Origin of the sequence: Fibrobacter sp. UWR3 (genome assembly GCF_900143055.1) — a bacterium.
GTDB lineage: Bacteria > Fibrobacterota > Fibrobacteria > Fibrobacterales > Fibrobacteraceae > Fibrobacter.
Window position 1 is genome coordinate 1 of sequence record NZ_FRCW01000014.1, and the last position, 80,955, is coordinate 80,955.

Sequence of the window (80,955 nt, forward strand, 5' to 3'; positions counted from 1 at the left end):
TCATACCCGTTCCCATTCCGAACACGGAAGTCAAGCCTCCCTTCGCCGATGGTACCTGGCCCCCGGGCCCGGGAGAGTAGGGCGCCGCTGGATTCTCGCCCCCTTGACGGTAAACCGTCGAGGGGGCTTTTTTTTATGTACCGTTCCGCCTTGCGGCTCCACTCTCGCCATCACGGCCGGTTGATACCGGCCGCTTATGGCTCACGGGCCCCTGCCTAACGGCGGGGGGCCTCTTCGTTTTTAGGAGAGGCCGTTCGGCCCTGACGCAGGAACTGCGCTATGGTACGGCCTCACTCTCGCCGCCACGACTCGTCAGTACGAGTCGCTTGCGGCTCACAGCCCCATGAGGTAAACCTCGTGGGGGGCTTTTTTTATACCCCCGACAAACGTCCCTGCCGACTAGAAACATCCTTTTTTATATTTTCAAGTAAATGGAGATGAAATGAAGTTAAAAGCTCTTGCTATTCTTGTCCTTAGCTGTATTTTTTTCTACGGCTGCGCTGCCACGCTCCCTATGAAGGAACCTGGAGATAATAACGCATTGGTTGCAATTCGTAGCCAAGCAAGTGGTTCTTACTTTATTGGGCTTGGGTTAGGCATCTTTGGAGATGAACCCTTGCAGTTTATTTTGAAGAGCAAGAATTCTGACAAGGAATATGTATGCAAGCGTTTCAACGATAAGATTTGCGTCGCCGCTAATATCCCTGCAGGCGAATACGAGGTGACTACTGCAAATTCTCCGCTCAAGCAGCCTATCGTTGGGACTCCTGTCAAGGTTGAACTTGGCGACTATAGGTTTGACATTTCTGTAGAGCCAGATGTGAACTACGCGGGCAAGTTCGTAGTCAAAACAGAGCAGGATGGCACTGTTCTTAAGGTTGCTTCCTGGGAAAATCAGGTTTTGTCTAGCGAAGACAATGCGTTATTGGATGAAATTATGGCAAATAGTGCCGAATCCGGCTGGAAGCGCCCTCGCGCAATCCAGTAACCATCCCTTTACACATATTGCGTTTTTCTCAACATTTTTCACCCGGACTGCATTCCGGTGAGCGACATTCCCGCGGTTTGAATATAGATTAGATATGGTTGTTTGAAGTCTGCGCGAAAGGAGTGTTTATGAAACGCGCGTGTTTGGGTGTATTCTTTTTGCTGTTGTGCGGGCAAATTGCCTGGGCCGACCTTATTCTGCATTTTCAGTCGCCGTGGCGCGGCGATGCGACCCGCAGCGAATATGTGCCGCATGTTCTGGGTGGTGCGGGTGGCGACTACAACCCGCATTTTGACGCAAATTCCTCGACGATGATGAAGAGCGATGGCGACGGCTGGTTCACCTACACGTGGGTGGGCAAGACGCTCGCCGATTTCCAGGACTGGATGAGCTTCAACATCAAGGCCTGCCCGAATACTGCCGATAACAACTTCAATAACAACAACTGCGTCGCCTGGAATGCTGGCGATTTCAAGATGGGCGAGTTCTTTGGCTCGGAGACGGAGCTCTGGCTGTACACGGAGGCCGACGGTACCTACGAGAAGTCGTTCATGGCTCCGGGCTCGAAAATCGTGTGGTTCAAGAGCCCGTGGGGCAACAAGGCCCTGCCCCAGATGATTTTCGGGGCGGATTCCGTGCTGATGCGGTTCATTCCCGGCGATGCCTCGAAGTGCGGGTGGTTCTACGGCTCGGTTACGCCCGCGATGATGGCGGCGAACCCGATACAGAGCGCTTACTTTGTCCGCTACAAGGCCCCGTGGTATACATTCCCGGCAGACAGTGCCGCCGTCGTGGAACTTGCTGCGGCACTTGCGGCCGCCGACACGGTGTTTGTCGACGGGACGGCGGACGCACCCGAGGTGACGCTTGAAATCGGGAGCAAGGGCGAATGCTTTGACCCGACGCGGGTACTTCACGTTTATCACCCGTGGCGCACCAACACGAGTTACCGCGACAGCGCCTTCTACATCTCGGTGGACAACAACATCATGAACCAGCCGACTCCGCTCACGGCTGAGGGCGAATACAAGTACTGGCGGCATATCAGTTTTGACGATTCGCTGGTGAGTTCGCCGAAGTGGAATTCGACGTGGGCGTGGGTGCAGTTCTATCGCGGGCAGAACGAGTGGCCGCAGCACAAGTATTTTGACGATGCGGAGCGCCCGCTGGCCACGGACCTGTTCCCTGCCGGCATTTACGAGACGTGGATGTTCGCGAGCACGTCGTTGCATGTAAAGGATTTTGTGTATTACCCGCCGGAGCCGAAGGTAGTGCGTTTGCTGAGCCCGTGGGACGACATGTCGCCTTCGATGTTCGTAGTTTCAATGGACGATACGGTAAAGATGGGCCCGCTGCCGATGGACCGCCAGAAGGATACGTGCGGCTGGTACGAGGGTACCTACTACAAGCATGTGGATGACTGGGGCGTCTATTTTAAGCAGACGTTCGGCATGGATTATTACAGCATGGGCGGCATCGCAGTCGAGGGCAAGGACCTGGGCGAGGCGGTGCATCTTGACTCGGTGCTGAAGGTGCGCGATACGGTGTGGGTGCACCCTTACCCGGTTTCGAGCAGTGCCCCGCTGCTGGACGTGGCGTTCCCGAACCACCTGGGACGATGCCCCGAGATGAAGATTTCGGCGATGGTGGTGGACTGGGCCGGAGAATCGTATGCGGACGCGATTGACGTGGATTTCGGCAACATCTACAACGGCAACCCCTATACGTCGGTGTGGGGGCTTAACCAGAATGGCGAAATGGATACGCTCAAGACATGCGGCGGGCACGTGCTGGGGATGGTTCAGGATAAACTAGTAAACGGCTTGCCTGCGCGCGTGGATTCGTTAGTTTATCCGTGGAACCAGTGTTCCGCGGCGCACGAGATCGAGAAATGGTTCGTGCCGCAGGTGGTGGCGACCGATGCCGCGGGCAAGGAATACACGAATGCGACTTGCCGCGATATTGATTTGACGCTCGACGAGGAAGGGTTCTGGCTTGCGGACTTTACGAACGAGAACGACTGCAACGACACGCTGAACCCGGGATTCTACCCGATTGACGATTTCGAGTACCTGGATTCCGCGAAGACGGTGAAGAACCCGAAATTCGACTGGAACGTGAGCGGCTGCAGGCACAACTACAGCTTCGCGATGAAGATTTCGGCGCAGTTCCAGTACATTCCGGGGCAGTACTTTGAGTTCCGCGGTGACGATGACGTGTGGGTGTTTATCGACAATCGCCTTGCGGTGGATATCGGCGGGTGCCACAACCCGGTAGAAGGCGCGGTGAACCTCGATACGATGGGGCTCGAGGAAGGCAAGATCTATCCGTTCCATATTTTCTTCTCGGAAAGGAACGCGACGGGTTCGAACTTCAAGATGCGTACCTCCATCAACCTGCAGACGGAAAAGCGCTACTTCCCGGTGGAGCAGCATACGGATGACGGGACCATCGAGTACGTGATTCTGCAGATTCTTACGGAAGAGAACCTCACCTGCGACATTTCGAGCGTGGGCAAGGTGGATACGACGCTTGCGGAATCCTCCTTCATTCTTTACGGGCAGACGGCGCTCCAGCAGGGAGAGGCGTTGAAGCCGGGCGTGAACTACGGGGGCATTACCATCAACGAGAACATGGCGGGCTTTGTTATCGATACGGCGGCGATTGTGCGTGCGCGTGCGCTCCCGCCGGGAATGTACATGCTCGATTTTTACCTGGTGGCGGACCCCTCGCAGCGTTCGCAGGTGTATTTTGAGGTACCGGAATACCCGCTCCCGGATATCGCGTTTGCGGATGCGGCGGGCGAACCGTTCGACCCTGCGGGCTACAACCTGCTGATGGAACGCATGGGCCAGCCCGGGGATAACGGCTCGAAGGATACGCTGATGGCGTTCGTCTCTTACCCGGTGACCATCATGGTGACATATATCGGGCAGGTATGCGCGGATTGCATTGTGACTGTTGACCTCACGACTGCGGATTCGCTCTCGTTCCTGGATGCGAACGGACAGCCGATTACTAGCGTCACGACGGATTCTACAGGATATGCGACGTTCTACGTGATGGGATATGCGGCTGTGAACGATGCCTCGTTTACGGTTTCGGGTGGCGAGGTTGCGAATAAGTTGGTCTGGGGTGGCATAAACCTGATGGAACCGCCTGTGCCGTTTGCGAGCAAGGGCTACATGTACGACCGCGATGGCGACGGCATGCCCGATAGCCTGCATATTCCGTTCAGCGACAAGCTCGATAGCGATGTGCCCGATACGCTCGCGTGGTCGTTTGGCGATTCTACGTGGAGGACGACAACGACGGTTGATGCGGTGCGCGGCCTGATACAGAACGAGTCGGATATCGTGATTGTGGGCGACCCGCTGCTGGAGCGCGTATTTACCGGCGGGAACAAGGAAATCTACCAGGGAGGCCTGCATTACCACTACACCTACTGGGACGAGGACAAGGGCGACTCGATTTCGCTTGCGATGAACGGCGTGATAGAGGATAAGGTGGGCCCGGTACTCATGAGCGCCATCGTGACTCCGGGTACGGACAAGCTCACGACGCTTACGCTGTTGCTGAGCGAAGGGACGCTCGACACTAACCTCGCTGCGGCCGACATGTTCAGTTTCAAGATATGGCGCATGGGTGCGGAAGCGTCACTGCAGGCGGTGACCCCGAAGGTGACCCACATGCAGAACGGCGTGCGGTACGACCTGTACTATTACGGCGACGAGACGATGGTCTTGCCCGCGGTGGGCGATTCGGTGCGGCTTATGCCGGGCGTGTTGCGCGACCTGAACGGCAACGTGCCGCATTTTGAAAACCCGTGGGTGCGAATCATCGGCGGGCAGCGCCTGCTGGTGGAGGATGCGGGCCTGGTGACCCTCACGGAAGAACGCGCGCTTGAAACGTTTGCCTGGCAGGAAGGCGTGAAGCCCATAGTTGTTGACCCGGAGATGTCGCTGAAGGATGCCATCGAACAGCACGGGCTCCCGGGCCAGCTGCTGAACTACGACATGCAGGAACTGGCGCTCACTGCGGGCGATTCCGTGTCGATTGATTCCATACGCATCGTGTGGGAGGTGAGTTACTTCTCGAGCCTCGGGCAGTTCGTGAACCGGGCGAAGGGTTCCGTGGCTTGTTCCGATGCGGATATCTTTGGCGGGGACTGTCGGAAAAATCCGGGCAAGGTGTTCCTCGCGTGGAATGCACGTAGCGACAAGGGAAGGCTCGTGGGTACGGGCGCGTACATCTCGAAACTCAAGTGGAAGGTAATGGCTGGTCCCGAAAAGGTGGGCAGTCGCGACGATACGTTTACGCTGGGCGTGAGACGCGGGAAATAACTATGTGAGTAACAAGCCCCTGTTATTGCGATTTCATCGCATAAACCGGTGCCTCAACAATAGAAACAAGCAAGCTTGTTTCTGCTGTACTCGGCTTAGGTTTATTTAAACAGGGGCGGTTGCGAGAGTGAGCGCATGCCGGAGTAATTTAACACCGGGGTGTAGCGCGAACGGTCTACAGTGAGCAAAAAGCGCCTCGTCTTAACGAGGCGTGTTTGCGAGAGTGAGCGCATGCCGGAGTAATTTAACACCGGGGTGTAGCGCGAACGGTCTAAATCGGGTATTTGTCCTTCGCGGCTTCGAGTTCGGCGCTGGTCCGTTCCCATTCCGCGTAGAGGCTGTCGACAAGGTTCTTGTTGTTGTCCATGTCTTTGGCGATGGCGGTGATGGCGTTTCCGTCGCCGCTTTCCGAGGCGGTCACGAGTTTTGCCTCGAGTTCGCCGCCGAGGGCTTCGGCCTTCGCGATATCTTCCTCGATTTTTGCAAGTTTCTTTTCGAGCGGCTTGATGACCTTGCTGCGTTCGGCGATGTAGTCGGCGCGGGCCTTGCGGTCTTCCTTTGCGCGGGGCGTTGCATTTGCGTTGCCTGCGGGGGCGGCGTTATCTGCGCGGCTTGTTCCCGAGTCGCTATTCACGTCGATGTTCGATACCTTGATGTTCGCGGAGTTTGCTCCGCCGGGCTTCTTTTCGGATGCCCAGCCCACCTTCTCGAGGAAGTCAGCGTACGTGCCCTCGAATATGCGGCAGGTTCCGCCGTCGAATACCACGAGCCTTGTGGCGAACGCGTGCAGGAGTTCCTCGTCGTGGGTAACCACCAGCGCGGTGCCTTCGTAGTCTTCGAGCGCGTCGATGAGGCTCTCGATGCTTTCCATGTCGAGGTGGTTCGTGGGTTCGTCGAGCAGCAGCATGTTGCAGGGGCTCGCGAGAATCTTCCCGAGGAGCACGCGGCTCCTTTCGCCACCGGAGAGTACCTTCACCTTCTTGAGCGCATTGTCGCCACTGAACATCATGAGGCCCGCAAGCCCGCGGGCGCGGCTCTTCTGCGATACTTCTTCAATCGCCGATGCAATTTCTTCTTCGACGGTGTTGTCGAGGTTCAGGCGGTTGATATTCGTCTGTCCGAAATAGTTTATCTGTAAGTTCGGATTGTAGGTGATTTCGCCTGCGGTCGGCTGCAGTTCCTTTGCTATCAGGTTCAGCAGCGTCGTTTTACCGCGGCCGTTCGGGCCGATGACTGCGATGCGGTCGCCCTTGAAGACTTCCATCGTCAAGTCGGTAATGAGCTCGGGGCCCATTCCCTGCACGGTGCCGTCTTCGCCCTTGTTCGGGTACGCGAACGAGAGCCCCTTGATTTGGAGCATTCTCTTGCCGGGGAAACCTGCCTCGGTAAAGCTGAATTCCAGATTGCGTTCGTGCGTGAGGCGCTCGCCCGTGGCAAGCTTTGCGGCGGCCTTTATCTTGGACTGCACCATCGCGGCCTTCGCGGCCTTGTAGCGGAAGCGCTCGATAACCTTCTCGAGCTGTTCCTTTTTCTTCGCTTCGTTCTCCTGCGTGCGCTGCGCGACTTCCTCTTCTTCGGCCACCGTTTCGCGGAGCTTTTCTACCGTGCCCTTCACCTTGCGGATCTTGTGGCGGAAAATCCCGGCGGTGTGCGTGCAGACCTCGTCCATAAAATGGTGGTCGTGCGTTATCAGGAGCACTTCGCCCTTCCAGCTGCGCAAGAAACGGCTGAGCCAACGCATCGACACGATGTCGAGGTAGTTTGTCGGTTCGTCGAGCAGGAGCATGTCGGGCTCGCTTGCGAGGACTTTCGCGAGGTTCAGGCGAATCTGGAAACCGCCCGAGAGGAGCGAGGGGCTCTTGTGCATGGATTCCTCGTCGAACCCGAGACCGAACAGGATTGCCTCCACCTTGTGTTCTTCCAGCCAGCCGTCTTCGTTGGGTTTCAGGACGCTGCAGGCCTCTTCGTGCACGGTTGCGTGCGTGAAGTTCAGGTGCTGCTGCAGGTAGCCCAGCGTGTATTTCTTGGGAATGTCAATGGAACCGCCGTCGAGGCATTCCTGCCCGAGAATCATCTTGAACAGTGTGGACTTGCCGCAACCGTTACGGCCTACGAGCCCAACGCGCTCATGGTCGCCCACGAGCAGGCTCGCGCCATCGAGCAAAACTTGCACGCCGAATGATTTGGAAACGTTCTGAATCTGGATCACGGGGGGTAAATTTAGAATTTTTTATTTTTCCTGTACCATGGCAGAGAATGAACGCGATATCGAAAAAGTTGAAGGCCAGAAAGTTGCCGACAAGCACCCGGTCGGTAACTTTATGTGGAGCGTGGCTGTGGGTAGCCCGGTTATTTCCTTCATTGTGCACCGCAAGAAGGTGGGAGCCGAGTTCGTTGTCACCCTGATTTGCATAAACATGCTGCTCAATCTTGGCGACAAACTCTTGATAGGGAGCCTTGACTGGAACCAGTATCCGCTTTTGAAAATCCCGGTATTCCTTGGATACTGGGCGGCGCGATTCTGTGTACTGGGGAAGGCAGGCGCGTGGAGAATGAAGGTTGATGCGCCCAAGTACGATGCGGAAGAATTCCGCCAGAAGGAAAAGATTGCCATTATCGTGGGCCTAATTTACTCGGCGCTCGTCATTACCGTCGATGTGATGGAAGCGCTGCAGTAACTTGTAACGATGATGAAAAAGTATTTAAAGTTGTATGTCGCTGTTCTAGTTGTTTCTCTGGTATCCATATTCGAGATTCAGCTTAGCAAGACTGCTGTTTACGAAGAGGAATCTCTCGATTCCGGTATCAAGGTGCTGGCGCAAATGCAGGACTTGCGGGAATCGTATGCGAATGCTTCCGTGGATAGCTCGCTGGGTACTCCTTTTCGTCGGTATGCAATGCACACGATGCCTGTTTACGGGAAGGAGTTTCACTCGACGCTCATAGAATATCCTTATGGAAGTTCCAAGCGCACGGATTCACTTGCGGCAAAGCCTGCACATGGCATTATCTTGTATGTACACGGTTACAACGATTACTTTTTCCAGAGGGAACTTGCCGAGAAGGCGGATTCGGCGGGCTACGCCTTCTTTGCGATAGACCTGCACTATTGCGGGCGTTCGTTTATGCCCGGCGATGCTCGTGGCGACATGCGGAATATGCGCGAGTTCTTTGCGGAACTTGACTATGCCGTGGAACTTGCCCGCGTCATAACGAAGGAACGTGCGGATTCGCTCCCGATGGTCTTGATGGGGCATTCACAGGGCGGCTTGCTGGCGGCATTCTATGCGGACCATCGTCCGGAAGAGAAGTTCGCGGCGCTTGTCCTGAACAGTCCGTTTTTCGATTTCAACTTCAATTGGCTCGTGCGCAATCTCGCGATTCCTGTTGTTTCGGAAATAGCGATACTCCTGCCGGATTTTTCGATTGGTTCGAGCGGGAACCCGAATTACGCCTATTCACTTGACAAGAAATATTACGGCGAGTGGCTGTACAATACGGAATGGAAAAGCGAAAGCCGTCCGGAACAGTTTCTGGGTTGGGTACGTGCGATTCACAAGGCGCAACAGGAACTGCACAGGGGATTCCATATAAATTCACCGACGCTCGTGATGCACGGCGACTGCACCGAGAAGAGCGAGGAATGGTCCGAGAACTACATGCACTGCGACGGCGTGCTCGACGTGGAACATATCGAAAAGTGGGCGCCGAAAGTCGGGCCGAACGTGAAGACGGAAACGGTAGCGGGCGGCCTGCACGATTTGTTCCTCTCGCGCAAGGCGGTTCGCGACGAGGCGTACGCGAAGGCGTTCCGGTTTATCGATGAGAGCCTGTAATTAATCTATCTCAAGTTTTTGCCCTGTAGAAACTGCGTGCGAAAACTTTCTATTATTTGGCTGGAAAGTTTTAGCAAGGGCTCAAGATGATTATCGACCTGAAAGGCATGGAAACGACGGTGCTGCCGAACTTCAAGGGCGGCGAGAAGGAATACAAGGCAAAGATGTACTTTGACGGGACGACCCGCATTATGCACGGGACGCTCGAACAGGGGGCATCCATCGGCTATCACAAGCACGAGACCAACAGCGAAATCATGTTCTTCGTCGCGGGCAGGGGCAAGGTGCTGTTCGACGACGGCGTGGAATATGTCGAGGCTGGCCAGTGCCACTTTTGTCCGAAGGGCCACAGCCACAGTCTGATTAACGAGAACGAGGAACCGCTCGTGTTCTACGCGTGCGTTCCGGAACTTGGATAATTAAGGTTTGAGATTGCGACGACCCCACATCGGCAAGCTCAGTGGCCTTGGACCACGCAACGATTAAAAAAACGGAGTATACAAGATGTCTAAACTGATGCGTTCTATTTCGGGTATCCGCGGGATTGTCGGCGATACCCTCACCCCGCAGGTCTTGAAGAGCCACGTGCGCGCCTTCCTCGAGATTACGAAGGCGAAGCGTGTGGTCATCGGGCGTGACAGCCGCCCCACCGGCGATGCCATCGTGCAGTTTGTCGCGGGCATATGCCGTCTTTCCGGCGTGGACGTGGTGGATGTCGGCCTTTCGACGACGCCCTCGGTGGAACTCTTGACGGTGCACTTCAAGGCGGATGCGGGCATCATCATTACCGCGAGCCACAACCCGCTCGAATGGAACGCGCTCAAGTTCCTCAACAGCAAGGGGCTCTTCCTCGGGCCCGATGATGTGAAGAAGCTTTTCGAACTCGCCGATGCGGACAACTTCAGCTACCCCGACTACCGCACGATGGGCAAGTATGAGGTGGCGCCCGATGCCGACGGCATCCACATCGACGGGACGCTCAAGATTCCGTTCGTGGACGTGGAGGCGATTCGCGCGAAGAAGTTCAAGGTGGCCGTAGATGCCGTGAACGGTGCGGGCAGCTACATTGTGCCGCGCCTGCTGGAACAGCTCGGCTGCGAGGTGGTGCGCGTGCATTGTGAACCCGACGGCACGTTCCCGCGCGGTGCGGAACCGATTCCCGAGAACCTGGGTGACCTGCGCGATGCCGTAAAGAAGAACGGTTGCGCGCTCGGATTTGCGGTGGACCCGGATGCCGACCGCTGCGCCCTCGTGGACGGTTTAGGACAAAGTATCGGCGAGGAATACACGCTTGCGATTGCGACTGAAGAAGTGCTGAGCCAGAAGAAGGGAAGCGTTTGCGTGAACCTTTCTACGAGCCGCATGAACGAAGATGTTGCCACGAAGTACGGCTGCGAATTCAGCCGCGCGAAGGTGGGCGAGATCAACGTGAGCCTGCAGATGATCGAAAACGGCTGCATCATCGGCGGCGAGGGCAACGGCGGCGTGATTCTGCCGGCGCTCCACTACGGGCGTGATTCCCTTGTGGCGGCGGCGCTGGTGCTCAGCTGGATGGCGCATCATGACGGCGGCCCCGAGAAGTTTGTGGCTGAAAACCCCGCCTACGTGATGCCGAAGAAGAAGTTCGAACTCGGCGACAAGAAGGTGGCGGATATCCTCCCGAAGGTGAAGGCGGAATTTGCCGGCTGGAAGAGCGACGAACGCGATGGCCTGTGGCTCGGGAGCGAAAAGTCCTGGGTGCACGTGCGCGCGAGCAATACGGAGCCGGTGATTCGCGTGATTGCGGAGGCGCCGACTGCCGCAGAGGCCGAAGCCCTCTGCGCGAAGGTGGAAAAACTTATCTAGCGACCGCTCGTTCGTTGTATCGGGAACTGAACCTCCGGTTCCTCACTCGCTCTCACTACAAAGGCTCGTTAATACGAGCCTTTTCCGTTCACGGGCGGCCGCTCGTTCGTTTTTAAACCAGAAATAAAAAAGCCCACGGGAAAAATCCTGCGGGCATTTGCCTTTTTTTGGGGGGAATTTTTTACACCGCCGACATCAGCAGTATGGCGAGTACCTGGCCGCTCAGGATGCGGAGCAGCATGGTGAGCGGGTAGACGGAGGCGTACCCGATGTTCACGGCTTCGCTGTCGGCCTGGCTGTTCGCGAAGGCGAGGGCGGGCGGGTCGGTGGTGGCACCTGCGAGCACGCCGCAGAGCGAGAGGTAGTTCACCTTGAATGCGAGGTGCCCGACGGTCGCGACGATGGCGAGCGGGATGAACGTGATGAGTGCGGCCAGCCCCATGTAGTAGACGCCGTCGCCGTTCAGGAGCACGTCGAAGAACTTGATGCCCGCATTGAGCCCCACGCAGCTGAGGAAGAGCGTGAGCCCGAATTCGCGGAGCATGAGGTTCGCGCTGTTCGCCATGAAGAAGTTGAGCGGGCCGATTTTGCGCTTGCGGCTCAGGAGGATTGCGACGATGAGCGGGCCGCCTGCAAGCCCGAGCTTGAGCGGCGTGGGCATTCCGGGGATGGCGATGGGGATGCTTCCGGCGATGACGCCGAGAAGGATCCCGAGGAACGCGGGCAGGATTTCGGGATGGTCGAGCGCGGTGAGCGAGTTCCCGAGTTCCTTGGCGGCGGCCTCGATACCTTCTTGCGTTCCGACGAGCCTTAACTTGTCTGCAAACTTGATGCGGAGATCGAGGCGGCCGGTGAACTTGAAGCCGCTGCGGACAACGCGGCTCACGTTGACGCCGTAGCGTTCGGCGAGGGCAAGCGCGCCGATGGTCTTGCCCAGTACCTTCTTGTTCGTGACAAGCACCGTCTTAACCAAGATGGCGCTCGAGCCATCTGCAGCGGTTTCCTTAGTAATGGGCTTCTCGAGGCGCCTGCCGATAATCTTTTCCATGCTGGCGACTGCATCGGGCATGCCCACGATATGCACCTTGTCGCCTTCCTGCAATATGGTCTTCCCGTTCGGCGTGAAGATATCGCTGCCGCGCATCAGTCGCGTGACAACGACGCCGCTCGAAATCAGGTCCGGGATATCTTTCAGCATGGTTCCGAAGAGATTCTGGTTATCGACAGTGAGGCTGCACGATTCGATTTCCTTGGTGCTCGCCGCGATATCTGCGGCGTAATCCTTGGCGGCCTTGTCCGGGTTCTGCCTGAAGACGATGCGCACGAGGAGCATCACGAGGATGATGCCGATGACGCCGAAGGGGTAGGCAACGGCGTACCCGATGCCCGTAAGGGAGGTGTCCACGCCGGCCGCGGCAAATGCGGAGTTCGCGGCTCCGAGGGAGGGCGTGTTCGTGACGGCGCCGCAGAGCATGCCGATGAGTACCGGCACATTGCTGTGCATGTCGGTAAAGAAGTACAGGCAGAGCGTTACCACCACGCCGAGGAGCACGATGCTGGTCGAGAGTACGTTGAGCACGAGGCCGTGCCTGCGGATGGAATCCATGAATCCCGGGCCCACCTGCATGCCGATGGTGTACACGAAAAGTATCAGGCCGAATTCCTGGATAAAGTGCAGCACGTTGCCGTCGACGCGCAGGCCGATGTGCCCGAGGCCGATGCCCACGAAAAGTGCGCCTGCACCCCCGAGGCTTATTCCCTTGACCTTGACCTTGCCGAGCATGAGCCCGAGAGCCGCGGTAAGCGCGATGGCGATGACCTGTTGCGCGACGGAGGGTTTTGTGAATAAGTCGATGAGCCAGTTCATGGATTACTCTTTTACGCAGCGGACCGAGGCGAAGATGTTCTTGTTGAAGTGCTCGTAGGTGATGCTTGTGTCCGTGGCGCGGACGAGGTAGGCCCTGGAATCGTCGTAGCTGTCGCTGGTCCAGAAGCTTGCGCTGGCGCCCTTGTCGGCGAACTTGCCGTCGAAATAGCGGAAGCCTGCGAATTTCATGCCGAAGGAGGCCTCTTCCTTGAGGGCGGCCGCGTTAGCGTTCCCGAAGGCCTCCTTGAAATCCTGCTGCGTGGGGAGCGCCCAGCCCTTGGGGCACAGGCCCGTGGTGGCGGCGTTCCATGTGTAGAGGCGGCCCATGGCTTCGCAGTTCGCATGGTCGTTCCCGTAGCAGATGCTGGAATCGGGGGTGTAGATGTCGATGTTTTCGGCCATCCAGACCTTTCCGCCGATTTTCGTTGTCCTGTATGTCTTTTCGGAGCAAGAGAGCGTGCCCGCGGATTCGTCGTAGGTGCAGGTGTTGGCCTGTTCGCAGGCGGTAAGGGCGAGGGCTGCCGTGGCGGCGAGCGTTGCGAGGGCTGTCTTTAAAATCCGGTTCATAATAACTCCTTTTGATGCGGAATAATCCTGTTTTCGCGTGCAAATTTAGAACCGTAGATTCATATTGTCTAATATATTATTTATATTGAATTCATCAATTTTTTTTATGGATTTGCAAAAGCCAAAGGAAAAACGCCATGGAATTGACCCACCTCAGGTACTTTTTGGAGGTCGCACGCACCGAACACATAACGCAGAGCGCACGCAACCTGTGCATTGTCCAGCCCGCGCTGACGATGGCGATACACAAGCTGGAAGAAGAAATCGGGGTGCCGCTTTTCAAGTCGAGCGGGCGCAACATCAAGCTGACGGAATACGGGGCGCATTTCCTTTCGCGGGTGCAGCCTCTGTACGAGGAAATCGAGAGACTCCCGCAGGAACTGCGCAGCATGGCGAGCGACGATTCGGTAAAGATTCGCCTGAACGTGTTGGCGGCATCTTCGCTGATAACTTCTGCGGTGATTGCCTACAAGCGTCTGCACCCCGAAATAAACTTCGACCTGACGCAGAACGAGTCGTCGAGCCTGTACGACGTGGGCGTGTTCACGTATGCCGATGCGGGCAAGGTCAAGCCGGACGACGACGAGGTTGCCCGCTTTGACGAGGAAATATTCCTTGCCGTGCCGAACATGGAACAGTACAGGAAAGTGGACCGCATATCGCTCCGCCAGATGGAAGGCGAGAAGTTCATCGGGCTTGCGGGTACCAAGCAGCTACGCAGCATCTGCAACGAGTTCTGCAGGGGGCTCGGGGTGCGCACCGACATTTCGTTCGAGAGCGACAATACATCGGCCATCAAGGATGCGGTTGCCGCGGGAATCGGCGTGTGCTTCTGGCCCGAATTCACGTGGGGCCGTGTCGAGAGGCGCAAGATTCGCCTGCTCAGGATTGTGGATGCCCCGTTTAGGCGCGACCTGCTGGTGACGCTGCGCAGGAACAAGGCGGACAACCGCAATACGGAAAATTTCTACAGGTTCCTTGTGGTGTACCTGCGCAAGCACTTCCGCAGACACCGGTAGGCGGGGATCTTCTCTACAACTCAATTCCCGTGTCGCGCTCGATGACCGTCTCGCAGGCGGCCTTGAACGTTTCGGGAGTCGCGATGATGGTCACGGTCTTCTTTGCGCGCGTGATGCCCGTGTAGAGAATCTGGTTGTTCAGGAGCGGGTGGCCTTCCTGCTTGGGGAGGAACATCGTCACGTGATCGTACTCGGAGCCTTGCGACTTGTGGATAGTAATCGCGAAGGCGGGCTCGATGGCTTCGGTCGGGAACCATGAAAGCGGATAGAATACAAAACCCGTTTCGTTCTCGCTCGCCTTCCTGAGCATGATGTACGGCGTGGAATCCTTGTACACCACGATGCCCGTGTCGCCGTTGTACAGCTTGTACATCGCCTGGTTCTGGGTTATCATCAGGAGCTCTCCCGGGAAATAGCGGTCGGAGAATTTCTTGGCGCCGTAATCCCGGATGAGCTTGCCCGCGGACTTGTTGATTTGCTCTACGCCGAAAATTCCGCGACGTTCCGCCGAGAGGATTCTCTTTTTAAGCGAGAGTTCCCAGATTTCCTCGCACTTGCTCTGGTTTGGATTTTCCGGGTCGATTTCGAGCGCCATCTGCGGAAGTTTATAGAAATCGCCCATCCAGGAATGCAGAATCTTTTCGAGCGTTTCGGTTTCTTGCTTCTTGGTTTGCGTACCTGCGGGGAGCGAGTAGTAGAATACCGCGTCCTTCGGGAGGTTCTCGCTTTGCACGGGAACTTCCGTGCCGGAGTTTTTCGCGGGAGCGTCCGGCGCTACGGTGCTATCAAGCGCCGGATGCGGGGCAAAGGCGGGTGCGGTCATGGCGGTGCCATTTTCGGCGCATGCCTTGATTTCTTTTGCGAGGTTCCCGATGACGGAATCGTCGGTAAAGCGGTTCGACCTTGTGAGCCTGACGGTAAAATCCTTCTTTGACTTGGGCTTGAGAATTTCGCCCAGCACGGCGCCCGCGTCTACGGAAGGCAACTGGTACGGGTCACCGAGAATGAATATCTTCGCCCCTTCGGGTATTGCCTGCAGGAGCGATGCGAACAGGTTGATGTCAATCATGCTCGCTTCGTCAATCACGAAGATGGATTTTTCGGAGAACTGTTCCTTCGCGTTGTACGAGAATCCGTTGTTGCTCCTGGAATACTTGAGCAGGCGATGGATGGTGGAACCTTCAAGATCCTTGAGCTTCTTGTAGACTCTTGATTCCTTCTTCTCGGCGGTGTTGCCCGAACCGGCCTCGTACTTGAATTCATCCCTTATGCCCTTGAGCCCGTTCTGCAGGCTTTCTTGCATGCGGTCGGCCGCCTTGCCGCTGGGTGCCGCGAGGTAGATGGAATAACTGCATGTTTCGTCGTTGGGCGTCTTCAGGTCGCCCTGGGTCAGGATGCTCCACAGGATGTAAAGCACGACAGTTGTCTTGCCGGTGCCGGGCCCGCCCGTGATGATGAGGTTTTCGCGCTGCCCGCGGATTACGGCTTGCGCCTGTTCCGCATTCAGTTCGAGCGGGAAAACTTGCCCGCCCTTCTTGTACGTGGCGATGCCTGCAATCTTTTTCTGGATGCTTTCGATATCCGCCTCGCTCGGCAATTTGTCGCTGCCGTCCTTGAAGAGCGTGCCGGCGTATTTCTCGATGAGGATTTTTGCCCGGAAAAGCCTGTCGAGGTACAGGTAGGGAAGTTCGCCCGCGACGCGTGTCAGGATGAGCGGGGTGGATATGGCGCCTTCGCTGACTTCGCTTGTCTCGAGAGTAGAAATGATGCTTGTAAATTTGCTGGCGCAGTTGTGGAGTATGTCTTTTACACCCGTGTTGATAATTTGTTCAAAATCGTCAATTCCGTCTGTGGAAGTGGCCGCGTTGCCGGCAGTTTCCTTCAGGAGGAGCAGTCCGTTCCACTTGCGCGTCCAGCGTTTTGAAAATTCGCCTGCATCTAGCGGCACACGTGTGTTGCCGTCGTCCCAGAGCGAAAAGCAGAGGCACAGGAATTTCTGTGTGGATTCACTGATGTCGGGCTGCATCCGGAACAGTGCGTGAAGGAGGTGCTTGTCGAGTTCGGCGATGCCGCGCATATCCTTGAGCGTGCCAAAGAACGTATCTATCATCTTCGTATCCATATTAGTTTTCTCCCTCGTCCTTCTTTTTCTTGCTCATCAGCTTCTTGACTTCTCCGTATGCCTTTTCAAGGGATGCGTAATCCTTCCAGGTGTGCGCATAGATTCCCTTGCTCGTGGCACCGTCCGTACCGCGGAGGAATGCGTAGTAAATGCCGCCGAAGTGCTGCTCGAAAATCTGCTGTTCGTCGAGGCCTTTGCCCGATCCGTCGGCGCGCTTGCCGTAGAACTGCTTGAGCCACTGGATAAGGCAGTAACTGTAGAGCACCCGCTGGACGGAATAGTCCTCGTCCACCTTTTTCTTGATTTCCGCGTCGCTGTAGTTTTCGAGCGAGTCCGATTTCCAGTCAAGGATGGAGTAACGTTTTTGCTTGTTGACTTCGCGCACGAAAAGCAGATCGATGAAACCCTTGCACACGCGGTGCAGAATCGTAAGCGCCTCGGTTTCTGCAGGGGGCGCGTCCGTGCCGCTATCCTCCGGGTTCCCGGCATAGGCGTTCATGCCGAACTGCACTTCGGGCTTGTGGTCGTTTAGGGGGAGTTCTACCAGCCTGAAGGTTGCGTCGCGGTGGATTTCTGCACCCTCGATTACGGGGAGGCTTGCGTGCAGCGTGTTCCACACGAGGCGCGCGGTGATTTCGGTCCATTCCTTCTTGTGGGCGGCAATCGGGAGCGACTGCGCCTTGAATTCTTCCTCGATGACGTTCTCGAGTTCTGATGTTTCGATATTCGAGTTGTGCCCGAGCGCATCTTCGAGGGACTTGAACCTTTCCCCGAATGCCTTGAAGCGCATACGTTCGAGAATGTTGTGGAGCGCGTCGCCCACCTTTGTCCCGCGCGGGTAGTTTTCCATACCCGGTACGGGAATTTCTTCTGCCGTAGATTCGCCTTCCTTTTCGGTACGGCTGTCGTCGGCTTCGGCAATGGGCGTCTCGGCTCGGCCGGAAAGCGAGGAGTATGAATACTGCATTATGCTTGCGCTTGCGACCTTCCCCTGCAGGGATGCGATTTCCACCTTCTGTTCCGTGATGGCCTTGTCGAGGTCGACCGTATTACTGTTTGCCTCGTTTGTCCTGGCGAGAATGTCCTTGACGAGGTTCGCCTTTTCGGCGATGCCTTCCTGTGCGGTGACCCACTGGTCTTTTTTCAGCAGGCTGTCGTAAAGGCCCTTGCTGTTTTCGGCGAAGTTCTCGAGGGCGTCCATCAGGAAGTGGACATGCTTGAAGTGTCCGCTTTTTTCACCACCGGATTTGTACCACACGTCGTAACGCGGGATAAGCAACAGCGAAGATGCGCGTGTGAAGTCCACGTAGAACAGGCGTTTCCATTCTTCCATCTCTTCGCGCTGGCGGCATTCCTTCGCCGTGTCGCCAAAGCCGAGGTGCAGCGAGTCGTCTTTGCCGTGGGTGATGTAGGGCGGCTTGGAATTAGGCAACTGCTTGAAGCCCGCGACCGAAATGACTACCGGGAATTCGAGCCCCTTGGACGCGTGGATGGTCATTACCTGCACGGCGTTGAAGTCGCTGCCCTTTTCGACCAGGTCGCCGTTCTCGTCGTCGGCAGATTCCTCGTAGCGGGCGAGCCCCTGCAGGTGGCGGATAAGGTCGTCGAGCGAGCACCTGTGATTGTACAGATAGTCGATGGCGTAGTTGCCGATTTGGCGCAGGCGGGCCATGCTCTGCAACCGGGAAACATCCATCAGGCGGTATTCTATTTGCGTGTCGTCGTAGATGCGTTCCAGCATTTCGGCGTAACGGCGTTTCAGCGCGAGGGTCCTCCAGGAGGCAATCTGCAGGCGTTCCGGGTTGTTCGGGTCGTCAAATTCCTTGCTTTCGGCGTAGTGCAGTTCCTCGAGGCCGCTGGACTGTTCCGAGCCGCGGGTGGCGCGTTCCCTTTCGGCGACGACATCCTTGAAGAAGTCGGTAATGAGCACTTCGCTGAGCAGCTGCCTGTTCCATGAAGAAAAATCGGGGGCGTTTATCGCACGGAAGAGCGAAATCCATTCGGCGCATTCCCTGCTGCGGAACAGGTTCGTCTCCTTGTATTGCGTGTAGGGGACGCCCACGCTCCGCATGATGCTTTCGATGTTTTCCATCTCGCTGCGGGATTTTGCGAGAATGGCGAAATCCTTGAACGTCACGTTCTTGAGTACCGAATCGTGACCGGGCTTGCCGTAATCCTTGTCGAACACCTGGAGGCGCGTCGTCTTGCCGTCTTCGCGGAAGGAACACCAGTCGATAATATGCGCGACTGCCGTTGCGGCGAAGCTGTCTGCCGAGATGTCCTTCTCGCTGAGCCAGATGGAGCGGACTTCGTTGCCGTCGATTTCGGGCGCCTTCTTCTTCTGGCCTGCGTTCTCGCCTTCGGGAGGGTATGAATCCGTAAACTTCACGAGTTCGGGCATCCCTTCTGCGGGTGCGAAATAATTGCCGGAAAATAGCGCGTTGCAGCCGTTGATAATCCCGTCCGTGGAGCGGAAGTTGTGCACGAGGTCAATTTTCTTGCCGATTTCGCCTGTCGCCTTCTTGTACACGTTCACGTCGGCGCCCTGGAAACTGTAGATGGATTGCTTGGGGTCGCCTACCACGAAGTTCTGGAACACATTGCTGAAGATATCCCACTGCAGCTGGTTCGTGTCCTGGAATTCGTCGATGATGGCGTAGGTGTACTGCGCGCTGAGGCGTTCCTTGAGCGCACTGCCGGGCTCCATGACGGCCTTGTGGACCGAAAGAATCATGTCGTTGAACGACTGCAACTTGTTTTCGGCCTTGTATGCCTGCCATGCGTCGAAAAGTTGCGGCGTGTGGGCGATAAGGAACTTGTGGAGCTTGACCTTTTCAACCTTCTTGTCGATGTCGGAAAGGAATCCCTTGAGTTCCTTTAGGTAGCAAAAAGACGCATACATATTCTTGGGCCAGTCTTCTTGCGGGCATTTTCCATCTTTGAACGAACCATCGTATAACGGAGTGCCCTTTTTCCATTTCTTTAGACTGCTGAGAAATTCAGGAATCGGCCCTGTGTTTTTCTTTGTGAAGAATTTGTCCGTATTTGCTTCAAAAATTTCAAGATGGCCTTCCAGATGAAGGGTAGACACGAGTTCTTCAAATTTCTTCGCCTGCGCAATCTTTTGCAGTTCTTCCAGCGACAGCGCTTTTTCGCCCAGCTTGGGCATTTCGACTTCGTCAATCGTGACGACTTCCTTGCCGCTTGCGTCGACTCCCTTGTACATATCGACAGCCTTGATGAAATAGCTTTTCAGGTTCTCGATAAGGCTGGAAGCGCTTTCTGCTTCTCTCAGCAGGGCGATGAATTCGTCATCCTTGCTCCACTTGTCGCGAATGTACTGGTCTACCATGTCCTCGACGGCGGAATCGTCGACCATCGCCATGTCGAACGGTCTGCCCGCATCGTAGGCGTACTCCTTGAGCGCCTTCTGGCAGAAGGAATGGATGGTGAATATCGCCGCGTTGTCCACGTCCTGATAGGCCTTGCGGAAATTCGCCATCTGTTCGGGCGAAAGTTCGGGCTCGCTCTTGTCGATTCTGCCCTTCTGCAGGACCTCGTCGATTTTCTTGCGGATACGGTCCTTCAGTTCGCCCGCCGCCTTTTCGGTGTAGGTCACGATCAGGATTTTCTTGAGCGGAGTGCCCTCGGTAAGCATGCGCGCGACTATCAGCTGGATAGTGTATGTCTTGCCGGTGCCTGCGGAAGCCTCGATGTAGATGCTCTTGGAAGGAGTGAACTTGTTTATCTTGAATTCATTGATTTCTTCGGACATACTCACCTCTTATACTTCTTGATGGCGATGAGCCTGTTCATTTTATCGGTCGCCTCGTCCCATTCGCTTGCGAAATTATCGGGAGAGAATCCGACATCGGTCAAGGGGTTGAAAAGACTCTTCTTGTCGAAAAATGCCCATGAATCGCTCAGAAGCTTTTCGGCGTAGCTGAAGATATTCTTTTCCTTGAGTTCGCCGATGAGGTCGGCAGGGACTGCCTTGCTGAACGGCATGGATTTTGTCGCCTCGTCACCGAATGCGGTGGCGTATATGGTCTCGATTTTCTTGCGGGCGTCTGCGGGAGTCATGACTACGCTCGTCTTTGCGGGGCCGCTCATTTCCTTGTCGCAGGAATAGATGGAGACGCCGATTGTCTGCGGTGTATTTTCAAGTTCGGGTTTGGCGGTGCCCTTGTACGTAATGACGGCGAGCGCCTTGATATAGGGGGACATGTACTTGTCGAAGGAAATTTTTTCGTTCTTGCTGCTAGTCGAGCTGACCTCGATTATTTCTGTCACGTCTTCGATTTTCTTTGCGTTGCTCCAGTCCAGCTTGCCGGAGAGAAGCCACTGGGAACCGTCGGTACGTGCGAATTGCAAATCCTGGATTTTTTGGCCATACGACCAGTTTGCCTGAATGTCCTGCACGAGGCCGGGCGCCTCGGGAGTGCCGCCCATCTGGGTGAGAATCAGCTTCTTCTTGGCGTCGATGGTTTGCCACTGGATTGCCCCGAATTCGCCGTTAGGCGTCTTTCCCTTCAGTTCGAGGTCTTTCTTGAAGTTTTCGAGTTCTTCCGATTCTCCCGAAAGTTCGGCGGCCAGCGCCTTCTTCAGCACGATGCTTGTATCCAGATGGTCGAAATATACGGGTTCGAAAAGTTCCTTCTCGACATCCTCGTCATCTTCGTCAATCAACATGAGCGAGATGCGGAACTGGAACGGGTCTTTGAGGAAGCTTGCGAGCGTGTAGAAGCCGACCCTTTCCGGAATACGCACTAGGTATTCCTTCAGCTTGTTTTTGTCCAGCTTTCCGAGCCTTTCCCTGCGGCGCTTCCTGATTTTTTCCTGGTGTTCCTCTTCGGAGAGGCGCATCCATTCGTACGCTTCCTTGTTGCGCAGGCTCTTGGGCGTGAACAGTTCGGTTACATCGCGCGTCTCGTCGAGCTTAATCTCCGTCTCCTTCCATTCCACGGCGATGAATTTCCGCAGGTCGTTTACCACCGACGACGGGTACAGTTCCGCATCCTTCTTGATATCCTTGTTCACGTAGCTCAGGTGGAAACCTTCCCCCGTGCTCATGAGCTGGCACAGGAACGCATAGCGGTTCTTGAGTACGGGCGAGTCGTCACCGGGCCAGGGCTTGCAGGATTTGCGCAGGTCGAGCGTATTGTGCTGTTTTGCCCCCGGGAACGACATCGCGTCGGCGCCGATAAAGAACAGGTGCTTTACGGGGAGAGTGCGGTTCGGGGCGAACTTCATGAAGGTAATCCCGTTCACGAAGATGTTCCCGCAACTGTATTCGGTTCCCTGTGCGGCGGTAAGGAGGGTCTGTTCCACGATTTTCATCGAGATTTCGTTCTGGCCGGCCGCATTCTGCCAGCCGAGAAGCGCAATCGCGTCGGCGACGCGCCTGTAGACGATGGTTTCACTCTTGAGTGCATCGGGAACGTGCGGCATGGCAATCCACTTGTCGAGATGTTCCGTGAGCTTTTCCAGGTCGCTGCACTTGTTCTTGCCGAATTCCACCCAATCCTCAAGTGTTTCGATGCAGTCGATAAACTTGCAGAGCGACGCCTTGTCGGAACAGGCCATATCGGAGAAGGGCCGTAGTGTATCGCCGTCGAACTTGACGTCGTATGTCGTCATCTGGGCCATCAGCAGGCGGTTCTTGACCTTGTCCCAGTCATCCTGCTTGTCGCGGGGGCGGAACGTATTCGTTTCGGATACCCAGTTCTGCCAGGCGTCCACCTCCTCGTTGGTAATCTTGCGGACCGCCTGCACAACGGGATTGCGGACCAGCGCAAAGAAGTCGGGCCTGGAAATTCCCTTCTGGTCGAGAACGGTAAACAGGCTCGCGAGTGCATTTTCGGTCAGGGAACTCCTTGCGGGCGAATCGACTATCGAGAACGGGATGCGCATCGTTTCGCTCTGGTCGAACACCATATTGATTGCCGTGCGGTAATCGTCGAGGCAGGGCGATACTACCAGGATATCCTCGACGCGTGCGCCCTTCCTGAGCAGCTTGCAGATTTGGGTATGCAGGTTCTCGATTTCGCGGATTCGGGTCGGTGCCGCGGTCACGTCGAGGGTGCCGTCGCCTACGCAGGATTCGAGACCGTCCATGTTGTTTTCGCGATGTGCGACGGCGTATTGTACCTTGTGCAGGAGGGTGTCTTGCGGCAATTCGATTTCGCGCCCCTCCCTGTCAAAAATGCCGTTGAAGTCGAAATCGTAGTTGGTCGCCTGGCACCAGAGTTTTATATTGTCGCGTCCGGAACGGCCCCAGTTTACGAGCAGGTCGTTTTCTGCCGGTTGCGTGCCGTTGCCAGCGTATTCGGAGATATCCTCGATGTCCGTCGTCGGGTCGCCGGATTCGGGATTCCCCGTTTCCATGATTTTCATCTTGTCCCTGATGTGCGCGGCATCGCCGGTACCCGATTTCCATTCACCGGTCTTGGAAACTTCCCAATTCCTGCAAATCTTCTCAGGGGCGGTAAACGCGTCTTCCCAGAATTCCATACACGGATTCTGGATGAACGCGTACACGTCGTGCTCGCTAGCATATTTCTGCAATATGACGCGGTAGAACTGCCCCATACCCGAAAGTCCGAAGATAAAGACGGGGAGAACCTTGCCGTTGTTACCGTGCGGAAGTTTTTCTTCGTTGAATTTACCGTTTTCAAGAGCCTCGAAGAGGTACGGGATGGTAAGGTAATTCCGATTTTCGTGCAATTTTTGGGACATTTCCTTGAAAGCTCGGGTCAACAGCGATACATTGTCGCCCTGCTTGTGGAAAATGGCCGAATACAGCTTTTGCTGCCATGCCTCGCGCCCCGCGAGCTTGCCGTTGAAATTCGCAAAGAACGGCTGCAGTTTACCCGCTTTCCAGTGGTCGAGAATGCCTTCTACATTGCCTTTAGCATTTTTTGCGAAACCGCTCGGGCGGCTCGTCTCGTATTCCAGGAAGAGTGACGCCATCTTCAGGGCAAAATCGAACAGGTGGTTTTCGTCAAGTCCTCCCTCCGGGTCGTTCGCGTTCGTGAGGTAGCGGGTCACTTCGTCGTCGATGCGCTTGTAGTTCGGGATACCGTCCGTTTCGCTCGTCAGGTAGGCGAGAATCACGTTCATCAGGATATCCGCCGAGAGTTTGCAGAGGCGGGTTGTTTTACCTTCCTTGTCCGTGACGACACCTTCCCCCACCAGGATATCGAACAGGAACCTGTCAATGGTGCTCTTGTTCAGGTTGGCGAGCACGCCCTTCTTCTTCATCCAGCGCAGGCGAAACCACTGTTCCAGTTTCGGGTCTGGGAATATAACGACCGGGGCGTTGAACGGGTCGGTCCAGGCGGCTGTGAGCGTGTCGATCATCTCGTCGGCGAGATGTTCCAGATTCAATGCAAATTTAAGATGTAGCATAGGCTTAATATACTCAAAAAAAATGTCAGTAAAGTGACAATCCGAAAAAAAAGATAATCCGCGCGGATTGCCTCTCTACTTATTTATCGCTCGCTCGGTCGGTTTTGTAAAATGGGTTGCCACGGACCCGCCACAATGCTATATTTTGCGCATGCTCAAGATTATCAGGGCTATCAGCCGTTTCCTTTCTACCTATACATCTCTGGTCGTCATCGGCGCCGCGGTGGTCGCCTTTTTCCTCCCGGTCGCGTTCGGCTGGGTTCACGGCAACACGAGTTCCATCATCCTGGGCGTCATCATGCTCAGCATGGGTCTTACCATCACCGTCGACGACGTGAAGAACCTCATGAAGCAGCCGCTCCACATTCTGCTCGGGGCCTGCGCGCAGTACACCATCATGCCGCTGGTGGCCTTCACCCTCACCAAGGTTTTCGGGCTCGACCCGTACCTGGCCGTGGGCATAATCCTTGTGGGTTGCTGCCCGGGTGGCGTCTCGAGCAACGTGATGAGCTTCCTTGCCAAAGGGGACGTGACGTATTCCGTGAGCATGACGATGGTCTCGACCTTGCTTGCCCCGCTCATGACCCCGCTGCTCGTGCTCTGGCTTGCCGATACGAGCATCGACGTGAACGCGAAGGGGATGTTCCTGAACATCCTGTACGTGACGGTTGCACCGATTCTGGTTGGCTTTGTTTGCAACTATTTCCTGGGCAAGAACCCTGTGTTCAAGGAAGTGCGTGCGAATATGCCCGCGGTTAGCGTGATTGGCCTTGCGCTGATTGTGGGCGGTGTCATCGTGACGGTGCGCCCGCACCTGCTTACGAACGGGCTTTCGCTGTTGTTCCTCGTGCTTGCGGTGGTGTTTTTCCACAACGGGCTCGGCTACGTGCTGGGCTATACCGTCGGGCGCATCTTCAAGTTCAACACCGCAAAGAAGCGCACCATCGCTATCGAAGTGGGCGTGCAGAATGCGGGCATGGCGACCGTGCTTGCGGCTGCCTTCTTCGCGAACCCCGAGAACGTGGCTGCCCACCCGGAGGCAGCGATTTGCGTGGTTCCGTGTGCCATCAGCTGCGCGTACCATTCCATAAGCGGCACGATTGTCGCGGAGTTCTTTGCGCGCCGTGACCGGTAAATTATTTATTATTGTGTTATAATAAGTAGGAGGAAACTTCGGGTTATGAAAAAACAATTGTTCCTGCAGATTCTTGTATTGGCGTTCCTGTTCGTCATGGCTTCCTGTGGTGACGACGATTCTGGCTTTATCGCCCGTGGCGACGGTTCCTCCCTGGAAGACGATTCGAGCGATTCCGAAGGTGACGAGGATTCTGCTGATTCCAAGAGTGGTTCCAGTTCCAGCAAGAAAGGTTCAAGTTCCAGCGGCAAAGGGTCTTCGTCCGGTTATTCGTCCTCCCGCTCGTCCAGTTCTTCGAGTGTACGCAGTTCCTCTTCCGTGAAATCCTCCAGTTCTTCGCTGGCAAGCTCATCTTCCATCGCTTACGAGGACATTCCCGGGAAGGCGATTGCGGGCGTGTACCAAGGCTTTGTCGGGCATGTGGTAATGCCTACCATCGAGGTACGTGCGCTGACAAGCAAACTGGAATATGTGGATTCTACGGTTTCGTACGTGGGAAAGATTGACTCTATTGGGTACCGGTTCAGTGTCCGGGGGCTCCCCGAAGATATCGAGTACGCCGAGATACACGTTAGGGTGAATGACGGCACGAACTCTACGATAAGGTACTACGTAGACGAGTATGCGGTAGTCAACCTGAAGGGGGTGGATTCCCTGTATGTGAATTCGGCGATGAACTTTATCTACAAGAGGGTAAAGTACCTGGTGCGCGAAAAAGGCTTGTCGTTTGACGAAGCCAAGGCGCAGGCGGAAAGCGACTTGCGAAAGGCCTTCTATGTCGAAGAGGCCTTCCATGACCTGGAAAGGATTGATGTGCTGCATGACGAGACGGAAGGTGGGTACTGGGCGGCGACAATTGCAACGACGGAATCCATCTCTTGGTTGGGTAATGCGTTGCGGACTGATTTCTGGTCGGATGCCTTTGTTACAGACGGTACGCTCAACCTGGGGGATGAACTTGCTTCCGGGCTGGCCAGCACGTTCTACAACTGTGTCGGTCTCGCTTGCTTGGGGGACGTCTATTCTAGGCATGCGAACCGTGACCGCATAAGGGTGAACCTGATAAAGTTCTTCGATACGGTCAGTGGGCGCGGTGCCTGTACTTCGGACCGTGCAGGGGATGTCTTCAGGGTCGCGTCCGATACCTCCTCGTCCGGTTTCTATACCTGCGATGGAAAGGAGTGGGACCGTTCTACCGTTATGGATAGGGATATGTACAAGTTGGATTTTCCGGTCTGCGGAACTACGGAAAAGACGGTCATTGGCGCCTCTAAGTTTGAATACTATTGCAATGGGAAGGGAACGTGGATTGAGGCTCGCCCTTGGTCGGTTGATGTCCCTGTAAAGTTCCGGCTCAATCCGGATATCGACTACGGGACTATGACCGACCCGCGTGATGGGCAGACATACGCGACTGTGAAAATAGGGAACAAGGTATGGATGGCACAGAACCTGAACTTCAAGGGCTACAAGAACAAGGAAGACGAGGACAGTACGCTTGTTGCGAACTTGAGCGGCGGCCACATCTGCAATAGCAAGAAGGAAGCGCATTGCGATGTGTGCGGAAGGCTGTACGACTGGGCTGCCGTCATGAACCTCAACGAATCCATGGATTCCGTCACGGCGAAGGCGATGATTGTAGACCCGCACCAGGGCATTTGTCCCGATGGTTGGCACATCCCCAGTACGGATGAATTTGAGCATATCATTACGGAATACTATAGCAGCAACACGGACAAGACTGCCGATATGCTGAGGTCTAGGCAGGGCTGGGGCAAGTCGGTCCCGGACAAGGACCCGGTAGGTTTTTCGGCGTTGCCCTGTGGCATATATTTTAATTCCTTGAACATGGGATGGGCTTTTGATGATTGGGGATCTGAGGCGTATTTTGCTGCCACGCCAAGATACCATTTACACACTGAAATTACCATGAGCGCGAGCTTTACGGGCATTGGAAGTTACGACAACAGTTCCCGGCATAGGCATAACTCTGTTCGATGCGTAAAGAACGACGACTAGATAGGAGGGAACATGAAGCATCTTCTTTCTATAGGCTTGATTGTGGTCTTGACGCAGGTGTTTTTTGCCTGCGGGGACGACGATTCCGACTTTATCGCCCGCGGCGACGATTCTTCCCTGGAAGATGACTCGAGTGATTCCGACGGCGATGAGGATTCTAGCGAATCCAAAAGCGGTTCCAGTTCCAGCAGGAAGGGCTCCAGTTCCAGTTCCGGCGGGTCATCTTCTAGCGCGGGGTCCTCTTCGTCGAGATACACCTACGACGTCTCTAAGATTGAGAAGGGAACGTTTACCGACAAGCGCGACGGGCGCGAGTACAGGACCATTACCGTTGATGGAAGTATCTGGATGGCGGAGAACCTGAACTACGCGCCGGCATCTAGCCTCGGTTGCCACCAAGACGATGATAAGGACTGCACCAAGTATGGAAGAATCTATACCTGGGGCGAGGTTATCGATTCTACAAAATCCTATTGTGGGTACAACATTGTTTGTGACCAGCCTCTCCAGGGAATCTGCCCGGATGGATGGAGGATTCCGACGAGGGGGGATTGGGTGGCCCTGCTTAGTAAGTTCTACGGATCGACTCCCTCATTCTACGAGTATAAGGGGTTGGCTCCGGCTCTGTTTTCTAAGGATAACGCGTCGAGCTATCAGGGGACCGATGATTACGGGTTTACCGTTGCCATTCCCGAAAAAGGGACGAATAAATCGGCTGCGTTAAATTTCTTTACGGCTACACAAACTAGTGGTAGTGAAAATATCAGACCATATTTCATGGTATTTGACTCAAAAAATATCAATGACAAGGCGACTACGAATTTTGCGTTTCCTGCTGCATTGCGGTGCATAAAGGGAGACTTGGTTCCCAATCTAAATAATCCTACGACGACATTCGGTGTCCGTGGCGAGGACCGGAAGGTGTGCAATGGTGCTGAACCAAACAGTTCGCTTTCTACCCGAGCCTGCAACAAGAATGGCGAAAATAAGTGCTCCATATACGAAGACGGCAGCTTGAAAATCAATGGCAAGTATATGTATCTCGAGGCTAACGGCAAGAAGGCGTGCCCTTTCGAATGGCATATCCCGAGTGTTAGCGAGTGGAAAGACTTTCTCGCTTATGTCGGTGGCGAGTGCTTTGCCGGGTTTACGCTCAAGGCGCAGAAAGGCTGGGGCGATGACTATGCCTTTGACGCATTTGGTCTCGGCATCAAGCCCACGGATGGCGATGAGGCCAGGTTCCTGATAGGGGGGAGCAAGAAGGGCGAAATAACGGGAAGCGTCGTATTCGCGAAGGGCTCGAATATCGCGACAATCAAGGACGATACCGCGAACGTGTCCGGGCTGCTTTGCATGAAGGGGCGCCTCAAGGACGATACCTTGAGTTACATGAACCCTGAACTCGAGTACGGGGAATTTACCGACAGCCGCGATAACAGGACGTACAAGACCATAAACATCGGGCATACCAAGTGGATGGCGGAGAACCTGAATTTCGAGACGGACAGCAGTGTCTGTTTTGGAGGGTATCACGGAAACACGACATTCTCGTGTGTGCGCTATGGAAAGTTCTATCGGTATGAAGATGCTTTGACAGCCTGCCCTGCAGGTTGGCGACTCCCCACAAAGGAAGATTTTGACACGTTGGTGTATATAGCGACGCCTTATAAGCGCGCCAGTACCTTGGTTTCCCAGGAAAATGAAACCTACAAGGGGAACAACAGTTCGGGATTCTCACTTATAATGATGGGGTATATATGGAACGGCAGGGATGACTTTGGTGATACGGCTACCTACCTGTGGTCAAGTACGGAGCTTAATGATTCCCTTGTATATACCTTGGTCGCCTATAAAGGAACCTATACGGATACTGCAAATGTTGCTAAAGCGAATGCCATAAGGGACACGAAGTTTAACGTCCGCTGCGTGAGCGAAGAAAAAGTGGTGTACGGGTATAAGGGAACATACGGTACGCTTGTCGATGAACGCGATGGCCATGAATACAGGACCATAGAAATCAACGGCACAACATGGATGGCAGAGAACCTCAAGTACGAATCGGAAAATAGTACCTGCAAGCGCGATTCCTGCGACATCTACGGGCTGCACTACTCGTTCCCGTTCACCTCCCTTGTCATAGACCCCCTCTGCCCGGATGGCTGGCATATCTCGACTACTGCGGATTGGGATAGCCTGCTCGCCTTTGTCCGTGCGAACGATTCGGCGACATACGCCCTTGATTTGAGATACACGTTCAGGTGGCCTTCGTACAACCAGGGTACCGACAAGTACGGTCTAGGCGTTATCCCGAACACCTGCTACCAGGATAATTCCGGCTACGATATTGTCAATGTCAGGGACGAGGCCGTGGCGTGCATTGGTGCAGAAGATGTCGAGAACAAGAAGGGCTACTACTACATCATGTCGTCGAACGGAGTCAATAGCGTGCGCAAGAACGTCTACAAGAGATCCATTGATAGCGACCGCTACCGCTTCGGAATCCGTTGCGTCAAGGACAAGTAACTCTTGCAAAAACTATATTTGTCCGTATGAAATTTGTTTTAGCGTGTCTTTTGTTGTGCGTGTCGCTTCCTTTTGCGCAACTCGTGCAAAAGAAGGCTTCCGCGCAGAATGATGCCGTCGATTCGGTCGTCATTCCGGGGGCGACGAAGAACAGACCGTTAGTTTATTCGGACAGTGCGACGCTGCGTAACGAACGTGCTGCATCCGATGCGAAAGCCGCGATGGACCTCAATTATTCGAACGATTCCCTCACGGGAACGCTGATTGGTATTGGCGCGGAATATGTCGGCCAGATTATGAAGAACACGCTCTCGCCCAATTCCGCCGAAGCGGACGCCGTTGAACTGGAACGCACCAGACGGTAACTAGTTCTGAGTTCGGAATTCGGAATTACGAATTAGAATAGTCGCGGCGAAGCCGCCTAACTAAGCAACTCTGAACTCTGAAATCCGAAATCCGAATTATCCCAAATACTTTTCGCCGCTTTCCACGCTCTGGTAGATGAGCGTGTTGATGGTCATGGGGCCCACGCCGCCCGGAACCGGGGTATACGCGCTCGCCACGTCGTCGAGACCCTTCTCGATATCGCCCACGCCACCCGGATGGTAGCCGGCGTCGACCACGACCGCACCCTGCTTGATCCATTCCTTCTTGATGAACTCGGGCTTGCCGACCGCACCTACCAGGATGTCGGCTTGCTTCACGAATTCGGGGAGGTTCTGCGTCTTGCTGTGGCAGATGGTCACTGTGCAGTCCGCGTTCAGGAGCATCATGGCCATGGGCTTGCCGAGAATCGCGCTACGGCCCACCACGACGGCGTGCTTGCCCGCGAGCGGGATGTTGTATGCCTTCAACAGGCGCATGATGCCTGCGGGAGTTGCGCAACCGTAGGCGGGTTCGCCCATCGCCATGCGGCCAAAGCCAAGACAGGTCACGCCATCCACGTCCTTGCGGGCGTCGATGGCCTCGAAGGCGGCGCGCTCGTCGATGTGGCGCGGAACCGGGTGCTGCAGCAAAATGCCGTGCACGTCTCGGTTGTCGTTCAGTTCCTGAATCTTGTTGAGGAGTTCCTCGGTGGTGGTGTTCTTCGGGAGCACCACGCGGATGCTTTCCATGCCCACACGGGCGCAGGCGTTGCCCTTCATCTTCACGTAGGTGGCGCTCGCCGGGTCGTCGCCCACCAGGATGGTGGCGAGGATGGGGGTCTTGCCCGTCTTTTCCTTGAGTTTCGCCACGCGGGCGCTGAGTTCTTCTTCAGTGGTCTTGGCGAGTGCCTTGCCGTCGAGGATGAGTGCTGCCATAATGTCTCCGGTGCGCGGTATGCGCGAAAATTACGGAGTAAAGATAGAAATAAAAAGAAAACCCTGCGCTGGATGGCAGGGGTTGCTTTACACGACCACGTCGAGAATGGCGGGGATGACCAGGCAGAATATTGCCCACGGGTACGATAGCGCGCCGGGGAGCCAGCCGGTAGATCCGGACTTGGGCGCCATGTGCGGAACGGCTTGCGTGGATACCTTGATGGAGTCATCAAGTGCGACCTTGATGTTTTCGACAGAGGAGTCGAATAGGCTCTTATTTTCGGCGGCTTTCGCCACTATATTCATAAAGTTGCTATTCATGTTATTCTCTCTTTCCATCCCTCGTGTATAAAAATAGAAACGTTTTACATGGAATGCAAGTATTCTTGTAACTCTGCGTTTACAAATTGTCCATGATGTGAAACGCCTCACAAATCGGGTAAAAAATGCCCGAAATGGTGCGAAAAAGCGGGTTTTGTCCAAATTTGCATCTGGAAATGCCCGTTTTTGCCCGAAAAAAGTTGGTCTACTGGAACGAAAATTCCTAATTTTTTGTGTGTTGAACATCACACCACGGAAAGGAACGCCATGAATCTGACCCGCTTTACCCTCCTTGCTGCCTCCTGCGCCGCCCTGCTTGCCTGTGGCGGGAACAAGAATGCCGCCCCCGCGACGGACCCGACTCCGGCCCCCGCTCCCGCGGCTGCACCCGCCCCTGCTCCCGAAGTGAAGGTTTCTCTCGACAGCACGGTCGACCGCTACAGTTACGCGCTGGGCATGGATCTCGGCAAGGCGATTGCGAACATAAACGTTCCTCTCAAGCTCGACGTGATTATCGCCGCCATCAAGGACGAGGTGGACACGACCCGCAAGGTTCTCATGGATGATACTACGGCGGAAAAGGCGCTCCAGGGCCTGCTCTTGCAGATGCAGCAGAAGAAGGAAGCCGATGCGAAGGCTGCCGCACAGAAGTCGCTCGAGGAGCAGGCGCAGTTCCTCGCGAAGAACGTGCTGGATTCCACGGTGAAGGTTACCACGAAGGGCGTGCAGTACAAGGTTATCAAGGAAGGCACGGGCATTACCCCCAAGGTGAGCGACAAGGTGCAGGTCCACTACATTGGCGCCCTCCTGGACGGTACGGAATTTGACAACAGCGTTAAACGTGGCGAACCGCTCGAGTTCCCGGTGAATGCCGTGATCGAGGGCTGGCAGGACCTGCTCCAGGTGATGAAGGAAGGCATGAAGGTGAAGGCCTGGATTCCGAGCGCGCTTGCTTATGGCGAGGCGGGCGTCCCGCCGATGATTCCCGCGAATGCGCTCCTCGTGTTCGAGGTGGAACTCCTGAAGGTGTACGCGGAAACCCCGGCTGTCGATGGTTCGGTGGGCTCGCCAACCGATGCCGCCGTTGCTCCGGCCGATACTGCCGCCGCTAAGGCTGCTGACCCCGCTGCTGCACCTGCCGAGGCAAAGGATTCCAAGAAGGCCGAACCCGCCAATGCTTCGACAAGCGCGCCGACCGATGCCAAGAAACCTGCCGCGAAGGGTGCAAAGAAGCCCGCCGCGAAGAAGTAACGCGAAATTGCGGGCCTGAAAAGGCAAAAATTTGTGGACGCGGCCCTTGACGGGGTCGCGTTTTTTTATGTTTATGTACATGAATAACACTGCGTCCGATTTCTATTCCCAGCACTTCGAAGTTGCCGGATTCATCCGGGAAGTGTTCGGCTATATGGACCGGTTCAAGGGCCAGCTGTTCGTGTTGAAGATAGACGACGGCCTGATGGACCATCCGCTGTTCCCCGTGCTCATGCGGGATATCGCCCTGCTGCACAAGGCGGGTATCCGCATCATTATCGTGCCGGGTACGCGAAACAGTATCGACGCACAGTTGAAGGCCTGGGAACTTGAAAGCAAGTTCGAGGGTGGCGTCCGGCTTACGAGCGAGGAGGCCCTGCCCCTCATTGAACAGGCTAGCCTCGGGGTTGCCCAGCGCATCATGAGCCACCTCACGGCGAGCGGCCTGAGCGGTATCCAGGGCAACTGGGTGCTGGCCCGGAGCCTTGGCGTGATTGGCGGCGTGGACTACATGCGCACCGGAAAGATCGAGCGGATTCAGCGCGATATTCTGGAGCAGCTGCTTGACGAGAATTTCGTGCCTATCATTCCGCCTATCGGCTGGAACAAGATCGGGCATGCCTACAATATCAGTTCTACGGAACTCGCGACCGAAATCTGCAAGTACATGCAGGTGGGCAAGCTCTTCTTTATCGGTAACGAGAACGGCATCAAGCTCAAGGGGCTCGTGACCGGCAAGAACACGAAGTACTTGGAGCCGACGGACTCGGGCGTGATTTCGGCACTGGACGTGGACCAGGCGAAGGAACTCCTGGAACTCAATTCCGACGTGCTCGATTTTGCGCAGATGGACTACCTGATGAACGCCATCCGGGCGTGCGAGGCGGGCGCGAACCGCGTGCATTTGCTGAGCGGTGAATTCCAGGGCAGCGTGCTGCAGGAAGTCTTCAGCGCGCGGGGTGACGGTACCATGGTGTACGCGAACCAGTACTCGAGTATCCGGCCCGCGAACATCGAGGACATCCCCGATATCCTGCGCATCATGCAGGACTACATCGCGAAGGGCTACCTGGTGCCGCGTACGCAGGAAAGCATTTCCGAGAAGCTCAAGGATTACGTGGTGTACAGCATCGACAACAGCATTCACGGTTGCGGCGCCTTGCACGAGTTCGAAGACGGGATGGCCGAAGTTGCGGGCATCGCGGTTGGCGCGAACTACCGCAAGTCGGGCATTGGCGATGCCATCGTGCGGCACCTGATTTCTGTCGGGCGCATGAAAGGCTACAGTAAGCTGTTCTTGCTGACCACGCAGGCGCTTGACTGGTTCTACCACTTCGGATTCGAGGATGGTACGGTCGAGGATTTGCCCAAGAGCAAGCGCGACCACTACAACCAGAAGCGCAACTCGCGTATCCTGATCCTCCCGCTGGATAAGTGACACGCAAGTGTCATCCTGAGCGGAGTGCGAAGCACGAAGTCGAAGGATCTATTTTTCATTCGTCATCCCCGCGATCCCTAATTCGTCATCCCCGCGAAGGCGGGGATCTCCAAGGAAAAGAATATGAACACACTCGAAGCAATTCGCACGCGTCGCAGTACCCGCAAGTTCAAGGCACAGCCTGTGGAACTCGAGAAGTTGAAGCAGATTGTCGAGGCGGGTCAGTTTGGCCCTACCGGCGGCAACGCTCAGACGAATCACTTCTTCGTGATTTCGGATGCTTCGGTGATTGCGAAACTCAAGGAACTTGTGCAGTCCGCGTTCGCGAAGATGGAACTCCGCGAAGACCTGTACAAGAGCCTCAAGAATTCCATCACGCTCGCCCGTAAAGGCAACTACTCGTTCTGCTATACGGCGCCCGTGCTGATTGTGGTCGCAAACAGGAAGGAATACGGCAACAACATGGCCGACGTGGCATGCGCGGTGGAGAACATGATGCTTGCGGCGAACGAACTCGACCTCGGCAGTTGCTACATCAACCAGCTCAAGTGGCTGAACGAAGACCCGACGCTCCTCGAATACCTGCGCGGACTTGGCTTGCGTGAAGATGAACGCGTGTACGCCTCCGTTGCCATCGGCTATGCCGATACGGAGAGTGGCCTCCCGAACCGGAACGTCTCCGAACGCACCGGCAACGAAGTCGTGTTCGTGTAATTTTTGCTGGGTTATTTCCCGAGCATCTCTTTAATTTTCTTCTTGACTTCTGTCAAGTCGCTGCTCGTGAGTACCGGGATAAGCGAGTTTATTTCTTCGATGGGTTTGTCCCACCAGCGCCATTCGAGCATCAGGTTTGTGAGTTCTTCGTCGAAACGCTTGCGTATAAATTGCGCCGGGTTTCCTGCGACAATCGTGTAGGGCTCCACATTGCTGCCAACGACGCTGCTTGCGCCGATAATCGCACCGTCGCCGATATGTACTCCGGGGAGTATCGTTACGTTCTGGCCAATCCACACGTCGTTCCCGATAATCGTGTCGCCTTTTAGCGGCATGTCCGCAGGTGCGGGTGCCTTCATGTCCCAGCCTGTGAGCGTGTAGAACGGGAAAGTCGAGACCGCGTTCATCTGGTGGTTTGCCCCGTTCATCACGAACTCCACTCCCGCAGCAATCTGGCAGAACTTGCCGATAATCAGCTTGTCGTTGTTCCACGGGTATAGGTGAGTCACGTGGCTTTCGAACTCGCTGTCGGCAATGTAGGTGAAGTCGCCCACGACTATGTTCGGGTTCTTGAGCGTTGGCTTCACGTAGATTTCCTTGTCGTAGCCCGCAATCGGGTGTACTGCCGTCGGGTCGGGAATGTTATTTGGTGTTGTCATGATTCCAAAATACATTATTTGTGTACAAGATTGACATCTTGTCAACGGAAAAAATGCCGGATGGTCGCCCGCGGACCATAAATCCATATATATTTCAGGTGTTGTTTGAAGTGAAGGCGTCTTTACGCCTTAAAGGGATGTTATGCTTAAAAGCAGACTCAGGACTGCGGCGCTGGCCGTTTCCTTCTCCGTGGCATCGCTTGCTGTGCTCGCGAATGCCGAAACGCTCCCGACTGCGGGCGAAATGTTCAACAAGATGGGCTTCGGGATAAACATCGGCAACACGATGGAAGTTCCGGGCAACCCCACGGGCTGGGGCAACAAGTTCCCGACAGAAGCCTACATCGATTCGGTGAAGGCGACGGGGTTCAGCACCATACGCATTCCCTGCGCCTGGGACAGCCACGCTAAGGACGGCGTGATAAACGAAAGCTGGATGGATTCGGTGCAGACGGTGGTGGACATGTGCATGCGCGCTGGCCTCGTGACGGTCCTGAACATCCACTGGGATGGCGGCTGGCTCGAAGAGAATCTGAAGGACGAAAAGAAGGACGAGGTGAACGCGAAGCAGAAATCCTACTGGACGCAGATTGCGACGCGTTTCAAGGACTATAACGAGAACCTGCTCTTTGCGAGCGCGAACGAGCCCGCGACTACCGACGACAATTACAGGCACGAGACGGAAATCCTGATGGTGTACCACCAGACGTTCGTGGATGCCGTGCGCGCAACGGGCAGCAACAATGCGAGCCGTACTCTTGTAATCCAGGGGCCTTCCACAAGTATCGACCGCACGACCGAGGTGATGCCGGTTTCGAAACTCCCGAAGGACGTGATTGAAAACCGCCTGATGGTCGAGGTGCATTTTTATGACCCGTACACCTACACGCTCATGAACGACATTGCCGACTGGGGCGCGCAAGTTTATCCGCAATACTACTGGGGCGACGACCTTGCGGCCGGTGCAGACATCGTGCACAACTGCGGTTACAACGCCTGGGCGGGCGCGATGGGCGACAAGTGCACCAGCGCGCAGATTCAGGAACAGTTCGGCAAGATGAAGACGAACTTTGTAGACAAGGGCGTGCCCGTGATTATCGGCGAGTTCGGCGCGAACGACCGCGTGGGCGTGCTGACGGGCGACAACTACGCGAAGCACCGCAAGGGCCGCCTTGCCTATTACGACGCCGTGATGAAACTCGCGAAACAGAACAAGGTGGTGCCCATCGCCTGGGATACGGGCCACGAGGGCGAAAACAACATGACGATTATCCGCAGGCAGTCCGCGCCGGATGGCTCCGTGTTCGACATGGACGTGCTGAAGATTATGCGCAGTGCCTACGGGCTCGGCGACTACGTGAACGGCGGCGAAACGACGGGAATTGTGAACGGCGCGCAGTTGGGTGAGGGCTTGGCGCGTGCGACCTCCGGGATTGTCCGCGTGGGCAACCGCCTGGAATCTGCGGGCGAAATCAGGCTGTTCAACCTGAACGGAACGCTTGTCCGCACCGCGATAAACGGCATGTCGCTCGAAAACATTCCGCACGGTATATATATTGCCAAGGGCGCTGGCGCCTTGGTGAGGGTTGATATCCGGTAATTTTTCTATCTTTTCCCGCATGAACTTGAAGATGATGGAAGACGGCTTCCGGATGATTCTCGCCGGCATGGGCGAGAATCCGAACCGCGAAGGCTTGCTCGATACGCCGAAGCGTGTCGCGAAGATGTATGCCGAGCTCATGACCGGCCTTTCGGGCGAGATGCGTGCCGAAGACATTCTCAAGACGCGTTTCCACGAGAAGTACGACGAGATGATTATCGTGCCGGACATCGAGTTCGCGAGCATGTGCGAACATCATTTTCTGCCTTTTACGGGCAAGGCCCACGTGGCCTACATTCCGGGCGACTGCGTGGTGGGACTTTCCAAGATTCCGCGCGTCGTTGAATTCTATGCCCGCTTCCCGCAAATCCAGGAACGCATGACCCGCCAGATTGCAGAACTCATCCAGAAGGAACTGAACCCGAAGGGAGTCGCGGTGGTGCTCGAGGCATCGCACATGTGCATGACGATGCGCGGGGTAAAGAAGCCGGGTGCCACGATGGTCACGACCCAGCTTCTGGGCAGGTTCAAGACCGACGAGAAGACCCGTGCCGAGTTCATGTCGCGCATCTACGCCCCCCGGTAAACAGCTCCTTTTGGATTTATTGTCCATAGAAACTCGCGAAAACCGCGAGTTTTTCCTTTTTTTGCAAGGTATCTTTATATGCGGTTACGGAGTAAATCAAGGAGTAATACAATGAAATCTCGATTCTTCAGGAATCTGGCGAAGGGCCTCGTGGTTGTAAGTGCCGCCCTTGCCGTTGTCAACTGCGACGAATCTACCGTTGCCGCCGCCCAGCAGCAATACGACCCGAACGATCCGCTTGCCGCGCTCAGTTCCTCGGGCATGGCCGACCCCGCCCAGGTGGGTGATGTCGACCCGACTCTTGCTTCCAGCAGCTCTACTGATATTATCGGTGGCGGCGAAGTTGATCCTTGGGCGGACCCCTGCGTGGCCTCTAGCTTGCCTGATGCATGCGGCCCGGGAACGAATCCGCTTCCGACCTCCAGTGCAGATGTGAATCCTGCTTCCAGCGCAGATGTGAATCCTGCTTCCAGCGCAGATGTGGCCCCGGTTTCCAGCGCGGTTGTCGAAAATCCCGCTTCCAGTTCCAGCGAAGCTGCCCCGGTCGTTTCTTCTTCCAGCGAAGATGCGAAGCCCGCCGTTTCGAAAATTTTCCTCGCGAACGACAAGGAAGAAGAAAAGAACTATATGGAAGTCGAGTACAAGACGAATACCGGCTGGGATGGGGAAGGAATCCTTGCGTACCCCAAGCGCTTGACCGACAATCCGGACCAGAAGCATGCCGTCGTGGTATGGGGCCCCGGTGGTGGTACAAAACCGAGTGCTTACGAAGGCATGATTCGCCGTCTTGCCTCCCACGGTTTCGTGGTGGTTGCTCTCAAGGAATCTCCGGGCAATGCGACCCAGGCCATCAAGGCTCTCGACTGGCTGGATGGGCTGAACAAGGACTCGAATAGCCCGCTGTTTGGCAAGCTCGACATGAATACGGTCGGTTGCTCGGGCCACTCCATGGGCGGTCTTGAATCCGAACAGGCCCTCATCAAGGACAGGCGCGTGCTTACCGCGTTCCTCAACAACAGCGGTGACTGGGGCGGAGCCGGTGCCATGAAGGTGGCAACCGACCGGACTATCGCAATCCTCTACGGTGAAGGCGGCATGGAACGCGGCAACGCCGAGAACGATTACAACAACGCGAATGTCAAGGCGCCTGCATGCCTTATCCAGATGACGGGAGGCAAGGGTACCGAATGCTACGAAGTTTCCCCTGGCCGCAGGGAATGCGGTTACGGTCACGGTTCCGGTTCCTGGGACGGCATGGCTGCGACGGTTGCCTGGATGCGCTGGCACCTCGGTGGCGAGGAATGGCGCAAGGCGGACTTCGTAGGCACCAGTGGCAAGTATATCGACGGCAACATCATTGGTAAGCAGGGCAACTGGAAAACCCAGTGCAAGAACTTCTAAGAATTTCCACACTCACTCCAAGCACCTCGCCCCACAGGCGGGGTGTTTTTTTATAATTATTGGTGAAAAGGAGTTCCTTCATGAACGCAGCAATTCTTACTAACGAGTTTCCGCCGGAAATTTACGGCGGCGCAGGTATCCACGTCAAGTTCCTTACGCAGGAACTTTCGAAACTTTGTCACATCGAGGCGCGCTGCTTCGGGAGCCAGGATGTAGACGAGGACAATGTCCGTGCAATCGGGTTTTCGCGCAAGCTGGGCCTGGACCCGGCCGATGACCGCTTCCAGAAGATTTTCAAGCCGCTCGATATCAACCTGCAGTGGGCCGCTACCCTCAAGGATATCGACGTAATCCATTGCCACACCTGGTACAGCCACTTCGGTGGCGTGCTCGCGAGTCGCCTTCTGCAGTGCCCGCTAATCCTCACCACGCACTCGCTGGAACCGCACCGCCCGTGGAAGGCCGAACAGCTGGGCGATGGCGGTTATGCCATGAGCTGCTGGATCGAGCGCACCGCATACGAGGCTGCCGACGGCGTGATTGCGGTGAGCCAAGGCATGAAGCGCGACGTGATGAAGCTTTACGGCGTGCCCGAGGACCGCGTGAAGGTTATCTACAACGGCATCGACCCGGAATTCTACGCGCCGACATTCAATGCGGGCATCCTCGAGAAGTGGGGCGTAGACCCGAACCGCCCCTACGTGCTGTTCGTGGGCCGCATTACGCGCCAGAAGGGCATTAGCCAGCTTATCCAGGCCATTCCGCAAATCGACAAGAAGGCGCAGGTGGTGCTCTGTGCGGGTGCTCCCGATACGGTGGAACTCGCCGAGGAATGCAAGTCGCTTATCGAAAAGGTCCAGGCCTCCCGCGACGGCGTGGTGTGGATTCAGGAAGCCGTCCCGCACGAGGAACTCCGCGTGCTCTACAGCCATGCGACCGTGTTTGCTACGCCCTCGCTCTACGAGCCGTTCGGGATTATCAACCTCGAGGCGATGAGCTGCGGGACCCCGGTGGTGGGTTCTGCGGTGGGCGGGATTCCCGAGATTATCGTGGACGGCGAAACCGGATTCCTGGTGCCGCTCAAGCACGTGTCCGAGACGGATTTCGAGCCTGCCGACCCCAAGGCCTTCCAGACCGACTTTGCAAACAAGTTAAACAAGGTTCTCGCAGACCCGGAACTTGCGAAGAAGATGGGCGAGGTGAGCCGCAAGCGTGCCGTAGATGTGTTCAGCTGGAAGTCTATCGCCAAGCAGACGTACGACTTTTACCAGGAATGCATCGAGCGCTACAAGAAAAGTAAGTAATATTTTATCCGGCTAAAAAAGGAGTTTCGCAATGCCGGAACAAGTCTTGACGCATGAATCGCTGGTGGAGTTTTTCGGGGAAGAAGAATTCAAGAAGTTGTGTAATCACGAGGCGGGCCATGCGCTTGTCGCGTTTTTATTCAAGCGCCCGCTGGATTACGTGAAGATGAACAATTCCAAGGAGCAGCCGGGCACCACTCACATCGCGGGTACGGAACTCGAGGGCGATGCGCATATCGCGATGGCGGGCCATATCGCGGAATTCCTGATGCGCAAGGATTTCAAGTGCGACCTCGATACCGTCATGAAGGAACTGCCCATGGAACTCTACAAGAGCGATCCGGATTACCAGAAGTTCCAGGCGGCGTGCTACTATTTTCAGCTGGCCGAGACGAGCGTGGTCGAGCAGGATTACAACATCCTGATGGCCTGCCAGAAGCCACTCTGCAAGATTGCGCAGGCCCTGAACGAGCGGACTTACCTGAGCCGCGCCGAAATTGAGGCCATTCTCAAGTAATTTTACCGTTTCTTTTGCGGTGCTGTACCGGGTTGCCGAAAATTAGTGTATATTCGTGAGTACGGGCTTTGCCCGTGTTTTTTTTGTGGATTAGGACAATTCGCGGAGTCGGACATGCGCCTGAAAAAATGGAACAGTAGAGTATTTGCATTCTCGCTCGCCCTCGCGGCGCTGCAATCCTTCGGCGCCGTTTACTACGTGGCACCCGATGGCAACGATGCCGGCGCGGGCACAAAGGACAAGCCCTTCGCAACGCTCAACAAGGCAAATACCGTGGTGCATGCGGGCGATACCGTGTGGATTCGAGGCGGCATCTACGACCTGCGCGATACGGTCTTTTTCGCGCGGTACAAGATGACTGCGGCAATTCTCCTGACGGCAAGCGGCGAGAGCGACGACAACCGCATCCATTACCTGGCCTATCCGGGCGAGCGTCCGATTTTTGACGGCGCGAACCTCCCCGTGGCGGCAGGCACGGACCATAGCGACGGCACGCCCGAGGGAGCGATGTATACCTCGCCGATTGTGATTTCGGCAAAGTACCTGCATCTGAAGGGTTTCGAGGTGCGCAACACGCCCATGAAACACAACTCGAATTCCGGCGTTTTCCTTTACGCGAGCAAGCACATCTTCTTGGAGCAGATTGATAGCCACCACAACGCAGGCCCCGGATTCTTCGCGAACGACGGCGCGCCAGATGGCGGCGGACACATCTTCTTGAACTGCGACGCCCACGACAACTACGACCCCACGGGTTGGCAGGGCGACGGCGAAAATGCCGACGGTTTCGGTGCGCACTACCAGAAACCCGGCGAGGGCGATACGACCAAGTTTATCGGGTGCCGTTCCTGGTGGAACAGCGACGACGGCTTCGACTTCATTAACCAGGAATTCCCCGTGGTGCTGGAAAACTGCTACGCGATGGGGAACGGCTACAGCGACTACGGACTTGGCAACCCGAAGAACGGCAACGGGCACGGCATCAAGATGGGCGAAAGCACCCTCGGCGGCGGGCGGCATACCATCAAGTTCTGCGCCGCCTGGAAAAATAAGGCGACGGGCTTTTACGCGAACTACACCGGCGTGGGCAGCAAGTGGCTCAACAATACGTCGTACATGAACAAGGACCGCGAATTTGCAATGGCATCGACGCTCTTCGATTCGCAGGGGAACCGTATTGCCGAGGTGGCGCCCCTCACCGGCGACAACGCGCACGTGCTCAAGAACAACATCGCCTTCCCGAACAAGAATTCGCAAGTCGGGGAGTGCTGGGAGTATATACCGAGCCAGAACATCGACCGTTATGTGGAATGCCCCGCCGGCGAGAACAACACCTGGAACCTGAAACTCGACCTGACCGAAGACGATTTTGAGAGTCTCGACGACCCGAGCATGACCGTCACCGGCAAGGACCTCTCGACCATCGCGGGAATCTTGGGCCCGCGCAACGCCGACGGCAGCCTGCCAGACGTGGGCTTCTTGAAACTCAAGAAGGGGAGCCGCGCCATCGACAAGGGCGAGGATTTGGGATTCCCGTTTGTGGGCGAAGCGCCCGACCTCGGTGCTTTCGAATACGGAATGAGCTCGAGTAGCACGACATCGCTTTTCAGGAAAGTTGTCCGCAATTCTCGTGACCTCAAGTCTCGCTCGGTGAAGGCTTTCGATTTGCAGGGGCGTTTCCTTGGAAAGGTGCCGGTTGAGTATGGCGTAGACTTTGTCCCCAACAAGAATGTATATTTAAAATACTAAACGCTTTAACATAGGGAGTTACAGATGAAATTTTATCCTTTATTTGCCGCTTGCTCCATTTTGGCCGTTACCCTGATTGCGTGCGGGGACGATTCGTCATCGGGCGCAAAAGAAGAACCATTGCCAAGTTCTTCTTCAGAAGAAATCACGTCTAGCGAGACTGTGCCAGAAAGCAGTTCGTCTGTAGTGCTCTCTACTATAATCAACGAGGATTCGACCATTATCGATCCGCGCGATTCTAGTACATATAAAGTCATTAAATTCGGAGATCAGATTTGGATGGCGGAGAACATGAAGTATTCGCCCGAAGACACCCTCTGTGAAAAAGGTATTGGGGATGAATGCCTTTATACCTGGTCCGAAGCGATGGGTAAAGGACACGACTACGATCGCAAGTGGCTGGCCATCAGAGATACGACAGGGTTCCAGGGGCTTTGTCCGCCCGGGTGGCATGTCCCTTCCGCAAAAGAAGCTTTGGCATTGGAAAAAAGTTTGCGCAGACTTCTGGAACATGGATACGAAAGCGAGTATTTCTGTTCTTCGGTGGTTCAGGAGGATATGTTAAATGAAGACGGAAGCCGTGATAACTATTGTGAAGCTTACGGTGCTGACGGCCTTTCCAATGGCTTCAACATGCATTTGATTGGGGATCGAAGCGGTTTCTGGCTCGTTGAAGAAGACAACGATCCCTTTACTTGCACTATCGCAAGTGCGGTGACTTTCTGGGGAGGGTCAATTTGGGTGGATGATTTCCCGAATTCAAGAAAGGATAACCTGTACAACCTTCGTTGCGTCATGAACGCAGATGAGGACGAAGAATAACGGTTATTCCGACCCTAGATAATTGCGGAATTCCCTGTAGTTCTGTTCGTATCCGGGGCGGCAGAATACCGCGAACTCGATGGTCTTGAAGGCGAAAAGATAGTCCTTGATAACCTCGGCAGAGGCGGCCGCCACGACCTTCGGGTTGTTCATGAACGCCCCGCAACCGAATGCCCCCAGCACGATGTTTTCTACTTTGTTTGTAACGGCGATGTCTAGAATGCGGCGGAGCCGTTTTATGTGTAGCTGCTTGAGCGCCTCGTCGGTAATGGTGACGTCGCCATAGCGCAGGTTCGGAGCTGCACAAGTGATTACGTCCACGCTGTACCAGTCTTTTTCGCTGAGCAGTTCGGGCGCCGAGACGTCCGTCTTGAACACGGTCACACCCGGCGTGTAGATGCAGTCGTCGGTGTGCAGCGCGGTTCTGTTGCGGCGGTGCGGCTCGTAGAAGAGTTCCCACATCTTTTGGTCGGTAAGGCAGCTGTACAGGGTGGAACACCTGCAGAGGCATTCTTCCTGTGCGCCCGCCCCCGTCGTGACGCCACCGCCCGGGTTCGATGCCGATGCGAAGTTGAGTACTGCGACCCTGGTGCCCGCATACGCCTGCGCCGCCTCGAACGTGCGCTTCTGCGAAACGACGACCTTGGCCCGCTCCGCATGGATATTCCGGCTCTCGATGGCGACGCCCTCGCGTTCGCCCGTAAACTTCTGCGCCCGCCTTGATTGCGCGATGGACTCGCGGAGCCGCGTGTTTGTGCGGCAACGTTCCGCCGTGTCGTTGAACACGGTGACATTCAATTCCCTATAATTGATTTTATTCTGCATACTTTTAATATCGCTTATTTGCGTGGAAATGTCAAGAGGAGGGGCAAGTTGCCCCCTAAAACCCCGAAGTCAGGTTCATTTCGAGTTCTTCAATGGTGGGGATAGTCCCTTCAATCTTTTCGGGGTAGAAGCGTTCTAGTTCGTATTCTGAAATACTGATTGGCTGTGTGCTTGACTCAAGTGCGTATTGGGCTTGCACGCGGTCCTTTTCCTTGCATATGAGCAGTCCTATGGTTGGATTGTCGCGCCCTTCCTTTTTCAAGATGTGGTTGCAGGCCACCATGTACCCGCCAAGCTGCCCGATATCTGCGAATTCGAACTTGCCGATTTTGACTTCCACCACCACGTAGCACGAAAGATTCAGATTGTAAAACAGCAGGTCCAAAAACTGTTCGCGGTTGCCTACCTGCAGGCTGTATTCCCTGCCGACATAAGCAAAACCCGTTCCCAGTTCAACAAGAAATTTCGTGATGTTGTCAAGCAATTTATCTTTCAACAGTTTTTCGTTGTGCCGCCCCGTGATGCCCGTGAAGGCGAAATCATAGGGATCCTTCGTCAGTTCCTGTGCCAATTCGCTTGTTTCGGCAGGGAGAGTCCTCTGAAAATTGGTCAAAGCCTTCCCATGCCTTTCGTACAGGTCGGTCGAAAGCATATTCAGGAGTGTTGAGCGGCTCCAGCCTTTTTCTACAGTTTGTTGGACGAAGAAAAGGGCTTTTTGCGGGACCTGCTTAAATTTGTCTATTAGAAGTTTGTGGTGTCCCCAGGGTACTTGATACAATTGCTCCCCAACTTGGGGAGTAAATTCAACGAAAGATTGGTACAAGAGGTAAAAGTTCTTCATATACAGTAAATTTGTAGGCGAGAAGCAGGTGGCGTCCGGATTCATTTTCTTTAAATCAATGCCAAGATTTTTCATAAAATGCCCGCCCCATCTGCTTTCGGCTTTCATAGAGACGATGTCCCGCCCCAGCTCCCAGTAGAATTTCAGCAGTTCCGTGTTAACCTTGATGGCGGCCTTGATTTGGCTCTTGCGGTAGCGGCTAGAAAGTTCCGCAATCCAATTTTTGTAATCCTTGTCCAAGATGGTGATATTCTTGCTCATAAAACATTCCTTTTTAAGCACTTTCTCCGGATATTAGAGAAAATGCCCGCACACTGTATGCGAAGTTATGCCAGAAAATGCAACAGGCTGTTGCACTTTTAGCGGTTTATTTTTTGATGGGGATGCTCTTGCGGTGTTGTTGGCGGGGGCATTCCCCGGCATTACCTGGCGCGGCTTTCGTCGCACACTTGAGCAGGTCGTGTTCCTGCCAGCTATCCAACAACATCGACAAGAAGGTTGATGCGCCTCGTCGCGGATGCACGTACGGGCCAGAGGCCTATGCCGACTGTCACGAGGATTGTCGAATTATCGAGATAAATATAAATAATCTTTCTGCAGAGTGCAATAGGGATGATGTTTCAGATGCCGTAATTACACGAACTCGACCACGAGCTGCTTGCCGAGGGCGTGTGCCAGCTTGTAGAGAGTTTCGACGGAAGGCGAGCCCTTCGGAGTCTCGAAACGCTGGTACGCTTGCGGGGTGATGTTTGCGCGACGCGCCACCTCGCTCTTCTTTTGTCCCCTGCGCGCTTCAAATAGTTTGTATGCAATCTCGATTCGCGGGGAAAGCTCGACCGGGTAGAGCCCCTTGTCGGAATCGGGCATTGTCTTGGGGAGAATCATCGTGTTGCCGAGATCCAGGTCGCATTCCATCGCGCCGTCGAGGGCATCCTTCGCCTGCCTGAGGGCCTCCTCCTGCGTGTCGCCGAACGCGTTCACGTTGGGCAGATCGGGGAACGAAACCACGAAACCCATATCCTTGTCTTTCTCAATTTTCGCTGCGTAATTCATGGATGCCTCTACTGGTCAAATTGTTTCAAGATGCGCTTGAGATAGACGCCTTCTATCTCGTGCTTGTTTCGTTGTATTGGGACGGGGCGCTTGCCTTGCTTCACGAATATGTGGTGGTCGCCGCTGATTCGCCCTAGTTCCCAACCTCTCTTCTTTGCGTAATCGCAGATTTCTTTAAACTTCATAGATTAAAATACAATATATTTATTTATTTGTAAATAGATTTATTTATAAATTCTGACTTATTTCTTCATTTTTGGCTCCTTTTGCATAAAAAAAGGACCGCTCCGCCTTTTAAGCGGGAGCGATCCATAATACCACCTTTTCTGGTGCTGGGAGTAATATACAAAATTTAGTGCGCCGGGACAATCTGTTGGATGTTTTGATTTATATTATTTACGATGCCTATCGTAAGGGACTAGCCGTATGTTCGAATTCTTCAGATACTTCAAGGGCGAAATGGAAAATCCCTTCGAGGGCGTGGAACAGAACAAGGCGATGCTCTGGTTCTACGAGCAAGGTTATTCCATCACGGGCGACGAAAGAGGCCTGATTGACGAGTACAGGTGCTACGTGAAGGAATTCCGGGAAGACGACGGCGTGCCCGAAGGCTACAAGGCGCTACTGTTCAACCGGTACATGAAAACAGCCTATTCCGTAGTTGACGCAATCCCGGAGTTCAAGGCCTTTTACGAGAAATATTACGGGTGAATTTATTGGGCGGGGGAGGTATCCCCCTCGCTCGCACTTCGTTGCTCACTACCCTCTCGATGCGGGGCTTCAGTCGCCAGCCCCGCAACGCCCTGGCTTTTGATTTCTATAAAAACTAAGACGTTATATAATCCGATCTATTTGGAATCTTAAAAAATCATCTAATGAATTTTTGTATGTAATAAAATCTGCATTGCATTGAATATTCCCGTTTTCATCGATATAGATATTATTAATTTGCCCATCGTTCCGTATTTTGGCGGCTAGATTGATTGGTAACCCTAATTTCACAAGTTGTATATCTATAGGATTATTGGATCCATATAGTATTTGCTCATATTCATCTTTTGTCATTTGACCGTAGTCTAACATCAATTGAAAAAACATTAAAAGTTTGAAACTAACGAAATCTTCTTCCTGTTTTTGTTTTATAATTGCCAGATTTATTAAATCCTGGTCTGACTTCAAAGACAGATTAACATAAACAGGGCTTGTTGAATGTGGGGCCCAGGGATAAGAAACTTCGCCAAAACTTTTGCCAATATACAAATAAGCGTTTCCTCGTTCTATTCGACTTCTAAAATAAGCGACTTCTCTTGATATTTTCTCATTAAGGGATTTTTTTCTATTTTCAAGAAACATCTCATAATATGAGATTGCTTCATTGTGTTTTAAACGAGCGACTTCCTCATCAATAATGAAATTTTCCATTCCAGAAATAAACAGAAAACAAAGCCTTTCCATAATAGGCAAAGATTTGATTCCTTCTGGCAAATCATTAAAAATATGCTGTGTAAAATTATTGAACAATAACTGAGCGACAACGTCTACATCTTTATAGATGTTACTCAAGCCAAGTTCAATTATTTTCTTTTTTAGTTTGCTAACCTCACTAGAAGAATCTGAAAAAAAGAGTTCGTCTTCTTTTTGAATTTTTTTTGCACTTTGACGCTCGTTCTCGTCAAGGGGCATCTCATATTTTTGTAGCAGTGGATTATCTAATTCATCAATAAAATTAGTTTTCTTTAGCATCTTTATTTTATTTTCCAATCTGCCATCTCTGCGGTTGTATTCCTCCGAATTGACAAAATGAATCAAAGGTTGTAATTTCTTTAAATTAATTGGTTCTGCAAAAATTTCATTAAGCCTGTTAACTCGACCAATTAAATTCGTTAATGCAGCCTGGTTTAAATTGTTCCCATCTAAAATAAAGAGAGTGTCTATTGGTAAATTCATCCCTTCAAGAATGACCTTATTGGCTATTATTGTTGACAATTCTGAAATTTGAGAAAATCTCGTCAGCAAATAATCTTTTACGCTGTCGGGTAATTTCCCATGAAGGTAAAGAAATCCCTTTTTTATACAATCTGTCAAATAAAAATGTTGATGAACATACCTATTTAAATTAAGTACGATTTCATCAATAGCATCCGATTCTACAATTTGTTCTCTTCTTTCAAGATAAGCCCGAGCAAATTTTTGGATTTTTCTAGGTGTATATAAATAAATAAAATTTTTTTCGCCCCTGTTTTCATCTATATAGTCAAAAATATTATTTGCAGAGGTTTCAAGAGTGATAAATTCATCAATAAATCTATTATATATACGCTTGCAATTTTCTGGTAGATATTCGTAAATTTTAGGTTCCTTGACATTGAGGCGAATTCTGTTTTCTATAATACTTTGGCCATTCTGCAAAATCAAATTAGAAGAATCTGAAATCAGAGGCGAAAAATACAGGATTTTGCAACCGGAAAATCTTTTCTTATTCAACTTAATCAAGCGAGACAATAAGATTGATCGCGAATCTCTTTCTAATAATTGATGTGCCTCATCTATATACATGAAATCATATGAGATGCTGTACTTGTTTAATAGACGAAATGCTCTTTCTTGAGTAAAAACACCTATAAAACCCTGAAGTCTTTCTTCGTACATTTCATCATGTGTAATAATTCGTATTGGAAGATTTAATACTTTAATGTTCCTATATGTTTGCGTAAGCAATGCTTTTGAAGGAACTATTATCGCATATTTTTTAGTTGAATCAAAAGTAGATTTGATATGCGCTAAAATCAAACTGCTTTTGCCAAATGATGTTGGTGCGATAAAGCTTTCTTCTGAACATTCTGAAGACAAAATTTTAAGTGTAAACTTCTTTTGCTCAAATGTTTCAACTATACCATGATTTTTGTATTCTCGTTCAATTTTTGATTCTATTAAAGAATTTGCCAATGATTCAAATGATAAAAAACCATTTTTAGTTAATGCGTATGATATTGGATAAAGACCAAAAGAAATACTAAAATCATATAACGGTAGATAATCATTATATATTATTGAATAATTCAGAACAATGTAATACGCCAGTTCGGCATAACCTATGCGTCTTTTATCCAAAGAATATTTTTTTATTAATAACGCAGCTACCGTAAGAATAAAGGTTTTTTCGCTTGAGGATAGCTCAGATGAAGATACGGTCAATTTTCTTATGCAATCTGAAAAAAGAGTAATTTCTCTTATTCTGTGTAATTCATTACTCATTATCGTATTGCCTTATGAATTGATGTAATTTAAAAACAGATTTATCGTTTTTTGCGTCATGCAAATGGCAATCACTTCTTTCCCATAAAGTCGAGATGTTATTTGAGTTATATCTTGAATAATATTGGAGGAATTAAATGTTTGCCATACACCATCAAGAAATATTGTTCCGCAAGGAATCGTATTAAACTCATTTATATCATGATAACGTCCTGAAATAAAATCATCTCTTAATTTTTTCAAATCGGCTCGCAATGAAGATTCTGCGCTAACATCCATATGAGATGCGTGGTTATAGGCGTTTTTCCATGGATTATTTGTTTGACCGGTTCCGGCAACCTTATTTTTTAAATCGTCCATAGCCTCTTTTATTTTTGATGCGTGAGTTATATTTTGGCTGTTTATAGAGCCCGACTTGCTTTCCATTAACCAAATCAAAGAATTTTTTGAAAAAAGTCCGTCAAATCCTTTTTTTATAGAATCTTCTTCCAAATTTCTATAAAGAAATTCCTGTTTAAAGCCCAAGGTTCGAATGTGCAGATGCATAAAGAATTCTGCAATTGCCCCCATTTTCCACTTGTCATCTTTTGTCGCAAATAGCTGTCTCAAGTCATTTTTTACGTTATCAACGCTCCCGCCTGAATCTCCTTCGCAAATAGAGACGATATTTTCGTCTATAAGTTGCTTGATATCGGCGTCTATTTGAGGTATATCAATTATAGTCAAATGAATCGCTGGATTTATAACTTGGTTGATAACTTGGTACATACGCAGTATTTTAGTTATTTGAGTGTGTTTTTTGGATAATTATGTCCCAACTTCATTCTCGCATGCATTTTTTTTTCTGCGAAGAACTCCTATCGATGCTCTTAATAATATTAATAAACCTTTCTGTATGGCCTTGTTCTCGTTCACATTGAATTAATGAGACGAGTTATGCTTTGTACTTGTCCTTCTTATTCTCCGCCACATTTTTGTATTTCGGTAATTTCTCAATTCTTTTTGCTTCGCGCAGAATCATATCGCTGTCGCTGAGGTCGATAATATTCTCTGACTTCGGCGTTTCCGCTTCATCTTCAAAGCCGCAGATTCCGAAGTACTTGTCAAAGAATCCCTTGAGCAAGGCGAAAATGCGGTTCTTTAATTCGCTGCGATTTTCTGCGGTTTCGGTTTTCTTTGCGAAAAGACTCTTTTTCGGCATTAGGGCGGGGAGGCCTGTTCCGATATCGCTCATAGTGCCGTCGTGGAATGCATCGGCAAGGAATTGGCGGGTCTTTTCGTCGTTCAGTTTGTTTTCTTGAATGAGCTTGTCTAGGTCGGCGTCGCGTTGTTCGCGAACAAAAACTCGCCAATCCTTATCCACGTTGGTTTTTGTATTGACGCGGGCGATAAATGCTTCGATAAGTTCTTTCTTGCTGCGGAGCTCAATGGATCCGTTGACGGCCTTGTTGATTTCACCAAGAATTGTCTTGTCTTTGCAGTTGCCCTTATGGTACTTTGCGACGAGTTCCAAGATGTAATCGATGGTGATATCCACCTGTTTGATAAGCTCAATTTCGAATTCGACATCGTCCTTGATGCTTTCTTTCTCGCCTTTTTCTTTGGTGTACTTTTCATAGAGCCGTAAGTATTCGCCCTGGTAATCTTGCAATGCTCTTGCTGAGAATTCATCATCTTTGAATTCGTCAAAGCAATTAAGAATATTCCTGAGGCGGAGCAATGTGCCATATAGCTGAATAAATTCCTTTTCCTTCTTTTCGCCGAGGATTTCTCCGCTTTTGAGGAGTTCTAGCGGGAATTTGCTTTCAAGTTCGGCGACGATTTCGAGGTAGCCCTTTACGTGCTTGCCCTTTTCGGTATAGCCTTCGTAATAGTCCTTGAATGTTTTCAAGAGGACTACGCCGCCGGCGTCTTTATCGCCGAATAGAGCGATTGCATCGTCTGTCTCTTTTTGCAGGGAACGGAAGCAAATGATGTTTCCGAATGTCTTGACGGAATTGAGAATACGATTTGTACGAGAATAGGCTTGCAAAAGACCGTGTTGACGAAGATTCTTATCAACCCACAGCGTGTTAAGCGTAGTTGCGTCAAAGCCAGTAAGGAACATGTTTACGACGATAAGCAAGTCGACTTGCCTCGTCTTCATCTTTTCCGACAAATCCTTGTAGTAGTTGTCGAATTTGTCGCCACCCTTTCTCGCATCATCTTTCTTTGCGACAACCTTAGCGTTCTTGTTCTTTCCACTAAAATTGGTCTTGAAAGTCTTGTCGTAATCGAAGATTGCGGATTCCAGAAAGTCGCGGGAACTCTGGTCCAGCTCCATTGTGTCAAAGTCTTCTTCTGCTAAAAGACCTGAGTCTTCTTCGTTTGGTGCATAGCTGAAGATGGTTGCTATGGTAAGCCCAGCGCCGGGTTCGCCTGCTTTGCGCTCTGCGATTTGCTTCTTGAACTCATTATAATAGAGTTTTGCAGCAGGAATCGAAGCCGTCGCAAAGATGGAATTAAAACCGTTTTGACGTTTGCCTTCCAATGCGTAAGTTTCATTACGTTTGGTCTTCTGGTCAAAATGATCCAGTACATACTTGACAACTTCACTAATACGCTTTTCATCAAGCAGAGTTTTTTCGGTTTCAATAGCAGAAACTTGCTTATCGGCACGACCTTTCTTAGCCTTGATTGTATTGATGTAGTCAATGCGGAAGGGCAAAACATTGCCATCGTTGATGGCGTTAACGATTGTATAGTGGTGGAGCTTGTCACCGAAGGCTTGTTGTGTCGTTCTTAAAAGCGGAGATTTCCCACTTCCGGAATTTTGCGGGAAAATAGGTGTGCCGGTAAAGCCGAAAATGTGGTAATTCTTGAATGTCTTTGTGATGCGTTGATGCAGTTCGCCAAAATGGCTTCTATGGCATTCGTCAAAAATCAGGACGACATGTTTGTTGTAAATTTCATGAGTCTTGTTTTGCTTGATAAAACATCCAAGTTTTTGGATCGTTGTGACGATAATCTTGTATTCTTGGAAACCGCCCTTCTCGTTCCGGTTCTCAAGTTGCCGAGTAAGCACTGCAGTGGACTTGTTTCCGTTTGCAGCACCCTTCTGGAACTTGTCGTATTCGCGCATCGTCTGATAGTCCAGATCTTGCCTGTCAACGACGAAAAGGACCTTATCAATGAATGGCAAGTCCTTGGCTAGAAGTGCGGTTTTGAAACTGGTAAGTGTCTTGCCAGAACCAGTTGTATGCCAAATGTAACCACCCGCATCAACTGAGCCCATCTTCTTATATGTATTTGCGACTTGAAGTCGTTCTAGAATGCGTTCGGCTGCGGTAATCTGATATGGGCGCATCACCATAAGCAATCTTTTCTCGGTAAAGATGCAATACTTGGTGAGAACGTTTAAAAGGGTGTGCTTCGCGAAGAATGTCGCCGTGAAGTCAACAAGATCGCGGATGTTTTTGTTGTTTCCGTCAGACCAGTAGCTGGTGAACTCAAAGCTATTACTCGTTTTCACTTTGCCTTTTCTGCCGGCAATTTCTTTCAGGTGCCCGTCGCGGGTTGTGTTGGAGTAATATTTGGTTTCCGTTCCGTTGGAAATGACAAATATTTGGATGTACTGGAAAAGCCCTGTCCCTGCCCAGAAACTATCGCGCTGGTATCGATTAATCTGATTGAACGCTTCCTTGATGGAAATTCCACGTCTTTTGAGTTCTATGTGAACTAGTGGGAACCCGTTCACGAGAATTGTTACATCGTAGCGGTTGTCGTGCTTTGCGCCTTGTTCTTCGCCAATGACATATTGGTTGATGACTTGAAGACTATTGTTGTGGACATTCTTTTTGTCAATAAGGGTGATGTTCTTAGAGCGCCCGTGGTCATCCTTGAATGTCTTTACATGGTCTTCTTGAATGGTGGCGGTCTTTTCTACGATTCCTTGGTTGCCGTTGGCAAGTTCTTGGCTATAGAAACGTTTCCATTCATCGTCGCTGAATTTGTAGTGGTTTAGTGTTTCAATTTTAGTGCGGAGGTTGGCAATTAAATCAGCATCGGATTTGATTTTTAAATACTCGTAGCCCTGCGCTTGCAACTGCTTGATGAATTCACGTTCAAGGTCGGCCTCGCTTTGATAGGCATTAGACTTTGAACGAATCGGCCGGTATTCGGCAACGACTGTGGATTCACTGGTTTGGGCTACGGTGTTATACATTAGTTCTTTTCGCTTGCGTCGTAAACGGTCTGTTTTTATAACAAAACTACCAATTTAGGGTAGTTCCATGCCCTAAATATATAATAAATGTGGCAAAAGGGGGTGTTTTGACTTAAACGGCTTTCTTGAAGGACAGGAGTTTGTCCCTATAGAACTCGTATTGTTTCTTTCTGGCCTCGATTTCGGCGGGGATTCCCTGAGAAATATCGTTGACAAGCGTGTCAAATCGGTCGAGAATTTCAATGATTTGTTTTTGTGTAGCGAGGGAAGGTACGGGAATTGAAAACTTACGAATTTTCTCCATAGGGATGTTTTGCATCGACGATTGCTGGAGAAGTTTGTTGATTTGTTGATTCCAAAAAAGGGAGGTTCTGAAGAAATACATCATGAATTTTGGTAATACAGCGTCTGTTTGCAAGCGAATTAGAGATACATTTGGAGCTAGATAGTATTTGTCATCCTCATCAATAAGAGCAACTTGGCCAACAGTTCCAACATAAGTGAAAAGCATATCTCCAATGTGCAGTTTGCTTCTAGAAAGTTTTGAAAAGTCGCTATTGTCAATATATTTCACATCGTCTAATACTAAATGTCCTGATTTAACATTTAATCCTCTTAGGGCGATTATTTTACCCTGTTCGGAATACTTAACATAGTTTGTGAATTCAAAACCAGCCAACTTGGTTACCAAAGCGATTTCACCTAAAGTTATCCATTTTACTTCGTTGCCTGCGCCAAATGTTAGGGGGGGGGCTAACTTTCCCAAAAGACAGTAATTGGTCTCGGTAAAATTCATACTGCTTCTTGCGAGCTGTTAGCTCCGCTGTTAGCTCCGTAAACTTATCTAGTATATGTACTATTTCTTCTTGGATTTCTAAAGGAGGAACAGGAATGATTAGTTTTTCAACAACGCATGAATCTAGTGTAGGAATTCCTGCTTTTCGAACGCGAGACTTTAGAAAACCTTCTTGGCAAAGAATTGCGTAGTACAGATAGCGACTATTGTTTTCTGAAGATTCAAGAGTAAAACATCCATCTGAAGACCAGAACGCTTTATCGCAAAAGCCAACTGTTCCTGCTGATGCGCCGACATTTATAATCATTACGGAATTTGCAGGACGATTCGCTTCAGAATAAAAACCTAATGGCTCTAATCCTCCGTGAAATACAGGAAATGGGGCGTTTAAAGACAATTGGTTTTTTGTTAATCTGCGCCCACGCAAAACCTTTGTAAAGGAAATCAAAGGCTTATACTCAACCCCGTTCGGGCAAAACTTCTTAATCATCTCATCAATTTTGCTCATTTTGCACCTGCCTTACTTTTCCCATGTTTGCTGATGATTTTGTTTTTTACATCAGTCACCAAAACCCCTTTATAAGTAAAGTAGGCTGGCCCTTGGCAGGTTTTCCATTCTTTTCCGGTTCGATTTGACATCAATTGCTTTGCAAGTTTACTTAATGAGATTTCTTTACCCTTATATTCAACATTAGAATTTGATAGAGTTTTCACCTGAACGGATTCATCGTATTTAAATTTTAGAATACTTCCGACTGGAATCCCTATTTTTTGAAAATCGAATCGCTTTTTATTTTCGGGCGTCCCTTTTTTGCTTTCAACGGCAATGCTGTTGCATTTTTTTGAACTAATCTTGCCTTTAATATCTTTTAAAACAATTCCATTATAAGTGAAATAAGCTGGCCCTTGGTAACCCTTCCATTTTTTCCCCGTTCGCTCTACCATCAATTTTTCAGCAAGCCTGCTTAGTGATAGACTCTCGCCTTTATATTCAACATTAGAGTCGGATAAAATTTTTGCCTGAATAGAGCTGTCGTACTTGAACTTTATGAATGTTCCGACCGGAATACCATATTTTTTAAAATTAAAACGCTTGGTCGAATTAATTGCACCATTATGTTCTTCATTTTCTGAGTCTATGTCTTCCAGTATTTCATCAGTTGTCCAACTTTCATTTTTCCATAATTTTTTTGTTGTATTAGTAATTTCTGCGATTTTTTTGAAGATATTCCATGCCTGTTCGGGAGACATCTCATAAAACTCTCTTTTCCGCAAATGACCATTTATCTTATCTGATACATGGAGTTTATCGGTGCATGTGTCAATGAGATCATGAAGCATCTTGTCCGAATTGTTTGTGTCTGTTTGGTACGTTCCATATATGCGAAAAGCTTTAGGAGTCCATGTTGAAGCGTTCGCTGTAGCTAGTCTTTTTTGAGGATCTTCAGCTTCGCCTATTTTTACATATTTGGGGAAAGATGGATTTGTGAAAATGTATATGTATTTTTTTGCCATTTTCTATTTCTCCAAATCGGCGATAATCTTGTTGATTGCCTTGCGTAATTCGTCTTCGTGCTTGACAATCTCCGCAATTTCCTTGTTTAGCTGAACGATGTCCACCTTTTCGCGAGTATCCTTTTGCTCCACATAGGTCGAAACAGAAAGGTTGTAATCCTGTTCGGCCACATCGTCGATAGCTACCAATTTCGCAATGTGCTTCTTGTTTTTGCGCTCCGCCCAGTTGTTTTCGATATTCTGGATGTTGTCGTCTGTCAACTTGTTGGAATTTGTGACCTTGATGCATTCGGCGCTTGCGTCAAGGAACAAAATCTTGTTATCGGCCTTGTTCTTCTTCAGAACCATAATGCATGTTGCAATACTTGTTCCAAAGAACAGATTGTCGGGCAACTGGATAACGCAATCAACGAAGTTATTATCTACAAGATACTGGCGAATTTTCTGCTCGGCTCCACCGCGATACATAATGCCTGGGAAGCACACCACAGCGGCAGTGCCATCGGTTGAAAGCCATTTGAGAATGTGCATTACAAAAGCGAGGTCTGCTTTTGATTTTGGGGCGAGAACACCTGCGGGTGCATAACGCGGGTCATTAATCAAAGTCGCATCGCTATCGCCAGCCCACTTGATGGAATATGGCGGATTGGAAACGATAGCCTCAAAGGGTTCGTCGTCCCAATGTTTCGGATCCGTAAGCGTGTCGCCAAGAGCAATGTCAAACTTATCGTAGCCTACATCATGCAGGAACATGTTGATACGACAAAGGTTGTAGGTCGTGATGTTGATTTCTTGGCCGAAGAAACCCTGACGCACTCCATTGGGACCGAGAATTTTGCGTGCCTTAAGCAACAAAGAGCCGGAACCACTTGCCGGGTCGTAAATCTTCTTGATGTTCTTTTTGCCATGAACGGCGATTCTCACAAGCAGTTCGGAAACCTCTTGCGGCGTAAAGTATTCGCCACCCGATTTGCCTGCGTTGCTGGCATACATGCCCATCAAAAATTCGTAAGCGTCACCGAAAGCATCGATAGTGTTGTCTTGGTAGTTGCCCAAATTCATTTGTGCAACACCATTCATCAACTTAACGAGTTTGTCGCATTTCTGAGCGACAGTCTTGCCCAACTTATTGCTGTTAACATCAAAGTCGTCAAAAAGGCCGGAGAAATCATCTTCCGAAGAGGTACCCTTGGCAGAATTTTCAACATACTTGAAAACGCTTTCCAAGGTCATATTCAAGTTTTCATCTTCGGCAGCCTTTTTCAGAACATTGCAGAAAAGCTGACTCGGAAGCATGAAGAACCCCTTCTCGCTGACCATATCGTCCTTGATCTGCTTCGCTTCCTTGTCGGAAATGTCGGCGTAGTCAAAGTCGTTTTCGCCGGCTTCCCATTGGTACTGGTTGATGTAATTCGTCAGATTTTCGGAAATGTAGCGGTAAAAGAGCATTCCCAGCACGTACTGCTTGAAGTCCCAACCATCTACCGAGCCACGAAGATCGTTTGCGATGTTCCAGATGGTGCGGTGCAGCTCCGCCCGTTCAATTTCTTTCTTGTTGTCGGCCATTTTGAACCTATAAGGAGGGGTTTAAAGGAAATATAAACAAAAAGGAAGAACAAAAATGTCAATAATTGGCTTTTTTGCCGGATTTAGGGCTATTTGGGATGTTTTAAAGCCTGTTTGATGGATGTTTTTGTTGGTTGCTTTAATTGTTTGGGAAATGCCTTTTTTGCATGGGACTGTGAAGCTTGTATGAAAAAAATAAATTTGTATGTTGTAGTTTTCCTAACAAAATAAATGTAAAATTAAAGAGCGTATATGCAAACATGATGAAAGAAGGCCCCCTTTTGTCTTGTTATTTGGAATTGTGGGCAAGGAAATTGTTGCTGATGTCTACTGATAAAGATGTCCTGTCCTCTTCGAATTTGTTCAATTTTACGAGTAAATTTGATGTTCTAAAGCTCATTTTGCAAAATGGATTTAGATACAATAAATGGGAAGAATCCTTGCCCAAAAATGGTGTTAAACAGGAAAATTATATTGTTTGTTTTTGTGATATTCCATGGACGCAAAATAAAGAACACCGTGATTGCTATGGAAATAATGGCATCGTTTTGACAAAAGAATGGGGCATAAGGAAAGAAATCTCGCCGGTTAGATATATTAATGGTACAAGCGTAGGAATGTCTGATAGATATATGCAGACAAAAACTACTCATAGAGAAATGCTTGAGACTAGTGGTTACGAATTGGCTGATAGCTTTGTTAAGGAAATAGTTCTTCAAAAGTATATATGCAATGGATCTTTAAAAGGAATGCAATCAGTTGTTCAAAAGAATGCTGCTGATCCAAAATTTGCACGGGAAATTCAGGATGAATTAGATACGTTTGCGGAGATGGAAAAAGCTATTGTTGATGCGAAATTTCAGGATTTTTACGAACAAATGAAGGGACGTGTGGCATTTCTTTTGGAGTCACTTTATGATGAATTGGAGCGACGGGATGCTTTTGAACGAAATTATACGGAAGATTTTACTCATCCGAATTCAGGATTTCATCCGGATAAAATTCTGTATAATGAAAGAGAATGGCGCTCTGTAAAACATCTAGGAGTTGATGCTCTGCTTAAGCCGGATGCTCCTGATCACTTGCCCCCATCTGAAAATCTCACATTCGAAGATGATGATGTTGTCGCAATATTGGTTGAAAGAAAAGAATATGTGGAGCCAATCAAGGATATGATAATAAAACGTCAGACGCTTTTGTCTCCCGATAGCGCCTCAAAAGTTATATTTGTTGAGGAGTATCGGGAATAGGCCTAAAGTAAATTTTGAAAGCCACCGCATTAGCGGTGGATATTTTTTTTTGGGGGGGGGAGAATATTCTTGAGTCGTATCCCTCCCTTTAAAAAAATTACTATTGTTTTGATAAAAACCGCAATAAATGTAAGAAAGGTTGACCTATGGCCTTGTTAGACGATATAAATCTGCAGAAAATCAAAAACATTCAAACATACTTGAATGATATCAATCGCCTGTTTTCTGATTATGAACAGGAACGGCACACTACAGAGGATTACAATGGCCGTCAAATCCTTGAATTATTGCAGAATGCGGATGATGCTCAATCAAAAGAAGTTCAGATAGAACTGAATACAAATAAGCAGTTGTTGATTATATCGAATGTGGGGGAACCTTTCTCAAAAGAAGGCTTTGAATCATTGATGCTCGCGCATAATAGTTCAAAGAGAAATAAAAAAATCTATATCGGAAACAAAGGCCTTGGCTTCAGGTCCATTTTGAATTGGGCTGATAAAATAGATGTTGTGTCAAATGGCTGTAGAGTCAGTTTTTCTCCAGAAATTGTAACTGAATCTGTTGAAAAAGATTTAGCAGAAAAATATAATGAAATTAAAGAACTTAAGATAAAAAAACAATTTGATCCTTCTGCGTTCACGTACCCTATTTTGGCGCTACCTACGATCCAGGAAAATCTGCAATCATCTATTTGGACTACTGAAATTATTATTCAGTATAAACGCAACTATTTAGAAGACATAAAAAAGCAAATTGCGGCTCTCTCTCCTGAAGTCTTGTTATTTGTTAGAAACATGGAATTGCTAAGGATAGTAGAAGATGAAAATGTCAAAGAATACAGATCGGATATTGAGAAAAAAGAAGATTTTTGTAATGTATATCTAACCTCAAAAATAAATGATTGTATAGATACAGATTGCTTGTATAGGGTATTTAAGAGATCTGGAAAACTGCCTTTAGAATATCAAGAAAATAATAAATACAATGATGCGCTTCATTATGAAGTTGCTGTTGCTATAGGAGATAATTTTGAAGTTGAAAAGAATTTTCTGTACAGTTTTTTCAAAACCGATATTGAAATTCCTCTACCCTGCATAATTCACGGTTCCTTTGATTTAAATTCTTCTAGAAAAATCATCAACAATACAAGTGTTAATGATTTTATTCTTAGGAAAGTTGCGCAAGAAATATTATATGTTGCGTTATTTATAAGAAAGGATTCTCCTGAGGCGACATGGAATAGCTTTGAATTATTGCGCTTGCGTCATTCGCTTCTATTGGATAAATTGGAAGAATTTAAGAGAAATCTCAATAAATACAAATCTGAAGTAAGCGTGCTTCCGTGTGTTGATGAAAAGTATCGCACATTATCGGATGTCGTTTACTATTCTGATGAGATGAGTTCGCTAGTTGCTAAAGATTATGGTAAATATTTTCCGCATATATTAAAAGTCAAAAAAATAGGAACACCATGGAAGAATCTTGAATTAAACGCTAACGCAAAATATCCTGAGAAATATTTTTGGCAAACATTTGATTCAATATGTAGGAATGATGAATTTACCATTGATGCCCGTACAAATTTGATTGAGCTATTAAGTTCCCTAATTGAAAACAGGCAGTTAACAAATAGGGCGGAGTTCAAAATATCAATATTGATTGATGATGAGGGGTGCATTATTGATAAAGATTCTCTGATTTACACGCCTGCTCCGTATAAAATTAATAAGCCCAGCTACATGGATTTTCAGTTTATCGGTAAGGATTTCTATAAGAAACTTCTACAGGTATTTAAAATTAGCGGAGAACATCAGGATCGACAATTGTGTGCAAAGATTGGTTCCTTCGTTAATCTCAAACCGTATGACTTGGCCGAATTGACTCCAACAATAATAAGGACGTGTAATGAGATTTTAAAAAATGCAGAACATCCACTTCTAATCGCAAAGGAAACTATAGTTGTTCTTTATCATAATCATTTACTTTCAAAAACAATGCAAAGTGGTGCAGAAACTAAATATGAAGGTATTCAGCTAGTAAATAGAAAAAAAGAAATCGCATCGCCCAAAAATCTATATTTTTCCAAAACATATGAAAATGGTGCACGAACAGAATATGTTTATGGAGATATTATTTCAGATTCAGAATATCTTGTGGATAAAGATTTTTGGGATGTGTCGGATGGTGAAGAATTAGAAGAGTTCTTTATACTTTTAGGTATTTCTAAAAGCGTTAAATATGAAAAATATCAATTGTCAAATGTGGATAGAGGCTATTATATTCCGCTATTAGAAGAGTGTATTGAATATAAGTTGTATAAAAAAAGTGGACATGAGCCTCATAATGAAGTTTTTAGACTTGTTGATTTAAAGAAAATAGAACAGCTATCACCGTCCAAAATATTATTGCTACTATTTATTGAATCTGAACTAAGGTCGGAGCTTAATGCTCCTCGTCTAAAATTTGATAAACCTGGGTATAAAGGGAAATATGATTTTCCCGCAGATTATTCTTTTATTGCTTATCAGTTAAAACCGTTGTTTGAAAAAGTTGTTGCTAATATTGATGACAAAGATATAGATCGTCTGATAGACGAAAAATCAAAACTCGACTATGATTTTTTGGAGAGAAATGGGATAAAAAAAGAAAGAGCTGATGAAATTTTACGGCATTTGTACGCAAAAAAGGATTTGGAGGAACTTGATACAGAAACAATCTATTCAATGCTGCTTAAGGTTCCGCAGCTATTTCCAGATGGCAGAAATGTCCAAAAAGTATATAGTAGAATACTAGATATATTAAAATCTAGAGAGCCTATTAATCTTCCTCAAGGACTCTTTTTGGCATGTTATACAGACGATGTATTTGAATATAAATTATGTAGGGAGATATACTACTATGATGATGCTGTTTTGCCCAAGTCAATTTTAAGAGAAATTCCTACCCTGGTAATGCGTCAACGCGCTGGTTGTGATAATGTTGTTCGAATATTTGGTGTTAGAAAACTCACTGCAGATGCGTTAGAAATAAAAGAAAGTGCTGTTGAGAAAAATAAACTATTATCAGAATCCTTTGATGATTATCTAAATAAGCATAAGAGTTGCATCTTAGCATATAGAATGCTTGGGGTGAATGATTACGAAAAGAAAAAAGAAGAGGCCAGGCGCCTTGTAAATCTAAAAATACACCTTATATCTACGGGAAATTTCACTTTTAATGAAAAAACTCGTGAATTTGAGGATTATGATTTTATTTCAAAAGGCGATAATGCGTATATAAAGGTTCCCAATTTAGATTTTAGGACATTGGTTAGCAAGCTTGAATTTTTGGATGCCTGTGCCGAAGTGCTGATGATGCAATTCCGTTTAGATGATATAAAGTTAAAGAAAACTTTTAGAGATGTTATTAATAGTGATGCTGAAAATACAGAAAAGGAAATACGTTCTGACTATGGTTCAGACTATTTAAGAGAATGTAAGGAACTTTTAGGCGTAAACGAAACCCCAGAAATCATTTTTTGGAACAGAATTTTAGACGCAAAGGGATTGCCTTTATTTGTAGATTCAGAAAAAAAAAGTGTAAAGAGCTATGTTGAAGACGTTCTTTCTATCATTTTGCCGCAAAATTATGATGATGTTGTTTTCTTTGATGTGCAGAATGATGCGTTTATTTGTTTATTAAAGGTTGTGAAAGATCAGACGGGAATACTTTTATCTCGCTGTCTGAATAAAGATGGACTTATCCAATATCATAAAAATCATGTTAGAAATTCGATATTGGATAATTTGAGTAAATTTACAAGTCTTCTTTGGAAGAAAACAAATGCTCTTCCTAAAGATGAAATACAACCACGAATCAATTTTAAGAATAATATTTGGGCTTTTAGAAATTGTGATCAAGAAATAGATTTTAACGATTATTCATTTGAGTTAGATATTGACTATAATTCTATTGTAGTTGAGTTCGCTAGAAAAAAATTTGAAATAGATCTAGAACAAGAAGATGTTGAACCATATCAGGAAAAATATCAGTATAACCTTCCTGATGGTAATGAGACTGCTTTGCCGAACGATTTGGCGGGTTTAGTGTATTTTGAGGGTTATGATGCTCAGTTTGATAGTTTTTTTGCTGAATTAACAGAAGAAGCCGAGAATAGTAGCGAACCGCTGAATGATTATAAATCGTTTAATACAAGTTCTCCCTCTAATATAGATGCAACTGAAGTTAAGATTTTGCCGGCTGAAACAAGAGAGACGTTTTCAACTGGCGAAGGGAAGAGTTCTCCTAGAATCCCACACAATTCTTCTCCTGCAGCGGAGCGTATAAAGCAGGATCACGGAAAGTTGGCCCAGAAAACTGTTGTTCAGTGGCTTAAAGAGAATAAACATGCTTATCGAGAAAGAAGTTCAACTTCGCAGTCCGCGGATAAGGATGATGGAGCGCATTATGACATAGACTACAAGTTGAATGGTTCTACAGAATGGCGCTTCTTAGAGGTAAAACACGTATCCAATGACACGTTTGATATTTCAGAGGGTGAGATTGAATTTGCTTGTTTGTCTGAAAATAAGAGAAAATACGACCTTGCATTGGTCAAGGATGGTAAAGTTTATCCGGTAATTGCTCCATTTGCAAACGAAACGAAGAAAAGTTTCGTAGAAAAGTTCAATGCGAAAATAATGGGATATGCTGTTAAGTTTAAGATGATGACTGATGATGTCAATTAACCTTTTTTGTTTGCGTCAACAAAAATGGTGCTTATTTTTTCTTCATCCCTTTAATCTTTTCCTTATGCATCGCCTTGAGCCTTGCTCGGTCTGCGTTGAGCGAGGCGATTTCTCGGGCGATAGCTTCGATTTCAGTCGGGTAAATTTTTGTGGGCAGGGCCTTGTAGTATTTCTTGAAATCCCTGTCGCGGATTGTGCCTTCGGGGATTCTGTCGCCGAGTTTCGCGTTGTTCCCAAATATCACGAGGTCGATGAACTTGTCCTTGAGTGCCGGGAACATTTCATGTAGGGCCATGATATGCCCGTAATTCTGGTGGTGCGGATTCTTCATCGAGTATTTCTTTTTGCCCCAGCCCGCGATTACCGTCCATTGCTTGTCGTAGGCGTTGCCGACAATCAGCCCGATGTATGTCTTCTTTTCTACGACGAGGATGCCTTTCTCGGTCACGGCGATAATGTCGATTTGTTGTACGCCGTGGCTCCCTTCCACATAGACATCCCTGAAGACGGTTCCCTTGCTGATGGCGCGGATTCTGTTTGCCGTGTGCTTCTCGCCGATGTGCCCGACAATCTGGTTCTGGAAGAACCACATGCAAAAGACGATTGCACCGAGAATGACTATAAACGTTATCATGTAATAGAATATATACTTTTTGCGTTAGGAATAGTTCACTCTGTAAAATTTTCTTAGGCCCCTTGCCAATTTTGGGCATAATAGGTACATTAATGCCCGACGTGTTTTTCCGTCTAATGGAAAAATGCGTCTTTGCGTTTATAACGCAACGCATTTGGCCTCGGCAATGGAAATAAACAAGTTTATTTCCGCTGCTCTCGGCTTAGTGCGTTTTTTTTATCCCGATTTTCGGAATAAAGGGGACGCCTCTAACATCAATCGGCCGCCAAAGCGGTCAAATGGAGGCTGCATCAACTTATGGCAAAATTAGAGGACCTTATAAAGAACTTGGTGGCCCTTCCGCATGAATATGAGTGGTTGGACTTTAAGGAAAGCTGGTTTTCAAAGGACGAGATTGGCGAGTACATTTCGGCGATTTCGAACGGGGCTGCATTGTGTGGCCGGGAATTTGGCTATATCGTGTGGGGAATCCATAATTCAACTCACGAAATTCTCGCCTCGATGTTCTTGCAGTTGCGGCTGAGTGAACGGTCGGGGCGCGGCGTTCCGAAGATTGTTGGGGCGTATGGCCGCGAATCCATAAAAATTGAAAAGAATTTCATCGTGGTGACGATTCCGTTCAATAGGATTAACGTGACCCCGTTTGAACTGAATGAAGGGCAGCCGACAATAAACCCGACTGTAAAGGCTACAACAAACGCTACAATAAACGCTACAATAAAACTGACCGATAGTCAAAAGAAAATTCTTGAAAAAATCTTGAGTAATCCGATAATTACTCAAATTGAAATTGCCGAACAGCTAAATCTTCACCGTGTCTCTGTCACCAGAAGTATAACGAAACTACAGAAATTGGGTGTTCTGAAGAGAGTCGGCAGTAATAAAACCGGATATTGGGAAATAATTGAAAACGTACTCTAAAATTGAGTAACAGTTCAAGCTCTTGACGCGGCATAGCCGTGGATTTAGTTTTAGAATAGGACTTAAAAAAAGAGCAACATCATAATGTTTTGGACGCATCCAAAAACTGTAAACTTAATCATAAAAACGAGGAAAAAATGAACTATACATTTACAGAACAAGAAGTTGAAATGATGTATTACTGGGGACAATATGCTGATGGTGAAAGCGGCTTCACTGAAGAAGAACAAAAATTGTACGATAAAATAGAGCGAATTTTTACGCCGTTGCAAAAAGAAAAAGATGAATCTCGCAAGATTGTAGAATTCTTTGAAGAGATATGCAGTACATATAAGGGGGTGTCATATTCTTTGCGTTTCCCCGGAGGAAATTGCATAAGATTCATTGACGTAGATAAAGACCTTTGCTTCGACACGAAAAAGTCAAAGTACACGGATGTGGTGTTGGAGGTTTCGAAGGTAATAAATAAATTGAAGTTGAAGAAACGGGAGGGCTAGAATTACAACATGTCTTCGAGCTCCCGCCAAGATAATTCGAGCAGCTCGGCTAAGTCCAGTAGTTCCGCTGAATCAAGTCGCATGCAGTGCCCCGATATTCCCTCAGGTGCCCTTGCTGAACAACCCCGTGGGCTACGCGAAGTAGTTGAAGCTCTTTGTAAAATTTCGTTGGGCCTCTGGCGCAAGCGCCAAATGCTAGGCTCGGTCATATCCATGCAAGCATGGCTGCGACACTCGCCTTACGCATTGGTGCCAGTTTTCTGAATATTAGGTACATTAATGCCTGACGTGTTTTTCCGTCTAATGGAAAAATGCGTCTTTGCGTTTATAACGCAACGCATTTGGCCTCGGCAATGGAAATAAACAAGTTTATTTCCGCTGCTCTCGGCTTAGTGCGTTTTTTTATTTCGGATTTTCAGAATAAAGGGGACGCCTCTGACATCAATCGGCCGCCAAAGCGGTCAAATGGAGGCAAAATGGCAAAGAAGTCCATCAATATCTTGGACAAGGATTACACCCGCTGGGTAAAGGAACTCTCTACCCGTTACCGCAAGAGCCAAAAAATGCACCCAAGATCGGGGAACAAAAGGAAGATTTTCCAATTACTCAACAAGTTGTTGAGCAAATTGCCCATGACATCTTTTCTATTCCATGGGGACATCACCGTTTTTTAATCGATCGATTTCAAAATTATCCAACAAGCACCCAACAAGCACCCAACAAGTTGAATAGGGAGCTCGGTGAAAGGTTTGGTGAATGAAACGTATTTGCCCCAGCAAAATTGGTTATCAGAAAATCCTATAACGGCCGCCCGATGCAAAAAGTTGTATCTTTTCGGTGTAGAAGGTAACGCTATGAAAAGACTTATTGCTTTTATTGCCTGCACCCTGCTCTTCGTGGCAGGCGGCGCATCTTACACGTTCGCTGCTCCAAAGGCGGCCCCGGCCGAAGACATCAAGATTGTCAAGGTGAACGACGCCAACTTTGAGAGCGAGGTTCTGCATTCCAAGAAGCCGGTCATCCTGGATATCACTTCTACGAGCTGCCCGCCGTGCCTCATCATGATCCCGACGCTCATCGGTATCGCGAAGAACTATCCCGACATCAAGATTGCGACGGTGGGCATCGACGAACCGGGCATCGACAAGATCAAGGCTACGCTCCCGATTCGCGCGTTCCCGACGTTCTTCATGGTGCGCGACGGCAAGATTGTAAACCAGCTGGTGGGCGCAGTGAAGGAAGAGGAACTGCTCTCTGCCCTGCAATACACGCCGAGTCCGCTGGCAAAACCCGCCGTGAAGCAGAAGAAGGTCAAGAATGCGAAACGCAACATGGTGTGCAAGACTCCGGGCCAGTTCAACGGGCTCAAGAACCTGGTGACTATCTCGTTCGTGTTCGGCGATTACGAAATCGAGAACGTGGACATTGTGACGGACGTGTTTGTGCCGCCGGCGATGGAAAGCCAGCGCGTGCAGATGATGGAACATGTGCGTTCGAGCGGGAAGGGCGAGGTGGAACCCACCATGACGGGCTTCCGCATCCATATCGACAACAACTGCCGTTTTATGAAGGCGATGGACATGAAGCGCACGTCCACCTACGGCGAGATGCGCGCGGGCCTCGAGCTGCAGGGATTTAGTTGCCAGTAATTCAGCGCATGGATTCTATCGCCACTACGTGGCTCCAGAATGACAGTGGGGACGACATTTCCCATTTCACATTTCACACTACACATTGTTATATTGCTGTCATGGCCCTCTCTTCTAATACATACCGCCGTATTTTTGTGCTGGGCTCCGGCTTCAGCAAGTCTTTCTGCCCGCAGATGCCCACGCTCCGCGACCTGAACGAGCGCATTCCCTTCGGCATCCCGGACGAGTTCCCGCACTTGCGCGAATACTGCACGCGGTTCCTGGAACTGTGTAACGGCCAGCCGGATTACCTGGACATCGAGCGGCTTTCGACCTCAATACTTTCGGCGCAGATTTTCCCGGGGGTGCGCGAGAGCCTGTACCATTCTAGCCTGCGTTTCGAACTTTTGCGGTTTATCGCAAGCGAAATCCGGCACGACAAGGGAATGGACGCGGACTGCGCGGCGGTGCTCCGGAAGTTCCTTTCGGGTTGCGAGAACTTCCCGGGCGAGGGCGTGCGCGATACGCTACTGCTATCGTTCAACTACGATACGCTTGTCGAGGACGTGATTGCGGCCGACCCGGAGATGAGTTCGCGCGTGGCGGTGGATTACGGCGTGCGCATTGACCCTGCGGACCGGAGTGCGGTTCGTGCCCCGCGGACGCTCACGGTCGACCTCATCAAGCTGCACGGTTCACTCAACTGGTACCCGGTGAAGGGTGCCTCCGACCCGCTCGACCTGAAGAACGTGTGCCAGGTGGAACCCTGCGACCGGAGTTTCCCCATCTACCGCGAAGACACTCCCATCTACATCCCGATGGCGCATGCGAAGGAATCATTCTTGCGCGGGAGCCTTTTCAACCTGCTCTGGAGCAAGGCGGATTATTACCTCAAGAATGCGCAGGAGATATACTTCCTGGGTTACGGTTTCCCGAAGACGGACATGAACAACCTGGAATTCTTGCTCCGGCACCGTGAACGCTTCAAGAAGGTTGTGGTCTTTGAACCGGAAGGTTCTCCTGTGCTCGGGCGGTTGCACAGGCTGCTTGGCAACCTGGTCGAAAGCCGTGACGCGAAGGAATTTTTGGAGTGCTGGGTATAAAAAGATAAGGGAAGGCGGTCGCCTTCCCTTATCCCTGTTGGTGTGGAATGAGGAGTCAGTTATTTGGTGATGTTTATCGGACGCGCCTCGTGGTAGCTGCCGGTCGATACCTTCACGATGTAGGTGCCCGCGGGCATCTCGCTCATGTCGAAGGTATGCACGTGCCCGCCTGCGTTCTGGATTCCCGTCACCTTCTGGTCGATTAGCGCGCCGAATCCGGTAAACAGGCTTATCTTCACGTTGTCGCGGTTCGGGAGCGAGTAGCGCACGCTGAGGTTCCTGCGGGCAAGGGAGAGTTCCATGTGCGTCGCGATTCCCTTGAGGCCGTACATCAGTGCGGTGGTGGATTCTCCGGCTCCGCTGCCCTGCTCGTTCGTGAGCGTGACCGTCACCTTGAAGAGAACCGTTTTCCCGTTGTACTCGAGTCCCTGGGTGAACTTGTATGTATCGCCGTTATTCACGCGGTTCGGGTAGTGCCCGATGGCGAGAGTCCCCTTCGGGATATCCGCTTCGCTGAACACGTAGGCGTTCTCGCCCCATTCCACCACGTTGCCCGCCTTGCCGAACCAGTGGCCGGGTGCGTTCGCGGTAGATTCGGTTACGTTGTTTCCGTCCGGTTCCTGTGCGAAGAAGGTCGCCTTCGAGAGGCTTGCCGCGGTGAGCCCGAGCTTGCTTGCGACTTCGGCGACGTCGAAGGATGCCGTGACGCTTGCGTAGTTGTCGTCGATGGGGAGGGTTACCTTGATTTCGTATGTCGCTGCGACGGTCGCCGGCGCGATGCTGCTGGAACTCGCGGGCTTCTCGCTACTCGAAGAAGAGATGCTGCTCGAAGAAACCGGCTTCACGCTGCTGGAGCTCGCGGGCGTAACAGAACTGCTGGAACTCCGCGCAACACTGCTGCTCGATGCAACGGGCGCGTCGCCGATTTCGGGCCACTTGTAATCGAGCTTGAAGTCGTTGTAGTATTTCGTATTCGCGTCGCCTGCGCCGTTGATTCCTTCCTCGGGCTTGAGGCGGTAATCGTAGTGGTAGGTGCGCATATCGGGGTTCTTCGAGTAGTTGTAGTCGGTGTTCACCACGATGGCAAATGCCATCTTGCTACCGCCCGTGCTGCTCGGGGTCTTCGCTATCTTGAGGATTGCGGTCTCGTTGCCCTTCACGGGTGCGCTGTACACCGGCGTGCCGTCCGTGGCGCGGTAGGCGAGCACCAGTCGCATGTTGTCGTTCGTGGAGTGCGAGCCGTTCGGGTAGAGCGTCATGCTGATCTGCGTCGCGCCGTCCTTGAGCTTGAGCGGGATTACGTTCGAGCCCGACCATCCCGGAGTCAAGTCCTGGTTCGGTACCCAGTCGCCGTTGCTTACGGTCACGCTCTGGTAGGGAGTCATTTTCCAGGTGTAGCTGTAGTTCCTGTTGTCCCAGTAATCCTGTTCCCAGTAGCTCTGGCTCCCGAAATTGTTGTTCAGGAGCGCCTTGATTTCGTTCGACCATTTTTTCATGTCGAGCATGGCGAGCCTTGCGCGGAATTCGGTAATGAGCCTGCGCACTCCCTCGTCACCGAGGCCGATGTCGAGCCCGTAGGTTTCGAGCAGGTAGGTAGTCTTGCCGTAGGCGTGCCCGTACACCCAGCGCACGGACCCCGTGCCGAGCCATGTGCCCATGAACGTGGGGAAGATGTTGCTGTACTGCGCGCCGCCCAGAAGGTAGCGCTGGTTCTTGCCGGTAACGCCCTGAGCGCCGGGGCCGCCGAAGGTACCGTCGATGAGCCAGCCCGAGTAGCACTCGATGGGCATGAAGGGCGCGATGACCGTCGCCGCGTTCAGGAATCCCATGCCGCTATACACGCCGTTACGCCTTGCGAACATGTCCTGCTGGATCCACGTGTTGCCCGCTTCCTGGAACCAGTGCGCCTGCTTTGCGCCGGGGTAGCCGTTCGTCATCGAGTGAATGCCCTCGTGGATCATTGCGTCCATCTGCGAGACGCGATCGCGGTAGGGGCAGCTCGTGTTGAAGCTGTAGACCGGGTAGAACGACGCCGCTACCGCCGTGTAGCCCGCGACTACGGTCTGCCAGCCGCCGGTGGTGTCGGTCTTCGCGCCGCCCGCGCACGTGCCCGAGCCGTAGTAGTACACGGCGCTGTACTGGCCGTCCTGTGCCTGCGCGTCGGGGGCCCAGCCGAGGCTGTCGTAGAGGTAGGTGAAGTCGGTATCGTATTTCTTGAGGAGGCTGTCGATAGTCACGTCGGTAATGCGGCTGTCGCGATCCTTGCCCCAGTAGAAGGCCCACCACTTGCCGGCCTTCTTGCCGGTCACGCCCGAACAATTGTTGTTGAACTTGGTGGGCGGCTTGATTTCGCCCAGGTTCGCCCTGGTATCGTAATCCAGGTCCGAGCGGTAGGCGGGCCATGTGTAGGCGTCCCCTTCCGCTGCGGAGGCCGTTGCCCCCATCCCTGCCGCAAGCGCTGCCGCGGCTATCCATCCCATACACTTTTTCTGCATAACACACTCCAGTTTTGATGCTATGCTAGAAATAGGTTTTTACGCCCGGAAATCCTAGATTTTGCCCCTCCCGGCGTGCTGTTTCCGTGTTGAAAGTGTGTAAAAGTAATTCTATGAATGCACTAAAATACGTTTAAATGTTGTATTTTGGCGTATTTTTGTGTAAAAATTATTTATTTCCCGGTCTGTTTCTTTTCTCTTTTTATCTGCTTCAGCTGCGCGAGCCGTTCTCCCAGCGCTTTTTCCTTGCCGTAGGGCTTGGGCTGGTAAATCTCGGTGCCTTCGAGTTGCTTGGGCAAATGCTCCTGCGCGGAGTATGCGCCCGGGCTGTCGTGGTCGTACTGGTAGTCAACGCCGTAGCCCAGCTTTTCGCCGACCTTCGTCACCGAATTGCGGAATGCGCGCGGTACGGGCAGTGTCCCGGTTTGCTTCACGATGGAGTCTGCCTTCATTCCGGCGAGTTCCAGGCTGTTGCTCTTGGGCGCAAGCGAGAGGTAAACCGCAAGTTCGTCGAGCGCGATGAGGCCCTCGGGTATGCCCATGAAGTCGTATGCCTCTCGGGCGGCGGTCGCGAGCAAGAGTGCGTTCGGGTCTGCAAGGCCGATGTCTTCCATGCTCATGCGCATCAGCCTGCGCAGTATGAACCGCGGGTCTTCGCCACCCTGCAGCATGCGGTGCATCCAGTAGAGGGCTGCGTCCGGGTCGCTCCCGCGCACCGACTTGTGGAGCGCCGAAATCAGGTTGTAGTGTTCCTCGCCGCTCTTGTCGTAACGGAGCGGTTTCTTGTACTGGAACTCTTCAAGAAGTTTCTCGTCGATGATTTTGCGGTCGCCGAGGTTCTTGCCAATCCATTCAATCTGGTTCAGCAAAAAGCGTGCGTCGCCGTCGGACTGCGTGATTAGTTTGTCTACAACCGCCTCTTCGACTTCCACGTCCTTGAGCTGCAGGCCCCGCGGGTGGTCGCGCAGTGCGCTGAAAATCAGCGTGCGCAGGTCTTCCTTGCTTAAGGGTGCAAACAGTATCAGCTGGCAGCGGCTTAAAAGGGCGCTGTTGACCTCGAACCCGGGGTTCTCGGTGGTGGCGCCTATGAGCGTCACCGTGCCGTCCTCGACGGCACCCAGCAGCGCATCTTGCTGGCCCTTGTTAAAGCGGTGGATTTCGTCGATAAACAGGATGGTGTCCTGGAACAGCCCCTTCATCTTGCGGGCGTCGGCGAGAACTTCCTTCACTTCCTTCACGCCGCTTGCAACGGCCGAGAGCGCCACGAAGGCCTTTTTCGTGTGCTGGCGTATCACGTGCGCGAGGCTCGTCTTTCCGCAGCCCGGCGGCCCCCAGAAAATCATGCTCGGAACGTTGTCGTTCTCGAGACTTTTTCGCAAAAGGCTCTGCTCGCCCAGAATCTTGTTCTGGCCTAAAAATTCATCCAGGTTCTGCGGGCGCAGTCTTTCGGCGAGCGGCTGGTCCATATCTTATTCCACGGGTTCCACTTCGATAGAGTAGCCGATTTCGCGGCTCGTTTCTTCGACTTTCTTGTAGTGGATGATTATCTTGATTTTATCGCCATCAGAAATCGTCGCGATTCCGTGATAGTCGTTGCCGTCGTGGCTGGATACCTTGACGCTCTGGCAAGAAAGGTTGTCTTCTGCAAGGGCTTCGCTGATGATTTCCTTCGCTTCGCTTTCCATCCAGTGGTAGCGACCGGCAACGGGGCCCGGAATGGCGATGGCCGCAATACCGAGGGCGATGACTGCGGCAGAAATCATGAACTTCTTGGGTGCGGGCAGGTACGAACCCACGTGCATCTTGTGGAGGGTTACCAGCACGTAGAATCCGGCGCCGAGCCCGAGCAATAGCGGAACGTAGATGTTCAATGACTGTATCATGCGGAGGTCTACGAACAGGTAACTTGAAATAAAAAAGGAGCACGCGCCAAGCACGATGAGGCATGCGAGGCAAATCAGGATTGTCTTTGCCGGTTTCTTCTGGAATTCCTCGCAGAACTGGCGGGCCTGGAGGAACTCGTTTGTCTTTGCTTCGGAGATAGTCCCTTCGCCCTTGCAGATATTGCACTTGAGGCCGTTTTCAATCTGCTTCGTGCCGTTGCAGCGGATGCAGTCGAGCATCTTGATGCTGCCGGAACCGCAGCATATCGGGCAAGGCTTCTTGTCCTTTATTCCGGTGCCTTTGCAGCGCTTGCACGGGCTGGAACTCCTGACAGGGAAGTCTACGGTCTTGTCCAGCGACCTGATGTGAATCTGGACTGTTTCTTCCTGATTTTCCATGCGTCTATTTCTCCTCGCTAACGAATTCGAACTTGCTGAAACTTGCTGGCAGTTCGCGCGTGGGGCGCCCGTTCTTGAGCATGCAGTGGAGCGTGTGGCCTGTGGTGCACAGCTTGCCGTTCACGCTTGCCCTGTATTCAAAACGGATGCGCAGCTTGTCTACGCGAATCATGGTGGTCTCGACATCCACGAATTCGCCGTAGTGCGTGGGCGCCTTGAACTGCACGTTCAGTTCGAGCACCGGGCTCGAGAACCCTTCGGCCTCCATGTCGGCGTAGCTCGCACCCGCCTCGCGGAAGTATTCGGTACGTGCCTGCTCGAACCACACGGCGTAAACGGAGTGGTGAACGATTCCCATCTGGTCGGTTTCCGCATAGCGCACTTCGATGCGGGCGGTATGCTTGAATGTGCAAGTTTCCATGCCACAAATATAGTTACTGCGGGGCGTTCCCGTATGTCAACCATTTTTTACATGCCCGCCGCACATCGTGAACCCCTTTTTAGACTGTTTTACCCGTTTTTCGCCCAAATTCGCATTGTAATACTTGACAACGCGAAAGCACGCTTGCGTCTTCACAAAACAGCAATAAAAAAGCAGTTTGTATGTTAGGAAACTATAATCAGGAGTTACAAAGATGTCCAGGATCCAGGGATTTCTTTTTTGCGCATCGTTTGCGCTTTCTAGCGTCTTTGCGGGGGCGGTGAGTGTCACCCCCAAGACGCCCGAACTGAAGGACGGCTGCTACCAGATTTCGAGCGCGGCCGAACTCTACGGTTTTGCCGCCATCGCGAACGGAACCGACGGCTTTGTGAAGGATTCGCTCGCCTGCGGCAAGCTCACGAAGGATATCGTGGTGAACGAGAACGTCCTCGATGCGGAAGGGAGCCTCAACGTGGCGGATACGGCAAATTATGCGACCTGGACGCCGCTTATCGCGTTTACCGGGAGTATCGATGGGCAGGGGCATTCTATCACGGGCCTCTATTTTAACGATTCCTTGCAGTCTCCGGTCGGCCTTATCGGTTCGACGAATGCCCCGTACAATTCCGCTAACAGGGAAGGGTTCAATTATCCCGAAGTGACCGTCAAGAATCTACGTGTGCAGGGCTCCTATTTCCGCGGAAAATTCGAAGTGGGCGGCATTGTCGGCCATGCGTATTCGAATGTGGCCACGGTTCTCGACAACGTCTCTTTTGATGGCGTGGTCGTGAGCGGGCGCTTTGCGGGGGGCCTGATTGGTGGCTCTACGGGCGGTGATGGCGGTTACGTTGTCAGGAACAGCTTCAACGAGGGCTCCGTCTTTGCGGGGAGCGGTGCAGGCGGCATTGTCGGTGGCGTCTACTACATGAACAGGGCGTGGATTGTCAACTCCTACAACCTGGGGACTGTCACGTCGGATTCTTCGTCCGGCGGTATCGTGGGCGAACACTGGAGCTATGGAGGCGCGCTTGTTAACGTGATGAACTTGGGCGAGGTGAAACTCGACAAACAGGAAACTTCCATCGATGTCAAGTCCATTGTCGGCGAGAAGGGCTATGCCCTGGAAATGATCGACAACGTATTCTATGTCGCTCCCGGCCGAAACGAGCATTACGGTACGGCAGTCACGGCGGCACAACTCGCGGACGGCTCTGTTGCAAGCCTCATGCATGCCTATGACTATGCGGGTTTCGAGGGTTCTGTCTGGGGCCAGGACGTGGGTACGGACGCCCATCCCGTGCTTACGGGCGAGGTGAAGAATGCGACCTTCGAGGCAAGGACGGTCACTTTCGATACGCACGGTGGCGAGAATATTGAACTTGCGGCCCCGAAGGGCTTCGCGGTCAGGATCCCCGATATCGAGCGCGCGGGTTACGAGAACCTCGGCTGGTTCGGCAATCCCGAGTTCAAGGGCGATACGCTCACGCATGTCGCCGCAGCAGATACCGACGCTACGGTCTGGGGCAAGTTCATGGCGGTCGCTTCCATAACGCTCAATACGAACGGCGGCACTGTGGATTCCGGCATGGTCGAAAAATATACGGAAGGCTTGGGCGCGAAACTCCCGAAGAAGGTTTCCCGCGATGGCTACGTCTTTGTGGGCTGGTACGCCGAGGAGGACTTTAGCGGGAACAGGGTGCAGGCCGTGGGCCCGGATGCGACGGGCGCGCAGGTATTCTATGCCCACTGGTACAAGATGGAAACTCCTGCGAAGGACGATGCGGGCTGCTACGTCATCAAGACCGCTCCGGAACTCTACGGTTTTGCCGCCATCGTGAACGGAACCGCCGGCTATACTCGGGAAAGGTCGGCCTGTGCGGGCCTCGCGAACGACATCGTGGTGAATAGCGACGTGCTGAACGAGGATGGCACGCTCAAGAATGCGGAAGCTGCGCTGAATTTTATCCCGTGGAACCCGATAGATAGTTTCGCGGGTGTGTTCAACGGCAACGGGCATGTGGTTTCGGGCCTCTTCTATGCCGATTCCGCGTATTACGAAAGTTTCGGTTTCTTCGCGGGTATCGGCGGCACTGCGGACAAGTTTGCCGAGCTCAAGAATTTCGGGCTCGTGGATTCCTATTTCGCGGTCAAGGCCGCCTACTTTGGCGCGATTGCCGGCAGGGTAGTCGGTGTCCCGTTCAGTGTAAATTACGGCTCGGGTTACTGTGCCAAGTTTTCGGGCGTATATAACGAATCGACGCTCCTGCCTTACGCAGATGCGCAGGGCGCCGCGGGCATCCTGGGGAGTATCAACTACAGGAGTACCGCCCATTTCGAGAACACCTACAACCGCGGCCTTATCCTGGGGCGCAGTTACAATATCGCCGGTATCCTGGCTCACCTGTCTTCGAATACCACGCTGTATATGGCCAACTGCTATAGCGTGTGGAAGTCGAAATCCCTCATGTACAAGGAAAGCAAGGCGTTTATTGCCGGGAATCTAGGCGCATCGACGGTGAGCATTGAAAACTGTTACTACCTGAACACGCAGGCATACAGGGAACTCGCCGGCACCCCGGCTGCCGATAGCCTGTTCAAAAACGGCACGGTGACGCTTGTCCTGCGGAAGGGCGAGAACGGCTCCGTCTGGGGCCAGAACGTGGGTACAGATGCCTACCCGAACCTTTCGGGCAAGCTCGAGAACTCGCAGGCGGCAGAATACAAGGTGACGTTCCATACCTTCGAGGGCAATAACGCTACGTATTTCGACAGCTACGTCGCGGGTTTCTCGAAGGCGCTTCCCGAGGATGTCTACATGGAAAACGCCTCGTTCATGGGCTGGTACGACAATCCCGAATTCAAGGGCGAAAGAGCTTACGCCATTACCAACATGGATTCGGGCGACAAGGAATACTGGGCAAAACTGCAGAGGACCTTCGGCGTTACCTACGAGACGAACGGCGGTACCATCTATTCCGGCGGTGCGGTTTTCTATACGGAAGGTGTAGGCCTTGAACTCCCAAACGACGTGCGGCTCGACAGCAACCTGTTTGCGGGCTGGTACGACAACGCCGAACTCAAGGGCACTCCCGTGACGGCCATTACCCGGGACGATTCCGGCGACAAGACGTATTATGCGGCCTGGTTCAAGCTCAAGATGCCGGAACTTGACGAAGCGGACAACTGCTACGCGATTTCGAATGCGGCAGAACTCTACGGCTTTGCGGCATACGTGAACGGGACGCACGGCATGTCGTATTGGAACCATCCCGAAATATGCGGCAAGCTTACTGCAGATATCGTGGTGAACGAGAACGTGCTCAAGGAAGACGGCACGCTCGACAGTGCGAACGTGGCGAAGTTCCTGCCTTGGGAAATTATAGAGTCGTTCTCGGGCAAGTTCGACGGCCAGGGCCACAAGATATCCGGCCTTTACGGCGTTGCCGCACCCAAGAAGCCTATGGCCTTCTTCAATGAAATCTACGAAGGGAACTACGACCCGGCCTTGCAGGCCGAAGGGCCCGTCGTTATCAAGAAAGTTACCCTCGAGGATACCTACTTTAGCGGTGTGAAGAATGGAGTGGCCGGCTTTGTGGCATCTATCAAGGGTGCGCGAAGCTCAAGAGGGGTCAACTATCCGGGAGCGATACTTGAGATGGATAGCTGCCATTTCAAGGGCTTCCTGAAATCCGATTCGAACGTCGTTGGCGGTTTTGTTGCCAACAGTAGCGGCACGCTCTCCATTACCAATTCTACCTCGGACGGTGTGATACAGGGGTACTCTAATGCGGGTGGCTTTGGTGGCTACCTGTACGGGACAATCAGCATCACCAATAGCGTCAACAATGCGAAAATTGTAGGCGGCTATTCTTCAACGGGTGGCATTGTAGGCGGTGTTTCGGGTACAACGACCATCATGAATTGTGAAAACAACGGCGAGGTGGTCGCCCGAATCTTCAACAACAATGCGGGCCTGGTCGCAGGAATCCTGGGGCAGTCCTATGGCAAGCTCACGTTCGTCCAGAACCACAACGCCGGTGAAATCAGCGGGCCTTCCGCCTATATGGCGGGTCTCATTTCGGATATATCTGGCAGTGGGGAAGTTGCAATCGCGAACAACTACAATACGGGTGCAGTGCGCAGTACGAGCCCGAATAACACGTATGTCGCGGGCCTTATTTCGCGTGTCTACTATAGCGATGTTTTCGGTATTGTCGCAAACAACTACAGCATTGGCGAAATCTCCAGGACAAACGAGAGGTATGGCGCCATCGATTATGTGATGGCGCTGTCCTACAGCACGAATCTTGTCTTCGAGAACAACTTCGTTGCGCCGACTGTCGAAGGTCTCGATACCACGTCGCTCGGAATTATTCTCCCGATGGAAAAGTTTAGGGACGGCACGGTCGCGGATTCGCTCCACAACTATGTACAGAAGGACGGTGAAGGAGTCGTTGTCGAAAACGGCATTACCGGTACGGCCTGGACGCAGGGCGACGAATACCCGGTTCTCGTGACGAAGTCCGAATTTGCCCTCGTACTCAACCTGAACGGTGGCAAGCTCGAGAACGCTCCCACGACATACACGTACGGCGAAGGGCTTGTGCTCCCCGAACCCACGCGCACGGGCTACGATTTCAGGGGCTGGTTCAGGTCGGCCAACTTCCAGGGCAGCGTCGTCACCGAAATTTCTGGTAAGGATGCGGGCGACAAGATTTTCTACGCCAAGTGGGAACCGAAGGAATACAAGGTGACCGTGAAGGTGAACAACGGGAACTGGGGCGTAGTGAGGGGCCTCAAGGAAAATGGAATCTACAAGTATGGCGAAGAGGCTGAACTTGTCGCCGTCGCGGATAACGGCTACGTGCTGAGCAACTGGCAAGACGACGTGCGCCTCGTGAGCACGCAGTACCGCCTCACGGTCGTTTCCGATACTACGGTCACGGCGAACTTCGCGCCGATTGAACCCGAAAGTTCCAGCAGCTCCAGCGTCACACCGCAGTCGAGCTCAAGCGAGACAAGTGTGTCCAGCAGCAGCATGCCCGAGTCCAGTTCCAGCGACATACCGCAGTCTAGCTCCAGTTCGGCAAGTGTGTCCAGCAGCAGCGAAGGTGGCGACGCCGTCCCGGCTATCGCCATGGCGCCCTCGTTCCGCGTGACTGCGGTGGCCCGCGAAATCCAGGTGTCGGGCGCCCGCACGGGTGCGGCCTTCGCCCTGTTCGACATGCAGGGGCGCGTGCTTAGTTCCGGCAGGGTGGGGGAGGCGAACTTCTCCGTCCCGGTCAGCCGCGCGGGCAGTTACCTTGTCCGTATCGGGCACGAAATCCAGCGCGTTTCTGTCCGGTAGGGCCTTTTAGATTAGGGCGGGCGTACGCACGGCTAGCCCTCCCTAAGACCCTCCCGCCGCGCGCATAATCGCCTAGAGTAGGGCTGTTATTTTAGGGAAGAGGCGATTAAGCGCACGGGCACACCTTCGGTGTGCATAAGGGCGGGCATACGCACATTATTGGTATGGCGGCCTTCGGGCCGCCATTTTTATATGTTCGTTTCTTTTTCCCGCAAAAAAGAATTATATTATGCCATAAAGAAAGGAGCCTCGCATGAAACTCGGCACGCTTGCACTATTGCTCATCCCGTTTATCTTCCTTGCCTGTACCGAATCCACGTCGTCCGGCGACGATTCCCGCGGCGACCTGGTGTACAGTCTCAGCGCCAAGGCCAGTTCCATTACGGGCCGTTGCAGCGTCTATGTGGAAGACAAGCGCATTACGATGGTGTTCGACCAGGTTGTGCCGACTCTTGGCACGCTGGAATACACGTCCACAATCAAGATAGGTTCCTCTTCGGTAACGGTCTCCGACGTGTTTGTGTCGAACTCGAATATTTTCAAGGAAAGCATGGATGCCAACTGCACGGGGCTCAGGCAGGAATATGAGCCGAAGGGAGGCTCGGTAACCTGCTCGTCTACGGAGGTCAATGCGTCCATGGAAATTGCCTCGACCCCGGCAAAGCTGGCGGGCGCCTACGAAACCGCAGTTGACGCGATGAAGGAACAGTGCGACTACTACATAGAGCAGGTGAAGGCTTCCGATATGGGCGAGGGCGATTACGAGCCGGCGGAGCGCTGCATTGTCGACCAGAAGGTGGATACCCTCGTTATGCTGATAGGGTATCCGGACAGGTCGGTCGCCATCGAGGCATACGATGTTGGTGGTGATGTGTACATGCAGGAAATCTACGCGGGCGTGGATGCCGAGACTCTTGAAGATGTCTGCTTCGCGTACCGTCACGATAGCGAGAGGGCCGACGTGACGTGCGACGGCAGTACCATTACCTACAGGTCGATTGGCGATAACCTGGAAGATCTCAGGGAGGGGATGGAAATTTATGCGTGCCCCGCCTTCCTTGCCGGCGCGACATCCTTCGAAGACATGTGGTTTGGTGAATAGCCCATGCTTAAATAATGCGTGGCTTTCTATATAATGTTGGCTTCGCGCATGCTTCGCACGCTCACACGATCACTTCGTTCCAGTGCTTGCTTAGCGAAGCCTGCAATTCCAACAACTAAAGACTAATGACTAATAACTAATTACTAGGGAACAGGCGGTTTTCCACGCGCTTGAAGCATTCGGGCTTCTCGGCGGTGGGCTCGCCGCCCTTGGTAAAGGCGTGCAGCGTGGAACCCGTGGTGCAAAGTTCGCCTTTCACGTAGGCCCTGTAGTTGAATTTCCACTTGTACCTGCCTACCTGCGAGAATTCGGTCTCGATGTCGACCACGTCGCCGAACCTGCAGGCCTTCCTGTACTTCACGACCAGTTCCAGCACGGGGCTTTCGAACCCTTCCTTCTCGATTTCGGTGTAGGGCGCGCCTATCGCCTTGAAGAAGTCGATGCGGGCCTGCTCGAACCAGATGGGGTACGACCCGTGGTGGACCACCCCCATGGCGTCGGTTTCGGAGTAGCGGACCTCGATTTTGCAGGTATGGCTTATGCCTTTCTTTTCCATGTCCAAAATATAGTTTTTTGCTCCATTTTAAACTATCAACAATCTATTCACACTTTTAACTCATTTTGTGTACGTCTTTTTTGTCGAAAAGGAAAAAAAATCATTTTTTTTGCTCTAAAATCTTGATTTTCATTGACAAAACGGCATAAAACTTATTAAATTTGGCACACTCTTATATCCATGCGGATTTAGGAGGCATGCCAAAGTAGCTCAGCTGGTAGAGCAGCTGATTTGTAATCAGCCGGTCGTAGGTTCGATTCCTATCTTTGGCTTGAACATAATGGGTCGTTGCCCGAGTGGTTAATGGGGACGGACTGTAAATCCGTTGGTTTACGCCTACCGTGGTTCGAATCCACGACGGCCCACGCAACAACGCCCTATGGTGCTGAAAGGTGCCATAGGGCTTATGCCCAGGTAGCTCAGTGGTAGAGCACTTCCTTGGTAAGGAAGAGGTCTCGGGTCCGACTCCCGATCTGGGCTCTCACTAATTGGAGATAGAATCATGGCAAAAGAACATTTTGACAGAAGCAAGCCGCACTGCAACATTGGCACCATCGGCCACGTTGACCACGGTAAAACCACCCTGACCGCCGCAAT

59 protein-coding genes, 3 tRNA genes and 1 rRNA gene are annotated in these 80,955 nt (G+C 51.4%); 37 read left to right on the forward strand and 26 right to left on the reverse strand.

The annotated features are described in order from the left end of the window. The 3 genes from rrf to BUA44_RS14125 form a co-directional block, all read left to right on the forward strand. Window positions 1-93 (forward strand): 5S ribosomal RNA (rrf, locus tag BUA44_RS14115); the annotation flags it as partial. 349 nt (window positions 94-442) lie between these two features. Further along, a complete protein-coding gene (locus tag BUA44_RS14120; RefSeq protein WP_072813317.1) occupies window positions 443-988 on the forward strand; it encodes a hypothetical protein in 546 nt (181 codons plus the stop codon). A 128-nt stretch (window positions 989-1,116) separates the two neighbouring features. Beyond that, window positions 1,117-5,331, forward strand: a complete 4,215-nt coding sequence (locus tag BUA44_RS14125) for a fibro-slime domain-containing protein (RefSeq protein ID WP_072813319.1) — start codon at window positions 1,117-1,119, stop codon at window positions 5,329-5,331. Between the two features lie 271 nt (window positions 5,332-5,602). Here the strand turns inward: BUA44_RS14125 and BUA44_RS14130 are convergent, their stop codons facing one another. After that, on the reverse strand, window positions 5,603-7,540 hold the full coding sequence (locus tag BUA44_RS14130) for an ABC-F family ATP-binding cassette domain-containing protein (protein WP_072813321.1): 1,938 nt from the start codon (window positions 7,538-7,540) through the stop codon (window positions 5,603-5,605). A gap of 37 nt (window positions 7,541-7,577) precedes the next feature. Here BUA44_RS14130 and BUA44_RS14135 point away from each other — a divergent pair, with 37 nt between their 5' ends. From BUA44_RS14135 to glmM, 4 genes are all read left to right on the forward strand, one after another. Then, complete coding sequence (locus BUA44_RS14135; protein WP_072813323.1) at window positions 7,578-8,009, forward strand: hypothetical protein; 432 nt, start codon at window positions 7,578-7,580, stop codon at window positions 8,007-8,009. 9 nt (window positions 8,010-8,018) lie between these two features. After that, a complete protein-coding gene (locus BUA44_RS14140) occupies window positions 8,019-9,167 on the forward strand; it encodes an alpha/beta hydrolase (RefSeq protein ID WP_255370581.1) in 1,149 nt (382 codons plus the stop codon). An 86-nt stretch (window positions 9,168-9,253) separates the two neighbouring features. Then, window positions 9,254-9,586 carry a cupin domain-containing protein gene (locus tag BUA44_RS14145; protein ID WP_072813326.1) on the forward strand — a complete coding sequence of 111 codons (333 nt, stop codon included), beginning with the start codon at window positions 9,254-9,256 and terminating at the stop codon, window positions 9,584-9,586. Between the two features lie 85 nt (window positions 9,587-9,671). Beyond that, window positions 9,672-11,012 carry a phosphoglucosamine mutase gene (glmM, locus tag BUA44_RS14150; RefSeq protein WP_072813328.1) on the forward strand — a complete coding sequence of 447 codons (1,341 nt, stop codon included), beginning with the start codon at window positions 9,672-9,674 and terminating at the stop codon, window positions 11,010-11,012. A gap of 181 nt (window positions 11,013-11,193) precedes the next feature. Here the strand turns inward: glmM and BUA44_RS14155 are convergent, their stop codons facing one another. Further along, a complete protein-coding gene (locus BUA44_RS14155; RefSeq protein ID WP_072813330.1) occupies window positions 11,194-12,879 on the reverse strand; it encodes a putative transporter in 1,686 nt (561 codons plus the stop codon). A 3-nt stretch (window positions 12,880-12,882) separates the two neighbouring features. After that, window positions 12,883-13,446 carry an FISUMP domain-containing protein gene (locus BUA44_RS14160; RefSeq protein ID WP_072813332.1) on the reverse strand — a complete coding sequence of 188 codons (564 nt, stop codon included), beginning with the start codon at window positions 13,444-13,446 and terminating at the stop codon, window positions 12,883-12,885. Window positions 13,447-13,583: 137 nt separating this feature from the next. Between BUA44_RS14160 and BUA44_RS14165 the strand changes: the two genes are divergently transcribed. Beyond that, entirely contained in the window at window positions 13,584-14,465 is an 882-nt protein-coding gene (locus BUA44_RS14165) for a LysR family transcriptional regulator (RefSeq protein ID WP_072813335.1), read from the forward strand. 13 nt (window positions 14,466-14,478) lie between these two features. Here BUA44_RS14165 and BUA44_RS14170 read toward each other — a convergent pair whose 3' ends face one another. Genes BUA44_RS14170 through BUA44_RS14180 form a run of 3 tightly spaced genes read right to left on the reverse strand, consistent with a single transcriptional unit; the run spans window position 14,479 to window position 23,997 of the window. Then, the gene (locus BUA44_RS14170; protein ID WP_072813336.1) at window positions 14,479-16,587 is read right to left on the reverse strand and encodes an ATP-dependent DNA helicase; all 2,109 of its coding nucleotides are present in this window, start codon (window positions 16,585-16,587) and stop codon (window positions 14,479-14,481) included. 1 nt (window position 16,588) lies between these two features. Further along, window positions 16,589-20,362, reverse strand: coding sequence for a UvrD-helicase domain-containing protein (locus BUA44_RS14175; RefSeq protein ID WP_072813339.1), 3,774 nt, complete (start codon window positions 20,360-20,362; stop codon window positions 16,589-16,591). Window positions 20,363-20,364: 2 nt separating this feature from the next. Beyond that, complete coding sequence (locus BUA44_RS14180; RefSeq protein ID WP_072813341.1) at window positions 20,365-23,997, reverse strand: exodeoxyribonuclease V subunit gamma; 3,633 nt, start codon at window positions 23,995-23,997, stop codon at window positions 20,365-20,367. A 151-nt stretch (window positions 23,998-24,148) separates the two neighbouring features. Here BUA44_RS14180 and BUA44_RS14185 point away from each other — a divergent pair, with 151 nt between their 5' ends. The 4 genes from BUA44_RS14185 to BUA44_RS14200 are packed head-to-tail and all read left to right on the forward strand — an operon-like array spanning window position 24,149 to window position 30,039. Continuing rightward, on the forward strand, window positions 24,149-25,132 hold the full coding sequence (locus BUA44_RS14185; protein WP_072813427.1) for a bile acid:sodium symporter family protein: 984 nt from the start codon (window positions 24,149-24,151) through the stop codon (window positions 25,130-25,132). A 45-nt stretch (window positions 25,133-25,177) separates the two neighbouring features. Further along, complete coding sequence (locus BUA44_RS14190; protein ID WP_143152022.1) at window positions 25,178-27,151, forward strand: FISUMP domain-containing protein; 1,974 nt, start codon at window positions 25,178-25,180, stop codon at window positions 27,149-27,151. Between the two features lie 12 nt (window positions 27,152-27,163). After that, complete coding sequence (locus tag BUA44_RS14195) at window positions 27,164-29,674, forward strand: FISUMP domain-containing protein (protein ID WP_072813345.1); 2,511 nt, start codon at window positions 27,164-27,166, stop codon at window positions 29,672-29,674. A 26-nt stretch (window positions 29,675-29,700) separates the two neighbouring features. After that, window positions 29,701-30,039: a hypothetical protein gene (locus BUA44_RS14200; RefSeq protein ID WP_143152023.1), complete on the forward strand. Its 339-nt coding sequence runs from the start codon at window positions 29,701-29,703 to the stop codon at window positions 30,037-30,039. 96 nt (window positions 30,040-30,135) lie between these two features. On the opposite strand, the gene folD is transcribed toward BUA44_RS14200, so the two are convergent. After that, complete coding sequence (gene folD, locus BUA44_RS14205; RefSeq protein WP_072813350.1) at window positions 30,136-30,975, reverse strand: bifunctional methylenetetrahydrofolate dehydrogenase/methenyltetrahydrofolate cyclohydrolase FolD; 840 nt, start codon at window positions 30,973-30,975, stop codon at window positions 30,136-30,138. A gap of 87 nt (window positions 30,976-31,062) precedes the next feature. Then, the gene (locus BUA44_RS14210; RefSeq protein ID WP_141398293.1) at window positions 31,063-31,296 is read right to left on the reverse strand and encodes a hypothetical protein; all 234 of its coding nucleotides are present in this window, start codon (window positions 31,294-31,296) and stop codon (window positions 31,063-31,065) included. Window positions 31,297-31,563: 267 nt separating this feature from the next. Between BUA44_RS14210 and BUA44_RS14215 the strand changes: the two genes are divergently transcribed. From BUA44_RS14215 to BUA44_RS14225, 3 genes are all read left to right on the forward strand, one after another. Beyond that, the gene (locus BUA44_RS14215) at window positions 31,564-32,547 is read left to right on the forward strand and encodes an FKBP-type peptidyl-prolyl cis-trans isomerase (protein WP_072813355.1); all 984 of its coding nucleotides are present in this window, start codon (window positions 31,564-31,566) and stop codon (window positions 32,545-32,547) included. 79 nt (window positions 32,548-32,626) lie between these two features. After that, window positions 32,627-33,985 (forward strand): amino-acid N-acetyltransferase, encoded by a 1,359-nt coding sequence (gene argA / locus BUA44_RS14220; RefSeq protein WP_072813429.1) that lies wholly within the window; start codon window positions 32,627-32,629, stop codon window positions 33,983-33,985. Between the two features lie 123 nt (window positions 33,986-34,108). Further along, window positions 34,109-34,699, forward strand: a complete 591-nt coding sequence (locus BUA44_RS14225; RefSeq protein ID WP_072813357.1) for a nitroreductase — start codon at window positions 34,109-34,111, stop codon at window positions 34,697-34,699. Window positions 34,700-34,710: 11 nt separating this feature from the next. On the opposite strand, the gene BUA44_RS14230 is transcribed toward BUA44_RS14225, so the two are convergent. Continuing rightward, entirely contained in the window at window positions 34,711-35,358 is a 648-nt protein-coding gene (locus BUA44_RS14230; protein WP_072813431.1) for a CatB-related O-acetyltransferase, read from the reverse strand. 142 nt (window positions 35,359-35,500) lie between these two features. Here BUA44_RS14230 and BUA44_RS14235 point away from each other — a divergent pair, with 142 nt between their 5' ends. The 7 genes from BUA44_RS14235 (at window position 35,501) to BUA44_RS14265 (ending at window position 43,337) form a co-directional block, all read left to right on the forward strand. Beyond that, a complete protein-coding gene (locus tag BUA44_RS14235) occupies window positions 35,501-36,958 on the forward strand; it encodes a glycoside hydrolase family 5 protein (RefSeq protein WP_072813360.1) in 1,458 nt (485 codons plus the stop codon). A 19-nt stretch (window positions 36,959-36,977) separates the two neighbouring features. Beyond that, entirely contained in the window at window positions 36,978-37,544 is a 567-nt protein-coding gene (folE, locus tag BUA44_RS14240; protein ID WP_072813434.1) for a GTP cyclohydrolase I FolE, read from the forward strand. A gap of 111 nt (window positions 37,545-37,655) precedes the next feature. After that, window positions 37,656-38,945, forward strand: coding sequence for a poly(ethylene terephthalate) hydrolase family protein (locus BUA44_RS14245; protein ID WP_072813362.1), 1,290 nt, complete (start codon window positions 37,656-37,658; stop codon window positions 38,943-38,945). Window positions 38,946-39,025: 80 nt separating this feature from the next. Then, window positions 39,026-40,249 carry a glycogen synthase gene (gene glgA, locus BUA44_RS14250; protein ID WP_072813364.1) on the forward strand — a complete coding sequence of 408 codons (1,224 nt, stop codon included), beginning with the start codon at window positions 39,026-39,028 and terminating at the stop codon, window positions 40,247-40,249. A 31-nt stretch (window positions 40,250-40,280) separates the two neighbouring features. Next, a complete protein-coding gene (locus tag BUA44_RS14255) occupies window positions 40,281-40,766 on the forward strand; it encodes a hypothetical protein (RefSeq protein ID WP_072813367.1) in 486 nt (161 codons plus the stop codon). A gap of 114 nt (window positions 40,767-40,880) precedes the next feature. Then, window positions 40,881-42,515, forward strand: a complete 1,635-nt coding sequence (locus tag BUA44_RS14260) for a right-handed parallel beta-helix repeat-containing protein (RefSeq protein WP_072813369.1) — start codon at window positions 40,881-40,883, stop codon at window positions 42,513-42,515. Window positions 42,516-42,539: 24 nt separating this feature from the next. After that, the gene (locus BUA44_RS14265; protein ID WP_083579648.1) at window positions 42,540-43,337 is read left to right on the forward strand and encodes an FISUMP domain-containing protein; all 798 of its coding nucleotides are present in this window, start codon (window positions 42,540-42,542) and stop codon (window positions 43,335-43,337) included. Window positions 43,338-43,340: 3 nt separating this feature from the next. On the opposite strand, the gene BUA44_RS14270 is transcribed toward BUA44_RS14265, so the two are convergent. Further along, window positions 43,341-44,162 (reverse strand): TIGR02452 family protein, encoded by an 822-nt coding sequence (locus BUA44_RS14270; RefSeq protein WP_072813373.1) that lies wholly within the window; start codon window positions 44,160-44,162, stop codon window positions 43,341-43,343. 55 nt (window positions 44,163-44,217) lie between these two features. Then, window positions 44,218-45,264, reverse strand: coding sequence for a PDDEXK nuclease domain-containing protein (locus BUA44_RS14275; RefSeq protein ID WP_072813375.1), 1,047 nt, complete (start codon window positions 45,262-45,264; stop codon window positions 44,218-44,220). 67 nt (window positions 45,265-45,331) lie between these two features. On the opposite strand from BUA44_RS14275, the gene BUA44_RS15765 reads away from it, so the two are divergent. After that, on the forward strand, window positions 45,332-45,505 hold the full coding sequence (locus tag BUA44_RS15765; protein ID WP_178348806.1) for a hypothetical protein: 174 nt from the start codon (window positions 45,332-45,334) through the stop codon (window positions 45,503-45,505). Window positions 45,506-45,636: 131 nt separating this feature from the next. Here the strand turns inward: BUA44_RS15765 and BUA44_RS14280 are convergent, their stop codons facing one another. Then, on the reverse strand, window positions 45,637-46,056 hold the full coding sequence (locus BUA44_RS14280) for a type II toxin-antitoxin system HicB family antitoxin (RefSeq protein WP_072813377.1): 420 nt from the start codon (window positions 46,054-46,056) through the stop codon (window positions 45,637-45,639). Window positions 46,057-46,064: 8 nt separating this feature from the next. Beyond that, window positions 46,065-46,241, reverse strand: a complete 177-nt coding sequence (locus BUA44_RS14285) for a type II toxin-antitoxin system HicA family toxin (RefSeq protein ID WP_083579649.1) — start codon at window positions 46,239-46,241, stop codon at window positions 46,065-46,067. Between the two features lie 241 nt (window positions 46,242-46,482). Between BUA44_RS14285 and BUA44_RS14290 the strand changes: the two genes are divergently transcribed. After that, the gene (locus tag BUA44_RS14290) at window positions 46,483-46,767 is read left to right on the forward strand and encodes a hypothetical protein (protein WP_072813379.1); all 285 of its coding nucleotides are present in this window, start codon (window positions 46,483-46,485) and stop codon (window positions 46,765-46,767) included. A gap of 123 nt (window positions 46,768-46,890) precedes the next feature. Here the strand turns inward: BUA44_RS14290 and BUA44_RS14295 are convergent, their stop codons facing one another. The 7 genes from BUA44_RS14295 to BUA44_RS14320 form a co-directional block, all read right to left on the reverse strand. Continuing rightward, window positions 46,891-49,311, reverse strand: a complete 2,421-nt coding sequence (locus BUA44_RS14295; protein ID WP_072813381.1) for a DEAD/DEAH box helicase — start codon at window positions 49,309-49,311, stop codon at window positions 46,891-46,893. A gap of 12 nt (window positions 49,312-49,323) precedes the next feature. Continuing rightward, on the reverse strand, window positions 49,324-50,079 hold the full coding sequence (locus BUA44_RS14300) for a hypothetical protein (RefSeq protein WP_072813384.1): 756 nt from the start codon (window positions 50,077-50,079) through the stop codon (window positions 49,324-49,326). Between the two features lie 166 nt (window positions 50,080-50,245). Next, complete coding sequence (locus BUA44_RS14305) at window positions 50,246-53,515, reverse strand: type I restriction endonuclease subunit R (protein WP_072813386.1); 3,270 nt, start codon at window positions 53,513-53,515, stop codon at window positions 50,246-50,248. Between the two features lie 112 nt (window positions 53,516-53,627). Beyond that, on the reverse strand, window positions 53,628-54,311 hold the full coding sequence (locus BUA44_RS15130) for a restriction endonuclease subunit S (protein ID WP_083579650.1): 684 nt from the start codon (window positions 54,309-54,311) through the stop codon (window positions 53,628-53,630). Next, on the reverse strand, window positions 54,214-54,819 hold the full coding sequence (locus BUA44_RS15135) for a restriction endonuclease subunit S (protein WP_083579651.1): 606 nt from the start codon (window positions 54,817-54,819) through the stop codon (window positions 54,214-54,216). The genes BUA44_RS15130 and BUA44_RS15135 overlap by 98 nt, the downstream gene beginning before the upstream one ends. Then, window positions 54,816-55,826 carry a GIY-YIG nuclease family protein gene (locus tag BUA44_RS14315; RefSeq protein WP_072813388.1) on the reverse strand — a complete coding sequence of 337 codons (1,011 nt, stop codon included), beginning with the start codon at window positions 55,824-55,826 and terminating at the stop codon, window positions 54,816-54,818. The genes BUA44_RS15135 and BUA44_RS14315 overlap by 4 nt, the downstream gene beginning before the upstream one ends. A 3-nt stretch (window positions 55,827-55,829) precedes the next feature. Then, window positions 55,830-57,392, reverse strand: a complete 1,563-nt coding sequence (locus BUA44_RS14320; protein WP_072813390.1) for a type I restriction-modification system subunit M — start codon at window positions 57,390-57,392, stop codon at window positions 55,830-55,832. Window positions 57,393-57,652: 260 nt separating this feature from the next. Here BUA44_RS14320 and BUA44_RS14325 point away from each other — a divergent pair, with 260 nt between their 5' ends. Together BUA44_RS14325 and BUA44_RS14330 are read left to right on the forward strand one after the other, a co-directional pair. Beyond that, window positions 57,653-58,642 carry an abortive infection system antitoxin AbiGi family protein gene (locus tag BUA44_RS14325; RefSeq protein ID WP_072813392.1) on the forward strand — a complete coding sequence of 330 codons (990 nt, stop codon included), beginning with the start codon at window positions 57,653-57,655 and terminating at the stop codon, window positions 58,640-58,642. A gap of 146 nt (window positions 58,643-58,788) precedes the next feature. Next, window positions 58,789-63,369 (forward strand): sacsin N-terminal ATP-binding-like domain-containing protein, encoded by a 4,581-nt coding sequence (locus tag BUA44_RS14330; protein WP_072813394.1) that lies wholly within the window; start codon window positions 58,789-58,791, stop codon window positions 63,367-63,369. Window positions 63,370-63,400: 31 nt separating this feature from the next. Here the strand turns inward: BUA44_RS14330 and BUA44_RS14335 are convergent, their stop codons facing one another. Then, window positions 63,401-64,003 carry a nuclease-related domain-containing protein gene (locus tag BUA44_RS14335; RefSeq protein WP_072813397.1) on the reverse strand — a complete coding sequence of 201 codons (603 nt, stop codon included), beginning with the start codon at window positions 64,001-64,003 and terminating at the stop codon, window positions 63,401-63,403. 297 nt (window positions 64,004-64,300) lie between these two features. Between BUA44_RS14335 and BUA44_RS14340 the strand changes: the two genes are divergently transcribed. The 5 genes from BUA44_RS14340 (at window position 64,301) to BUA44_RS14360 (ending at window position 68,155) form a co-directional block, all read left to right on the forward strand. After that, window positions 64,301-64,924, forward strand: coding sequence for an RNA-binding domain-containing protein (locus tag BUA44_RS14340; RefSeq protein ID WP_083579652.1), 624 nt, complete (start codon window positions 64,301-64,303; stop codon window positions 64,922-64,924). 137 nt (window positions 64,925-65,061) lie between these two features. Beyond that, window positions 65,062-65,421 (forward strand): hypothetical protein, encoded by a 360-nt coding sequence (locus BUA44_RS14345; RefSeq protein ID WP_072813438.1) that lies wholly within the window; start codon window positions 65,062-65,064, stop codon window positions 65,419-65,421. Window positions 65,422-65,897: 476 nt separating this feature from the next. After that, on the forward strand, window positions 65,898-66,095 hold the full coding sequence (locus tag BUA44_RS15445; RefSeq protein ID WP_143152024.1) for a hypothetical protein: 198 nt from the start codon (window positions 65,898-65,900) through the stop codon (window positions 66,093-66,095). 180 nt (window positions 66,096-66,275) lie between these two features. Beyond that, the gene (locus BUA44_RS14355; RefSeq protein ID WP_072813402.1) at window positions 66,276-67,070 is read left to right on the forward strand and encodes a thioredoxin family protein; all 795 of its coding nucleotides are present in this window, start codon (window positions 66,276-66,278) and stop codon (window positions 67,068-67,070) included. Between the two features lie 101 nt (window positions 67,071-67,171). Next, on the forward strand, window positions 67,172-68,155 hold the full coding sequence (locus BUA44_RS14360) for a hypothetical protein (RefSeq protein WP_072813405.1): 984 nt from the start codon (window positions 67,172-67,174) through the stop codon (window positions 68,153-68,155). Between the two features lie 59 nt (window positions 68,156-68,214). On the opposite strand, the gene BUA44_RS14365 is transcribed toward BUA44_RS14360, so the two are convergent. The 4 genes from BUA44_RS14365 to BUA44_RS14380 all read right to left on the reverse strand — a co-directional run bounded on the left by BUA44_RS14365 (window position 68,215) and on the right by BUA44_RS14380 (window position 73,353). Next, window positions 68,215-70,650 carry a DUF4859 domain-containing protein gene (locus BUA44_RS14365; RefSeq protein ID WP_072813408.1) on the reverse strand — a complete coding sequence of 812 codons (2,436 nt, stop codon included), beginning with the start codon at window positions 70,648-70,650 and terminating at the stop codon, window positions 68,215-68,217. A 173-nt stretch (window positions 70,651-70,823) separates the two neighbouring features. Beyond that, window positions 70,824-72,116 carry a replication-associated recombination protein A gene (locus BUA44_RS14370; protein ID WP_072813410.1) on the reverse strand — a complete coding sequence of 431 codons (1,293 nt, stop codon included), beginning with the start codon at window positions 72,114-72,116 and terminating at the stop codon, window positions 70,824-70,826. Window positions 72,117-72,119: 3 nt separating this feature from the next. Beyond that, a complete protein-coding gene (locus BUA44_RS14375; protein WP_072813413.1) occupies window positions 72,120-72,932 on the reverse strand; it encodes a hypothetical protein in 813 nt (270 codons plus the stop codon). A 4-nt stretch (window positions 72,933-72,936) separates the two neighbouring features. Next, a complete protein-coding gene (locus BUA44_RS14380; RefSeq protein WP_072813415.1) occupies window positions 72,937-73,353 on the reverse strand; it encodes an acyl-CoA thioesterase in 417 nt (138 codons plus the stop codon). Between the two features lie 214 nt (window positions 73,354-73,567). Here BUA44_RS14380 and BUA44_RS14385 point away from each other — a divergent pair, with 214 nt between their 5' ends. Both BUA44_RS14385 and BUA44_RS14390 read left to right on the forward strand, forming a co-directional pair. Continuing rightward, window positions 73,568-78,700, forward strand: a complete 5,133-nt coding sequence (locus BUA44_RS14385) for an InlB B-repeat-containing protein (protein WP_072813417.1) — start codon at window positions 73,568-73,570, stop codon at window positions 78,698-78,700. 253 nt (window positions 78,701-78,953) lie between these two features. After that, complete coding sequence (locus BUA44_RS14390) at window positions 78,954-79,802, forward strand: hypothetical protein (RefSeq protein WP_072813420.1); 849 nt, start codon at window positions 78,954-78,956, stop codon at window positions 79,800-79,802. Window positions 79,803-79,938: 136 nt separating this feature from the next. Here BUA44_RS14390 and BUA44_RS14395 read toward each other — a convergent pair whose 3' ends face one another. Then, entirely contained in the window at window positions 79,939-80,358 is a 420-nt protein-coding gene (locus tag BUA44_RS14395; protein WP_072813422.1) for an acyl-CoA thioesterase, read from the reverse strand. 199 nt (window positions 80,359-80,557) lie between these two features. Between BUA44_RS14395 and BUA44_RS14400 the strand changes: the two genes are divergently transcribed. The 4 genes from BUA44_RS14400 to BUA44_RS14415 form a co-directional block, all read left to right on the forward strand. Then, a tRNA-Thr gene (locus tag BUA44_RS14400) sits at window positions 80,558-80,630 on the forward strand. Window positions 80,631-80,640: 10 nt separating this feature from the next. Further along, window positions 80,641-80,723, forward strand: a tRNA-Tyr gene (locus BUA44_RS14405). A 43-nt stretch (window positions 80,724-80,766) separates the two neighbouring features. Further along, window positions 80,767-80,838: transfer RNA gene (locus BUA44_RS14410), tRNA-Thr, on the forward strand. 22 nt (window positions 80,839-80,860) lie between these two features. Further along, a partial coding sequence (locus BUA44_RS14415; RefSeq protein WP_139258098.1) for a GTP-binding protein occupies window positions 80,861-80,955 on the forward strand: 95 nt, incomplete at its 3' end.

Coding starts and splice junctions, on each gene's coding strand:
- BUA44_RS14285 (WP_083579649.1), bottom strand. CDS start 46,241: ATGAAGTTTAAAGAAATCTGCGATTACGCAAAGAAGAGAGGTTGGGAA.
- BUA44_RS14360 (WP_072813405.1), top strand. CDS start 67,172: ATGGCCCTCTCTTCTAATACATACCGCCGTATTTTTGTGCTGGGCTCC.
- BUA44_RS14375 (WP_072813413.1), bottom strand. CDS start 72,932: ATGGAAAATCAGGAAGAAACAGTCCAGATTCACATCAGGTCGCTGGAC.
- BUA44_RS14270 (WP_072813373.1), bottom strand. CDS start 44,162: ATGCAGAATAAAATCAATTATAGGGAATTGAATGTCACCGTGTTCAAC.
- BUA44_RS14210 (WP_141398293.1), bottom strand. CDS start 31,296: ATGAATAGCAACTTTATGAATATAGTGGCGAAAGCCGCCGAAAATAAG.
- BUA44_RS14180 (WP_072813341.1), bottom strand. CDS start 23,997: ATGCTACATCTTAAATTTGCATTGAATCTGGAACATCTCGCCGACGAG.
- BUA44_RS14145 (WP_072813326.1), top strand. CDS start 9,254: ATGATTATCGACCTGAAAGGCATGGAAACGACGGTGCTGCCGAACTTC.
- BUA44_RS14315 (WP_072813388.1), bottom strand. CDS start 55,826: ATGGCAAAAAAATACATATACATTTTCACAAATCCATCTTTCCCCAAA.
- BUA44_RS14365 (WP_072813408.1), bottom strand. CDS start 70,650: ATGCAGAAAAAGTGTATGGGATGGATAGCCGCGGCAGCGCTTGCGGCA.
- BUA44_RS14245 (WP_072813362.1), top strand. CDS start 37,656: ATGAAATCTCGATTCTTCAGGAATCTGGCGAAGGGCCTCGTGGTTGTA.
- BUA44_RS14190 (WP_143152022.1), top strand. CDS start 25,178: ATGAAAAAACAATTGTTCCTGCAGATTCTTGTATTGGCGTTCCTGTTC.
- BUA44_RS14175 (WP_072813339.1), bottom strand. CDS start 20,362: ATGTCCGAAGAAATCAATGAATTCAAGATAAACAAGTTCACTCCTTCC.
- BUA44_RS14125 (WP_072813319.1), top strand. CDS start 1,117: ATGAAACGCGCGTGTTTGGGTGTATTCTTTTTGCTGTTGTGCGGGCAA.
- BUA44_RS14295 (WP_072813381.1), bottom strand. CDS start 49,311: ATGAGTAATGAATTACACAGAATAAGAGAAATTACTCTTTTTTCAGAT.
- BUA44_RS15445 (WP_143152024.1), top strand. CDS start 65,898: ATGGCAAAGAAGTCCATCAATATCTTGGACAAGGATTACACCCGCTGG.
- BUA44_RS15135 (WP_083579651.1), bottom strand. CDS start 54,819: ATGAGCAAAATTGATGAGATGATTAAGAAGTTTTGCCCGAACGGGGTT.
- BUA44_RS15130 (WP_083579650.1), bottom strand. CDS start 54,311: ATGAATTTTACCGAGACCAATTACTGTCTTTTGGGAAAGTTAGCCCCC.
- BUA44_RS14390 (WP_072813420.1), top strand. CDS start 78,954: ATGAAACTCGGCACGCTTGCACTATTGCTCATCCCGTTTATCTTCCTT.
- BUA44_RS14355 (WP_072813402.1), top strand. CDS start 66,276: ATGAAAAGACTTATTGCTTTTATTGCCTGCACCCTGCTCTTCGTGGCA.
- BUA44_RS14225 (WP_072813357.1), top strand. CDS start 34,109: ATGAACACACTCGAAGCAATTCGCACGCGTCGCAGTACCCGCAAGTTC.
- BUA44_RS14325 (WP_072813392.1), top strand. CDS start 57,653: ATGATGAAAGAAGGCCCCCTTTTGTCTTGTTATTTGGAATTGTGGGCA.
- BUA44_RS14335 (WP_072813397.1), bottom strand. CDS start 64,003: ATGATAACGTTTATAGTCATTCTCGGTGCAATCGTCTTTTGCATGTGG.
- argA (WP_072813429.1), top strand. CDS start 32,627: ATGAATAACACTGCGTCCGATTTCTATTCCCAGCACTTCGAAGTTGCC.
- BUA44_RS14320 (WP_072813390.1), bottom strand. CDS start 57,392: ATGGCCGACAACAAGAAAGAAATTGAACGGGCGGAGCTGCACCGCACC.
- BUA44_RS14280 (WP_072813377.1), bottom strand. CDS start 46,056: ATGAATTACGCAGCGAAAATTGAGAAAGACAAGGATATGGGTTTCGTG.
- BUA44_RS14275 (WP_072813375.1), bottom strand. CDS start 45,264: ATGAGCAAGAATATCACCATCTTGGACAAGGATTACAAAAATTGGATT.
- BUA44_RS14395 (WP_072813422.1), bottom strand. CDS start 80,358: ATGGAAAAGAAAGGCATAAGCCATACCTGCAAAATCGAGGTCCGCTAC.
- BUA44_RS14160 (WP_072813332.1), bottom strand. CDS start 13,446: ATGAACCGGATTTTAAAGACAGCCCTCGCAACGCTCGCCGCCACGGCA.
- glmM (WP_072813328.1), top strand. CDS start 9,672: ATGTCTAAACTGATGCGTTCTATTTCGGGTATCCGCGGGATTGTCGGC.
- BUA44_RS14340 (WP_083579652.1), top strand. CDS start 64,301: ATGGCAAAATTAGAGGACCTTATAAAGAACTTGGTGGCCCTTCCGCAT.
- BUA44_RS14380 (WP_072813415.1), bottom strand. CDS start 73,353: ATGGAAACTTGCACATTCAAGCATACCGCCCGCATCGAAGTGCGCTAT.
- folE (WP_072813434.1), top strand. CDS start 36,978: ATGAACTTGAAGATGATGGAAGACGGCTTCCGGATGATTCTCGCCGGC.
- BUA44_RS14265 (WP_083579648.1), top strand. CDS start 42,540: ATGAAATTTTATCCTTTATTTGCCGCTTGCTCCATTTTGGCCGTTACC.
- BUA44_RS14255 (WP_072813367.1), top strand. CDS start 40,281: ATGCCGGAACAAGTCTTGACGCATGAATCGCTGGTGGAGTTTTTCGGG.
- glgA (WP_072813364.1), top strand. CDS start 39,026: ATGAACGCAGCAATTCTTACTAACGAGTTTCCGCCGGAAATTTACGGC.
- BUA44_RS14155 (WP_072813330.1), bottom strand. CDS start 12,879: ATGAACTGGCTCATCGACTTATTCACAAAACCCTCCGTCGCGCAACAG.
- BUA44_RS14120 (WP_072813317.1), top strand. CDS start 443: ATGAAGTTAAAAGCTCTTGCTATTCTTGTCCTTAGCTGTATTTTTTTC.
- BUA44_RS14140 (WP_255370581.1), top strand. CDS start 8,019: ATGATGAAAAAGTATTTAAAGTTGTATGTCGCTGTTCTAGTTGTTTCT.
- BUA44_RS14195 (WP_072813345.1), top strand. CDS start 27,164: ATGAAGCATCTTCTTTCTATAGGCTTGATTGTGGTCTTGACGCAGGTG.
- BUA44_RS14185 (WP_072813427.1), top strand. CDS start 24,149: ATGCTCAAGATTATCAGGGCTATCAGCCGTTTCCTTTCTACCTATACA.
- BUA44_RS14230 (WP_072813431.1), bottom strand. CDS start 35,358: ATGACAACACCAAATAACATTCCCGACCCGACGGCAGTACACCCGATT.
- BUA44_RS14345 (WP_072813438.1), top strand. CDS start 65,062: ATGAACTATACATTTACAGAACAAGAAGTTGAAATGATGTATTACTGG.
- BUA44_RS14200 (WP_143152023.1), top strand. CDS start 29,701: ATGAAATTTGTTTTAGCGTGTCTTTTGTTGTGCGTGTCGCTTCCTTTT.
- BUA44_RS14290 (WP_072813379.1), top strand. CDS start 46,483: ATGTTCGAATTCTTCAGATACTTCAAGGGCGAAATGGAAAATCCCTTC.
- BUA44_RS14370 (WP_072813410.1), bottom strand. CDS start 72,116: ATGGACCAGCCGCTCGCCGAAAGACTGCGCCCGCAGAACCTGGATGAA.
- BUA44_RS14165 (WP_072813335.1), top strand. CDS start 13,584: ATGGAATTGACCCACCTCAGGTACTTTTTGGAGGTCGCACGCACCGAA.
- folD (WP_072813350.1), bottom strand. CDS start 30,975: ATGGCAGCACTCATCCTCGACGGCAAGGCACTCGCCAAGACCACTGAA.
- BUA44_RS14215 (WP_072813355.1), top strand. CDS start 31,564: ATGAATCTGACCCGCTTTACCCTCCTTGCTGCCTCCTGCGCCGCCCTG.
- BUA44_RS14330 (WP_072813394.1), top strand. CDS start 58,789: ATGGCCTTGTTAGACGATATAAATCTGCAGAAAATCAAAAACATTCAA.
- BUA44_RS14305 (WP_072813386.1), bottom strand. CDS start 53,515: ATGTATAACACCGTAGCCCAAACCAGTGAATCCACAGTCGTTGCCGAA.
- BUA44_RS14300 (WP_072813384.1), bottom strand. CDS start 50,079: ATGTACCAAGTTATCAACCAAGTTATAAATCCAGCGATTCATTTGACT.
- BUA44_RS14260 (WP_072813369.1), top strand. CDS start 40,881: ATGCGCCTGAAAAAATGGAACAGTAGAGTATTTGCATTCTCGCTCGCC.
- BUA44_RS15765 (WP_178348806.1), top strand. CDS start 45,332: ATGCCAGAAAATGCAACAGGCTGTTGCACTTTTAGCGGTTTATTTTTT.
- BUA44_RS14135 (WP_072813323.1), top strand. CDS start 7,578: ATGGCAGAGAATGAACGCGATATCGAAAAAGTTGAAGGCCAGAAAGTT.
- BUA44_RS14170 (WP_072813336.1), bottom strand. CDS start 16,587: ATGGATACGAAGATGATAGATACGTTCTTTGGCACGCTCAAGGATATG.
- BUA44_RS14385 (WP_072813417.1), top strand. CDS start 73,568: ATGTCCAGGATCCAGGGATTTCTTTTTTGCGCATCGTTTGCGCTTTCT.
- BUA44_RS14235 (WP_072813360.1), top strand. CDS start 35,501: ATGCTTAAAAGCAGACTCAGGACTGCGGCGCTGGCCGTTTCCTTCTCC.